The sequence below is a fragment of the Methylocystis sp. IM3 genome, from assembly GCF_038070105.1.
Lineage (GTDB): Bacteria > Pseudomonadota > Alphaproteobacteria > Rhizobiales > Beijerinckiaceae > Methylocystis.
The window spans coordinates 57,672-170,431 of record NZ_JBBPBZ010000001.1 but is presented as its reverse complement, the minus strand read 5'-3'; the positions used below and the strand labels follow the sequence as shown (position 1 = coordinate 170,431).

At 60.9% G+C, this 112,760-nt stretch carries 108 protein-coding genes, 9 pseudogenes and 1 riboswitch (1 of these 118 only partly in view); of the genes and pseudogenes, 64 read left to right on the top strand and 53 right to left on the bottom strand.

What is annotated here, in order from left to right; all coding sequences use genetic code 11:
* Positions 1-258 precede the first annotated feature (258 nt).
* The 7 genes from WOC76_RS00835 (at position 259) to WOC76_RS00805 (ending at position 8,322) form a co-directional block, all read left to right on the top strand.
* The gene (locus tag WOC76_RS00835; RefSeq protein ID WP_341102781.1) at positions 259-621 is read left to right on the top strand and encodes a hypothetical protein; all 363 of its coding nucleotides are present in this window, start codon (positions 259-261) and stop codon (positions 619-621) included.
* A 160-nt stretch (positions 622-781) separates the two neighbouring features.
* Complete coding sequence (locus WOC76_RS00830) at positions 782-1,006, top strand: hypothetical protein (RefSeq protein WP_341102780.1); 225 nt, start codon at positions 782-784, stop codon at positions 1,004-1,006.
* A 730-nt stretch (positions 1,007-1,736) separates the two neighbouring features.
* On the top strand, positions 1,737-2,135 hold the full coding sequence (locus tag WOC76_RS00825; protein WP_341431225.1) for a FixH family protein: 399 nt from the start codon (positions 1,737-1,739) through the stop codon (positions 2,133-2,135).
* The gene (locus tag WOC76_RS00820; protein ID WP_341102778.1) at positions 2,132-3,376 is read left to right on the top strand and encodes a TolC family protein; all 1,245 of its coding nucleotides are present in this window, start codon (positions 2,132-2,134) and stop codon (positions 3,374-3,376) included. Before WOC76_RS00825 ends, WOC76_RS00820 begins: the two co-directional genes overlap by 4 nt.
* A complete protein-coding gene (locus tag WOC76_RS00815; RefSeq protein ID WP_341102777.1) occupies positions 3,373-4,761 on the top strand; it encodes an efflux RND transporter periplasmic adaptor subunit in 1,389 nt (462 codons plus the stop codon). Before WOC76_RS00820 ends, WOC76_RS00815 begins: the two co-directional genes overlap by 4 nt.
* On the top strand, positions 4,758-7,946 hold the full coding sequence (locus WOC76_RS00810) for an efflux RND transporter permease subunit (RefSeq protein WP_341102776.1): 3,189 nt from the start codon (positions 4,758-4,760) through the stop codon (positions 7,944-7,946). The genes WOC76_RS00815 and WOC76_RS00810 overlap by 4 nt, the downstream gene beginning before the upstream one ends.
* 22 nt (positions 7,947-7,968) lie before the next feature.
* Positions 7,969-8,322: a copper-binding protein gene (locus WOC76_RS00805; protein WP_341102775.1), complete on the top strand. Its 354-nt coding sequence runs from the start codon at positions 7,969-7,971 to the stop codon at positions 8,320-8,322.
* 29 nt (positions 8,323-8,351) lie between these two features.
* Here the strand turns inward: WOC76_RS00805 and WOC76_RS00800 are convergent, their stop codons facing one another.
* From WOC76_RS00800 to WOC76_RS00765, 8 genes and pseudogenes are all read right to left on the bottom strand, one after another.
* Positions 8,352-10,646, bottom strand: coding sequence for a copper-transporting P-type ATPase (locus tag WOC76_RS00800; RefSeq protein WP_445730569.1), 2,295 nt, complete (start codon positions 10,644-10,646; stop codon positions 8,352-8,354).
* Positions 10,647-10,716: 70 nt separating this feature from the next.
* Complete coding sequence (locus WOC76_RS00795; RefSeq protein ID WP_341102769.1) at positions 10,717-10,923, bottom strand: DUF2933 domain-containing protein; 207 nt, start codon at positions 10,921-10,923, stop codon at positions 10,717-10,719.
* A 101-nt stretch (positions 10,924-11,024) separates the two neighbouring features.
* The gene (locus tag WOC76_RS00790; RefSeq protein ID WP_341102767.1) at positions 11,025-11,702 is read right to left on the bottom strand and encodes a hypothetical protein; all 678 of its coding nucleotides are present in this window, start codon (positions 11,700-11,702) and stop codon (positions 11,025-11,027) included.
* 130 nt (positions 11,703-11,832) lie between these two features.
* Positions 11,833-12,450 (bottom strand): class I SAM-dependent methyltransferase, encoded by a 618-nt coding sequence (locus WOC76_RS00785; protein ID WP_445730576.1) that lies wholly within the window; start codon positions 12,448-12,450, stop codon positions 11,833-11,835.
* A 312-nt stretch (positions 12,451-12,762) separates the two neighbouring features.
* Positions 12,763-13,143, bottom strand: a pseudogene (locus WOC76_RS00780) (class I SAM-dependent methyltransferase); the annotation flags it as partial.
* A 148-nt stretch (positions 13,144-13,291) separates the two neighbouring features.
* Positions 13,292-13,507, bottom strand: coding sequence for an SHOCT domain-containing protein (locus tag WOC76_RS00775; RefSeq protein ID WP_341390044.1), 216 nt, complete (start codon positions 13,505-13,507; stop codon positions 13,292-13,294).
* Between the two features lie 40 nt (positions 13,508-13,547).
* Positions 13,548-14,945 (bottom strand): MFS transporter, encoded by a 1,398-nt coding sequence (locus WOC76_RS00770; RefSeq protein WP_341102764.1) that lies wholly within the window; start codon positions 14,943-14,945, stop codon positions 13,548-13,550.
* Entirely contained in the window at positions 14,942-15,682 is a 741-nt protein-coding gene (locus WOC76_RS00765) for an MBL fold metallo-hydrolase (protein WP_341102762.1), read from the bottom strand. The genes WOC76_RS00770 and WOC76_RS00765 overlap by 4 nt, the downstream gene beginning before the upstream one ends.
* 113 nt (positions 15,683-15,795) lie before the next feature.
* Between WOC76_RS00765 and WOC76_RS00760 the strand changes: the two genes are divergently transcribed.
* Complete coding sequence (locus WOC76_RS00760) at positions 15,796-16,464, top strand: ArsR/SmtB family transcription factor (protein WP_341102760.1); 669 nt, start codon at positions 15,796-15,798, stop codon at positions 16,462-16,464.
* Between the two features lie 216 nt (positions 16,465-16,680).
* A pseudogene (locus tag WOC76_RS00755) lies at positions 16,681-16,906 on the top strand (hypothetical protein); the annotation flags it as partial.
* A 116-nt stretch (positions 16,907-17,022) separates the two neighbouring features.
* Here the strand turns inward: WOC76_RS00755 and WOC76_RS00750 are convergent.
* Genes WOC76_RS00750 through WOC76_RS00735 form a run of 4 tightly spaced genes read right to left on the bottom strand, consistent with a single transcriptional unit; the run spans position 17,023 to position 19,938 of the window.
* A complete protein-coding gene (locus WOC76_RS00750; RefSeq protein ID WP_341102758.1) occupies positions 17,023-17,682 on the bottom strand; it encodes a sulfite exporter TauE/SafE family protein in 660 nt (219 codons plus the stop codon).
* Positions 17,625-18,845 (bottom strand): chromate efflux transporter, encoded by a 1,221-nt coding sequence (gene chrA, locus WOC76_RS00745; RefSeq protein WP_341102756.1) that lies wholly within the window; start codon positions 18,843-18,845, stop codon positions 17,625-17,627. Before chrA (WOC76_RS00745) ends, WOC76_RS00750 begins: the two co-directional genes overlap by 58 nt.
* Before the next feature lie 6 nt (positions 18,846-18,851).
* Complete coding sequence (locus tag WOC76_RS00740) at positions 18,852-19,574, bottom strand: hemerythrin domain-containing protein (RefSeq protein WP_341102754.1); 723 nt, start codon at positions 19,572-19,574, stop codon at positions 18,852-18,854.
* A gap of 49 nt (positions 19,575-19,623) precedes the next feature.
* Positions 19,624-19,938 carry a PadR family transcriptional regulator gene (locus tag WOC76_RS00735; RefSeq protein WP_341390050.1) on the bottom strand — a complete coding sequence of 105 codons (315 nt, stop codon included), beginning with the start codon at positions 19,936-19,938 and terminating at the stop codon, positions 19,624-19,626.
* Between the two features lie 222 nt (positions 19,939-20,160).
* Here WOC76_RS00735 and WOC76_RS00730 point away from each other — a divergent pair, with 222 nt between their 5' ends.
* Together WOC76_RS00730 and WOC76_RS00725 are read left to right on the top strand one after the other, a co-directional pair.
* Positions 20,161-21,369, top strand: a complete 1,209-nt coding sequence (locus WOC76_RS00730; protein WP_341102752.1) for an MFS transporter — start codon at positions 20,161-20,163, stop codon at positions 21,367-21,369.
* A gap of 238 nt (positions 21,370-21,607) precedes the next feature.
* On the top strand, positions 21,608-22,201 hold the full coding sequence (locus WOC76_RS00725) for a hypothetical protein (protein ID WP_341102750.1): 594 nt from the start codon (positions 21,608-21,610) through the stop codon (positions 22,199-22,201).
* Between the two features lie 489 nt (positions 22,202-22,690).
* Here WOC76_RS00725 and WOC76_RS00720 read toward each other — a convergent pair whose 3' ends face one another.
* The 7 genes from WOC76_RS00720 to WOC76_RS00690 form a co-directional block, all read right to left on the bottom strand.
* Positions 22,691-23,662 (bottom strand): cation diffusion facilitator family transporter, encoded by a 972-nt coding sequence (locus tag WOC76_RS00720; RefSeq protein ID WP_341102748.1) that lies wholly within the window; start codon positions 23,660-23,662, stop codon positions 22,691-22,693.
* A 549-nt stretch (positions 23,663-24,211) separates the two neighbouring features.
* Positions 24,212-25,129 (bottom strand): cation diffusion facilitator family transporter, encoded by a 918-nt coding sequence (locus tag WOC76_RS00715; protein ID WP_341102746.1) that lies wholly within the window; start codon positions 25,127-25,129, stop codon positions 24,212-24,214.
* Positions 25,130-25,222: 93 nt separating this feature from the next.
* Positions 25,223-27,292, bottom strand: a complete 2,070-nt coding sequence (locus WOC76_RS00710; RefSeq protein ID WP_341102745.1) for a heavy metal translocating P-type ATPase — start codon at positions 27,290-27,292, stop codon at positions 25,223-25,225.
* Positions 27,293-27,300: 8 nt separating this feature from the next.
* The gene (locus WOC76_RS00705; protein ID WP_341431224.1) at positions 27,301-28,266 is read right to left on the bottom strand and encodes a tetratricopeptide repeat protein; all 966 of its coding nucleotides are present in this window, start codon (positions 28,264-28,266) and stop codon (positions 27,301-27,303) included.
* Positions 28,263-29,645: a HAMP domain-containing sensor histidine kinase gene (locus WOC76_RS00700; RefSeq protein ID WP_341102741.1), complete on the bottom strand. Its 1,383-nt coding sequence runs from the start codon at positions 29,643-29,645 to the stop codon at positions 28,263-28,265. Before WOC76_RS00700 ends, WOC76_RS00705 begins: the two co-directional genes overlap by 4 nt.
* Positions 29,642-30,304, bottom strand: coding sequence for a response regulator transcription factor (locus WOC76_RS00695; protein ID WP_341102740.1), 663 nt, complete (start codon positions 30,302-30,304; stop codon positions 29,642-29,644). Before WOC76_RS00695 ends, WOC76_RS00700 begins: the two co-directional genes overlap by 4 nt.
* On the bottom strand, positions 30,304-30,636 hold the full coding sequence (locus tag WOC76_RS00690) for a PepSY domain-containing protein (RefSeq protein ID WP_341102737.1): 333 nt from the start codon (positions 30,634-30,636) through the stop codon (positions 30,304-30,306). Before WOC76_RS00690 ends, WOC76_RS00695 begins: the two co-directional genes overlap by 1 nt.
* Positions 30,637-30,914: 278 nt before the next feature.
* On the opposite strand from WOC76_RS00690, the gene WOC76_RS00685 reads away from it, so the two are divergent.
* From WOC76_RS00685 to WOC76_RS00640, 10 genes are all read left to right on the top strand, one after another.
* On the top strand, positions 30,915-32,075 hold the full coding sequence (locus tag WOC76_RS00685; protein WP_341103034.1) for an efflux RND transporter periplasmic adaptor subunit: 1,161 nt from the start codon (positions 30,915-30,917) through the stop codon (positions 32,073-32,075).
* Positions 32,076-32,087: 12 nt separating this feature from the next.
* Entirely contained in the window at positions 32,088-35,306 is a 3,219-nt protein-coding gene (locus tag WOC76_RS00680; protein WP_341390059.1) for an efflux RND transporter permease subunit, read from the top strand.
* A complete protein-coding gene (locus WOC76_RS00675) occupies positions 35,303-36,703 on the top strand; it encodes a TolC family outer membrane protein (protein WP_341102735.1) in 1,401 nt (466 codons plus the stop codon). Before WOC76_RS00680 ends, WOC76_RS00675 begins: the two co-directional genes overlap by 4 nt.
* A 236-nt stretch (positions 36,704-36,939) precedes the next feature.
* Positions 36,940-37,716: a carbon-nitrogen hydrolase family protein gene (locus tag WOC76_RS00670; protein WP_341102734.1), complete on the top strand. Its 777-nt coding sequence runs from the start codon at positions 36,940-36,942 to the stop codon at positions 37,714-37,716.
* A 227-nt stretch (positions 37,717-37,943) separates the two neighbouring features.
* Positions 37,944-38,142: riboswitch (cobalamin riboswitch) on the top strand.
* 118 nt (positions 38,143-38,260) lie between these two features.
* Positions 38,261-40,840, top strand: a complete 2,580-nt coding sequence (locus WOC76_RS00665) for a TonB-dependent siderophore receptor (protein WP_341102731.1) — start codon at positions 38,261-38,263, stop codon at positions 40,838-40,840.
* Between the two features lie 91 nt (positions 40,841-40,931).
* The gene (locus WOC76_RS00660; RefSeq protein ID WP_341103032.1) at positions 40,932-41,519 is read left to right on the top strand and encodes a DUF7676 family protein; all 588 of its coding nucleotides are present in this window, start codon (positions 40,932-40,934) and stop codon (positions 41,517-41,519) included.
* A gap of 139 nt (positions 41,520-41,658) precedes the next feature.
* Positions 41,659-42,228 (top strand): hypothetical protein, encoded by a 570-nt coding sequence (locus WOC76_RS00655; RefSeq protein WP_341431223.1) that lies wholly within the window; start codon positions 41,659-41,661, stop codon positions 42,226-42,228.
* Positions 42,229-42,295: 67 nt separating this feature from the next.
* Positions 42,296-42,997 (top strand): adenosylcobinamide amidohydrolase, encoded by a 702-nt coding sequence (locus tag WOC76_RS00650; protein WP_341102727.1) that lies wholly within the window; start codon positions 42,296-42,298, stop codon positions 42,995-42,997.
* Between the two features lie 234 nt (positions 42,998-43,231).
* Entirely contained in the window at positions 43,232-43,570 is a 339-nt protein-coding gene (locus WOC76_RS00645; protein WP_341102726.1) for a hypothetical protein, read from the top strand.
* Positions 43,571-43,608: 38 nt separating this feature from the next.
* The gene (locus WOC76_RS00640) at positions 43,609-43,827 is read left to right on the top strand and encodes a hypothetical protein (protein ID WP_341103030.1); all 219 of its coding nucleotides are present in this window, start codon (positions 43,609-43,611) and stop codon (positions 43,825-43,827) included.
* Between the two features lie 13 nt (positions 43,828-43,840).
* Here the strand turns inward: WOC76_RS00640 and WOC76_RS00635 are convergent, their stop codons facing one another.
* A complete protein-coding gene (locus tag WOC76_RS00635; protein ID WP_341390065.1) occupies positions 43,841-44,335 on the bottom strand; it encodes a MerR family transcriptional regulator in 495 nt (164 codons plus the stop codon).
* 272 nt (positions 44,336-44,607) lie between these two features.
* On the opposite strand from WOC76_RS00635, the gene merT reads away from it, so the two are divergent.
* The 10 genes from merT to WOC76_RS00590 all read left to right on the top strand — a co-directional run bounded on the left by merT (position 44,608) and on the right by WOC76_RS00590 (position 54,852).
* Positions 44,608-44,955, top strand: coding sequence for a mercuric ion transporter MerT (merT, locus tag WOC76_RS00630; RefSeq protein ID WP_341102722.1), 348 nt, complete (start codon positions 44,608-44,610; stop codon positions 44,953-44,955).
* A 16-nt stretch (positions 44,956-44,971) separates the two neighbouring features.
* Positions 44,972-45,250 carry a mercury resistance system periplasmic binding protein MerP gene (gene merP / locus WOC76_RS00625; protein ID WP_341102720.1) on the top strand — a complete coding sequence of 93 codons (279 nt, stop codon included), beginning with the start codon at positions 44,972-44,974 and terminating at the stop codon, positions 45,248-45,250.
* 3 nt (positions 45,251-45,253) lie between these two features.
* Positions 45,254-47,089: a mercury(II) reductase gene (gene merA, locus WOC76_RS00620; RefSeq protein ID WP_445730568.1), complete on the top strand. Its 1,836-nt coding sequence runs from the start codon at positions 45,254-45,256 to the stop codon at positions 47,087-47,089.
* Positions 47,090-47,382: 293 nt separating this feature from the next.
* Entirely contained in the window at positions 47,383-47,880 is a 498-nt protein-coding gene (locus tag WOC76_RS24165; protein WP_445928446.1) for a DUF2703 domain-containing protein, read from the top strand.
* Between the two features lie 421 nt (positions 47,881-48,301).
* Complete coding sequence (ygiD, locus tag WOC76_RS00615; protein ID WP_341102718.1) at positions 48,302-49,153, top strand: 4,5-DOPA-extradiol-dioxygenase; 852 nt, start codon at positions 48,302-48,304, stop codon at positions 49,151-49,153.
* Positions 49,154-49,526: 373 nt separating this feature from the next.
* Positions 49,527-50,582 (top strand): AI-2E family transporter, encoded by a 1,056-nt coding sequence (locus WOC76_RS00610; RefSeq protein ID WP_341102716.1) that lies wholly within the window; start codon positions 49,527-49,529, stop codon positions 50,580-50,582.
* Between the two features lie 181 nt (positions 50,583-50,763).
* Positions 50,764-51,591 (top strand): sulfurtransferase/chromate resistance protein, encoded by an 828-nt coding sequence (locus tag WOC76_RS00605; RefSeq protein ID WP_341102714.1) that lies wholly within the window; start codon positions 50,764-50,766, stop codon positions 51,589-51,591.
* Complete coding sequence (chrA, locus tag WOC76_RS00600) at positions 51,588-52,961, top strand: chromate efflux transporter (RefSeq protein WP_341102712.1); 1,374 nt, start codon at positions 51,588-51,590, stop codon at positions 52,959-52,961. The genes WOC76_RS00605 and chrA (WOC76_RS00600) overlap by 4 nt, the downstream gene beginning before the upstream one ends.
* Before the next feature lie 46 nt (positions 52,962-53,007).
* A complete protein-coding gene (locus WOC76_RS00595) occupies positions 53,008-53,895 on the top strand; it encodes a DUF1259 domain-containing protein (protein WP_341102710.1) in 888 nt (295 codons plus the stop codon).
* A gap of 9 nt (positions 53,896-53,904) precedes the next feature.
* Positions 53,905-54,852 carry a medium chain dehydrogenase/reductase family protein gene (locus WOC76_RS00590; protein WP_341103026.1) on the top strand — a complete coding sequence of 316 codons (948 nt, stop codon included), beginning with the start codon at positions 53,905-53,907 and terminating at the stop codon, positions 54,850-54,852.
* Positions 54,853-55,085: 233 nt separating this feature from the next.
* Here the strand turns inward: WOC76_RS00590 and WOC76_RS00585 are convergent, their stop codons facing one another.
* Positions 55,086-55,460: a DUF1403 family protein gene (locus tag WOC76_RS00585; protein WP_341102709.1), complete on the bottom strand. Its 375-nt coding sequence runs from the start codon at positions 55,458-55,460 to the stop codon at positions 55,086-55,088.
* Positions 55,461-55,577: 117 nt separating this feature from the next.
* On the opposite strand from WOC76_RS00585, the gene WOC76_RS00580 reads away from it, so the two are divergent.
* Positions 55,578-57,194, top strand: coding sequence for an ISL3 family transposase (locus tag WOC76_RS00580; protein WP_445730566.1), 1,617 nt, complete (start codon positions 55,578-55,580; stop codon positions 57,192-57,194).
* A 185-nt stretch (positions 57,195-57,379) separates the two neighbouring features.
* Here WOC76_RS00580 and WOC76_RS24160 read toward each other — a convergent pair.
* The 10 genes and pseudogenes from WOC76_RS24160 to WOC76_RS00530 form a co-directional block, all read right to left on the bottom strand.
* A pseudogene (locus WOC76_RS24160) lies at positions 57,380-57,541 on the bottom strand (transposase family protein); the annotation flags it as partial.
* A gap of 232 nt (positions 57,542-57,773) precedes the next feature.
* Positions 57,774-58,154 carry a hydrogenase maturation nickel metallochaperone HypA/HybF gene (locus WOC76_RS00570; RefSeq protein WP_341102707.1) on the bottom strand — a complete coding sequence of 127 codons (381 nt, stop codon included), beginning with the start codon at positions 58,152-58,154 and terminating at the stop codon, positions 57,774-57,776.
* Positions 58,155-58,163: 9 nt separating this feature from the next.
* Positions 58,164-58,448, bottom strand: a complete 285-nt coding sequence (locus WOC76_RS00565) for a HypC/HybG/HupF family hydrogenase formation chaperone (RefSeq protein WP_341102705.1) — start codon at positions 58,446-58,448, stop codon at positions 58,164-58,166.
* Positions 58,449-58,575: 127 nt separating this feature from the next.
* Entirely contained in the window at positions 58,576-59,088 is a 513-nt protein-coding gene (locus tag WOC76_RS00560) for a hydrogenase maturation protease (RefSeq protein WP_341102703.1), read from the bottom strand.
* Positions 59,085-60,308 carry a hypothetical protein gene (locus tag WOC76_RS00555; protein WP_341431222.1) on the bottom strand — a complete coding sequence of 408 codons (1,224 nt, stop codon included), beginning with the start codon at positions 60,306-60,308 and terminating at the stop codon, positions 59,085-59,087. Before WOC76_RS00555 ends, WOC76_RS00560 begins: the two co-directional genes overlap by 4 nt.
* The gene (locus WOC76_RS00550; RefSeq protein WP_341390071.1) at positions 60,305-60,952 is read right to left on the bottom strand and encodes a DUF6084 family protein; all 648 of its coding nucleotides are present in this window, start codon (positions 60,950-60,952) and stop codon (positions 60,305-60,307) included. Before WOC76_RS00550 ends, WOC76_RS00555 begins: the two co-directional genes overlap by 4 nt.
* Positions 60,945-61,520, bottom strand: coding sequence for a DUF5947 family protein (locus tag WOC76_RS00545; protein WP_341431243.1), 576 nt, complete (start codon positions 61,518-61,520; stop codon positions 60,945-60,947). Before WOC76_RS00545 ends, WOC76_RS00550 begins: the two co-directional genes overlap by 8 nt.
* A gap of 69 nt (positions 61,521-61,589) precedes the next feature.
* On the bottom strand, positions 61,590-62,114 hold the full coding sequence (locus WOC76_RS00540; RefSeq protein ID WP_341431221.1) for a nitrogen fixation protein NifU: 525 nt from the start codon (positions 62,112-62,114) through the stop codon (positions 61,590-61,592).
* On the bottom strand, positions 62,115-63,917 hold the full coding sequence (locus tag WOC76_RS00535; protein ID WP_341102693.1) for a nickel-dependent hydrogenase large subunit: 1,803 nt from the start codon (positions 63,915-63,917) through the stop codon (positions 62,115-62,117).
* A 10-nt stretch (positions 63,918-63,927) separates the two neighbouring features.
* Positions 63,928-65,007 carry an NADH-quinone oxidoreductase subunit B family protein gene (locus tag WOC76_RS00530; RefSeq protein ID WP_341102692.1) on the bottom strand — a complete coding sequence of 360 codons (1,080 nt, stop codon included), beginning with the start codon at positions 65,005-65,007 and terminating at the stop codon, positions 63,928-63,930.
* Between the two features lie 307 nt (positions 65,008-65,314).
* On the opposite strand from WOC76_RS00530, the gene hypF reads away from it, so the two are divergent.
* Genes hypF through hypB form a run of 5 tightly spaced genes read left to right on the top strand, consistent with a single transcriptional unit; the run spans position 65,315 to position 71,528 of the window.
* Entirely contained in the window at positions 65,315-67,690 is a 2,376-nt protein-coding gene (gene hypF / locus WOC76_RS00525; protein ID WP_341102690.1) for a carbamoyltransferase HypF, read from the top strand.
* A gap of 11 nt (positions 67,691-67,701) precedes the next feature.
* On the top strand, positions 67,702-68,391 hold the full coding sequence (locus WOC76_RS00520) for a D-sedoheptulose-7-phosphate isomerase (RefSeq protein ID WP_341102687.1): 690 nt from the start codon (positions 67,702-67,704) through the stop codon (positions 68,389-68,391).
* A complete protein-coding gene (hypD, locus tag WOC76_RS00515; RefSeq protein ID WP_341102686.1) occupies positions 68,388-69,515 on the top strand; it encodes a hydrogenase formation protein HypD in 1,128 nt (375 codons plus the stop codon). The genes WOC76_RS00520 and hypD overlap by 4 nt, the downstream gene beginning before the upstream one ends.
* Positions 69,512-70,582: a hydrogenase expression/formation protein HypE gene (gene hypE / locus WOC76_RS00510; RefSeq protein ID WP_341102685.1), complete on the top strand. Its 1,071-nt coding sequence runs from the start codon at positions 69,512-69,514 to the stop codon at positions 70,580-70,582. Before hypD ends, hypE begins: the two co-directional genes overlap by 4 nt.
* A 25-nt stretch (positions 70,583-70,607) precedes the next feature.
* Positions 70,608-71,528: a hydrogenase nickel incorporation protein HypB gene (gene hypB / locus WOC76_RS00505; protein ID WP_341390076.1), complete on the top strand. Its 921-nt coding sequence runs from the start codon at positions 70,608-70,610 to the stop codon at positions 71,526-71,528.
* 63 nt (positions 71,529-71,591) lie between these two features.
* On the opposite strand, the pseudogene WOC76_RS00500 reads toward hypB, so the two are convergent.
* A pseudogene (locus WOC76_RS00500) lies at positions 71,592-72,014 on the bottom strand (NADPH-dependent FMN reductase); the annotation flags it as partial.
* A gap of 156 nt (positions 72,015-72,170) precedes the next feature.
* On the opposite strand from WOC76_RS00500, the gene WOC76_RS00495 reads away from it, so the two are divergent.
* The 4 genes from WOC76_RS00495 to WOC76_RS00480 all read left to right on the top strand — a co-directional run bounded on the left by WOC76_RS00495 (position 72,171) and on the right by WOC76_RS00480 (position 73,858).
* Entirely contained in the window at positions 72,171-72,605 is a 435-nt protein-coding gene (locus tag WOC76_RS00495) for a hypothetical protein (protein WP_341102681.1), read from the top strand.
* Positions 72,606-72,630: 25 nt separating this feature from the next.
* Complete coding sequence (locus WOC76_RS00490; protein WP_341102680.1) at positions 72,631-73,068, top strand: four-helix bundle copper-binding protein; 438 nt, start codon at positions 72,631-72,633, stop codon at positions 73,066-73,068.
* 28 nt (positions 73,069-73,096) lie between these two features.
* On the top strand, positions 73,097-73,420 hold the full coding sequence (locus WOC76_RS00485; protein ID WP_341102678.1) for a copper-binding protein: 324 nt from the start codon (positions 73,097-73,099) through the stop codon (positions 73,418-73,420).
* Between the two features lie 69 nt (positions 73,421-73,489).
* On the top strand, positions 73,490-73,858 hold the full coding sequence (locus tag WOC76_RS00480) for an STAS/SEC14 domain-containing protein (protein WP_341390079.1): 369 nt from the start codon (positions 73,490-73,492) through the stop codon (positions 73,856-73,858).
* A 305-nt stretch (positions 73,859-74,163) separates the two neighbouring features.
* Here WOC76_RS00480 and WOC76_RS00475 read toward each other — a convergent pair whose 3' ends face one another.
* Entirely contained in the window at positions 74,164-74,571 is a 408-nt protein-coding gene (locus WOC76_RS00475; protein ID WP_341102675.1) for a MerR family transcriptional regulator, read from the bottom strand.
* A 70-nt stretch (positions 74,572-74,641) separates the two neighbouring features.
* Here WOC76_RS00475 and WOC76_RS00470 point away from each other — a divergent pair, with 70 nt between their 5' ends.
* From WOC76_RS00470 to WOC76_RS00420, 12 genes and pseudogenes are all read left to right on the top strand, one after another.
* The gene (locus tag WOC76_RS00470) at positions 74,642-75,073 is read left to right on the top strand and encodes a mercuric transporter MerT family protein (RefSeq protein ID WP_341102673.1); all 432 of its coding nucleotides are present in this window, start codon (positions 74,642-74,644) and stop codon (positions 75,071-75,073) included.
* On the top strand, positions 75,073-75,297 hold the full coding sequence (locus WOC76_RS00465) for a GDCCVxC domain-containing (seleno)protein (RefSeq protein ID WP_341102672.1): 225 nt from the start codon (positions 75,073-75,075) through the stop codon (positions 75,295-75,297). Before WOC76_RS00470 ends, WOC76_RS00465 begins: the two co-directional genes overlap by 1 nt.
* A gap of 74 nt (positions 75,298-75,371) precedes the next feature.
* Entirely contained in the window at positions 75,372-75,740 is a 369-nt protein-coding gene (locus WOC76_RS00460) for an ArsR/SmtB family transcription factor (protein WP_341102670.1), read from the top strand.
* Positions 75,709-76,206 carry an ArsI/CadI family heavy metal resistance metalloenzyme gene (locus WOC76_RS00455; RefSeq protein ID WP_341390082.1) on the top strand — a complete coding sequence of 166 codons (498 nt, stop codon included), beginning with the start codon at positions 75,709-75,711 and terminating at the stop codon, positions 76,204-76,206. Before WOC76_RS00460 ends, WOC76_RS00455 begins: the two co-directional genes overlap by 32 nt.
* Positions 76,203-76,730 carry an arsenate reductase ArsC gene (locus tag WOC76_RS00450; protein WP_341102667.1) on the top strand — a complete coding sequence of 176 codons (528 nt, stop codon included), beginning with the start codon at positions 76,203-76,205 and terminating at the stop codon, positions 76,728-76,730. Before WOC76_RS00455 ends, WOC76_RS00450 begins: the two co-directional genes overlap by 4 nt.
* Position 76,731: 1 nt before the next feature.
* Complete coding sequence (arsC, locus tag WOC76_RS00445; protein WP_341103023.1) at positions 76,732-77,148, top strand: arsenate reductase (glutaredoxin); 417 nt, start codon at positions 76,732-76,734, stop codon at positions 77,146-77,148.
* A gap of 18 nt (positions 77,149-77,166) precedes the next feature.
* Complete coding sequence (arsD, locus tag WOC76_RS00440; protein WP_341102664.1) at positions 77,167-77,526, top strand: arsenite efflux transporter metallochaperone ArsD; 360 nt, start codon at positions 77,167-77,169, stop codon at positions 77,524-77,526.
* A gap of 5 nt (positions 77,527-77,531) precedes the next feature.
* Positions 77,532-79,298 (top strand): arsenical pump-driving ATPase, encoded by a 1,767-nt coding sequence (gene arsA, locus WOC76_RS00435; protein ID WP_341102662.1) that lies wholly within the window; start codon positions 77,532-77,534, stop codon positions 79,296-79,298.
* A gap of 81 nt (positions 79,299-79,379) precedes the next feature.
* Positions 79,380-80,411, top strand: a complete 1,032-nt coding sequence (gene arsB / locus WOC76_RS00430) for an ACR3 family arsenite efflux transporter (protein ID WP_341103022.1) — start codon at positions 79,380-79,382, stop codon at positions 80,409-80,411.
* A 212-nt stretch (positions 80,412-80,623) separates the two neighbouring features.
* A pseudogene (locus tag WOC76_RS24155) lies at positions 80,624-81,070 on the top strand (class I SAM-dependent methyltransferase); the annotation flags it as partial.
* Between the two features lie 119 nt (positions 81,071-81,189).
* Entirely contained in the window at positions 81,190-81,420 is a 231-nt protein-coding gene (locus WOC76_RS00425) for a hypothetical protein (RefSeq protein ID WP_341102660.1), read from the top strand.
* Between the two features lie 289 nt (positions 81,421-81,709).
* Positions 81,710-82,080, top strand: a pseudogene (locus WOC76_RS00420) (DUF932 domain-containing protein); the annotation flags it as partial.
* A 66-nt stretch (positions 82,081-82,146) separates the two neighbouring features.
* On the opposite strand, the gene WOC76_RS00415 reads toward WOC76_RS00420, so the two are convergent.
* Both WOC76_RS00415 and WOC76_RS00410 read right to left on the bottom strand, forming a co-directional pair.
* On the bottom strand, positions 82,147-82,569 hold the full coding sequence (locus tag WOC76_RS00415; protein ID WP_341103020.1) for a response regulator: 423 nt from the start codon (positions 82,567-82,569) through the stop codon (positions 82,147-82,149).
* Positions 82,529-84,097: an ISL3 family transposase gene (locus tag WOC76_RS00410; RefSeq protein WP_341390085.1), complete on the bottom strand. Its 1,569-nt coding sequence runs from the start codon at positions 84,095-84,097 to the stop codon at positions 82,529-82,531. The genes WOC76_RS00415 and WOC76_RS00410 overlap by 41 nt, the downstream gene beginning before the upstream one ends.
* Before the next feature lie 904 nt (positions 84,098-85,001).
* Between WOC76_RS00410 and WOC76_RS00405 the strand changes: the two genes are divergently transcribed.
* Complete coding sequence (locus WOC76_RS00405; protein WP_341102655.1) at positions 85,002-85,268, top strand: TIGR02300 family protein; 267 nt, start codon at positions 85,002-85,004, stop codon at positions 85,266-85,268.
* Positions 85,269-85,331: 63 nt separating this feature from the next.
* Entirely contained in the window at positions 85,332-85,961 is a 630-nt protein-coding gene (locus tag WOC76_RS00400; RefSeq protein WP_341102654.1) for a TMEM175 family protein, read from the top strand.
* 27 nt (positions 85,962-85,988) lie between these two features.
* On the opposite strand, the gene WOC76_RS24150 is transcribed toward WOC76_RS00400, so the two are convergent.
* Positions 85,989-86,456: a transposase gene (locus WOC76_RS24150; RefSeq protein ID WP_445730565.1), complete on the bottom strand. Its 468-nt coding sequence runs from the start codon at positions 86,454-86,456 to the stop codon at positions 85,989-85,991.
* Positions 86,457-86,786: 330 nt separating this feature from the next.
* On the opposite strand from WOC76_RS24150, the gene WOC76_RS00390 reads away from it, so the two are divergent.
* The 4 genes from WOC76_RS00390 to WOC76_RS00375 all read left to right on the top strand — a co-directional run bounded on the left by WOC76_RS00390 (position 86,787) and on the right by WOC76_RS00375 (position 89,878).
* The gene (locus WOC76_RS00390) at positions 86,787-87,578 is read left to right on the top strand and encodes a DUF4158 domain-containing protein (RefSeq protein WP_341102652.1); all 792 of its coding nucleotides are present in this window, start codon (positions 86,787-86,789) and stop codon (positions 87,576-87,578) included.
* Between the two features lie 93 nt (positions 87,579-87,671).
* Positions 87,672-88,073: a hypothetical protein gene (locus WOC76_RS00385; RefSeq protein WP_341102650.1), complete on the top strand. Its 402-nt coding sequence runs from the start codon at positions 87,672-87,674 to the stop codon at positions 88,071-88,073.
* 32 nt (positions 88,074-88,105) lie between these two features.
* On the top strand, positions 88,106-89,107 hold the full coding sequence (locus WOC76_RS00380) for an NADP-dependent oxidoreductase (RefSeq protein ID WP_341431220.1): 1,002 nt from the start codon (positions 88,106-88,108) through the stop codon (positions 89,105-89,107).
* Between the two features lie 66 nt (positions 89,108-89,173).
* On the top strand, positions 89,174-89,878 hold the full coding sequence (locus tag WOC76_RS00375; protein ID WP_341102648.1) for an IS6 family transposase: 705 nt from the start codon (positions 89,174-89,176) through the stop codon (positions 89,876-89,878).
* Positions 89,879-89,957: 79 nt separating this feature from the next.
* Here the strand turns inward: WOC76_RS00375 and WOC76_RS00370 are convergent, their stop codons facing one another.
* The 6 genes and pseudogenes from WOC76_RS00370 to WOC76_RS00345 all read right to left on the bottom strand — a co-directional run bounded on the left by WOC76_RS00370 (position 89,958) and on the right by WOC76_RS00345 (position 98,326).
* The gene (locus WOC76_RS00370) at positions 89,958-90,296 is read right to left on the bottom strand and encodes a hypothetical protein (protein WP_341102645.1); all 339 of its coding nucleotides are present in this window, start codon (positions 90,294-90,296) and stop codon (positions 89,958-89,960) included.
* A gap of 358 nt (positions 90,297-90,654) precedes the next feature.
* Positions 90,655-90,769 (bottom strand): annotated as a pseudogene (locus WOC76_RS00365) (IS3 family transposase); the annotation flags it as partial.
* A gap of 51 nt (positions 90,770-90,820) precedes the next feature.
* A complete protein-coding gene (locus WOC76_RS00360) occupies positions 90,821-91,036 on the bottom strand; it encodes a CsbD family protein (RefSeq protein WP_341102642.1) in 216 nt (71 codons plus the stop codon).
* A gap of 1,333 nt (positions 91,037-92,369) precedes the next feature.
* The gene (locus tag WOC76_RS00355) at positions 92,370-96,428 is read right to left on the bottom strand and encodes a chemotaxis protein CheB (RefSeq protein WP_341390089.1); all 4,059 of its coding nucleotides are present in this window, start codon (positions 96,426-96,428) and stop codon (positions 92,370-92,372) included.
* A gap of 404 nt (positions 96,429-96,832) precedes the next feature.
* Positions 96,833-97,492, bottom strand: a complete 660-nt coding sequence (locus WOC76_RS00350; protein ID WP_341102634.1) for a sensor histidine kinase — start codon at positions 97,490-97,492, stop codon at positions 96,833-96,835.
* 318 nt (positions 97,493-97,810) lie between these two features.
* Positions 97,811-98,326, bottom strand: a complete 516-nt coding sequence (locus WOC76_RS00345) for a hypothetical protein (protein ID WP_341102632.1) — start codon at positions 98,324-98,326, stop codon at positions 97,811-97,813.
* Between the two features lie 20 nt (positions 98,327-98,346).
* Between WOC76_RS00345 and WOC76_RS00340 the strand changes: the two genes are divergently transcribed.
* On the top strand, positions 98,347-99,039 hold the full coding sequence (locus tag WOC76_RS00340; protein ID WP_341102630.1) for a hypothetical protein: 693 nt from the start codon (positions 98,347-98,349) through the stop codon (positions 99,037-99,039).
* A gap of 80 nt (positions 99,040-99,119) precedes the next feature.
* On the opposite strand, the gene scpB is transcribed toward WOC76_RS00340, so the two are convergent.
* Positions 99,120-99,827: an SMC-Scp complex subunit ScpB gene (scpB, locus tag WOC76_RS00335; protein WP_341102628.1), complete on the bottom strand. Its 708-nt coding sequence runs from the start codon at positions 99,825-99,827 to the stop codon at positions 99,120-99,122.
* Complete coding sequence (locus tag WOC76_RS00330) at positions 99,824-100,765, bottom strand: DUF1403 family protein (protein ID WP_341102627.1); 942 nt, start codon at positions 100,763-100,765, stop codon at positions 99,824-99,826. The genes scpB and WOC76_RS00330 overlap by 4 nt, the downstream gene beginning before the upstream one ends.
* 312 nt (positions 100,766-101,077) lie before the next feature.
* Between WOC76_RS00330 and WOC76_RS00325 the strand changes: the two genes are divergently transcribed.
* A complete protein-coding gene (locus tag WOC76_RS00325; RefSeq protein WP_341102625.1) occupies positions 101,078-101,566 on the top strand; it encodes a hypothetical protein in 489 nt (162 codons plus the stop codon).
* A 27-nt stretch (positions 101,567-101,593) separates the two neighbouring features.
* Here the strand turns inward: WOC76_RS00325 and WOC76_RS00320 are convergent.
* Positions 101,594-102,743 (bottom strand): annotated as a pseudogene (locus WOC76_RS00320) (IS3 family transposase).
* A 58-nt stretch (positions 102,744-102,801) separates the two neighbouring features.
* Between WOC76_RS00320 and WOC76_RS00315 the strand changes: the two are divergent.
* Positions 102,802-103,364: pseudogene (locus WOC76_RS00315) on the top strand (tyrosine-type recombinase/integrase); the annotation flags it as partial.
* 143 nt (positions 103,365-103,507) lie between these two features.
* Positions 103,508-103,774, top strand: coding sequence for a WGR domain-containing protein (locus WOC76_RS00310; RefSeq protein ID WP_341102620.1), 267 nt, complete (start codon positions 103,508-103,510; stop codon positions 103,772-103,774).
* Between the two features lie 48 nt (positions 103,775-103,822).
* Here the strand turns inward: WOC76_RS00310 and repC are convergent, their stop codons facing one another.
* The 3 genes from repC to repA form a co-directional block, all read right to left on the bottom strand.
* Positions 103,823-105,154, bottom strand: coding sequence for a plasmid replication protein RepC (gene repC, locus WOC76_RS00305; RefSeq protein ID WP_341431219.1), 1,332 nt, complete (start codon positions 105,152-105,154; stop codon positions 103,823-103,825).
* Between the two features lie 217 nt (positions 105,155-105,371).
* The gene (gene repB / locus WOC76_RS00300; protein ID WP_341431218.1) at positions 105,372-106,358 is read right to left on the bottom strand and encodes a plasmid partitioning protein RepB; all 987 of its coding nucleotides are present in this window, start codon (positions 106,356-106,358) and stop codon (positions 105,372-105,374) included.
* Complete coding sequence (gene repA, locus WOC76_RS00295) at positions 106,355-107,548, bottom strand: plasmid partitioning protein RepA (protein WP_341390094.1); 1,194 nt, start codon at positions 107,546-107,548, stop codon at positions 106,355-106,357. Before repA ends, repB begins: the two co-directional genes overlap by 4 nt.
* A 143-nt stretch (positions 107,549-107,691) precedes the next feature.
* On the opposite strand from repA, the gene WOC76_RS00290 reads away from it, so the two are divergent.
* Complete coding sequence (locus tag WOC76_RS00290) at positions 107,692-108,063, top strand: WGR domain-containing protein (RefSeq protein ID WP_341102614.1); 372 nt, start codon at positions 107,692-107,694, stop codon at positions 108,061-108,063.
* Positions 108,064-108,328: 265 nt separating this feature from the next.
* On the opposite strand, the gene WOC76_RS00285 is transcribed toward WOC76_RS00290, so the two are convergent.
* The 5 genes from WOC76_RS00285 to WOC76_RS00265 form a co-directional block, all read right to left on the bottom strand.
* Positions 108,329-109,279 carry a DUF2493 domain-containing protein gene (locus WOC76_RS00285; RefSeq protein WP_341102610.1) on the bottom strand — a complete coding sequence of 317 codons (951 nt, stop codon included), beginning with the start codon at positions 109,277-109,279 and terminating at the stop codon, positions 108,329-108,331.
* A 331-nt stretch (positions 109,280-109,610) separates the two neighbouring features.
* On the bottom strand, positions 109,611-110,891 hold the full coding sequence (locus WOC76_RS00280; RefSeq protein WP_341102607.1) for a type II toxin-antitoxin system HipA family toxin: 1,281 nt from the start codon (positions 110,889-110,891) through the stop codon (positions 109,611-109,613).
* A complete protein-coding gene (locus WOC76_RS00275) occupies positions 110,881-111,219 on the bottom strand; it encodes a helix-turn-helix transcriptional regulator (protein WP_341102604.1) in 339 nt (112 codons plus the stop codon). Before WOC76_RS00275 ends, WOC76_RS00280 begins: the two co-directional genes overlap by 11 nt.
* 211 nt (positions 111,220-111,430) lie before the next feature.
* A complete protein-coding gene (locus WOC76_RS00270; RefSeq protein ID WP_341102601.1) occupies positions 111,431-112,429 on the bottom strand; it encodes a DUF7146 domain-containing protein in 999 nt (332 codons plus the stop codon).
* A gap of 18 nt (positions 112,430-112,447) precedes the next feature.
* Positions 112,448-112,760 carry the final stretch of a strawberry notch-like NTP hydrolase domain-containing protein gene (locus tag WOC76_RS00265; RefSeq protein WP_341102599.1) on the bottom strand. The gene runs 4,166 nt beyond the window's last position, so the window shows 313 of its 4,479 coding nt (coding positions 4,167-4,479); its start codon lies off the right edge, out of view; its stop codon occupies positions 112,448-112,450.

Here is a 112,760-nt window from a genome sequence, read left to right as displayed (position 1 = left end):
TCCCCAGATGAGAGGACGCGCTGCGGGCCGCAGACGGGGTAACCCAAGAACGAAGGCTGCGGAGACAAAGGCTTTCCACGTGCGGATGATCCGCAATACGGCTGCGGTGGGAACGTCAGCGCCGCAGCAAATGGGCGCGCTATAGCGGCGAAACATATCGACATCATCCGCGCCCCCTCTGGATCTTTCGCATGCAATGATTACCTGACAAGAAGCCCCGGCGGGGGGAAGCGCCGGCGGAGCGGGGGGAATCCTTTTGTGGTCGCGCCAGTCGCTAAAATTCGTCAGTTGGGGAGCGCCGTGATCCTGCGCGGGCTGCGTCTGTTCATCTCCACGCTTATCATCGCCGCGGCTTTGATCGGCGCGATAGGCGCTTCTTATGCCGCGCCCAGCGCTCATTCCTGCGCGCAGATGGTCATGGATGACTGTCCGGACGGCCACGGCGACGCTGCGATCCCGATTGATTGCGACCCGCTCCTCTGCGGAGCGTGGCAGTTGCCGCCGTCATCCGTCGCGCTATCCGCGGTTTCTGCGGCGTTCTCGCGATTGGCGTATTCGCGTGAAGAGTTGAGGCTTCGTGGATTTTTAAAGTCCCCGGACCTTCGGCCGCCGATCGCCTGAAGTGCGCGCGCTTCACTAGCATCCGAATCAAAGAACATGCCGAGTTGGCGGGCGCGAGCGCTCGCGTGGCCGGATGCGACAAATCGAACCAAAAGTGCAATGCGGAGCGCCGAACGGCGCACGGTTTACCGAAGGCTGACAAGCCTGAAAGGAATCAAAAATGTCTAAAATCTCGCTCTTGATCGCCGCAGCATTGCTCGCGACAAGTCTGCCCGCCATGGCGCAAAGCGAAGAGCATCGCGAACATAGCGCCATGCAACACATCGGCGGACACTGGCGACATCAGCACCGAGACTGGAGTGGCGCGGAGGGGCGTGGCCATGTGCATAACGTCTGCTGGGATTGGGACGTCGCACAAGGCTGGGTCTGGATTTGCAACCGTTGACCGGTCAAAGGGAATAGAGGCTAATTAGTCTCTGTTTCTCCTAAACGCAAAGCGAGGGCTCGCCGGATTAATCTAGCGGGCCTTCTTCATTATGGGCGCCGTCGAGAGTCGCGGGTTCCGGCTTAAACACGGGTCAGCCTGGCGCGATCTTGGGCAGCGAAGGGCTTTTACAGGCAGTACTTTGTCGTGCTATCCATTGCTCCAGAGAATGACAATGAAGCTAAGCTGGCTACGCTATCTCGTCTCCGTCCTTACGATTGTCGCGGCTTTGACAGGCGCGGCGTCGGGCTTTACTGCGCCCTTGGCGCATTCTTGCGCTGGGATGACCGCGACAGGCGACTGTCCAGATAGCCATAGCGACCATGCGCCGATACCGAGGCACTGCGACTCTCTCCTTTGCGGAGCCGTTCAGCTGGCGCCGCCTTTCTCCATAGCGCCATCAGTCGCCGCAGGGGTCGATTTCGTGCCTCAACCCCGCGACGACGCGATGCGTCGCGGCCTCTCGGGTTCTCCCGACCTTCGGCCTCCAATCTCCTAAAGCTGCAAGCGCCTTAACCGGGGCATAGCGCTGTTTGTCTCAAAAGCGATGCGACGGACTTCGTCCGCGCCGCTTCGGACAATCAGGCCTTGCTCGCCCGGCCCGGCCGTATCCTCACGAGCTCCTTCAGGTTCGTGACAATGGCCCTATTCCACGCAGCGACGCTTCCAAAGGGAAGCGGGAGTATCTCGGATGCCTCCCACAAATTTGCGGATGGCCTGCTGGGCCCTGCTGGCGCTCGGCCTGCTCGGCGCTACGAACGCCCAAGCCGCCATAGCCGACTACGAATTCAAGCTGGTCGATGCGCAACTCAAGAAAGGCCAGACGGTGGCCGCCGTCCGCCTCATCCATAAGCCGGACGGAAAGCCCGTGCCGGACGCCGTGATTTTCGCGACGCGGCTCGATATGGCGCCGGACGATTTGGAGGCCATGACAAGCGCGATCGAACAAGCCCCGAGCGCGGAGCCCGGCATCTATCGCTTCAAGGTCGATCTAACCGACGAGGGGCGCTGGCGCATCTCGCTGGCGGCGAAGGTCCAGGGGGAGAGCGAAACGCTGCAAAGTCGCCTGGTGCTACAGGCGACGCCATGAAGCGCCTATGCCGTCTTGCCTTCTTGGTTGTGACCGCAGTCGTTGCGGGCCTGACCGTCTGGCCTGTTTCAGCGGGCGAAAGGGAGATGCCGGGCGCGACGGTCGAAAGCGTCGTGGCGCTGGCCCGGCGGCTGAGCCCGGAGCTTGCGGCGTCTGTCCTCGACGCGGACGCCGCTGCGCATCGCGTCGGCGCCGCGGGCGTCCAGCCTGACCCCACGGTCACTCTCCAGGCGTGGGACGTGAATAGCCGCGGCGTTGGCCAGCGCTGGATCGGCGTCGAGCAGCAATTCAGACTGTGGGGGAAGACCGATCTGGAAAAGGGCATTGCCCAGGCGGACGCCGACGCGGCTCGGCGTCAGAGCGAGGCGATCGAGGTCGATCTCGTCGCGCGCGTGAAGACGGCCTATGCCCTATATGGCGCCGCCCAGCGCGCCGTTGACCTCTCGAAGTCGCTGAAGCAGCGCGTCGACGACCTGCTGGCGCTGCTTCGCCTGCGCTATGGCGCGAGTTCGGTCGATCAGCAGGAAATCATCAAGGCGGAGATCGAAGCAGCCAATGCCGCTGCCGATGTCGCCCGACGAGAGGGAGACGCCAAATCGGCGGCGGCTCGATTGAACGCGCTGATCGGCCGCGCAGCCCGTGCGCCGCTCGCTTCTCCCAAGGGTTTCCGGCCGCTGAAGACGAAGCTCACCCTCGCCGGCGTTCAGGACCTCGCCCGGTCGTCAAACCCGCAACTTGCGGCGACACATGCTCAGGTGCGCGCCGCCACGGGCGCCAAGGAGCTGACCGACCTCAACTACTATCCGGACATTACCGCCGGCGCGACCTTCGTGCAGCGGCCGACAGGGGAAAACAGCGGCCAGTTTCTGCTCGGGTTCAAGGTGCCGCTGCAATATGAAGCGAAAGACGCCGAGCAGCGCGCGGCGAGCGCCAGTCTCGGCGCGGCGCAGGCGCGCAACGAGGCGCTCCGCATCCGGCTTGACGGCGACGTCGCCGAGGCTTGGTTTCGCCTGGAGGCCGTTCGCAAGGCCATCAAGATATTCGAGCAGCGGCAGCTGCCGCCCGCGCGACTATCGGTGGAAACCGCGAGCAAGGGATTCGATGCGGGAACGACTGACCTAGCGACGCTTCTCGAATCGGAACGTCGCCTTCGCGCGATCGAATTGGAGCTCCTCGCCTACAAGGTCGAGGAGCAGAGCAAATACGCCGACCTCGAACGCCTCGCGGGAGGCTCCCTATGAAACGCGCTCAAATCGTTCTCGTTACTGCCCTCGCACTGGTGGCGCTGAGCGGCGCTGGCTTCGTGTTGCTGTGGCGCGCCAACTGGTCGGGTGGCAAAGCAACTACCGAAACGCACGCGCACATTGAAACCGGTCCAATCATTTATTATCGCGATCCCGACGGCCCTTTCTTTTCCATTTCCCCTAAGAAGAATGATGCGGGAAAGGATTATGTCGGCGTGCGCGCGAGCGAAGACGTCTCTTTCGAGGACAAGCCGCCGGCGCCCACGCCGAACCCAACCTCGGGTCGCCGCATCCGCTACTACCGCAACCCGATGGGCCTCCCCGACACCTCGCCGGTCCCGAAGAAGGACGCGATGGGGATGGATTATGTCCCCGTTTACGAGGACGAGTCGCAGGACGCTGCAACAGTCACGCTCAGTCTTGGGAAGGTGCAGAAAACGGGCGTCCGCTCGGAGCCTGTCGAGCGGCGGATACTGACCGTTCCCATTCGCGCCTCTGGCCGCGTGGATTTCGACCCACGGCGCACTGCGGTCGTCTCACTGCGCTTCGAGGGTTTTATTGAATCCGTCGGGAAAATTGCGGAAGGCGATTATGTGCGCAAGGGCCAGCCGCTCATGCGCGTATATGGGCCGGACCTTTCCAGCGCCGCGGCTGAATATGTAGCGGTGCTGAATTCTGGGGCCACTGCACGCCTTGAAGGCGCGAAACGTCGCCTAGCTAATCTCGGCCTCGATGATGCGACAATCGCTTCAATCGCGCGCAGCCGTCGCGTGCCTCGTGTCATTGACTGGCCGGCCCCGCAAGATGGTCATGTGATTGAACGCGCCGCCCTGAGCGGCATGCGCGCGGCGCCGGGCGAGATGCTGTTTCGCATAGTCGACCACAGCATCGTCTGGGTGCTTGCCGACGTTCCCGAACGGGATATTTCGTCGATCGCGCCGGGTCAGACAGCCATCGTTCGCGCGCGGTCGTACCCGGACCGACCGTTCAATGGCCGCGTCGCCGTCATCTATCCGCATCTAAACATGGAAACGCGCACAGCGCGCGTGCGCGTCGAACTTCCCAATCCTGGCGGCATGTTGCTCGGCGACATGTTCGCCGATGTCGAGATCGCCGCCGGTGGAATCGACAAGGTTCTTGCGGCGCCCGAAAGCGCCATCATCGACGCGGGCAAGCGACAGGTCGTGATCCTCGATAAGGGGGAGGGGCGGTTCGAGCCGCGGGCAGTCAAGATCAGCCGCCGCGGCGACGGGTTTGCGGAAATCACGAGCGGCGTCAGCGAGGGCGATCGAGTCGTGACCTCGGCTAATTTTCTCATCGACGCCGAGAGCAATCTCAAAGCGGCGCTGCAGACGCTGGATCAGAGCGGGGCAGGCAAATGATCGGCCGGCTCATCGCGTGGTCGGCCCGCAACCTTGTGCTGATCTTCATCGGAACAGTCTTCGCGATCGCCACGGGCGTCTATGCGGTGAGAACCTTGCCGCTCGACGCCATTCCCGATCTCTCGGACGTACAAGCGATCGTCTACACGGAATATCCGGGCCAGGCGCCGCAGGTGGTCGAGGACCAAGTCACCTATCCGCTCGCGAGCGCGATGCTCACCGTGCCGCGGTCGAAAGTGGTCCGTGGCTTTTCCTTCTTCGGCGTCTCTTTCGTCTATGTGATTTTCGAGGACGGTGTCGACGTCTATTGGGCGCGTTCGCGCGTGCTCGAATATCTGAGCGCGGCGACCAAGCGCTTACCGGCTGGCGCAACGCCGGTTCTCGGCCCCGACGCCACAGGCGTCGGCTGGGTCTATCAATACGCGCTCGTCGCCAAGCAGATGACGCTTGCCGAGTTGCGCTCGCTCCAGGACTGGACGCTCCGCTATGGCCTCGCCAAAGCCGAGGGCGTCGCCGAAGTCGCGAGCGTCGGAGGCTTTGTCAAGCAATACAATGTCGTGGTCGATCCTAATCGGCTGCGCGCCCTCGATATTCCGCTCTCCAGGATTCGCGAGGTCATCCGCGCCAATAACGCCGATGTCGGCGGCCGCACGGTCGAACTCTCGGAATTTGAGTTCATCGTTCGCGGGCGCGGCTATCTGAAGGGAATCGCCGATCTCGAAAACATTGTGCTTCGCGCCGGCGAAGGCACGCCGCTACTCTTGAAAGACGTCGCCCGTATCGAACTCGGGCCTGACGAGCGGCGCGGGATCACGGAGCTGAACGGCGAGGGCGAGGTTGCAAGCGGCATTGCGTTGCAGCGGTATGGCGCGAACGCTCTGACGGTCATCGACAATATCAGAGCGGCGCTGGCGCAGATTGCGCCCAGCCTGCCCAAGGGCGTCGAAATCATCCCCGTCTACGATCGTTCGCAACTGATCCACGCGGCGATCGAGACTTTGCGCAGCACGCTCGTCGAGGAGAGCTTCATCGTCGCGCTGGTGTGCGTCGTCTTCCTCCTGCATTTTAGAAGCGCGCTCGTCGCCATCATCATGTTGCCGGTCGGCGTGCTCATGGCCTTCGCGGCCATGAAGGCGCTTGGGCTCGGCTCCAACATCATGAGCCTGGGAGGCATCGCGATCGCCATCGGCGCCATGGTCGACGCCGCCATTGTCATGATCGAGAACGCCCATAAGCGACTGGAAAAGGCGCCGCTAGAGGCCTCGCGTATCGACATTTTGATCGAAGCCGCGACCGAAGTCGGACCAGCCCTGTTCTTCAGCCTCCTGATCATCACGGTTTCCTTCCTGCCAATCTTCACGCTCGAATCCCAGGAAGGACGACTGTTCAGCCCGCTCGCTTACACCAAGACCTTCTCCATGGCGGCGGCCGCCCTACTCTCGGTGACGCTGGTGCCGGCGCTGATGGTGGTCTTCGTCCGCGGGAAAATCATTTCAGAGGAAAGGAACCCCATCAATCGGGCGCTGATCTTCATCTATCGCCCGGTCATCCAACTGGTGATGCGTTTCAAGCTCCTCACCATATTGCTGGCGGTCGCGGCGCTCGGGATCACGATGCTCCCCGCGCGGCAGCTTGGCTCGGAATTCATGCCCGCCCTCAACGAAGGCGCGTTGCTCTATATGCCGACGACTCTGCCGGGCCTTTCGGTGACAAAGGCCGCGCAATTGCTGCAGACGCAGGATCGGATCATTAAATCCTTCCCTGAGGTGGAGTCCGTCTTTGGCAAGGCGGGGCGCGCCTCGACGGCGACCGATCCTGCGCCGCTCGAAATGTTCGAAACCATCATCAATTTGAAGCCAAAGGAACAATGGCGGCGGGGAGTGACCGTAGACAGCTTGGTCGCTGAAATGGACGCGGCGCTGCAATTCCCCGGCGTTTCGAACGCCTGGACCATGCCGATCCGCAACAGGATCGACATGCTCGCCACCGGCATACGGACCCCAGTCGGGATCAAGATATTCGGCCGCGACCTGGCCCAGATGGAGAGCCTCGCCCGGCAAGTCGAGAAAGTGGTGAAGAGCGTCCGCGGCGCCTCCTCGGCCTACGCGGAACGTGTGATGGGCGGCTATTATCTCGACATCACGCCCGATCGGTCGGCGCTTGCCCGCTACGGCCTCATGATCGACGACATGCAGACGACGATCGCGACAGCGCTCGGCGGGGAGACCGTTACAACCACAGTCGAAGGACGTGAACGCTACGGCGTCAACGTGCGCTATCCGCGCGATTTTCGGTCGAGCCCGAGGGCGATCGCCAGCGAAGTCCTGATTCCGCTCCCCGGCGGCGGAACGATACCGCTCGGCGAAGTCGCGAAGGTGGAGCTGGTTCGCGGCCCCACCTCGATCCGCACGGAGAATGGCCAGCTCGCCGTCTATATCTTCGTCGACATCCGCGACCGCGACATCGGCGGCTTCGTGAATGAGGCGCGTAAGGCCGTCAATGAGGCGATCGACTTTCCGTCAGGCTCTTATGTCGTCTGGAGCGGGCAGTTCGAATATCTTGAACGCGCCGAAGCCCGCATGCGCATCGTCGTGCCGGTGACGCTCTTCATCATCTTCCTGCTGCTCTACCTGAATTTCCGCAAAATCACCGAAACGCTGATCGTCATGCTGTCGCTGCCCTTCGCGCTGGTCGGCGGCGTCTGGCTCATGTGGCTCCTGAACTTCAACATGTCGATCGCCGTCGGCGTGGGCTCCATCGCGCTTGCTGGCGTCGCGGCGGAAACGGGCGTCGTCATGCTGATCTATCTGGAGGCGGCGATGCAGGAGGTCACGGAAGCGCGGGCTACTGACGGGAAGCCATTTACCAAGGCTGACCTGCGCGAGGCGATCATGCTCGGCGCTGTTGAGCGCGTACGGCCCAAGATGATGACAGTCGTCGCCATCATGGCCGGCCTCGTGCCGATTCTCTGGAGCACGGGCGCCGGTTCGGAGGTCATGCAGCGCATCGCCGTCCCGATGATCGGCGGCATGGTGTCGTCCACGCTGCTGACGCTCGTCGTCATCCCGGCGATTTACGCGCTGATCAAGGGGATTGGTTTGCCGGCGGGCGATGACGGGGGCGGCTCAACGAACGGGGAAGCAAGCGCAGGCGGAATCGGATCGGCGCAAGTGGCGGTTCGATAAATTCAACCAGAAGGAGGTAGGAATGAAAAAGGAAGCGAAACAGTCACTGTTGTTGGTCGTCGTCGCGATTGCCGGGTTGGCCATGGTCGGCGTAGCCCCTTCGGCAGCTCAGGCTCAGAACCGGCAGGAGGTCGCGCAAGCGGGGGAAAAGGCGACGGGGAAGGGCGTCATCAAGGGCGTCAACAAAACGGATCGCCAAATCCAAATCACGCATGAGGCCATCCCGGCGCTGAAATGGCCGGGGATGACAATGGCCTTCAAGGTCGCGCCGAACGTGGACCTCGAAGGGCTGGCGCCTGGCGCGAAGATAACCTTCACCCTAAGCAAAGCGCCACAAGGCGGCTACGTGATTGAACAGATTCAGCGCGCCGAGTAAGGCTCTCGCTCAGAGCGCCGCCGGGGTTGCTAAGTGGCCCCTGGAAATGGCGGCATTTCCAGAAGCCGCTTAGGCTCGATCTGAGCTTGCCGCAAACGCAATGAGTTGGCGACGACGCTGACCGAAGACAGCGCCATGGCGGCGGCGGCGATCGTGGGCGAGAGCAACAAGCCGAAGGCGGGGTAAAGAGCGCCCGCCGCGACGGGCACGCCGGCGGCGTTGTAGAAGAACGCGAAGAACAGGTTTTCGCGGATATTGCGCATGGTCGCTCTCGACAGGCGACGGCCGCGGACAATGCCGCGAAGGTCGCCCTTGAGCAAGGTGACGCCCGCGCTCTCGATCGCCACATCCGTCCCCGTGCCCATGGCGACGCCAACGTCGGCCGCGGCCAAGGCGGGGGCGTCGTTTACCCCGTCGCCCGCCATGGCCACGATACGCCCGGCCTGACGCAGGCGGGAGACGACCTTACTTTTATCCTCCGGCAGGATTTCGGCTTCGACTTCGTTTATCCCCAGCCGCTTCGCGACGGCGCGCGCCGACGTCCAATTATCGCCTGTGAGCATGACGACCGAGACGCCATCGTCGCGCAGCGACTTCAGCGCATCCGGGGTCGACTCCTTGATCGGATCGGCGATCGCAATGATCCCGGCGGCTCTACCGTCGATGGCGATGAAGATCGCCGTGGCGCCGTCCTCGCGCAGGCGCTCGGCCTCGGTATCGAGCGCGGCCGCATCGACGCCGAGCTCCGCTAGAAAACGGCGGTTGCCGATGATAATGGATCGTCCGTCGATCCGACCGGTCACGCCCTTGCCGACCGGCGAGTCGAAATCCGTGGCCTGGGTCAAAGCCAGATTTCTTGCCAGAGCCGCCTGAACGATCGCGACCGCTAGAGGATGTTCGCTTGCGCGCTCGAGGCTCGCCGCGACAGCCAGCAGGTCATTCTCGGCCAAGCCCTCAACGGGGCGGATGGCTGTCACACGCGGCTTGCCTTCGGTGAGCGTTCCGGTCTTGTCGACGACGAGCGTATCGATCTTCTCGAAACGCTCCAGCGCCTCGGCATTCTTGATGAGAACGCCCGATTGAGCGCCGCGCCCAATGCCCACCATCACGGACATGGGGGTTGCAAGACCAAGCGCGCAGGGACAAGCAATGATGAGAACCGAAACGGCGGCGATGAGGCCATAGCTCATGCGCGGCTCCGGTCCCCACATTGCCCAGGCGGCGAAGGCCAGGAGCGCGACCAGGATGACGAGCGGCACGAACCAGCCCGAAACCTGATCGGCAAGCCGCTGGATCGGCGCGCGGCTTCGCTGCGCGGAAGCGACCATGTCGACAATGCGCGAAAGCATGGTGTCGCGGCCAACCCTGTCAGCTCGCATGATGAAGCTGCCCGTCTGGTTGATCGTGCCGCCGATGACCTTGTCCCCGGCGCTCTTGGTCACCGGCATGGACTCGCCCGTCACCAGGGATTCGTCGACGGAGCTGCGGCCTTCGAGAAGCGCTCCGTCGACAGGGACCTTTTCGCCGGGACGCACGCGGAGGCGGTCGCCGACATGGACCTTGTCCAGGGAGACTTCCTCATCCGACCCATCTTCCCTGAGGCGCTTCGCTGTCACCGGCGCGAGATTGAGAAGCGCCCGAATGGCGCCGCCGGTCTGCTCTCGCGCCCGCAGTTCGAGAACCTGTCCGAGAAGCACAAGCACGGTGATGACGGCGGCCGCCTCGAAATAGATCGGGACCGAGTTGTCCACGTTTCTGAAGGTCGCGGGAAAGAGTGAAGGCGCAAAGGTCGCGACGACGCTGTAAAGCCACGCCACGCCCGTGCCCATGGCGATCAGCGTGAACATATTGAGATTGCGCGTGACGAGGGACTGCGCGCCTCGGACGAAGAATGGCCAACCGGCCCAGAGAACGACGGGACTCGCCAAGGCGAATTGAACCCAGTTCGACATCTGCGGCGCGATGTAAGCGTGGCGATTAAGGAAGTGCCCGCCCATCTCCAGCACGAAGACAGGGAGGGTGAGCGCGAGCCCGACCCAGAAGCGCCGCGTCATATCCGCGAGTTCGGCGCTGGGTTCGGTTTCCCCGGTTGAAACGACAGGTTCAAGCGTCATGCCGCAAATCGGGCAATTGCCCGGCCCGACCTGACGGATTTGCGGATGCATGGGGCAGGTATAGATCACGTCCTCCCCAGACGGGGAAAGGCCTTGTCTGGTTTCGCCGCGGCCTTGATGGCCGCCGTGCGACGAATGAATGCCAGCATCTCGCTCCGGCGGATGGCTGTGGCCGGAACCGTGACGATGGTGTTCATGGCTCATGTCCATTCCTTCCGAGACAGAACGCGGGCGGGAGCTGGCTGCGTTCGCGTCCCGCGCGGGCGAGAACGCAGTTTCGTCAGGCGTCGTGTTTTTCTGAATTATCAGGGTCCTTGTCGTGATGATGGCCATGGCCGTGATGCATGAAGAGATGCATCAGAGGGCACGCGAGCACGACAAGGAATGGCAAGGCGTCGAGAACGTGTCGCCAATGCCAGTAAAGGAGGAAGGCGGCAGCTAAAGCGTAGAGCGCCAACAACGGCGCTTTCGAGAGAGAAAACTTCATGGTCGGCCCCTTAGAGAGGAGATGAGATCGTTGGCGCCGAGAGACTAGCCGCTCGCCTATCGGGACGCCATGGAGTCATAGCGTGTCAAGGCGATAGGGCCCTAGCGCTCGATCGAGCGAAGCCAATCGCGCCAGATCGGCCAATCGTCGCCGCCCCCTTGTGGCGCCTTTTCGGTCGCCACAAGCCGCGAGCGGCGCGGCGCTCGTGGCAGGCGGAAGGTCACAGGGCGCTCGAAGAAAGATACGAACCGCGTGCCCTGCACGAGGCGTTCCACAGCGAGGGGAACAAGAATGGCGGATGCAGTAACGATAAGCGCAACGGCTCCTGCGTCGTCGATCACGTCCAGCTTCAGCAGTGCGATCACGGCCATGGGCAGGAAAAAGGCGAGATAGACGACAATCGAGCGCCCACCAAGCCAGCGCAGCGCCGGCAGGAGGCGCGCCTGAGCGAGCAGCGCCGAGAAGGAGACGACGGCCGCCGCGCCGGCAAATCCGAGAACAAGCCCGACGCGGGGAAAGGCCGCAAAGGCGAGCCGCACCGCGAGACCGTTGACGACGCCCCAGACAAGAAGGGCGCAAAGCGTCGTCCCCACATTAGCGCGCGCCAGGTCGGCAAGCGCGAAAACGTGGGGGGCGAGGGCGTAGCCCACGAAAAAATAGACGTAGCGCGCGGTGAATTCGTCGATGACGGTGGAGTTCGTGTAGATGTTAGAAACTTGCAGGCCGGCGGCGACGACGAGCACAGCTGCTAGGGGCGCGCGCCGCAAAAGTTTCGTCACGACGAAGAAGATCGGCAGCTGATAGATGAACGACAGCGGACAGATTGCTATTAGGGGGGCTGCCTCGCCCTCCGGCTCATCTCACGCATGATAACGTCCTTTGCCATGCGTGACCGCGCAAAGCACGACGTCAGGCAACAGGTCGCGCGCATCCCTCATACATGTATGTGAAGATGCGGGGACCGTCCGCATACTGGTTTCTAAGCTCTTTCAGCTCGAAGCCGGCCGAGCGTATGAGATCATCCATCTTTCGGTCTAGGTGACAACCGCCAGAAACGCGACGCCATATAGGGGTCAATCGATGCTGCCAGCGTTCGACGCCGACCTCTGGGCAAAGCCCATGTTCGATAAAGAGCAGCCGCCCATCCGGTTTAAGCACCCGCCGCATTTCGCGTAACGCAAGCAACGGGTCTGGGACCGAACAAAGCGCCCAGGTCATGACGACCGTATCTATCGTGCTATCGGCGAGAGGTATCGCGGTCGCCGTCCCCTGTAGAAGTTCGGCTTGCACTCCAGCCGCGGCGGCACGTCGCCGCGCCATGGCAAGCAAGCGGGGCGAGGGGTCGACCCCGACAACGATCTCAACCTGTTTGCTATAAAACGGAAAATTCAGGCCCGAGCCGACGCCGATTTCCAGCACCCGGCCCCGAGCAGATGCACCCACCTCGCGGCGGTATTGTTCAAGTTGCGGCTGCCGCATAACCCAATCGAGCAGCGGCGGGAGAATCCAACGCTCGTAGAAGTTCAGGCCCTTCTCGCGACGCGATTCCGGCAACAGACTTTTGGGCGTGGAGGCGGACGGCGCGTCATCATGCTTCTGGGAGAGGATTGGCGGCACGTTCATTTCTCTCTCCCTGGCATGGACCGCGCCGGTTGGCTTCGTCGCTGATAGGGCGATAAAGGCTGCTCCGAGAGTTGTTCGCCGCCCGAGCCACGGATCGACAACGGCAAGCAGCCGCGCCGCCGTCCCGCATGGCGGATAATAGGCGGCCCCGCGCATCTCAAGGACGTCGAGTCCCGCGCTGCTAACAAGTTGGCTAAGTTCCGCCTGTGAGCGAAATCTAGCCGCTTGCCATAATGGATGGCCAAGCCAGCCACGGACGCGTCGATAGGCCGCCCATAGACTTCGGCCGCCGAGTTCCCCGATAATGAGCCGCCCTCCCGGCTTCAGCACGCGGGCCATTTCCGCAATGGCCCGCTCGGCATGGGGAACGAAGCAGAGCGCCGCAACCGCAAGAACTCGGTCGAACTCCGCGTCTCGGAATGGCGGCGTCTCGGACTTCCCCTCGACGAGCCGCAATTGAACATTCTCGATCACGGCCCGCCGTCGCGTGGCGGCGATCATTACCGGGTCCGGGTCAAGGCCAGTTACGACGGCGCCACGCCGGGCAAGTTTCGACGCAAGGGCGCCATCGCCGCAACCGACATCAAGTAACGTCATCCCGGCGACGGACCCGAGAAGTTCAAACAGAAGCTGTTGCTCTAGAGCATCGGTGATCTGGCCGAGGTTGCTCGATCGCCAGCGGGCGTAGGACTCGACCAACCCCGCCGCCTGCTGCTTCCGGCGATGCGTCCCCGTGCTCATTTCATTACTGGTCTAGCACGCGTCGGCGCTCCTCGAATTCTTCCTTATTAATTTCGCCACGGGCGAAACGCTCTTTGAGAATGTCGAGGGCGCGTCCTGGAGGCGGTTGATACGGCGGTTGCGCTCCATACCCCGGTCCGCCAATCCAACGCACGAGAAGAACAACGACCGCGATCACCACGGCGAGCGCCAGGATCATGAACAGCGGGCCAAAAATCATGCCATACCCGCGCCACATCATAGGCGACATGTGATACCAATCATATTTGTTGGGCTCGGTTGCTGTCTGCGCCCAACTCCAAGCGGGTTGCAGGATCAGTGCGGAGCTTGACGCCGCCATAAGTGTCGTGCGGCCGTTCATGGGCTTCCTCCTTACCGCTGTTGTCATTAGTTCCGCTCAAGCCAGGCCGGGGACCGCGCATAAGCAGAGCGACGATCAGGCCGGAGATAAATGTCAGCGTGGCGATTGCGCCGATCGCCCATGCCATCCCGTAGAGATCAGCGATGACGCCGGCGGAAAGTGCGCCAATCGCGTAGCCGAGATCGCGCCAAAAGCGATAGACGCTGAGCGAACGCGCCCGCCAGCTGGCATGCGACGCGTCGGAAACAGCGGCGATCAGGCTCGGATAGACCATGGCGGTTCCCAGGCCCAGAAGCAGGCTGCCAATCAGCCAGTAATGAAAATCGCGCGTAAAAGCCGTGAGGAACAGAGCAGCGGCCTGGACCCACATCCCCGCGACGATCAGGCCTTTGCGTCCCCAGCGATCGCTCAAAGGGCCGGTCGCGATTTGGAGAACGCCCCATGTCGCCGGATACACTGCTTTGAGAATGCCGATCCGCTCCACGCCGAGTCCGAAGGCCGCGAAAAACAGCGGAAAAATGCCCCAGCTCATGCCGTCGTTAAGATTGTTCACCAGTCCGGCTTGAGAGGCGGCGAAGAGATTGCGATCGCGGAAGGAGGTCAGCGTAAACACCTCCCAAAATCCCATTGCGGCAGCTTGATTTGGAACGTCGCCGATCTCCGCGCGGACATGGGCGCGCGTGTCGCGAACAAGAAGAATGGAGAGCAGCGTGCCCGCAATCGCGTAGCCGACGCCCAAATAAATCGGCGTCGGGCGCAGCCCATACTCCGACGCGAGATAGCCAGTGAGAAACGCGGTGACGCCGACCGCGAGATAGCCCGCGAACTCATTGAGGCCGACCGCCAGGCCCCGCGACTTCGGCCCCACGAGGTCAATTTTCATGATGACGGTCATCGACCAGGCGAAGCCCTGATTGACGCCGAGCAGCGCATTGGCGGCGACAATCCATCCCCAGCTCGGGGCCCACATGATCATGAAGGGAACTGGCAGGCCGACCAGCCAGCCGAGGATCAGCACGCGTTTGCGGCCCCAAACGTCGGCGAAATGCCCCGAGACGAGATTGGCGAAGGCCTTGACCACGCCGAAGCTGACGATGAAGGAGACCACGAGCGTGGTCGACGCAAGGTGGAATTCCTCCGAACCGATCAACGGCACGACCGTGCGCTCGATTCCGACCATGCCGCCGACAAAGGCGTTGATCAAAACGAGCAGCGCGAACTGCCGCCAGTTGGCCCGTAGCCCAAGCGTTACGCCGGAGGCGGCGCGCGCGGGCGCGCCGGTGTCGATCACGCTCATTCCGCAACTACCCTCGAGCCGGAATTAACCGCGCGGATTTCAGCCGCTTGCGCGGGTGGCGGCGGAATATCGGCGACCATGGCGCGCACAAAGGCGTCTTCGTCGTCGATGCGAAACGCCTTGTTGTGGCGTTTCTCAAAGCCGATCGTCGAGGTCGGCTTGCCGCTTAAGCTGCGGCCACAGACCGAGCCGGAATAGGCTCCGGGCAAGATTTCGAGATAGTCCGGCAGGGCCTTGAGGCTCTGCACCGAGCGGAACAAAGCGCGCGCGCCTTCCTCCGCGCTCGTGGCGAGTTCGGTTCGGCCGAGATCGCCGACCATCAGCGTGTGGCCGGTCAATACGAACCAAGGCTCGTCGGCGCGCGTGCGATCGGTAACGACAAGCGAGATATGCTCGGGCGTGTGCCCCGGCGTGTGCAGGACCTGGACTGAAACATTGCCAAGCTCCAACACCTCGCCGTCGCGAACGCCACGGAAGGGGAAGGCCGCTTTCGCTTCGGCAAAGAGCACATATTCCGCGCCGGTCGCTTCAGCGAGCTCACGACCCGCCGAGACGTGATCGGCGTGCAGATGCGTATCGATGACGTAGCGAATGCGCATGCCGCCCTCTTCCGCGGCCCGAACATAAGGGCCGATGTCGCCGACCGGATCGACGACCGCCGCGGCGGCGCGCCCGCCGCAGCCGAAAAGGTAGGAAGCAGCGACAGGGCTGGAGTGCAGGAACTGGCGCAAAATCATGGGGGGGGCTCCACCTTTCCTTGTCCGCCAGCGCCTGGGGACGGATGCATGCCTTGACAAAGCGCTTGGACAATATTCAATTACTCGCTTGAATGATAGAGACAAGAGATCTTATGTCAACCCAAAGTCCGAAACAGGCGCTATTCGCGGAGTTTGCCGCCGTTGCTAGAGCTTTTGGGCACGCGCATCGTCTCGAACTGCTGGAGCAGCTCGCCCAGGGCGAGCGCAGCGTCGAAATCCTTGCGCAAAAGACCGGCCTCTCGATCGCCAATGCCTCGCAGCACCTTCAACAGATGCGGCGCGCGGGCATGGTGAGCCCAAGGCGCGACGGCAAATTCGTCTATTACCGGCTTGCCGATGACGGGGTTCTCGATGTGCTCGCTGCTTTACGCAGGATCGCCGAACGCAATGTGGCCGAGGTCGAGCGGATCGTGCGTAGCTATTTTGACGATCGCGACAGCCTGGAGCCGGTTTCTCGCGAAGAGCTGGCGGAGCGACTGCGCGCGGGGACCGTCACCGTGCTTGATGTTCGGCCCGAAGATGAATTTGCCTTAGGGCATGTGCCTGGCGCGTTGAATATTCCGCTTCATGCGCTCGAAGCGCGGCTCTCGGAACTTAATCGCTCGCAAGAGATCGTCGCTTACTGCCGCAGCGCATTCTGCGTTCTCTCCTACGAGGCGGTTGCGGCGTTGCGCGCGCGCGGCTTCGAGGCGCACAGGCTGGAGGATGGTTTTCCCGAGTGGCGTTCCGCTGAGCTGCCAGTCGCCGTTGGCGATGCATGAAGCATAAAAATCAATACCTCCGCAACAAGACCCTGAGTCTCCGCCTTTTCTCGTGCAGTTGATCAACCATCATCGGGTCGAGCGCGTGTCTTTTACGGTCGACGAAATCCTTGCCCCCAATCATCGAATGTTGGTCTCGAGTCGCGCGGGAGCGCGGGCTTCTCCTGCAGTCCATGCGCAAAATCTTTTGCTCGAACCCGACGACGATTCTAACCCGCGCTTGGTCTTGCGACGCCAATGTCCATAATGGCCGGCATTGCTTGGCGCTCAGTCCGGCGTGCTCATCAAGAATGCGGAGGCTTTGGAGCGGTTCCAGAAGATCGATACGGTTGTCGTCGACAAGACCGGCATGCTCACCGAGGGGAAGCCCAGGGTCACAGCCATCCGCCCGGTCGCCGAGGAGGGCAGAGGCGACCCCATCAGAACCCGCGCGGCTGCGGCGCCGGCAATCGCCACAAGAAGCGCCATAGTCCCACGCCAGAAGCCAGTCGTAGGCGATCGATTCACCGCACCTTTCATCTCCTCGAATTATGGGTTTTTGATCAAAGATTTGCAACTTCAGGTGAGGACGAGCTTCATGCCGGAAGCGAAGAGAATCATCGCTAAGATGTACCGCAGTCCGCTGTCGGGCAGATAGCGGCTACCTACAAATGATCCGATCGTGCCCCCTGCGCCGACAGCAACAAGCCAGACTGGCAACGCCTGCGGTGTTGAACTAAGAATGCTGTACGCGCCAATCAGCGCGGCCGCTGAGTTAAGCAGGTTATATGCGGCCGTCACCGCCGCTGTACGGCGCAAACTGACCCAGTTCATCGACAGGATCGCGGGCGCAAGGAAGATACCGCCTCCAGTTCCCGTCGTGCCGGATATGAACCCTATTGCCGCGCCGGTCAGCAAAGCAGGAAGGAACGGAGGTTGCGTAGGCGGTGAAAAGTGCTTGACGCTCATTTTTGTCGCTGAGCGGACCATCTGCGCAGCCGACAGCAACAAAATGACGCCGACGATCGGATAGTAAATCGCAGTCGATAGTTGGACCGCGCCGCCGACCAGGGAAAATGGGAATCCCAACACAGCGAAGGGATAAAAAGTGCGCCAGGATAGCAAGCCACTTCGCCAGAACTGAAATGTTCCGATAGACGACCCGTATAACAGAATGGAACTTATGCGACTGCTGCGAGCGCAGTTGCGCCGACCGCGCCAATTAAGACCACCAGCCAAGGCGGCACTCGCCAAAACACCAGCAGCAAAAAAGCGAGCGCCGCCAGCCCAAAATCCGCTGGGCTGAAAATCGCGCTCGTCCAGACCGGCGTATAAAGCGCCCCAAGCAAGATGCCGACAACCGTCGCATTGACGCCTTTGAGCGCGGACTGCACCCCCATGCGATGACGTAGAGCGACCCAAAACGGCAACGCGCCAATGAGAAGGAGAAAGGATGGCAGGTAGACCGCCGCGAGGCAGATGAGGCCGCCCGTCCAACCATTCGGCGCGGACTTCATCGCCGTCCCCAGATAGGCGGCGAAAGTGAAGAGCGGGCCGGGAACGGCTTGCGCCGCCCCGTAGCCGGCAAGGAACGCATCGTTGCTGATCCAGCCGCGCGGCACGACGGCTTGTTGCAGCAACGGCAGCACGACATGCCCGCCGCCGAAGACGAGCGAGCCCGAACGATAGAAGCTACTGATAAGCTCGATCGTGTGATTGGAGGTTGCCGTTGCCAGCAGCGGCAACCCGAAGAGCAACGCCGTGAACAAGGCGAGAGAGGCGATTGCAGTCGCACGACCGACAGGAATCCCGAGCGGCGCAGCTTTCGCGTCATTCCTGCTGGGGAGGAAACGCCAGCCGATGACGCCTCCTGCCACAATGGCCGCAATCTGGCCGATTGCCGAAGGAATGGCCAAGGTGAGCAAAGTCGCCGCGACGGCGAGCGTCACCCGTTCCCGATCAGGGCAAAGGCTTCGCGCCATGCCCCAAATCGCCTGGGCGACAACGGCAACGGCAACGATTTTCAGGCCATGCAGCCATGCAACCTGCGATATATCGCCGAGCCTGCCGACGCCATAAGCGAAGGCGACGAGCGCGAGGGCCGAAGGCATGGTGAAACCGAGCCATGCCGCAAGTCCGCCCGGCAACCCGGCGCGCAACATGCCGAGAATAATGCCGACCTGACTGCTCGCTGGCCCGGGCAGGAATTGGCAGAGCGCGATGATGTCGGTGTAGGCCGCTTCGTCGAGCCATTTGCGGCGCTCGACGAATTCGGCGCGGAAATAGCCCAGATGTGCGATTGGACCGCCAAAGCTCGTCACCCCAAGCCGGAGGAACACCCAAAGCACTTCAAGAAAGGAACGACGCCCTCTATAGGGCGTCGCGTCGACGTCCACGTTCATAAGGACTCATGCTTTTGGTGGCGGCGGCGCAGTGAATTGCGCGATCTCGGCCATACCGAGCGCCTGTTCAATGAGCGCGATTTGCGCCACGGCGTCTTCAAACCCGTCCTTGCCGAATTGCTGATATTCGATGTCTTCGAACGTCTCACCCATTTCGTCGAGTTGATGCGCCGAGAGCGCGCCCTTCCACGCCGGAAAGACAACGGTATCCTCGCGCGCGGCGTGGTGCTCATACATAAGTTCGACACTATCCAAGACACGCGCCAGCGCCTCGGCGTCGCCGGCTGCTATCGCCCCTTTGCCGACGACGGCGAGGATGTAATCCGTGAGCTCCCGGCCGCGTTGGTGTTGGGCGATTAGAACATCGACATAGGCCGCCGCCGGCCCCCCGACCTTCTTGATCGTCGGGAAGATGTGCGTCTCTTCGAGTTTTTTCTCGTGATAGTCCTCGCCGAAGTTGCGAAACATCATTGCCGTGCGGTGGATCAGGTCGGGATCGAGGCTGGCCGGCTTTGTCCGCAGCTTCGCGGCCATGTCACGATAGACGAGGATGGCGCGGCGAATGACGCCATGCTCGCGCATCAGGTCTTCGACCGCGCCGACTTCCTTTTCTTTGTCTTCGTCGCGTTTTTCGGCGGCCCGAACAATTTGAGGGTTGGCCCCTGCCAGCACGAGCCCCGCGCCGGCGGCGATGACCAGGCGGCGACGTGCGTTGTCAAATTCGATCATCGGCGTCTCCCTTTTATGATGAAGATTGACTCCGCAGCCCTGAGGCCACTCAGGCGGCGGGGTCGTCCTCGAATAGCTCTCCGAACAATTCCCGCACCTTGAGTTTTGCCGCAGAAAGCGCCTTGGCTCCTGCGGGCGTTGCACGATACATGCGCCGGGCCGTGCTGCCGATCCTCTCTTCGGTCGAGGTCAGATATCCTTTGCCTTCGAGGCCGTGCAGGATGGGATAGAGCGTGCCGGCGCTGATCTTGTAACCATGCCGTTCCAGTTCCTCGATCATAGCGAGGCCGTAGATCGGCTCTTTCGCGGCGTGATGGAGAACATGGAGCCGGATCAGACCGGCATAGAGAAATTTGTTGCGCATCGCCCCGGATCATGATCGAAATCCGATATCGGTTTAAGATAACGTTAGTGCGATGCTTCTCCGTGTCAACCTATTTCAAACGGGCGTGCAATCGTCAGGCGACATAGTAGGCGCAGGCTTTAGCCCATCTATAATCGTGCGCAGGGAATTGGATTGCGCTTACCGTGAAGCAGGTTCAGACTTTCATTTAAGCGCAAGCGTACGCAACAACCGGGGTTCCGCATGGCCTCCTTGACCGGCCGACGATTCTATTCGGGGCTCTCAAGAAACACGTTTCTGCTGGCCTTCGGCAGCCTATTCGCCGACATCTCGACGGAGATGCTCTACCCGGTCCTGCCCGTGTTTCTGACTCAGACGCTACAGGCATCCGGAAGCATCGTTGGCCTGATCGATGGTCTAGCTCAGGCCACGCAGAACGTGGTGCAAGGCTTTTCCGGCGCGCTGTCGGATAAGTTGCAAAAGCGAAAAACGATTGCCCTCGTCGGCTATCTGTTGGCGATGGTCGCCAAGCCTCTGATGGGGCTTGCCACGGCGTGGCAAGGCGTTTTCGGCGCGCGATTGCTCGACCGGCTGGGGTCCGGCATCCGCTCCGCGCCGCGTGACGCGCTGATCGCATCTTCGGTCGACGACGGCAACAGAGGCAGAGCCTTCGGGCTCGAAGGCATCGGCGACAATGCAGGCGCTTTTCTGGGGCCGATCTTGGCCGCGTTCCTCCTCTATTCCTTGCATGTTGAGATACGCACCATTTTCTATGTCGCGCTCATTCCCGGCCTTCTGGCCTTCGTTATGGTTCTGCTTGTGACGGAGCGCCCCGCAGCGGCAACCGCCAAGTCGAAAATCGACGCCAGCTTGTGGCAATTTCCGAAAAGTTATTGGAAGTATTTGCTGGTGATAGCCTTGTTTGGACTCGGCAACTCAAGCAACTCGTTTCTGATCCTTCGCACGCAAGACCTTGGCGCGTCCCTCGAGACCACGATTCTGATTTATGCTGGGTTCAATCTCGTTGCTGCACTGATTTCCTATCCGGCCGGGACTCTTTCTGACCGATGGGGAAGAAGAAATGTGTTGCTAGCCTCCTTCATTATTTTCGCGCTTGCCTATCTTGGCTTTGCGCTGACAAGAAATATTTTTTTGGTAGCGGGAGCATTCGTTTTCTACGGATTGTATGAAGGGATTTTTCGTTCCGTCGGCAAGGCGCTCGCGTCGGATTTCGTGCCGGAGCATCTGCGCGCTGGAGGCATCGGCTGGTACAGCACGACCATAGGCCTGCTACAACTCGTCGCCAGTGTGGTCGCAGGGGTGCTTTGGGACAAAGCCGGCCATGCGGCCGTGTTCTATTACGGCGTCGCCTCTGCTGTGGTTGGCAGCATCGCTCTTCTCTTGCTGATTCCAGAGTGCCGAAATCCAACCGCCCCAGATAAGCTGGCCTGACCCGTCGCAGACGACGCGCATCCTCACGATCATGCTGGCGTCTGAATGCATGACCAACACCGCTGGCCATGTGTTCCGCTTAGCGATCTTTTTTTGCATTTCCACGGTTCCGGCTGCGAAGTTGTATTCGCGTCCTGAGAACCCATCTAACAGGATGGGCCAGTTACGATAGCATGATTACAATCATGCTTTGGCATGCGCCGTCGTGGCCAACGACTCTCAATTGAAGGAGAGCTCCATGATCCGCGCCTTGGCCATTGTCGCCTGCCTCATCCCTGCCGCTTCGTTTGCACAGTCGAATCCTGACCGCCAAAGCGGCGGCGGAGCCGATCACCAGATGATGCAGCATCATCATATGATGCATGAACAGGGCGCAACCGGTAATGGGCCGACACAGTCCGGGCAGGACGCATTCGCGGCGATTCAAGAAATCGTCGGAATTCTAGAAGCCGACCCCAAGACCGATTGGTCAAAAGTGAATATCGACGCGCTCCGGCAGCATCTCATCGACATGAACAACGTCACACTGGCAGCCGACGTGAAAAGCGAGCCGGTTGACGGCGGAATCCGGCTCATCATCACGGGTTCAGGCGGGGTTCGGGACTCGGTTCGTCGCATGGTGATAGCCCACGCGGAGACGATGAACGGCGTGGACGGCTGGGGCTTTGAAGCGTCCGAAATCGAGGGAGGCGCATCTCTGATTGTGCGCCCACCCGCCAGCGACGCCGCCAAGTTGCGGGGGCTCGGCTTCCTCGGTGTGATGACGCGGGGCATGCATCATCAGATGCACCATCTCATGATTGCTCGTGGTGAAAACCCGCATCATCACTGACGATCAGCTGCAAGGACTACGGCTACCGACAAGTCCATTGGGAAAACGTCTACACCACCAAGGGTGAGGCCGAGGCGAATTAAAGGGACGAATCCAACATTAGCATTTATCGAGTCCCAGAAAGCAGGAGCGCACCGCATCTCAACGCAAGACGTCCGGTTGCGCCGATTGTTCTTGGCGTCTTGTTCACGATTGCGGCCCTGACCTCGTCCTTCGCTAGGCCAGCAAAGGGGACGGCTAGGGTGTTAGGCCGAGACGCGACGCCATGCGTCACTTACGCTGGTCGCTGCGATCACCCCCCCCTCGTTGCTATCGCTACGATCTGAAAGATTGGCGATACGGCGACGAGCGAGACTTTGAATGTTTCATTCTAGACGAGAACTGATGGAAGGAAAAGATTTAACGAGGTTAGCTGGTTTCAGGAAACTCTTGCCCCGTCTCTCGAATTGCGTGAAGTTGTCAGCGCGCAACCGGCATCGGCCATCACCGCTAGACCACATCGTCAGGCGCAAGCGCACAGGCAAGATGCTGGTCAACCTCAATTTGGACGGTTGCGTGGTTGATCTTGAACCGGGCGGATAACTCCTCGCACAAGCCATGAATGAAGGCGTCGCCCGGGTGCCCTCCCGGCATCACCAGGTGGCATGTTAACGCGATCTCCGTTGTGCTCATCGGCCAGACATGCAGATCGTGAAGGCTCGCGACTCCCGCACGCCCTTCGATGAATCGACGCACCTCGGCGGGGTCGATTTGCATGGGAACCGCCGCCATCGACATGCCGACAGAATCTCGCAGCAGCGCCCATGTACCCGAGACAATGACTGCATTGATCGCGAGACTGACCAGAGGATCAAGCCAGACCCAGCCGGTCAGAAAGATCACGAGACCGGCGGCCACGACGCCCGCCGAGACGAGCGCGTCCGCCGCCATGTGCGCGAAGGCTCCCCGCACATTGAGATCGCCTTTGCGACCGGCAGCAAACAGTAATGCCGTGACGCCATTGATAACGACGCCAATCGCGGCCACGATCATCACCGTCTTGCCAGACATCGGCTGAGGATTGCTGAATCGCAGAATTGCTTCCCATGAAATCGCGCCTACGGTCAGCAGCAAGAATATCGCGTTGAACAGCGCGGCCAGAATCGAAGAGCCGCGCAGGCCATAAGTGAAGCGAGCAGACGGAGCGCGCTTGACCAGCGCGCTTGCTGTCCAAGCAACGAGCAGCCCGAGCACGTCGCCGAGATTGTGGCCTGCGTCCGCAAGTAGAGCGACGGAATTGCTGAGGACACCGTAGGCGACCTCGATAATCACAAATCCGACATTGAGGGCGACGCCAATCGCGAAGGCTTTCCCGAAGCTCGCGGGCGCGTGAACATGTCCCGCTCCGTGGTAATGTTCGTGATGGCCGTCGTCGTGGGAATGGTCACGCCCATGCCCATTGTGCTCGTGATCTTGGCTCAATGCCGATGCCGATGCCGATGATAAACGTCAGGGTAGTGGGCGTGCGCATGCCACAGCGGCTCGTGTCGGTGCCAATGGGAGTGCGGCTCGGTTATCTCACCGTCATGCTCATGCTAATCATAATGATCGTCATGAGCGTCCCAGTGACCCGGGTGGTAATCATGGTGCCCATAATCCGGTTGGCAAACCCACGCCGGACCGTTCCAGCCATTAACCCACCCACAACCTACCTTCTCCACACTGACGCCGGATGCGTCTGGCAAAGTTTGTATAAAAGGCGCGGCGCGGGCGGCGCTCGTCGCAATGACCGTGGCAAACAACGAAGTGATTGCGGCGGCGCACGCGCAACCAATCTTGCCGGATTGTCTCATGACCCTCTCCTAAATCATTCGTAAATAACTTGGTCCTCGCACCATGAACGACGGATGAATTTTTTCAGATCTTTCGTTATCCATCTGGGCGGTACGGCAGCACTCACGTGAGCGCAAAAGAGGGCCGCTCGCACTCCTGTCCCCTGATGTAGCCTTCTGTCACGTTTTGTCGTTGCGTTTACAGCTTCAACTCACCTTCAACCTCTCGTAAATTCTGATCCTCGATTTGGATCGTCGCGTGCGTTATGCGAAAGTCATTCTTCATCACGTTGTTGGCCGCGAGAAGGACCGTCCGTGCCTGCGCCATATCCGTCACGACGAGATGGCAGCTCATCGCGTCTATGCCGGAGGTAATCGTCCAGACGTGCAGATCGTGCACGGCTGTCACGTCGGGAATTTCGGCGAGTTTTCGCTCAAGCAGCGCAATGTCGACATCCGGCGGCGTGCCCTCCATCAGAATATGGACCGCCTGTTTCAACAAGATCCATGTGCGAGGAATGATGAAGAGCCCAATGCCCGCTCCGATGATTGGATCGGCCAGCGGCCAGCCGGTGAGCATGACGATCGCCGCAGCGATAATGACGCCGAGCGACGCAAGCATGTCGCTCAGGACTTCGAAATATGCCCCTTTGACGTTGAGGCTTTCCGACGAGCCGGCGGAGAGGAGCTTCATGCTGATCAAGTTGACCGCAAGGCCAACAAGGGCCACGCCCAGCATGGGCGCGCCTAGAATTTCAGGCGGGTCCAGGAAGCGCTGGTAAGCTTCGTATAAGATGTAGCTGGTCAGCAACAGGAGAACCACGGCGTTCGTCAGCGCCGATAAAACCTCCATTCGGACATAGCCATAAGTGTTCTGAGGCGTCGCCGGGCGCTCCGCGAAACGGATAGCGATGAGCGCTAAAGCCAAGCCGGCGGCGTCGGTCAACATATGCGCCGCATCCGCGAGCAGCGCAAGGCTGCCCGTCCACAGACCGCCAATCACCTCGACCGCCATGAACGCCACGGCGAGAGCGAGAGCGCTGACGAGCCCTCTCTTATGCCGCCCCGCAGCGCTTCCCGATGGCGTTGCCGGCCCGTGCGACTGTCCTGCCTCCATGATTATCCTTTTCGAGGTTCGACAAAGGGGGTTCGTCGGGCGAAAGCAGCGCGGAGCCGGAGCCATGACGTAGCATGGGGTAAGCTGCAATCCTCACGGAGGCGAGCCTGTGTGAGGGACAGGAGTCGGCCGCAAGAGCCGCAGCGCGTTGGCGATAACCACAAGCGACGCGCCGACGTCAGCGGCGATGGCGCCCCAAAGGGTGGCCAAGCCGGCGAAAGTGAGCGCCATGAAGATGGCCTTGACGCCGAGCGAGAAGGCTATGTTCTGCCGGATAATTGCAAGTGTCCGCTTCGCGTGACGAACCAGCCAGGGCAACTTCGAGATGTCGTCGGTCATCAGCGCGACGTCGGCTGTTTCGATCGCGGCGTCGGAGCCAATCGCGCCCATAGCGACGCCGAGACTGGCGCGAGCTAGCGCTGGCGCATCATTTACGCCGTCGCCAACCATTGCGACGACGCCATAACGGCCAACCAGTTCGTCAATCTTCTTAACTTTGTCCTCTGGCAACAATTCCGCATATACCTCGTCGACGCCAACTTCACGCGCAATGGCTTCGGCTGTGACCCGGTTGTCTCCCGTTAACATGACGATATGCGCGACGCCGGCGGCATGCAGCTGCCGGACGATTTCGCCAGCTTCGGGGCGAATTGTGTCGGCGACGGCGATGAGTCCGCAGACATGCCTCGCATTGCCGACAACGATCACGGTCTTGCCATCCCCCTCCAATGCTTCCGCCAGTTCTGCGGACTGGGGCGTGTCCTGGCCGCGCTCGACGACATAGCGATGCGAACCGAGCCAGAACGGCTCGCCGTCAAACATGCCTGTCAGGCCCTTTCCTTTAAGCGCCTGGACTTCCGTCGCTGGCGCAATGACGCCCACCCGCTCTTGCGCCTTGTGGAGAATGGCGCGCGCCAGCGGGTGCGTGGAACGGGCCTCGAGCGCCGCCGCACGCGCCAACAATTCAGCGTCCGTATGCGTCCCGAACGGCACAACACGGACGACCTCCGGCTCGCCGCGCGTAATCGTTCCCGTCTTGTCCATGGCTACGGCTTTCAGCCGGGCGGGAAGCTCGAGATAAGCCCCGCCCTTGACCAGCACGCCGGCTCGAGCTGATGAAGCGAGCGCCGCGACAATGGACACGGGCGTAGAGATCACTAAGGCGCAGGGACAGGCGATCACCAGCAGGACAAGCGCGCGATAGAACCAATCATTCCATGCTCCCCCGAATGCGAGCGGCGGCCCGAGAAAAACGACGATCGCAAACGCCATGACGGACGGCGTATAAACGCGGGCAAATTGTTCCACCCATTGCTCCGAGGGAGCGCGCCGAGCATGCGCCTCTTCCACCATGCGGATAATGCGGGCGAGCAGGGTGTTCTCGGCCGCGCGCGTCGCTTCCACCGTTAGCGCGCCGTCGCCATTTATCGTGCCGGCAAAGACGTCGGCGCCCGGTTCCTTCTCCACAGGCACGCTTTCGCCAGTGATCGGCGCCTGATTTACGGCGCTGACGCCCATCACGACGCGGCCGTCGAGCGCAATACGCTCGCCGGCGCGAACGACGAAGCGGTCGCCCGGCCGAATTTCCGCCGCCGGCGCGTCCGCTTCCGATCCATCTGGACGCAAGAGCCGGACAGTGGGTGGCGCAAGATCAAGAAGGGCGGAGATGGCATGGCGCGCCCGCGCGACGCTCCAGCTTTCCAACGTCAGCGAGAGTGCGAACAAGAACGACACGGTCGCCGCTTCAAACCATTCGCCGATGGCGACAGCGCCGGCAACGGCGATCACCATCAAGAGGTTCATATCGGGTCGCAAGCCGAGCGCCGCATACCAGGCTTTGACAATGACGAAACGCACGCCGAAGACGACCGCCAGCGCGTAGGCGGCCGCCTCTGGCAATGGCATGGACTTTCCGTCATGGCCCCCCAGAAGCCTCAGCGCTTCGCCAAAGCCGCCGGCGAGCCATATGTGAATGACGAATCCGGCTGCGACGAACAATCCACTGAGGCCCGTGAACCAGACTTGCTGACGGCGCCGCCGCTCGCTGGCGTCCGAAGGTTCCCGGCCTTCGAGGCGCCATTCGTCGGCGGTCATGCCGGTGCGGCGAACGGCGCTGATGATCTCGCCGGGCGAGATGGACGGGGCGGTGTCCAGCACAATCATGCGGCCGCTCAATACAGCGCGACTTTCGCTGGGCCGAGTCGAGGGTTGAGTTTTAACGCGGCTTCGAGGTCTTGCTTCGCGCGCTCGAGTTCGTGCTTGTCCCGAAAGGCGTTTGCCCGCTCTACGAAGGCGCTCGCATAGCGCGGGTCGAGCTCAATGGCTTTGTCGTAGTCCGCAATAGCTCGGTCGAGATTGCCCTTGGAATGATAGATGGCGCCGCGCAAGACGTGCGTGGGGGCGGATTTTGGATCGAGCGTCAACGCTGCGTCAAAGTCGGCTAGCGCCCTGTCGAGGTCGCCCTTATCTCGATAGGCGGTCGCGCGGCCTCTGCGAGCCATCGCCAGGCTTTTGTCGAGACGCAGCGCGACGTCGTAATCGGCGATGGCGCTGTCTAGGTTGTTCTTCGCGCGATAAGATTCGGCCCGGCCAAAGAAGGCCGTTGCGGATTTGGGTTGCGCTGAGATCGCCGCGCCGTAATCGGCGATGGCGCGATCAAAATCGCCTCGATCACGATAGATCGACCCACGCTCCAAAAGGGCGGGCGCCGATTTCGGGCTGAGCCGCAGCGCCTTGTCGAGATCGGCGAGGGCTCGGTCAGAATCGCCCTTAGTCCGATAAGCGGCGGCCCGACTGATATAGGCGAAGAGTTGATTTCGCTTTGTCCCCCCTCTTCCGCGCGAAATAACTTCCGCGCAGGCGGCGATCCGCGTCTCGATCTCGCCGGTGCGGCACGCGGCTAAGAAATCGGTTCGTGCAAACGCCGGCGTGCTGAGCGAACTCAAAATAGACAAGGCCAAGAACAAGGGTTTAACCGGCAAGGTTACAAAGCTCGCCAATAGCGAGCCGGATTTACGGAAACCACGGCGGCGATTCACGCTCCTGCGCATGCGATCTCCTGGTTTAATAACGGCCTCAGCCTCCCCAGCGCCCTCAACCTTCCGCGAGGCTTTCATTTGCCGGCATGTCGGCGTCATTTTAGCGCGCGCAAGCTATCGCCAGAGGCGGCAGGCAATGTGACAGCCACCTGCAGCCCGTGGGGCTGAAGCGTCCTGAATCTTAACTCGCCGCCGTAGGCCTCGAGGATGTCGGCTGCGATCGCGAGGCCGAGCCCTGAACCTTCGATGGTTTCATCGAGCCTGATCCCTCGCTGACCAAGTTTGGCCAGTTGGTCCGCTGACACCCCGGGGCCGTCATCTTCGATAACGACGCATAGGCGGTCTCCTCCTGCTCCGGCGACGCGGACTTCGGACCGTGACCATTTGAGGGCGTTGTCCAAGAGCACGCCAAACAGTTCGGTCGCGTCTTCCTCAGCGACGCTCGTTTTTATGTTGTTGGGTATCTCAATCATCCAAGAAACGCTTGCCCCTTTGGGGCTACGGGACAGCGTCTTGATCACGCCTTCGATTACGTCACGCACGACCGTCGACTGTTTTGCCGTTGCAGCGGTCGATTGCACACGCGCCCTGGAAAGCTCACGATCAATCTGACGGCGCATGCCAAAGGCAAGGTCATGCAGTTCGCTTGCAATTTCTATTTCACCTTTTCGCGATAGCCGATCGGCGTCTGTGGCCAAGACCGTTAGCGGCGTCTTGAGGGCATGGGCCAGGTTGGCCGCGCGCGCCTTGGCTGCTTCAAGCGCCTTCGCCTTTGCTTCAAGGAGTGAATTGACCTCGGCGACGAGTGGCATAATCTCGTCTGGACCGTCGATAAGGACCGTCTTTTGCTCACCGGAACGCACGGCGTTTACGCTGCGGCGGACGGCTTCCAAAGGTCTCAGACCGATGGCAATCTGTCCCCACGCAGCCAGGAGTAATCCAATGGCCAGGATTGCCAGAGACTGGGCGACGTCGCCGGCAAATTCGCGTCGCCCCTCGATAATTTCCTTGCGATCTAGGCCGGCTATGATCCTGAGAAGATGTCTCTCCTCCCCAACGGTAAAGATGACGCCGCGTTCGCTGGCGAAAAGCGTTTCGCCGTTCGGTCCGGGCAAATCGTGACGGTGGACTCCTCCCGGCTTCAGTGGATCATTGGGAAGTTCAATTATATGGTCCCATAGTGAACGTGAACGCAACTTAGCTCCGGTGGCGTCGTCGCTAACTTGCCAGTAAAGACCGCTCAATGGCGCATCGAAGCGGGGATCCGCCAACTGCCGACCGATCTGAAGCGAACCATCCGACGACAGGGAAACGCTCGCCGCGAGCTGGCGAACGTAAGTGTCCAGTTCAGCTGCGACGCGGCGAACAACATAACGTTCAAAGACGCCAACTAGCGCTCCCCCTGCAAGAAGCAGGGCGACAATCAGCGAAATCGCGGCGGCGACCAAGAGGCGCAGTCGCAGGGAACGGCTGCTCATCCGTCCCCGCCGATAATGTAGCCAAAACCGCGGCGCGTTTCGATGCAGTCGAACCCGATTTTCTTACGGACGCGTCCAATCAAAACTTCGATGGCATTGCCATTCTTGTCTGAATCATGAGAAAAAAGCTGCTCCATCAACTCTGCGTGCGGCACCACTCGGCCGGAGTGATGCATCAAATAACTCAACAGCCGATATTCTTGCGGGGTGAGGCTAATCGGCACACCATCGCAGGTCAGTCGCATTTGACGTGTGTCGAGGCTCAAAGGGCCGACTGTAATGACTGCCGCAAAGAGTCCAGTTGATCGACGCACGATTGCACGAAGCCGCGCCAGCAACTCCTCCATCTTGAACGGCTTTGGCAGATAGTCATCAGCGCCCGAATTTATCCCCTCGACCCTTTCCGTCCAGGTGTCGCGCGATGTAAGGATCAAAATAGGCATCGCGCGGCCGTTGGCGCGCCATCTTTTCAAGATCGTGAGGCCGTCCAGGCGGGGTAAGCCAAGGTCAAGAATGGCGGCTGAGTAATCCTCAGTGTCGCCCTTGAACCAAGCTTGTTCGCCGTCGCCTTCGCAGTCGACCAGATACCCTGCTTCAACGAGCGCTTCCGCAACGTTGCGAGCAATGCGCTGATCGTCTTCTACGAGCAAAATGCGCATTACCGGCCTCTGGTCTCTACGACCCTGGCTGTTCGTGCATCGACGACCGCTTCGACCATGTTATCCCCAGGCGCGATGATCTTGATTTCGTACAGCCAGACCCCACCGTTACGCTCCAGCTCAACGCCGACGATTTCGCCGGAAACAGTCTTGCGGACCTCAGAGAGAACCGTCTCCAGCGGCAGTATTTCCTGGCGCGCCAGAGCCCGGAGGGCAACGTCATGATCTTCGGCTTTCTTGCGGAACTCGTCCTGCGCCATGGCGCTGCCAAACCACCCCACCGAAAGAAGGAAGAGCGCCCGGACCCGGGTTTGTCGCAATATTTTGGCCATGAGCAATTATGCCCGACTGTTCCTGTCAAATCGATAACAGCTCCTGACAGCGCATCGACAGCTAAGGGTTGATATGAGGGGCGACGCTGAGCGTGTCCAGAGAGGGGCGCCAGCCAGAATATTCTCCCGGCGCCAGCCCGGGTCGTTGAAGCAAGACGCAGTTAGGAGCTGCCGACGTGGAAAACCACGATCGCGGGAGGGCGCCGTGGCGGACATTTGTCGCGCGGGCATGGCGCAGCGCTAGAATAGCCTCCCGCTGGCTTCTCTTCGTTGCAGCGATGTTCGCAAGCGCCTTGTTGGGTTCGTGGTTCCCCCAGATTTGGGCGCCGGCGCGATTCGTCTTTTCGCCAAGGACGGAAGTCCCTAAACCTGTTGAGCAAAAAACGCCCGAAACGATCATTCAGCTCACTGAGGACCAAATCTCCGCCGCCAAGATCGGCACAGCCCGTGCGGGCCCTGGCCTCATAAAGCGCCAAATTACTGTGCCCGCCGCCCTCATGCCAGAGCCAGACCATCTTACCCGCGTCGCCGCCAAGGTCTCGGGCGTCGTCGCCGAAATGCGCAAGAAGCTCGGCGATGAGGTCGCGAAGAACGAAACCATCGCTATCATTGATTCACGCGAGGTGGCGGACGCCAAGAGCGAGTATCTCGCGGCGCTCGCTGCTTACGAGTTACAGTCGCAACTCTTCCAGCGCGAGAAGGGGCTCTTCGAAAAGAAAATCACCGCCGAGCAGCTTTTCCTCAAGGCCAAGGCAGCCTTCACCGAGGCGAGGCTGCGTCTCGATCTTGCGCGTGGCAAGCTCGCCGCGCTGGATCTTTCCGAAGGAGAAATATCGGCGCTTTCTTCTCAACCCATTTCAAGGCTACGAGAGAAAGAAATTTACGCGCAAATCAAGGGGCGGGTCATTGAACGCCTAGGAAGCTTGGGTCAGCCCGTGACGAGCGAAAGCCAGCTGTATGTTCTGGCCGACCTCTCCGAGGTCGAGGCGGATCTTGCCGTCCCAATCGCGAATCTCGCTAGCGTGCGTGAAGGCCAGCCGGTCGTCTTGAGGACGACAAACGGTCAAAGCTTTCAAGGCAGGGTACGGGTCGTCAACGCGATGATCACGCCGGAGACGCGCACTGGCGATGTCATTGCAACCTTCAAAAATCCGGGATTCGCGCTTCGTCCTGGCGTCCTGCTCAACGCCGAGGTTACTCTCGAGCAAAGCCCGGTGAAAGTCCTAGTCCCGCGCGCCGCCATCCAGCTCGTTCACAATGAGCCGGTCGTTTTCGTCCGCGTGAAGAATGGCTTCGAGAAGCGCGTCGTGGAACTGGGCGACGGCGACGAGCGTTCGGTCGAGATCGTCAAGGGCATCAAGCCTGGCGAGACGATCGCCGTCGCCAATACTTTCGTGCTCAAGGCCGAAGCGGGCAAGAGCGAAATCCCCGAGGAGTGACGGCCGGACGCCATGATGCAGCGGATCATCGCCTTTTCGGTTCATAGCCGCTGGCTGGTCGTATTGCTGGTCGCGCTCGTCGGCGCGTTCGGGCTTTATGCGCTCGCCCACCTGCCGATCGATGCCGTCCCCGACATCACCAATAACCAGGTGCAGATCAACGCCCGCGCGCCGGCGCTCTCCACTTTCGAGATAGAGAAGCAGGTCACCTATCCGATTGAGAATGCCCTCGCCGGCATTCCGGGTCTGGAATATACACGCTCGCTATCACGCAACGGCTTCGCTCAAATCACAGCGGTCTTCGCCGACAGCGTCGATATCTATTTTGCGCGCCAGCAGGTGAATGAGCGCATTGGCCAAGCGCGCGAGGATTTTCCGCCGCAGGTCGAATTGCGAATGGGCCCCGTCGCCACGGGCCTTTCAGAAATCTACATGTGGAGCGTGCGCTTCACGGAGCCGCATAAGCTCGCTTCCCCCGGCGAGCCCGGCTGGCAGAAGGATGGCGCCTATCTCACGCCCGAAGGCATGCCGCTGCGCACGTCCGTCGAGCAGGAGTCTTACCTTCGAACGGCGCAGGACTGGATCATCCGCCCGCAGCTGCGCACCGTGCCGGGCGTCGCGGGCGTCGATTCGCTCGGCGGCTATGTGCGTCAATATCATGTCCAGCCGGACCCGGCAAAACTCATGTCGCTCGGGTTTTCCTTCGGAGATCTCGCGGCGACGATCCAGAAGAACAATGTCAGCCGCGGCGCCGGCTATGTGGAGCGCAACGGCGAGGGCCTCGTCGTTCGCAGCGGAGGACGTCTGGAGACCGTGGAGGACATCGGCAATGTCGTCGCGACGACGCGCAATGGCGTGCCGGTGCGGGTGCAAGAGATCGCCTCCGTGTCGATCGGCAAGGAATTGCGCACCGGTTCCGCCAGCATGAATGGCGAGGAGGCCGTCATCGGCACGGCGCTCATGCTGATTGGCGCTAACAGCCGCACGGTTTCCGCCGCCGTCGATGAGAAGTTGAAGCTTGTCACGAAATCTTTGCCGCCGGGGATCGAGGTAAAGGCCATTTTGAACCGCACAGTGCTCGTCGAAGCGACGATCAAAACGGTTGCTAAAAACCTCTTAGAGGGCGCCGGCCTCGTGATCCTCGTGCTCTTTGTCATGCTCGGCAATTTTAGGGCGGCGGTGGTGACGGCCACGGTCATTCCGGTGACCATGCTTTTTCTCGCCATCGGGATGTATGTCTTCAGGATCAGCGCAAACTTGATGAGTCTCGGCGCGCTCGACTTTGGCCTCATCGCCGACGGGGCTATCATCGTCGCCGAAAACAGCCTGCGCCGCCTCTCCGAGCGCCAGCACGCCGCTGGACGCCAGCTCACCACCGAAGAACGACTTGAAACGGTAATTGACGCGGCCGTCGAGATGCGGCGCCCGACCGTTTATGGTCAGTCGATCATCATCCTTGTCTATCTGCCGATCCTGAGTTTCTCCGGGGTCGAAGGGAAGATGTTTCACCCCATGGCGATGACGGTCATTATCGCGCTTCTCTCCGAATTCCTGCTCTCGCTCACTTTCTTCCCGGCGATGATCGCGCTTTTCGTCTCGGGCCACGGGGATGAAGAAGAAAACGCCATCGTGAGGTGGCTCAAACGTATTTACGAGCCGGTGCTGCGCTGGGCGATGGACGGGCCGGTCAAGGTGATAGCGATCGGCGTCGGCACTTTCGTCGTTGCCGCGCTTCTTTATCTCGGTCTGGGGCAGGAGTTCATCCCTACTCTCGACGAAAAGAACATTTCCATGCAGGCGCTTCGAATTCCGAGCACGTCGCTGACCCAATCCCAGGCGATGCAGCTCGATCTGGAGGATGCGATCCGCAAACTGCCGGAAGTAGATTACGTCTTCTCGAAGACCGGCACGGCCGAGATTGCGACGGACCCCATGCCGCCCTATGCCTCAGACACGTTCATCATGCTAAAGCCGCAGGAAAAATGGCCTGACCCAAGTCTTCCAAAAGAAGATCTGGTGAAGGCGATTGAGGAGCGCGTCGACCAAATTCCTGGCAACACCTATGAATTTTCTCAGCCGATCCAACTGCGCTTCAACGAACTTCTGGCCGGCGTACGTGGCGACCTTGCAATAAAGGTCTTCGGCGAAGACTTCGATGTCCTGTTGAAAGCGGCGAACCATATCGCTGACATTTTGCGCTCAACGCCTGGAGCAGAGGACGTCAAGGTCGAACAGGTTGAAGGCCTGCCGGTCTTGGACATCAAGGTGGATAAGGGCGCTATCGCGCGCTACGGCCTCAGCTTAGCGGCTGTGCAAGATACGATCGGCGCCGCCGTCGGCGGCGAAGCCGCAGGCATGATCTACGAGGGCGACCGTCGCTTCCCGATCATCGTGCGCCTGCGGGATAACCTTAGGGAAAATGCCAATGCATTAGAGACCATTCCCGTCTCCCTGCCGCCGGACGCGCAAGGTCGCGTCTCCACAGTACAGCTCAAGCAGGTCGCAGGCTTCGCAGAAGCCGAAGGCCAGAACCAAGTTTCGCGCGAGAATGGCAAGCGCCGCATCGTGGTCAGCGCCAATGTGCGCGGGCGCGACATCGCCTCCGTCGTCAATGAGGCGCACGGCAAGGTCGACGCCAAGGTGCGAATACCCGCCGGCTACTGGATCGAATGGGGCGGGCAGTTCGAAAATCTCGCGGCGGCGCGCGCGCGGCTGATGATCGTCGTTCCCATCTGCTTCTTCATGATCTTCCTCCTGCTCTATTCGGCGCTGGGCTCGGCGCGCGACGCGGCTCTCGTCTTCACCGCCGTGCCGTTGGCGCTCGTCGGCGGCGTGCTGGCGCTGTGGCTGCGCGGAATGCCCATGTCGGTGTCCGCGGCAGTGGGATTCATCGCGCTGTCCGGCGTCGCCGTGCTGAACGGCCTCGTCATGCGCACCTATATCCATCAGCTCATGGTGAGCGGCGTGCCTGAGCGGGAGGCGATTTTCAAAGGCGCCATGACGCGTCTGCGTCCGGTGGTGATGACGGCGCTCGTCGCTTCGCTCGGCTTCGTGCCCATGGCGCTCGCGACGTCGACCGGCGCCGAGGTGCAGCGTCCGATCGCCACCGTGGTGATCGGCGGCCTGATCAGCGCGACGCTGTTGACGCTCATCGTGCTGCCGGCGCTTTACGCCTTCTTCGGCGAGGATCAGACGAGGCTCAAGGCGGCGCGGGAAAGGGAGGCCCTTTGAGACGCGCGCGCGTCGCCCTTGTTGTGGCCTTTTGCGCTTTCGCGCCCGGCCTTCGCGCCGAGACGCTGAATGGCGCATTGCTGTGCGCCTATAACAACAGCCCGGTCATCAATGCGGGTCGCGCCGGCGTCCGCGCGCTCGACGAGAAAGTCCCGCAGGCGCTCTCCGGCATGCGGCCGCGCGCCAACGCCGGCGCCTTTCTCGGCGTGCAGGAAAACCGGATGGTCACAAAGCAGCAAGACATTCCTTTGACCGATTCGACGCTGCAGGGGCCGGTCAAGAGCATTCAGAGCGGCGGCAGCGTTCCGCGCTCCGCCAATCTCAACATCGAGCAACCGGTCTTCGACGGCTTCAAGACCCAGAACGCCGCACGCATGGCGGAAACGGGCGTGTTCGCAGGCCGCGAGCGGCTGCGGCTCACCGAGCAGCGCGTGCTGTTCAACGCGGTCTCGGCCTATATGAATGTCCTGCGCGACACGGCGGCGCTCCGCCTTCAGGAGAACAATGTCGCGGTGCTCGCCGAGCAATTGCGCCAGACGCGCGAGCGCTATGTCGCGGGGCAGATCACCCTGACGGACATCGCGCAGTCGGAAGCCCGGCTCGCCGCGGGGCAATCGCTGGTCGGCCAGGCCCGCGCGACCCTCGACGCGTCGATCGGCGCCTATCGTCAGACAATCGGCGACGAGCCGAGAAAGCTTGCCCCGGGCGCGGCGGTAGATCGCCTGATCCCGAAGACGCGCGAGGAGGTCGAGCGGATCGCGCAGGCGGAGCATCCCGTCATCCTCGCCGCGCTGCACGACGCCGACGCCGCCGATCTCGACATCAAGGTGATCGAGGCGGATTTCATGCCGAAATTCTCCATCGTCGGCAGCGCCTTCACGCAGACGGACGTCGCCGGGATCTATAACCGCAACATCGGCGCCTATGTCGGTGGGCGCCTCAACGTGCCGCTCTACGAAGGCGGCCTCACCTCGTCACAGGTGCGGGAGGCGAAGGAAGTCGCCGGACAGCGGCGGCTCGACGCCGACGTCGCCCGCGCCGACGTCATAGCGCTGGTGCGCGCCAATTGGGGCGCCTTGCAGTCCGCCAAAACCCAGATCGGCGCCGCGCAGACCCAGATCGCCGCCGCCGAGCGCGCCCTTTATGGCGTCCGTGAGGAGGCCAAGGCGGGTCAGCGCACGACGCTCGACATTCTCAACGCCCAGCAGGAGTTGCTCAACGCCCGCATTAGCCTGCTGTTCGCGCAGCGTGAACGCGTCGTCGCCTCTTACGCTGTGCTCTCCGCCATGGGGCGGCTGTCGACCGAAACGCTCGGCCTCGGCGAGGCATTTTATGACCCAGCCATTCATTTCGATCAGGTCAAGGACCTCTGGGGCGGGATGGAGACGCCGAATTAGCTTTGACAGGCTCATCGAAATGCAACCGGTTGGAATTCGCGGAATGGAGGAACCCGTTGCGTATCGAAGAATCAACCGGCCTGCAGGAGCGTGCGCAAACTGGCGCATTTTTGCGATTTGGCGCAACGTGCCAGCTTGGGCTAGGTTGGCGCCAAGCCATCAACCTGACCTCGCCCTTGGCGGCGTACTCTAACGCCTCGTTATGGTAAAAAAAATCGGGCAACAAGGCTTACCCAATGGCGGCTGCTCCAACGCGGATTGCTTTCTTGCACTTGGCCCCGACTCCGGGCGCTTTGGAGCAAAATCGGCAACTTGTCGAGACCGCGTTGGCGGCCGCGGCCGATGCGGGCGCAGAATGGGTTATTACGCCAGAACTCGTGACAACTGGATATGAGTTTGCCGAGCACTTAGGCACTGACTGGATCGAGAGCCAGCCAGACCATTGGGTTCAAGGCATAGCCGCGTTGGCCCTCCGACGTCGCCTCACCGTGTTTCTGTCTGTTCCCGAGCGTGTCGGGGAAAAACTGTATAACAGTATGATTGCCATCGACCGGAGAGGCCGGATTGCCGGGCGTCACAGGAAGATCAACGCCTTGCGTGTGGGTGCGGAGTCCTGGTCCACACCAGGTGAAACCATTTCCCCTGTTGACATCGACGGATTTGGCTTTGTCGGCATGCTTATATGCGCCGACGCGTTCACGCCGGTCATCGCGGCCTCCCTTGCAGATCAGGAGGCGCGTGCACTGGTGTCGTCCGCCGCCTGGGGGCCTGGGCTTCATGGTCCGAATGGAGAATGGGAGGCAGTCAGTCAGGCGACATCGCTGCCCGTTTTCGTTTGCAACCGCACCGGCCAAGAACGCCATCTAGACTTCACGATCGCACAAAGCGTCGTCGCAAATCGCGGGAGACGAGTCGTAAGTTTTACGGCGCCGCGAAACGCTATCTTTTGGGTCGATTGGAGCTTCGAAGGAAATCAGCTTGTTCGGTATTCTCAGATAACTCCGCTTCCATAACGCTCAGCGAATTACTGTAAATAGCAAAAACGTGCTTACCTTCCAAGGGCGCCGCAAAAGCCTGCGCCAAGTGCATCGCCTCCACTGTCATGCAATTGGGCAGGTTTGTTCACTGACAAAGTCGCACGATCCACCTGCCCGCCCCGTCGCGCTGATGCGAAAATGCAACGCTTCAGGACTGCTCGAGGCGCGCTCTACAAAACGGCTTGACTAAACCGGCCGGCTTCGGCCTTTATAGGCCAGATGGTTCCCTTCGGGGATCAAAAGGGAACTCGGTGCGCGCTGCATAGCGCTATGCCGAGGCTGCCCCCGCAACTGTAAGCGGCGAGCCTTAGAGCCAAAAAGCCACTGGGAAAACCTTCCTGGGAAGGCGGTTCAAGGCGACGACCCGCGAGCCAGGAGACCTGCCATCAATCGTGGTCACGCGCGAAAGCGTCGGGCGGGGTGCACCGAGGCGGTCAAAACTGTCGCTGAGCGTCAAAACGCAAAGCGACAGGGATAGACTTTTCGCAGTGACGGCCCACGTTGCTGCGAGTCTTGGCTCATGAAGTCCCTTCTCCCGACAACCGCCAAAGGCGGCGTTTGCGCCGCCGTGCGGCGCAATTCGCCCCTCTTGCCCTACGTTCTTTCTGCGGCCTTCTCGTCGCCAGCTCTCGCCCAAGAAACGCTTCCGGTAATCGAGATTGGCGCGCCGAAGCCGAGCTTCGGCCGCGCCTCCGGCGCGCCCGGAACGGGACAGCCTCTTGCCGGCCAACAGGCGGAAGCGGACGGCGACGGCACAGAAATCGACCCTGGCAACAATGGGCAAATCTGCGCCGACGGGGTTTGCAACAATCCCACCTCCTACGCCGCGCCGATCGAGTCGCTCGGGACCAAGGTCAATACGCCGGTGATGAACACGCCAGTCACCACGAAAATGGTCACGCGGCAGATGCTCGAGGACCAGCAGGCCATCACGCTGGACCAGGCGCTGAAGAACGTCAGCGGCGTCGCCGTCTCGGGCGGCGGCGACGCGGCGCTAGGAAATTCCTTCCGACAGATCATCCTGCGCGGCTTCGCAACGCAGAACTATTTCCGCGACGGTTTCCGGGTCGACAGCTTCGGCCTCAACTTCACCGGCTCCAGCACCGCTGAGATGGCCAATGTGGAGAGCGTCGAGGTGCTGAAAGGCCCCGCCGCCATCCTCTACGGCGCGGTGGAGCCCGGCGGCATCGTCAACATCAACACGAAGCAGCCATTGGCGAAGCCCGCCGCCTCCGTGCAGCAGCAAATGGGCAGCTACGCCTCCTATCGGACGGTCGTCGACGCCACGGGGCCGGTGACCGCCAACAAGGACGTGCTCTACCGCTTCATCATGTCCTATGAGAACGACGGGTCGTTCCGCGCTTTCGACTACAACAAAAATATCATGATCAACCCGGTCGTCAGATGGAACATCGACGACGGCAGCTGGATCAGAGCGTCCACTCAGTTTCAGCAGAACAATCTGAATCAGGACTGGTTTTATGTGCCCTATTACGGGATGTTCTCCCCTCTATGGCTCGGGCGCAGTTTCAACTGGGGGCCCAACTCGCCTTACACTCAGCAGCAGAACTTCAGCGAGCTGACGTGGCATCACGACTTCGACAAGGACTGGTCGATACAGCAAACCTTGTTCATGCAACTGTTGCATAGCAATTGGCAGAACAACGGCGGGACCACCTCTATCACCGATTGCGTGACTCCGGGCGCCTACTCTTTTGGCGGCTTCTCGCTGTGCGGATTCAACGGCGCCTTCACCCCGGTATCCCAACCAAACAGTGTCATTCTGAACTATAGTTCTTTTCCGTCTGACAATAGACAGGCGGAATATGCGACGACAATCAACCTCGTCGGTCATTTCAACACCGGGGAATATCTCAACCATACGCTGTTGTCGGGGGCAGACTACTACCGGTATAACTTCAGGGGCCTGAATATGCTCCCGCAAAACTACGGGGCGGTTGGCCTGTTCGGCGCGCCGTATTTCCCGACCCCCATCGGCGGGCTTGTTCCCTACAACGCCACCCAGCAAACCGCCGACAATTACGGCGTTTATCTGCAGGACCAGATCAAACTGCCCTTCGGCTTTCACGTGCTCGGCGGCGCCCGCTGGCAATATATCGACAGCAGAACCGGCGCCTCCGACAACACGCATTTCTGCGGGCCTTTTTCGTCCAATTGGTTTTCGGGAATTGCGATTCCATGTAACTTCAACACGCTCGGCAACACGTCGAGGTTCGTCAGCCAGAGGGTCACGCCGCGCGTCGGGCTGTTGTGGCGGCCGCTCGAATGGATCAGCTTCTACGGAAATTACGCCGAATCGTACAGCCCGAACTATGACGGCAAGCTGGTCTACGGCTCGAACGACCCGACGCCCCCGAGCGCCGGCGAGCAGGAGGAAGGCGGAATCAAGCTTTCCCTGTTCGATAACAGGGTTCAGGCCACGGCGGCCTATTACCATTTGGTCAAGACCAATATTCCGATCGGGATCCCCAATGATTTCAACCACGTGCTGCTCATAGGCCAAGGGCGCTCGCAGGGCCCGGAACTCGACATCCAAGGTGAGCTTCTGCCCGGCTGGAGCGTCAATCTCGCCTACGCAAACACCGACGCAATCACCACCAAGTCAAATCCAACTTACCTCGGGGTGCCGGTTGTGGGACAGCCGATCCCCTTCGTTCCGCGCAATGTCGGCTCCCTGTCTTCGGCCTATGAATTCAGGGACGGCCAGATGAAGGGTCTGCGCGTGGGGGCGCGCTACGATTACACCGGCTATCTTCCTTTCTTTCATACCGCCAATGATGGATCCTATATTTATGGGAAATCCACGCCGAGCTATGGAATCGTCGGCCTCTTCGGGGCCTATGAGTTCAACCTCGACCGATTCAAGGTCGTCGCACAGCTCAATGTGAGCAATCTCCTCGACAAGACCTATTTCGTCACCGGCGGCTTGGGTCCTCAGGCCTTCGACGCCTCCCATCCTGGCGGCTTCGCTGTGCCCTTTACCAATCCAGTCCAGGTGGGGTGGAACATGCCTGGGTACAATTTTAACGTGATCGGCGCCCCGCGGACGTTCCGTGGGTCGATCAAGGTGTCGTTTTGAGCCGCGCGCCGTCATGCATCCTCGAGGAGCGCGCAATGCGCCTCCTCGGAAATAGGGGTTCTGCTCCGTCGACGAAGAGAAAGTGAACGCCATGTCAGAGGTTGCCGAATATGCGCCGACACGAATGGTCGAGCCCGATGGAACGCCGCTCGACGTGTTCTCGCTGCCCACAGACCCGGCGAGCCTCGAGGAGCTTCTCCGCGATCTCTTCGAGAACCATTGGCGGGAGATCACCTTCGGCATCCTCATTCAGGGCGCCGCTTGGGAGATGAAGACCGATCGCCCGCCGACGCGCATCGGAATGCTCGACGGCTATCTGACGGTGGCTTTTGGCGTTCCGCATTTTCACATCTGCATCGGCGAGAACAAAGGCCCGCGCAGCCGGCCGACGCCCCCGGACGTGGCGCGTCATCGGCGCACGGCGCGGGCGGAGATTTATCGCCGGATCGGGCGCTCCTGCGTGCCGATGTCATGGGGAGTCCAGCTCTTCAACGGCGCGAACGAGCAGCAGCTCACCGTGCTCCTGCCCAACCCGTTCCTGCATCCGGAGACCGACAAGTTCCTGAAGGAGCCCGATTGGTCGCGTCTCGCGTTGTGGGACAAGCTTCGGGCGCGATGGTTCGGCCTTACCAACCCCGACCCGGTCGACCGTTCAGGGCGCCGCTTCGCGCATGCCTGATTGTCGCAAACATTTCCCGGCGGCTGTTCCGAGCAGCGACCGCCGGTCTTCTTCCTTCTCGTCAAACTAACTATACTGGAGACGAGCGGAGCCGATGGCCCAAGAGGTTTCAGCCATCTTCAATTTACGGAGACCTAATATGACCGCGATTAATCTGGGTTTCACGCACTCGGCATCCTCTCCTTCGCGCACCGCGATCGGCATGGGCGCGTTGACCATCGCAAGCGTTCTGACGACAGTAGGCTTTGCCTGCGCGGTTCCGCTCGCGGCGTTCGCTGCGATCGCAGCCATGTCGTTCGGCCGCCGCGAAGCCTTAGCGGCAGTCGGCGCAGTATGGCTCGCCAATCAGGCGTGGGGCTTCACCTTTATGCACTACCCGATGGATGGCAAGACTTTCGCCTGGGGCGGGGCGCTTGGGATGATCGCCGCGCTTTCGTGCGAGGCCGCCGGACTGGCGACGCGGCGGTTCGCAGGGGCCGTTGGCGCTTTCGTTGCGTTTTTGGCAGCCTTTCTGGTCTATGAGGGCTCGCTCATCGCAATCGATCTTGCCGTCGGTATCAGCGCCGATGACGTCGCGCTGGCGACCGTCGCGCGGATTTTTCTCATTAATGCCTGCGCCTTCGGCGGTCTCTGGGCCCTGAAAACAGTCCTCACGAATGCAACGTCTCGGCGCAAGTTGTCGGCGACACTCGCGCCGCGCCACATCTGAAGGCGCTTCGCGGAGCGCCCGGCTTCCAGCCTGCGCTCCGCAGGATTGCTTGAAATGTGGATCCTGTATGACTCAGTTGCTGCCATTTCGTCTCGATCTGGAGCCCCCCTTCCTCATCGTCAGGTTTGAAAACACGCAAAGAACCTTGGGATGGTCGATCACCAAGCCTGGCTTTTGCTGCACCCGAGAAGTTGTTTGGCTGGAAGTTCGCAACGCGGATCTCACGCCCCATGTCGATCCTGTGGAGTTCTTGAAGAAGAAATTAGCGTCACGCGGCCTTTCTGATGCTGCGGCCTTCATGACTTCTCGGGAGATAGGCCGTCATCATATTTCCCAATCAAGAATCGGTTCGGTCATCGCAACATGTTTGGCGACGGTCGGTCTGACCAATGGGGAAAGAATCGGCACGCGTCGAGGTCAAAAGGTTCTTTTGCCTGGCACGATCAATACGCTTGTACACGTCTCGCATTCGCTCTCGGCCGGCGCCTTCGTCGAATCCGTCTCCATTGCGACGCAAGCGCGAACGGCGGCGGTCATGGAGACGAACCCTGATCGGGGCGGACCAGCCATTACCGGCACAGGGACGGACTGCATTCTCGTCGCGGCGCCAGAAGGCAATCAGCTTGAATCGTGCGCGGGTCTCCACACCGATCTCGGCGAGGCCATCGGCGCGGCTGTGTATGATGCGACGTATGCCGGCGCGATGGAGTGGAACGCGGAAAATCGCGAGGATGGTCCTAACTCGAAAACTTCGGAAGGGGCGCTATGACCGTAAAGTTTTACAGCGCGTCGCTATCAGGCTGCGGGCGACGGATCCCGCGCCGCGAGGCCGCCCGCGCGGTTCAATCGCGAGAGTGCCGAATCCACCTAAAGGCTCTAGAACTGCCAGCCCTCTCCTTTCAGATACTCCGGCGCTCGAACAGCCGGATCGCGTCAGTCGCCTATTTGGAGGCGGCGGCTGAACTGCCAACACGATTCCCCGACTATCTGGCACGCGCATGAAATGGCCTTTGGTTTCGGCGGCGCCGTCGTCGCCGGCTTTTTAGGTGCGCCGCTCGCCGGCCTCGTCGCCCTTTGGCTTCTAGGTCGAATCGCCGGCTTGTTCTCGAGAAGTGAACCCGCGCTTGTCGCCGCAGCGTTCGATCTTGTTTTCCCGGCGGTCTTTATCTTCGTTGTCGCTCGATCGCTGCCGGGCGCCGCGACGCCGCTTTCGCAATTGGATGACCGATTTTTGGCGGGCATGGCGCATGAGCTAGAGCACCGCTTCCGTATCCGACATGCGACGATTCAGATCGAAACCCGAGACGGCGAATGCCGTCTTGCGCCTGCTCATGTCGTATGAAGGAGCGCAAGGTCGTGTGGGCTGTGGTAAGTTCAAGGATGGATGCGCTTACGCTCTTTGGTCTCTTCGCCGTTTCTGCAATGCTTGTGTGCTACGCGCTCGAAGACCACAGCCATTGGTTCGTACTGCTCTTTGCTTTGTCGTGTGCTCTCGGCTCCGCCTATGGGTTCCTGCAAGGAGCTTGGCCCTTCGGTCTGGTTGAAGCCGTCTGGTCGCTCGTCGCTCTAAGGCGATGGCTTATGGTGCGAAAATTTTGATTTTTGCATCCAGTTACTTTGGCACGGCGAAGCCTAAGGTGCTTTTCGCCGCCCGCCCCCTCTTCGGCCGCGATTGACTCCCTTGGGGTTCACTAGATGGCGGCCGCGCATCAAAAAGCACATCAATGACCGCGCACTCGGGAGCTCGTTCCCCACTGCACTGCGCGGCCATTTCCGCCATCACCCGCTTGAGCCGTTTTAAGTCGGTGATCTTGCGGCGAATCTCCGCCAGATGATTGAGCGTCAGCGCCTGAACTTCCGCGCATGTGTAGGCGTCCCCGTCAACAAGACGGAGCAGCCCGCGAATTTCGTCAAGGCTGAAACCAAGTTGCCGGCTACGTCGCACGAAGCTCAGCCGCTTGAGATGGTCAGCGCCATAAAGGCGATAGCCGCCCGCGCTGCGGCCGGGCGCGGGCATGACGCCGATTTTCTCATAGTAACGGATGGTCTCGATGTTCACGCCGCTCCGCTTTGACAATTCGCCGATCGAGAAGCCTGTCGCTTTCATCGCCGCCGGCCCTCCTGAATGGGGAAAAAAGCTCCTTGACCCTGTAGCGGCTACAGGCCGCAGAGTGAGGATAGGAGAACTCGGGAGCCGAAACAACGCATGTTTCGAGCAGCTCTCCAGTCTGGCAAGGAGGACGTTGCGATGTGTGACGGGGAGGGTCTTGGTCTCATCCAAATGGCGATGACGCCGGTTGGGTTTGCGGTGACAGCGGCGGTCGCCGGCGCGCTGTTTCTTTTTGCGCGCTGGGTCATGGCCGATTGAAAGAGGAACCTATGTCTGAACAATCACACGGTAAGGCTCTGATCGCCGGCGGTGTCGCCGCGATCCTCGCCTCGGCCTGCTGCCTTGGGCCGCTCCTGTTGGTGAGCCTCGGATTCAGCGGCGCATGGCTCGGCAATTTCAAAGCGTTCGAGCCGTTCCGGCCATTGTTCCTCAGCGCGGGGTTCGTTGCGCTGTTCTTAGCTTGGCGACGAATCTACCGCCCGACTATCGACTGTAAGCCGGGAGAGGTCTGCGCCATGACGGAAGTGAGGTCGGCCTACAAGCTGATCTTCTGGGGCGTATCCGCGCTCGTCGGCGGGGCAACGATTTTCCCTTACGTACTGCCGCTGTTCTACTGAAAGAGGACTCCCGATCATGATAAAACTCGCCACAGCCGTCACCTTGGCGGTCGTCCTCAGCGCGCCAGCCTATGCCGCGACGAAGACCGTCACCTTGTTGGTGTCCGGCATGACCTGCGCCGCTTGCCCGATCACCGTCAAGAAGGCGCTGAGCAAGGTCGACGGCGTCGGAGCAATCGAGGTGAGCTACGAGAAAAAAGAAGCCGTCGTGACTTACGACGACACGAAAACAACCGTCGAGGCGCTCACCAAGGCGACCGAGGGAGCCGGCTACCCTTCGGAACTGAAGAACTGAGTCATGGATCAACGACCCTCATTCAAGACAGCGTTCGCCGACTCGATTGCCGTCGCTGCAAGCCATGCCACGCCGTTTTTCGCGCGCGTCCGTAGCGCCATTGGGCAGCGACTTGGCGCTGGCGAAACCCGCGCCACACATGAGCCGAAGCATAAAAACAGTGTGGTTCTGCAAATCGCCGGCATGACGTGCGGCGGCTGCGCGAGTCACGTCGAAAAGGCGCTGCTGAAAGTCCCTGGCGTCCGTGAGGCGAACGTGTCCTACGCCGAAGAGACAGCGCGGGTCAGTGGCGATGAGCCGCTCGATGCGGCGGCGTTTTCCGCCGCTGTGCAGGCCTCCGGCTATCAAGCCGTGGTCGCAAAACACGCCCGCGCCGCCACCCCTCCAGAGGGGCGCTCCGGTAATAATCTCGACAAAGAAGCCAAGCCGGAGCGCCGGGGGCTGCTATTACAGGTGGCGATCATCGGCAGCGGCGGAGCGGCCATGGCGGCGGCGCTGCGTGCTGCCGAAGACGGCGCGCGCGTCACGCTGATCGAGCGCGGCACAATTGGCGGCACCTGCGTCAATGTCGGCTGCGTGCCTTCCAAGATCATGATCCGCGCGGCCCATATCGCGCACCTGCGCCGGGAGAGCCCGTTTGACGAAGGCATTGGGGCGAGCAAGCCAGCGATTAAGCGGGAGAAACTGCTTGCCCAACAACAGGCGCGCGTCGATGAACTGCGCCACGCCAAATACGAGAGTATTCTGGAAGGCAATACCGCCATCACCGTCCTGTGCGGCGTGGCAAGGTTCAAAGACGATCGCGGCTTGATTGTTCAGCTGAACGAAGGCGGCGAAAGTGAAGTCAGATTCGACCGCTGCCTGATCGCCACGGGCGCGAGTCCAGCGGTGCCGCCCATCCCCGGATTGAACGAGACGCCCTATTGGACTTCCACCGAGGCGCTTGAAAGCGACACGATACCGGAGCGGCTGGCCGTCATCGGTTCATCGGTCGTGGCCGTCGAACTGGCGCAAGCCTTCGCCCGACTGGGCAGCAAAGTGACGATCCTTGCCCGCAGCACCCTGTTCTTCCGCGAAGACCCGGCGATCGGCGAGGCCGTCACGGCCGCCTTCCGGGCGGAGGGCATCGAGGTGCTGGAGCACACGCAAGCGAGCAACGTGGCCTATTCGGACTGCGAATTCGTGCTCGCCACGGGGGACGGCGAAATCCGCGCCGATAAGCTCCTCATCGCCACGGGCCGTGCATCCAATACGCGCGGGCTGGCGCTGGAGGCTGCCGGCGTCGCCGTCAATGCACAAGGGGCCATCATCATTGACGAGCACATGCGCACCGGCGCGGCGCATATTTATGCCGCCGGGGACTGCACTGACCAGCCGCAGTTCGTTTATGTCGCGGCGGCGGCCGGCACGCGCGCGGCGATCAATATGGTCGGCGGCAATGCAGCCCTCGATCTAACCGCCATGCCAGCCGTGGTGTTCACCGACCCGCAGGTCGCCACTGTTGGCTACAGCGAGGCGGAAGCGCACCACGCCGGCATTGAGACCGACAGCCGCACACTGGCGCTCGACAATGTGCCGCGTGCGCTAGCGAACTTCGACACGCGCGGCTTCATCAAGCTTGTCGCCGAAGCAGGTTCGGGACGGCTCATTGGCGTGCAGGCGGTCGCGCCGGACGCGGGCGAACTTATCCAGACGGCGGCGATCGCCCTCCGGGCGCGCATGACCGTGCAGGAATTAGCGGATCAACTGTTCCCCTACCTGACGATGGTCGAGGGACTGAAGCTCGCGGCGCAGACCTTCAGCAAGGACGTGAAACAACTGTCCTGTTGCGCGGGGTGATCAGATGAAAGAACGCGCCGCACCCTGTTATAACGGCGATACCTCCGGCCGGCGTCCGCTGAATCACCCGGCAGCGCTCGGCGCGACTGATTGTCGGCGTTGCCCGGCTGTCATTAGTGCCGGCGTTGCCGAGCGTTGCTTAGATCATGCTCGCCCTCTTCGCAAGCTGGCTCGGCGCGACGCACGTCCTTGCGGGGGCGACGGCTTATCTTGGCTGCCCGGAACTCGGCGCAGTTCTCAGACTTTGCTCGGCCGCTGGGTAAGGGTTGGCTGCACCCCTAGGCGGTGGTTAGATGCGAGATTGGGCCTTGAGGCGGAATGATCGCTGCAGACGCAGACGCAGACGCAGACGCAGACGCAGACGCAGACGCAGACGATCTATGACTTGGAAAGCGACAGTCACACAAGTAGCCATTGTGGAGCAGCGCAAAGGTCCGCCGATCGTTTATGAGCCGGCCTTCGTCACCCGCAAGCCGGCTATCGCGGAGTGGACTTTAGCACGCTCACTGCGGGTTAATGTGGCAATCGCCGATAGGAGGTCGTACCCTATGAAACCGCTACCAATTATTTGGCAGAGACTCGTGAGTTCCGAAGGTAAGACGTGCGATCGGTGTGGCGCTACGTATCAAGAATTGGAACGCGCAATCGCAAAGCTCAAACAATCGCTTCCTCCATTGGGCGTTGAGCCAAGTCTTGAGATAAGGGAGCTAGACGAAAAGTCGTTCAAGGCCAACCCCTCGGAGTCGAACCGCATCTGGATTGAGTTAGGGTCCCGGGCTCATAGAACCTGATAACGCTCTGCTTAACTACGGCAAATGCCCTCTCATGGCTTGAGCAGTGCCTGCTACGATATGCGCTTCTCCTGGCTGCGCATATTCCTCCGCTTTGCCGCCGGTGTCTCCCGGCATGCGGCGGCCAGCCCATCACGCGGTCATCAGTGATCCCGCCTACGCGATCATCGACCGCCTCGTGCATAACGGCCACCGCATCGAACTCGCTGGCGAAAGCCTGCGACGCAGGCGCGGTAAACAGGCGGGAATCGGCTTGACCCAAATCGTGAGCAGATGAGAGAAAATCAGCAGCCGACTGGCACCGGCGCCGGGCGGCATCATTCTACAATCCAAGGGTGGCATCATCCCGTTACAGACGGGCGCCTTCGTCGGAATCGGCACAGGCTGAAGCTCTGACCTGCCATGCAACGAAAGACTGAGAATGATGGAAACTATGCCCACCCTCTTCATCGGACACGGCAGTCCAATGAACACGCTTGAGGATAATGGCTATACGCGGGCATGGCGCAGGCTTGGACGGGCTCTGCCCCGACCGCGCGCGCTGCTGGTAGTATCGGCGCACTGGTTCATCGCAGCAACCGCCGTGACGGCGATGGCCCGGCCTCGCACGATCCACGACTTCTACGGCTTTCCTGATAAACTGTTTGCCTTCGACTACCCCGCACCCGGCCTGCCAGAACTGGCCGGCGAAGTGGCCGAGGCGGTCAAGCCGCTTTGGGTCGGCGCCGACCGTGACCAATGTGGCCTCGATCACGGCACGTGGAGCGTGCTGGCACACCTGTTCCCGAAAGCCGACGTGCCAGTTGTCCAGTTGTCGATTAATGCGCTCAAGCCGCTCGATTATCACCTTGACCTTGCGATCAGGCTAAACAAACTGCGGAAACACGGCGTGCTGATCATCTCAAGTGGCAATGTCGTGCACAACCTCCGGCGTATCGAATGGAGCCGCCCGGATGCCGGCGCTGATTGGGCGCGCCGCTTTGACGATAGGGTGGTGCAGCAAATGACCGAGGCGCCCGCTGACATTCTCGCGGCGACAGAACATCCCGATTACGACATGGCCGTCCCCACGCTCGATCATTTTATTCCGCTGCTCTATACGGCGGGGCTTGCTGCGGCCGACCTGGACGCCAAGGCCTTGTTGCGAGGCTATACGATGGGGTCGTTGTCGATGACCTGCTACGGCGTGGGCATGGAAGGGATCGACTGCGAAGCCGGCGATGGCGCGGCGCTGCGGCCCGATGGTGTACCGCCCGATCAAACAAACATCTAACCAGGCAATACGGCCTGCCTGCGGTGGGAAGCCGGCAAACAGCTTCCAAAAGAGAGGTTCACAGCAAAGTGGAAGTCGCTTTCCACGGGTAGTATCTTGCGAGATCGGGCGCACAACGGCGCTGGCCTTCGCGGGGTGCGGGCGCCGCCGCGGTAATCGGCGATGGTAATCCGCGCGCCGAAGGCACGGCGGCAAGATTGTCGCGGTGGCAAGGCCGTGTTCCAAAACACCACGCAGCCGACAGCGCGCAGGCCAAAACGCTGGTCTACAGGGCCGTTTGGGAGTTCGGCTCACTGGTCGCCGCCTCCGTTTCGACTATGCTTCGCCCCCAGGCTCTGAAAATTCGATTACGAAACATCGGGGACAACGGACAATGCCAAATCGTCAGATCTTCGGTCTTGTCTTGCTTGGCGTGATGATCGGGCTTGGTTTTGTCGTCGTGAGGCCATTCCTCACACCGCTGGTTTGGGCCAGCATTCTCGCATACGTAACCGGCCCATATTACTTGCGAGTCTTGCGCTTTTGTGGAAACCGTTCCTCACTTGCCGCAGCTATTGCTACGCTTGTGCTCATGGTCGTCTTGGTCGTGCCCGTTTCCTTTCTGTTGATCAGGCTGCAAAGCGAACTTGCGGAAGCTTACCGCGACATGTCGACGAAATTCGCCGATCAGCCGCTTGTCTTGCCGAAAGCTATCGCGAGCATTCCTGTTCTTGGTCCAATTCTGGACGAGGCGGTGACCCAGGTATGGAACGATCCCGAGCTGCGCAAAGAACAACTGAAAGATTGGTTGGAGCCGTGGGTGCGTGAGCTCGCGGGGATAATCGGGCGAATCGGGCGGACAGCCGTGCAACTCGCGGTAACCACCATAACGCTCTTCTTCTTCTATCGCGACGGCGAGCTGGTGTTGGAGCAGGCTCGCAGAGGACTCCGCAAAGTGGCCGGCGAGCCGGCGGACCGTTACTTGAAAGCCGTAGGAGAGACGACACAAGCCGTGGTTTTCGGACTGATTGTCAGCGCCTTGGCGCAGGGGCTGATTGCCGGTATCGGCTACGCCTTCATCGGCGTCGGAACTCCGATCTTGTTAGGCGCTCTCACTGCAGTGACGGCGCTCGTGCCGTTTCTGGGCACTGTCGCAGTGTGGGGGCCGATCGGTCTATGGCTTCTTCTCTCCGATCAAATCAGCACCGGGCTCGCCTTGCTGGCATGGGGAGCTTTCATCGTGAATCCGACGGACAACATTTTGAAGCCTCTATTGATCAGCAACGCGACCGACGTTCCTCTCGTCATCGTCCTTTTCGGGGTCATGGGCGGCTTGCTCGCATTCGGACTTGTCGGCCTATTTCTCGGGCCGCTCATTCTTGCGGTGCTTTTCGCCGTTTGGCGGGAATGGCTGGCGGCGGACGGTCCGAGGCCGGATGGACGGCTCTGATCAATGCAGGGCCCTGCGGCGAGGCCCGAGGGCATTTTTTTCGAAGAAACGCCAGCCTGGGAGACGCGCTTGGGTCTTGACTTCTGACCCCAAAACCGCAAACTGACGCCCATGGGGAAGCGATCTCCCCACGAGGCGACATGCCCAAGAATCGCGTCCGGTTTTCCACCAAGGGCGCACCATGTCGTCAATCAACTCCATCTTTCCCGATAAGCTCGCGCGTCTCATCGGCGTTCCGCATTGCCCCGCTCTCATCGACGTGCGGACGGACCACGAGTACAAGGCCGACCCGCGCTTTGTGGCTGGCGCGTCGCGCCGCCGACACGAATCGGTGTCGGACTGGGCGTCAGAATTCGCCGGTCGGCCTGTCATTGTCATTGACGAGAACGGCGGACAGGCGAGCGAGGGTGTTGCCGCGTGGCGCCGGCATGCGGGCGCAAGCGCCGCCGATGCGCTGAGCGGCGGACACACGGCTTGGGTCAAATTTGGCGGGCCGGTGATCCCAGACGCGGCATTGCCTGAGCGCGACGTTTTTGGGCGGACCATTTGGGTCACGCGCGCACGCCCGAAAGTCGACCGTATCGCCTGCCCGTGGCTTATTCGCCGCTTCGTCGATCCAAGCGCCGTCTTTCTTTTCGTCGCCCCTGCTGAGGCGCCGGCCGTTGCCAAGCGCTTCGGAGGCGCGGCTTTCGATATTGAGGGCGGGTTTTGGAGCCACCGGGGCGAGCGCTGCACTTTTGACACCATGCTCGAAGAATGGGGCCTGGCGTCGGAGCCGCTGCAAAAGCTCGCGGTCATTGTGCGCGGGGCGGATACGGCGCGGCTCGATATTGCCCCTGAGGCAGCAGGCCTCCTCGCTGCGTCGCTAGGCCTCTCCCGCATGTATGCCGATGACCTCGCGCAGCTCGAAGCGGGAATGACGCTCTACGACGCCTTCTATCGCTGGTGTCGAGACGCGAGCGACGAACCTCACAACTGGCCGGCGACCAAATCAGGGAAAGCGCTATGAACCTACACATTCGAACCAACACCTGCGATCATGGCGTGTCGCTGTCCAAAGCGGTTCGAGTCTGGGCGCGTGTCGCTTTGCTGAGCTTCGGCGGGCCGGCTGGGCAGATCGCCGTGATGCATCGCGTCATCGTCGATGAAAAGAAATGGGTGTCGGAAAGTCGTTTCTTGCACGCCCTCAACTACTGCATGCTGCTGCCCGGCCCCGAGGCCCAACAGCTCGCCACCTACATCGGCTGGCTCATGCACCGAACGCTCGGCGGGCTGATCGCCGGCGGGCTCTTCATTCTCCCAGGCGTCGTCTCGATCATGGCGCTTAGCATCACCTATGCGCTCTGGGGCAATGTCGGGGCCATTGCAGCGCTGTTCTTCGGATTAAAGGCCGCCGTTCTTGCCATTGTCATCGAAGCGGTCGTGCGGATCGGTAAACGGGGGCTCAAATCCTGGCCAATGCGCGCTCTGGCGGCTGCCTCCTTCGTCGCCATTTTCCTCTTTGCGGCGCCATTTCCTCTCATCATTCTGGCGGCGGCGGTGATTGGATATGTCGGCGCTGCGAATGGGACTCCTGCATTCGCGGCCGCCGGACATGGAGCCACGCATGAGGATGGCGAAAGCCTCCTTGGCAATGAGACGCCCGCTCACGCGCGGCCTTCCGCCAAACGGGCGCTCAATGTCACCCTGATCTGGCTCGCGCTCTGGCTCGTCCCGGTTGCGGCAATCCTGCTTGTCGCAGGTACCGAAAATGTCTTCTCGCAGATCGCCGTGTTCTTCAGCAAAATGGCGGTCGTGACCTTCGGCGGAGCCTATGCGGTTCTTGCGTATGTGGCGCAACAGGCGGTCGATGCCTATCACTGGTTGACGCCTGCCGAGATGCTCAACGGCCTTGGCATGGCGGAAACCACGCCCGGCCCGCTGATTATGGTCTTGCAGTTTGTGGGCTTCATGGCGGCGTTTCGCTCGCCGGGGGATTTGCCGCCCCTCCTTGCGGGCGTGCTCGGTGGATTGCTCGCGACCTGGGTTACTTTCGCCCCCTGCTTCCTCTGGATATTTTTGGGCGCGCCCTACATCGAAAAAGTCCGCCGCAACAAGGCCCTATCCGGCGCTCTGGCGGCCATTACCGCCGCGGTCGTCGGGGTCATCCTCAACCTCGCTATATGGTTTGCGATCCACACCATCTTCCGGGAGACCGTCGCGGTCGACGCTTACGGCCTATCGTTCGACAGGCCGGTCTTTGCGAGCGTTGATTTCTGGAGCCTCGCGCTCTCGGCGGCCGCTGCGCTTGCAGTCTTCAAGTTCAAAGTTGGAATTCTTGCGACTTTGGCGGGCTCTTGCGTCCTTGGGATCGGTCTCTTCCTCATGGGGGCGCTTTGAAGATGAAACGAGAGAAAAGCTCCATGAATAGGAAAGGAAAAAACTCATGAATTTGGCGTTCGCCGCTCTCGCCGCACCTCTCCTGCTTTTGTCCGCGCCTACGGCCATGGCTGAAACGGACTGGTCACAGGTCGACGCGGCCATCGGCAAAAAACCCGCCATCTCGGGAACCGTGCACAGATACGGCCTGCCGCGCAGTGATCTTCATGTCACCCTCGACGGCGTCAGCATCAAGCCGGGCCTCGCCCTTGGCGGCTGGATCGCGTTCGAGCCAGCGGGGCAAGAAACCATCATGATGGCCGACCTTGTGCTGACTGAAACCGAAGTAACCCCGGTGATGCAGTCTCTGCTGGCCAGTGGCGTCGAGATCACGGCCGTTCATAACCACCTGCTGCGCGCAAGCCCTGCTACTCTTTACATGCATGTGGGCGCGCACGGCGATCCGGTAAAGCTGGCCCAAATTATCCGGGATGCCCTTGCGAAAACGAGAACGCCCTTTGGGATCTCCGCCCCCTCGGCCGTCGAACCCCCGAAAATCGGCTTCGATACCGCACAAGTTGACGAAGCTCTTGGCTTTCAGGGCAGTAACAATGGCGGCGTGTTTCAATTCAGCGTCCCGAAGTTGGACCAACTGAAAATTGACGGCTCCACAATCGCCCCTGCCATTGGGGTCGCAAATGTCATCAACTTCCAGCCCACAAATGGAGGTAAGGCGGCAATAACGGGGGATTTTGTCGCGACCACAAAGGAAGTCGAGCCGCTCTTAAAAATCCTCCAAAGCAACGGGATCGAGGTCACCGCCCTGCATAACCATATGCTCGACGAGGAGCCCCGACTGTTTTTCGTGCATTTCTGGGCGAACGACGACGCGGTTAAGCTCGCCCGGGCCTTACGGGCAGGCCTCGACGCCGTCCATGCGGCGGCGAAGAGCTGATGCTTGACGGTGATCCTCCACGACGAGTTTGTATGCGCGTTCGATCGTCTGGCTGTAATGAGAACCGCCCTGACTGCTCGCTGGACGATCCTTCCCTTCACGCCTGGATGGGACATCGTGGGCGTGGTGGATAAGGTCGGGGAGGACGCGTCGCAAGCATGGATCGGTCAGATTGTTGCGGCTCTGCCGATCCATGGCGGCTACGCCCAGCACATCTGCCTTCCCCAGACTGAACTCACTCCTGTTCCAGATGGCCTTGATCCCGCCGAAGCCGTTAGCCTCGTGCTAAATTACGTCACCGCCTACCAAATGATGCATCGGGTTGCGCATGCCTCTCCAGGTCAGCGGGTGCTCGTCCATGGCTCCGCGGGAGGCGTCGGCACGGCTTTGTTGCAACTTGGCCGCCTGATGGGTTTGGAAATGTATGGCACCGCGCCGCTGGCGACCCATCAAACCATCTCCGATCTGGGCGCGACGCCGATCGATTACCAGAAGGTCGACTTTGTTGCGAAGATTCGCCGCTTAACAGGCGAAGGCGTGGATATCGTCTTTGATGGTGTTGGCGAAGCCAATGTTTGGCGTTCATTCCAAGCGCTGAGGCCGGGTGGACGCGTTGTCGTTTACGGCTTTACGTCATTTCTGAAAAAGGGTCAGCTGGCAGGTGGTTTACGTTACCGTTTTCGTGGCTTGCTAAGGCCCGCTTGGCACGCGCTTCGCGCTTTCCTCTCACCCGGCGGACGACGCATTCTCCCCTATAGCATACAGGTCCTGAAGCGGTGGAAACCAAAATGGTTTCGCGAAGATTTAAGCGTCTTGCTCAATCTTCTTCGTGAACAGAAGATCCAGCCGCTTATCGCAGAGCGAATCCCATTGAATGAGGCTCGCCGCGCGCATGAACTGCTCGGCGAAGGATCAGTAAAGGGCAAGCTTGTGCTGATCTGCAATTCGCTAGCATGACGCCGCAATGAGGCGCCATCATATGGATGAGGTTTCCACGCCGAGCGAAAATCATTCGCCCCTTTAACTCGGTCCGTCGGCCGCCGTTTCAATGAACGTGACTTTGCCGAGCGGCCAAATCTCGAACATCCGCGAGAATATTGGCTCCGGACGAAAAAATGCGTGCGTCTGCGCGGTCCTCGGCAAATCCCGGTCGGAAAGGTCGCGGTCGAGACGGGCGGCGTTGGCGCGACTCATAGACCATAGATCCTGAACGTGTCGCGCCCGGTGAGTTCGCGCACGGCGCCGAGCATAACGAGCCGGTCGAACAAGCGCCGCGCGGCGCGATCGGAGAGGCCGGCGCGAGCCGCCGCGGCGGCGGGGGTGACGCCATCGTCGGCAAGCAGCATGTCGACGACGCGACGCGCGCCCTTCGCGCGCAACATCGGCGCGACCGAGAGGAGCTTTTGCGACCGCCGCGCCAGCTCGGCGGCCTGTGGGCAGAGTTTCATGGCGGCGGCGTTGGCTCGCGCCGCTGCCATGAGCGGGTCGGGAACCGCGGCGACGGCGACGGCGAGCGCGCCCGCGTCGATCGCCTCTGGCAGCCCGAGCAGCCCCGCCGCGCGCAAGACCGTCGCGTCGAAGCGCGCCGGCCGGGCTCGTTGTCAGCCTACATCAATATGGGGTCTGCGTCACTTTGCGTGCTATACCTTGCCAAGGTAGAGCTTGGCGCGCTTCAATAGCGCATGACGAAGAAATTGAATTTGGCCTTTGGGCCGGGAGTGGTCGTGCGTAGCGTTGTATTGCGAGAGAACCGGTGGCTCGTATCGGCGGACGGAGCCGGGATACGGTCATGCCCCGATTGTGGAGGAGCATCAACATCGCGTCATAGCTGGCACGCCCGGCGCCTGCAGGACCTTCCAATTCAAGGTGTTCCTGTTGTTCTCGAGTTGCGCCTGGGGCGGTGGCGATGTTTGAACCAGAGATGCGCGCGAAAGACTTTCGTCGAAAGGCCGACGACGGCTTTTCCCTTTGCACGAAAAACGCAGCGCGCTACCGACCTCGTGCGGTTGTTCGGCCACGCCGCTGGGGGCAGGACAAGCGAGAAGTTGCTGGCACGGCTGGCGATGCCCGTCAGCGACAATGCGATTCTGCGGCAGGTCAAACGTCATGCAGCTGAACGTCGCGATGGCGCTCCACTGCGCGCGATCGCGATTGACGATTGGAGCTGGCGCAAAGGCTTCAATTACGGAACGATCATCGTCGATCTTGAACGTCAGGTCGTTGCAGACGTGCTCGAAACCCGCTCTGCCAAAGAGACTGCGGATTGGGTCAAGCAACATCCTGAAATCGAAGTCGTTAGCCGCGACCGCTGCGGTCTCTATGCACAGGGCGTTCGGCAGGGAGCGCCGCAAGCCCGACAAGTCGCTGATCGCTTTCATTTGTTGCAAAACTTGCGCGAAAGCATCGAGCGACACATGAGTCGCGTCAGCCGCTTTGCCGGGCGTCCCCAACTCCCACCGACCGTCGGAGATTGTCGGGCGGCGTGGCGGGGAGAACGCGACCATGCGCGTCAAGCTCTATTTGACCGGGTCAGGTTGCTGCGCGCCTCGGGGAAAACTTTTGTCGATATCGCCGCGGAGATCGGCGTCGACCACAGAACCGTCGCGAAATGGATCAAGACGGGGTTCCCGCTGCACCGTCGACGGCTGGCGTTGAGGCCGAGTTCTCCTCTATATTTCCGAGAGTTCCTCGCCCACCGATGGGCCGAGGGCGATCGCGTAGGCCGACGTTTATTTCATGATCTTCAAAATCGGGGCTACACGGGAAGCTTCTCAAATCTCGAGCGCCTTTTAACCACATGGCGCGCCGGCGGCGTCCAAAGGAAGCAGCCAGAGCAGCAAAACAGAAAATTCATTGAGATCCCGGCAGTCGATCCGGCGACCGGCTGGCAAATCTCTCCGGTCGTTGCCGCTTCTCTCTGCATAAAGCCGACACGGCGATTAACGCCCGCCGAGAACGCCAAGGTCATCGTTTTGAAGCGCGCCTCGCCTAGCTTCGTCATCCTGCGCCAACTCGCGATGCGCTTCCGAAGCATTTTGTGCGGCAAAAATCCTGATAAGCTCAATGACTGGCTTCATGACGCGAAGCATTCCGGGGTGCCCGTGATCCAGCAATTTGCGCGAACGTTGAGCCGAGATAAAGACGCCGTCAGAAACGCCATCATAGAGCATTGGAGCAGCGGCCAGGCCGAGGGGCAAATCAATCGTCTCAAAACGTTAAAGCGCGCCATGTATGGTCGCGCAGGCATTGAACTGCTGCGAGCTCGAATGCTTCCGTTCGAAACGGCCGTCTGCACGTAAAGTGACGCAGACCCCGTCGGCATGCCGATTCGCTTGATCAGGCGCTCTCCCGGACGCCCGCCCACGCCATGGCCGAGAAGGTAAATGATTTCGGTGGGCCGCACGGTGCGACGCGCTCGGGGCGCTGCGACATCGGGCAGTAGCGCGGTGAACGTCTTACGCTCGCAGGCTTCGTTTCGACACCGCCAGCGCTGGAGGCGAAGTTTTACAGCAACAGGGGCGCCTTGCGCCGGCAAATCTTGTAGATGGCGCTCATGCCAGCCGTATCGGCGCGTCGAGCGCTTCCCGCAGTCCGGACAGACACCAGACCCGACGGCCGCCGCCGAGATCAGCCATTGGCCAGCCATCTGTTTTGCGTCCAGAATTCGGACGCCCTTCCCCAGGGACCAAATATAGTTTCTTGCCACGCGGTCAAGCTATGGCCTTGCTCCCAGTCGATCAAGGGTGCAACACAAAGTGAGGAAGACCCAGTGATGAGCGAAATCTAAGCGTGCTGGCGGTGGGATGGCAAATGACTCATTTTCTTTCCCGCATTTCGCATAGAGCATTACGGATTAAGATGTGACGTCCAGGGGATTTTCAACGATCCCTCTCAGCTTGCTGCGCCACGCCGCCGCCTTCTCGACGCGCTTGGCAAAATTCAACGCTCTTCACGTTGAGTTCTTCGCCTTGCACGAGACAAATTCTTGGTGATCCGCAGTCACAAATGGCGAGGCGTGAGGGAGCGGGGAAAGTGCTCTGACATTGTTCACAGCGTGCGATCCCAGATCGCGCGCAAATCTCGAGCTCCGCGCCTTCGGCAAGCGTGTCCTTGGTCGCAAGATCAAAACAAAAAAATAGCGCTTCCGGCGCAACGCCGGCAAGTTCACCTATTTCCAAAGTGATTCGCGCAATTCGCCTGCCGTTCGCAGCCTGCTCCGCGAGCTCGATCGCGCTTAACGCAATGGAGAGTTCGTGCATTGCTCCCACTCACTTCGTTAAAGGAGGCGAAGCAATTATGGCCTCGATATCGGTCTGCGCCTCGCCCAGCTCGTTGAGTATTTTGAGCGTCGCTTTGGCCTCGTCCTCGTCTATGCGGCTCATCGCAAAGCCGACATGGACGAGCACCCACATTCCGATGCAGGCGTCGATTTCATTTTCGCCGACGACACAGGAGACGTTGATCTGGCGGCGCACGCCGCAAATGTCCACTGTCGCGAGCTGATTATCTCTGTCATCAATCCTTACGATGCAGCCAGGAATACCGAGACACATATCGAGTTCCGCCAATCACATCATCGTGATCTTGATATAGCGCACAATGTCTCGGAAGTTGAACGCGATCAGCGCCAGGATCAGGAGGCCGAGGATAATTTCGAAGAGACCCATAGCCCTACTCCCTTCAGCAAGCGCCGAGCGCAATCTCGCCTTCACGCAAAAGTGAAGTAACGAGGCTCTCGACCAGTTGTACGCTTGGTTCGACAGATGCGGCGACGACATCGCTTAGGCCAATCTGCCCATCCTCATCTCCAAGCGTAAATGGTTCGCAGACGACGAAGAGCATTCGTTTGCAGGTTGCGCCGAGGGTCGTCGCGAAGCGCAAAACCTTTTCGGGATCGAGCCCATGCGCGGAGCCGAGATGAGGTTGCGGTCCGCTTGCGGCGCCGATGGCCAGCTCCGGCTCGACGATCGATATCGAGCCAGGCTCTTGTCCTCGCGCTGCGGCATCGATTACGATGACGAACTCATAGCCATCGGTCAAAGCATAGGCCAGATCGAGGCCGCGGATCCCGAAATCCTTGACATCGACCTCGGAGGGGAAGCTTTTCCGAAGAAGGCGGTTGGTCACTTCGACGCCATAAGCGTCGTCTCCGCAAAATATGTTACCGACCCCCGCAACGAGAACGCGCGTCATGACAGCCCTCCCACACGCTCCACCTCATCTGTCGAGAAGAAAAATCGATGTCCGGGAAATCCGTTCTCCCCGAGGTCGCTGCCCGGATCGTCCAGCAGGGTGACGGCTACGTGGAGACGGTTCTCGAAATCGCGCTCGATCGCCTGGACGACCGCGATTTTGCCGTTGAGCGCCATGTCGAAAATGTCGCCTCGATCTTTGGGGTTGAGGCGAACATGAGAGCCGACAGTCAGCGCGGCGCCGTCCGTCATTGGCTTTCGAAGTGCGCCGTGTAAGTTGAAGAGTTGATCCCGAGATAAAGCCTGACATTGTTCGAGAATAGCCCGCGCTCCCGGGTCGGTCGCCGCCATTTCCAATTGTTCTTCATCCGTTAGGGTCAACACGCGCAACGTCAGCATCTCGTCTATTTCGGTCGCATCGAAAAACTGGCTTTTGCTCTGTGGCGCAACCTTGGGGTAGTCGTAAAGGATAATCGGCGATGAGAGGATGATATCCGTCGCCGGTTCCTCGCCTGCCAGGACAGGCCACGTCCCAAGATTTTGGCAGCCGGCTGCGGCGGCGGCGAGCGCTTCTGGCGGATCGAGAAGCGAGACAAACGCACACCCGCGGGCGCCCAAGATCGTGTGCGTGGATAAGAACCCATAGTGTTGCGCCTCGGCTCGCGAGAGGCGAAGGCGTAGGGGGGTGGTATTTTCAGCTCTGGCACGCACGCGCAGCACGTTGCCTTCAACTGGGGTGGCCGATATCTTGATGATGCCCTGTAGCGCTTGACAGCTGCGTTGGATCGCGCCTCTTGCGTCGGCAAGCGGCACGACGCTGCTTTCCGCAGGGAAGGAAAACGACATGGTTTCAGGGTGGACGCTTAATGACTTCAGCGCTAATCCTGAGGCCGTCACCTCGCGCACGACGGCCTCGTCCCATGCGACATATTGCTTTCCGTCCAAATCCAGGACATCGACGTCGTCGCCTTTTGCATTCTGGATCTTGCGTCGCTGCGTATGCAGAAAGCGCAGGGTCACATCCAGTTGCCCCTCATCCGCCACCTTGACCAGAATTTCGGTTTGCATAGATGAAGGCTCATCGCCGGCGTAGTCGCGAGGGAAGAGTCCGCCAAACGTCCAGCGCTGTCGGTTTTTGAGCGCGGACGCTCGGTAGGGATAGAGAATGTATCCTTCGAACAATACCGCATCGGCGATATCTTTTGCAGGCTCGAAGTTCATGTCGCGTCAACCTCCACATTTCGTAGGAGACGATGGAGGGTGTCGTCAAAGCTCAGGAGTCCGTTGCGACGTTTGAAATCGTTGAGGCGATTAAAAATCTCCGCGCTGACGCGCAGCAATTCGGCATTGGGATAATAGGCGTTCATCAGATCCCGCCAGATTGCGACGGGAAGACGAAAGCGGGCCTCCTTTGACCAGGGGATTTGTTCGATTTGCAAGTCGCCACAAGCGTCCTTGTAGAATAAGGATCCACTGAAAAGGAAAGACAGCGGCGCGTCGCCGTCGTTCAGCCCGTAGAAATATTTGGCGCTCGCGATGTTGAAATCATGCGTGCAGGGAACCGGAAGTTGCACGGTCTTTTCGCGTTCAAAGCCGGGAACCGAGACGTGGATCTGCGTCCAGAGCAGACTGCGCAGCGTTTCGCCCCAGCGCTCAGGGGCGCCAAAAAGTTCGGCGAGTCTTTCGCGTTCCGACGGACTGTAGACGCGCTGCGTTGGCTCCAGGCGAATCTGGCAGTTAAGCTCGATGTTTTCGATGCGTTGCGCTTGTTCCGCATTGATCATGCGCAGGGAGAAGAGCAATAGGGGCGTCGCCGAGAACTTTTCAGCCTCGACCCGTTCGATGGTGAATGAAAGATTAGCCATGCATGATCGCCCGGTTGCTATTGTCGGCGCCGGACGAATCGAGCGCCGAGAAAAATTGCCCGATCGCCTCCCAAGCTTCCACGCCTCCTGAGATTCCCTTCCAACTCGAGCGAATAAGGCCCACGAGCGCATAACAGCGATCGATCGACACTCGATAATATCGTCGAGCGCCTTTCGTGCGGTTGATAAGAAGGGCTTCCACGTCGGGCGCGAAGGTCTCCAGCATCGGGTTGGCGGCGACGAGACGCGTCCAGGCCTCCTCGCTCATCGTCGAAGCCATAGCTCCAGCTGGTCCCGGGTAGAGCGCCACCACTTTGCCCTCGGTTGTGCTGCGGAAAAAGAAGGCGAGATCGATCGGCAGTTGCATCGACTCCCAATCCCAATCGCTGAGATTGAAATCGACAAGCGCCTCGGTCATCGGTCGAACCAGAAGGAAGCGCTGACCCTCCGCCAAGGTAAAGCTGCAAGCCTCGCAGGCGCAATGCAGGCGCCGGACTCCGTTTTCCAGCAAATGCGCGTGATCTGGGCCGATTGCCGCGCCGCATAGCTCGCAGCGTTCCTGCTGCATGCTCGGCGTCGTCGCCAATCGCCTCAGCTTTGCCACCCAATTCCTCTGAGAGCGCTCCATTTGGCCACCCTAATTCTGCAGTGCCGCCGCGGACTCTGGTTGCGCCTCTTCGGCTACTCCAACTAAGATGGCGTCCAAATCGGGGGCAGCGTCTGTTAGCGCTGTTTCGACCTCGAGCAGCACGGCGCGACGGTCGGCGATCGGATTGCTCCAAAGGATGCGCGCTTTCGCGCTCGACGCCGAGACCTCCGCCAGCTCGACTCGGAATCCGCGCACGCCCCAATGTGGGCGCATCGCACTGATTTTCTTCCGGAGTCGGGTTTCCGGATCCTCCGGATGCAGGCCATGGAGCAGCATTGTCGCGGCGACGCAGTCGTCGTCTGCGAGACGCTCCGCCAAGACACGGCCGCCTTCGGCGTTCATCAGGAATGTCATGGTCCTCGCGAGAGCGAGCCCGTGCAGATCGAGCAAGGCGTCGACGAGGTCCTTCGCGACCGAACGCACTGTTGCGTCGCCGATCTCGTCTAGGCCCGTCATCGCTGTCTGCATTCGCTGAAGACAGCCTTGTAGCGCCTTGGAGGACCCTTCGCTCATCTAGGCCCCCGCGCGTGATACGCCGAACATCGGCGAATGAATCGTTTTGAGCGTTTTGCCGCCGCCCACATACATATGCACGCCGCAGGGCAGGCATGGATCGAAGCTGCGCACGGCGCGCATGATGTCGATGCCTTTGAATTTGTCGGGACCATTCTCCTCAAAGATCGGCGTGTTCTGCACCGCATCTTCATAGGGCCCCGGCGTGCCGTAGACGTCGCGGGGCGTCGCATTCCACGGCGTCGGCGGATAGGGATGATAATTGGCGATCTTGCCGCCGCGGATGACGAGATGGTGCGAAAGAACGCCGCGAACCGCCTCGTGGAATCCGCAGCCAATCGCCTCGTCTGGAACTTTGAACTCGGTCCAGGTTTTTGTGCGACCGGCCTGAACCTCAGCTAAAGCTTTCTCGATGAAGTGATAAGCAAGAGCTGCACAATAAGCTTGGAAATAAGTGCGCGCGCGATCGCGTTCAATCGCATTGCTCCACTTGGGCACATGCCATTCGAACTCCACCTCGCCCTTGAGCGCGGTCTTGGGCAGATAGATTTTGACGCTATGCCCGGTCGACTTCACGTAGCCGACGTCGACGATTCCAGCCAAGGCTGTTGACCATAGCCGGGCAATCGCGCCGCCTCCGGTGTCGAGCGCGAGGTGATCCCCTGTACGCTGGTCTAGCCAGCGCGGGCACATGACCCAGGAATATTTGCCGTCGAAATCGCGCTTTTGCGGGCGCGGTATCGTCGTCTGGTTCCACGGGTGACGCTGGTCGATTGTATTGCCGAGTGGATCAGTCTTAACAAAGGTTTCGGTGTTCTGCCAATCGTCATAATAGCTGTGGCCGAGCAGGATGCGCATTTGGAGGTTGATGTCGACAAGGCTGGTCGTCACCAATTCACCGTCGACGATGACCCCGGGGGTCACGAACATGGCGCGGCCCCAGTCGGCCATCGTCTTGTAGTTGTAGTCGCACTTTTCTGGATCTTGGAACGAACCCCAACATCCGATCAGGATGCGCCGCCTTCCAACTTCCTCATAGCCGGGCAGCGCCTCGTACATGAAATCGAAGAGATCGTCGTGCAGTGGCACGCATTTCTTCATAAACTCGGCATACCGGGCGAGCCGCACGAGATAATCGGTGAAGAGCTGCACCGTCGGCGTCGTACCGACCCCGCCAGGATATAGCGTCGAAGGATGGACGTGCCGTCCCTCCATCAGCGAGAACATCTCACGCGTGTAGCGACTGACCATCAAGGTTTCGCGGTAAAATTCGCCGCTAAAGGGGTTCAGCGCCGTCATGATGTCGGCGATCGTCTTGTAGCCATGGTCAACGGAATGCGGCGCAGGAGTGTGCTGAGCTTTCGCCCACACGCTTGGATTCGTCTCCTTCACCATCTGCTCGCAGAAGTCGACGCCAACGAGATTGTCCTGATAAATGTTGTGGTCGAACATATATTCAGCAGCTTCGCCGAGGTTGATGATCCATTCGGCAAGCGGCGGCGGTTTGACGCCATAGGCCATGTTCTGGGCGTAGACGGAGCATGTCGCGTGATTGTCCCCGCAGATGCCGCAGATTCGGCTCGTGATGAAATGGGCGTCGCGCGGGTCCTTGCCTTTCATGAAAATGCTGTAGCCGCGAAAAATCGACGAGGTGCTGTGACATTCGGCGATACGGCGATTCTCGAAATCAATTTTCGTGAAAATGCCCAGGCTGCCAACAATCCGGGTAATCGGGTCCCAGCTCATTTCGACAAGGTTCGGCGACTTCGCATCCGGCCGGATGGTTTCAGCGATCTGGTCCATTGTCTTTCCCTTAAAGCGGATACAGGGCTTCGGGCTTGCCCGGATCGTAGCCTGTGGTGCGCTCTGGTCTGTTGTGCCGCCACCTTGGCTCTTTGTTCAGCGTGTTGTTGGTGAGCCGGCGCAGATTTCGGATCAGATAGCCATAAGGAGCGACGAGCGTGGAGGAGATGCGCGCGCCAGGAGGTTCGTCCATAAAGGGCATGAGCTTGTCCGGGAACCCTGGCATTGTACAGCCAATGCAAATGCCGCCGACATTCGGGCACCCTCCGACACCGCCGATCCAGCCGCGCTTTGGCACGTTGCATTGGACAACGGGACCCCAGCAGCCGATCTTCACGAGGCATTTGCGAGAGCCATACTCATGCGCAAACTGGGCCTGTTCATAATATGCGGCGCGATCGCAGCCTTGATGCACCGTCATGTCGAAAAGCCACTTGGGCCTCAGCGCATCGTCGAGCGGGATCATGGGCGCCGCTCCCGCTAATTGCCGCAGGAGATAAAGCAGCGTCTCCATAAAGTTGTCGGGTTGTACCGGGCATCCGGGCACGTTGACGATTGGAAGTCCCGCCTTGGATTTCCAATCCCAACCGAGATAATCGGCGACGCCCATACAGCCTGTTGGGTTGCCCTTCATTGCGTGAATGCCGCCGTAGGTGGCGCAGGTTCCGGCGGCGATGACCCCGAGCGCCTTCGGCGCCAGGCGGTCGATCCACTCATTTGTTGTGATCGGTTGTCCGGTCTTGTGATCGGTACCGAAAGCCGCCCAATAGCCGTCGCCGCTCAGTTTCTCGTTGGGAACCGAGCCTTCGACGACCAGCACGAAATTATCGACTTCGCCGCGGGCCGCCTGGTGAAAAATCTGCAAGAACTCGTCGCCGACCTCATAGGCCAGCACCGGATTGTGAAGATGCACTTTTGGTAATCCGGGGACCGCCCCAAGAAGCACGTCCTCTATGCTGGGCTGGCTGGCGGCCGTGATCGAAACCGTGTCTCCGTCGCAACCCAATCCGGCCGTGATCCAGAGGATGTGCAATTCTTCGACCTTGGGCGGTTTTTGTGTCTTGCGACCATAAGGAACGGCGACAGGCATGATGGCGCCCTCTCGCGTCAGAATATCCCGGCAGGCCAACGTCCCTTGACGAAACTTTGTTCCAACTAAACGCGAATAGAGGAAATCGCTGTTAGCGGCTCAAGTCACAACTCTCTAACAAAAATGAATAAACTCGATTCACCCTAAGCTGCGGGTTTCATGCAAAATCTAAAGCGTCTCCTCACTCTTCGGCGGTGCTCGCCTTGAGCCGATAAATTCGAGCAATAGTTTTGGATTGCGGCGCAAACTGTTCCGACTTTGATGTGAGGTCGAGCAACAAGTTCGTAATTCGGGGGAACCCTCGCTCGTGTCTATCCGCCTCGATTCTGCTGAAAAAGGACCAAGGGAAACGGTCGAGATCCGCGTTCGTGGATGCGTGCAAGGCGTCGGATTTAGGCCGAATGTATGGCGAATAGCGCGGCAATGCGGATTGGCAGGCGAAGTCTATAACGACTCGGAGGGAGTCGTGGTGATCGTCGGCGGAGCTAGCAACGACATCGAGGCCTTCATAACACGCTTGCGCCGCGAGGCGCCGCCCCTCAGCCGGATCGACGCAATTGAAACTCGTCCTTTCAAAGGCGAACCGCCACTGGTGTTTCGTATTGCGGAAAGCCTTCGTGGCGGCGCAGATACGCAGATCGCGCCGGATGCGGCAATCTGCGCAGCCTGCGCCGATGAGCTCTCCGACCCCTCGTCGCGCCGCTACCGCTACGCCTTCACCAATTGCACGCATTGCGGGCCGCGCCTAACGATCGTCTACGGCGTTCCTTACGACCGCACTATGACGACCATGGCGCCTTTCGCCATGTGCAAAGCGTGCGCGCGGGAATACGCAGATCCTGGCGATCGTCGCTTCCATGCTCAGCCAATCGCATGCCCGGTCTGCGGACCGCGCCTGTCTCTTGCCAGGCTGGAGAACGGATCGCTCGATTGGGTTGGTGCACAGGATGCGCTTGCGGCCGCCGCTCAGCTGATTCGTGCGGGCGAGATCTTAGCAATAAAAGGCCTTGGCGGTTATCAGCTTGCCTGTGACGCGACCAATGAGACTGCCGTGAATCGCCTTCGCCAGCGTAAGCGCCGGGACGCAAAGCCTTTTGCCTTGATGGCCGAGGGTCTGGCCATGGTTCGCAACCATTGCCGCCTAAGCGAGGAAGAAGCGGAGCTGCTTTCCAGTCCGTCCGCGCCGATCGTCTTACTTGAAGTTGAGGGCCCTCTCCGTCTACCGCGCACTGTTGCGCCGGGGTTGAATACGCTCGGCTTTATGCTGCCGACGACGCCATTGCACCTTTTGTTGATGCGAGCGGTCAGCAGGCCGGTGATCATGACGAGTGGCAATTGGTCGGACGAGCCGCAGGTTGTCGACGATGCAGAGGCGCCGAGACGGCTTGGAGCGATCGCCAGCCATGTTCTGACGCACAATCGGCAAATCGCGACTCGTGTCGATGACTCGTTGGTTCGGGTCATGGACGGCGCGCCGCGCGTGCTTCGTCGCGCCCGCGGCTTTGCGCCGGCGCCGATCCGCTTGCCGTCAGGATTCAGGCAGGCGCCGCCTTTGCTGGCCTTTGGCGGGCATCTGAAGGCGACTTTCTGTCTGCTCAAGAAGGGTGAGGCAATCCTCTCGCAGCATCAGGGCGATCTTGAAGATGCGGCGACCCTCGACGATTATCAAAGAAATCAGAAGCTCTTCGCCAAGCTGTTCGAGCATGCGCCGGAAGCGCTGGTCGTCGATCGGCATCCCCAATACGCTTCGTCAAGGCTTGCGAAAATCTATACCGGCGCGAATCTGCCGCTCATAGAAGCGCAGCATCATCATGCGCATGTAGCAGCCTGCCTAGCCGAGAATGGCTACCCGCTCGATGCGTCGCCGGTGCTCGGGATCGTGCTCGACGGCGTTGGCCTGGGGGACGACTGCGAGATCTGGGGCGGCGAATTTCTCCTTGCCGACTATCGCGACTATCGGCGGCTGGGTTCGCTCAAACCGGCGCCGATGCCCGGCGGCGAACAAGCGGCCCGCGAGCCGTGGCGCAATCTTTACGCGCAGATCGCGATGGCGATGGGTTGGCGCGCGTTTGCGGCCGACTATCGCGAACTCGAAGTCTACGACTTCCTCGACGCCAAACCGCGCGCGACGCTCGACGCGATGATGAGCCTTGGTCTCAATGCGCCGCTCGCCTCCTCATGCGGCCGACTATTTGACGCATTTGCCGCATTGCTCGGCTTGTGCCGGGATCGGCAGGCCTATGAAGGACAGGCCGGCGCGTTGGTCGAGGCGGCCGTGACCAGCGGCCCGATGTGCGAAGCCGGTTCAGGCTATGCCTTCGAGATTGTCTCCTCAGCGACGGGACTTGCTCAGATCGATCCAGCGCCGATGTGGCGCGCGGCGCTTCAGGATTGTTACGACGGTGTTGCGCCAGGCCTGATGGCGGCGCGCTTTCACAAAGGTCTGGCTGAAGCGGTGGCGGAACTGGCGGCGCGGCTGCGGGAAGACGGCGCGCGATCCTTCGACACGGTCGCGCTTTCCGGCGGCTGCTTTCAAAACCGCATTTTGTTCGAAGAAACCGTGCACAGGCTTCGCGCTGCTGGCTTCGCCGTCTTGTCGCACGCTCAAGTTCCGACGAACGACGGCGGCCTGTCGCTCGGGCAAGCCGCGATCGGCGGGGCGCTGCTTATTCGGCAAGGTTGAGGAGAGGCGGCATGTCCAGCCAAAGCAATCTCAAGGAGCTTTATCCGTTCCTCTATGGCGAGGCGCAGCCGGAGACGTTGGACGCCGCCCTGCTTGCCGCCGTGGCGGAAAAGGCTCGAGACTCGCGCGAGATCAACGCCAGGGCTTTCGAGGACCAAGCCGGCGTTCTCGTCGCCGCCGCGAGAAGCCTTGCCGACGTCTACCGTCACGGGGGCCGGCTATTCACCATGGGCAACGGCGGTTCGAGCTGCGACGCCGCGCATATCGCAGTGGAATTCCTGCATCCCATCACCGCCGGGCGCCCCGCGCTCGCGGCGATCAATCTCGTCGCCGATCTCGCCATGCTTTCCGCGGTTGGCAACGACCTCGGCTTCGAACATGTCTTTTTGCGTCAACTGATCGCGCAGGGCAGCGCCGGCGATGCCGTGATCGGCGTATCAACCAGCGGCAACGCGGCGAATCTCCACGCGGCCTTCGCCAAGGCGAAAGAACTGCGCATGGTCACGGTCGGCCTCGCCGGCGGCGACGGGGGCAAAATGAAATCGAGCGGTCTCGTCGATCATTGCCTGGTGGTGCCGTCGTCTTCCATTCATCGCATCCAAGAATGTCACGTGGCGTGCTACCATATCCTTTGGGATCTCGTTCACACTTTGCTCGCTGACGATCGCGGCTCCGCAACGACGAAGGGAGCCTCGGCATGAAATATGTCGAAGAGTTTCGCGATAGCGCCAAGGCGCGCGCGCTCGTCAAGGAAATTGAGCGTCTGGTCGCCGTTATCGGGCCAGATGACCGACCGATCCGCATTATGGAGGTTTGCGGCGGGCATACGCATTCAATCTTCCGCTACGGCCTTGAAGGCATGCTGCCGAAAAGCATAGAACTAGTGCATGGCCCAGGCTGTCCCGTCTGCGTCCTGCCAATGGGACGCGTTGACGATTGCGTAAGTATCGCGCAAGGCGAAGGCGTGATCTTCACCACGTTTGGCGACGCGATGCGTGTGCCTGGCTCGACGAAGAGCCTGCTGCAGGCGAAGGCCGACGGCGCCGATGTCCGCATGGTCTATTCGCCGCTAGACGCGCTGACCATCGCGCGCAAGGACCCTGATCGACAGGTCGTCTTCTTTGGCCTTGGCTTTGAGACGACCATGCCGTCGACCGCGCTCACGATCTTGCAGGCGGAGCGTGAAGGCGTGGAAAACTTCAGCGTCTTTTGCAATCATATTACGATCGTGCCGACCATCAAGGCGATCCTCGACAGTCCGGATCTCAGAATCGACGGATTTCTCGGTCCGGGACACGTGTCGATGGTTATTGGCACGGCTCCGTACGCATTCATCTCCAGTTTTTACAAGAAGCCGATGGTAGTCGCTGGGTTTGAGCCGCTCGATATCCTGCAGTCGATCTGGATGCTGCTGAAACAGATCGCTGAGGGTCGTTGCGAGATCGAGAATCAATATGGGCGCATCGTCCCAGATCAGGGCAATGATGCAGCGTTGAACGCCGTGAATCGCGTATACGAACTGCGCGAATTCTTCGAGTGGCGCGGTCTCGGTTCTATCGATCATTCCGGCGTCAGGCTGCGGGAGGCATATGCGCGTTTCGACGCGGAACGGAAATTCGCCCTGCCGAATGTCCGGATCGCCGATCCAAAATCTTGCCAGTGCGGCGAAGTGTTGAAGGGCGTCATCAAACCATGGCAATGCAAGGTCTTCGGCTCCGCCTGCGCGCCCGAGACGCCACTCGGGGCGCTGATGGTGTCGTCCGAGGGCGCTTGCGCCGCCTATTACCAATATGCCGGTCTCAAGCATCCACAGGCGGCAGAATGAATCCCCTCCCTCCCATCGTGAAGCCGGCTCGCGCGCTCGGAAAGCTCTTCGTGCGCAGCGTAACGCTCGCGCATGGCGGCGGCGGCAAGGCGATGAAAGATTTGATCGACGACGTTTTCATTCGCGCCTTCGATGGCAGCGGCCTCCCGCTCGAAGACCAGGCGCGAATCGAGCTCGCTGACATTGCCGCGCGTGGCGATCGGCTCGCATTCACCACCGACAGCTTCGTCGTCGACCCGCTGGTCTTTCCCGGCGGCGACATCGGGAAGCTCTCCGTATGCGGCACGGTCAACGATCTTGCGGTTGGCGGCGCAAGGCCCTTCTACCTTTCATGCGCGGCGATCATTGAAGAAGGCCTCGCAATCGACGAGCTTCGGCAGATTGTCAATTCGATGAGCGCGACCGCGCGCGAAGCGGGCGTCAAAATCATCACGGGCGACACGAAGGTCGTTCAACGCGGATGTTGCGACAAGCTTTTCCTCACGACGACTGGCGTCGGCGTCATCCGTGCCGGCACGCGTCTCGGCGTCGATCGGGCCCAGGTCGGCGACGTCGTCCTGGTTAACGGCATGCTCGGCGATCACGGCGCCGCCATTCTTTGCGCCCGCGGCGACATGATGCTGGAGGCGCCGATCGCCAGCGACTGCGCCTGCCTGCACGGTCTCATCGAAGTGCTTCAGGACGCGGCTCCGGACGTTCGCTTCATCCGCGACGCGACACGTGGCGGCGCCGCCACTGTGTTGAATGAAATCGCCGAAGCGTCGGCCGTCGCGATCGAGATTGATGAGGACGCGACGCCCATTCGAGCGGAGGTTAAGGCGTTTTGTGAGATCCTGGGGCTCGATCCACTTTATCTGGCCAATGAGGGCAAAATTGTCGCCGTGGCGCCGGCGACGCAGGCCGATGACGCACTCGCGGCGATGCGCGGGCACGCTCTCGGGCGTGAGGCCTGCCGAATCGGCCACGTCACCGGGGGCGAAGGCGGACGCGTGACGATGCGCACGAGCCTTGGGGGGCGCCGGATCGTCGACATGCTTGTCGGCGAACAATTGCCTCGCATCTGTTGAGCGCCTGGAAGGTAAGGGAGCGAATATGTGCAAAACCTGTGGCTGCGGAGACGAAGCGCAAGCGAAGATTACCAACATGCAGACGGGAAAGCAGGTGGACCTCGAGGGGGAGACTCAGGAACACGCGCATACGCATGATCATTCTCTGGATGATCACACGCACATCCACGCCGATGGGACCACGCATAGCCATACTCGCGAAGATGACGACGATCATCATCGCCATCATCATGGGGGCGCCGAGCAGGGTCAAATCTTATCATTGCAGCGACGCCTGCTGGCTAAGAATGACGCCATCGCTGCGCAAAGCCGCGTCTGGCTTCAGGGACGCGAAATTCTGGCCTTGAATATCATGAGTTCTCCGGGCGCCGGAAAAACGACTCTGCTCGAGCGCACCATCGCCGAACTGAAAGATGAGGTGCCCCTGTTTGTGATTGAGGGCGATCAGGCGACGTCCGTTGATGGAGAGCGCATGCGTGTGGCGGGGGCATCGACGGTTCAGGTGAACACCGGCGCCGGCTGCCATCTGGAAGCTGACATGATCGCGCGTGGACTGATGGAGCTGCGTCCTTCCACGGGTGCGATCGTGATGATCGAGAATGTTGGCAACCTCGTATGTCCAGCGCTGTTCGATCTAGGCGAAAGTTGCAAAGTCGTCATCCTGTCCGTGACAGAGGGCGAAGACAAACCGCTCAAATACCCGCAGATGTTTCAGGCCGCACGCCTCATGATCATCAACAAAATTGATCTCGCACCCTACGTGGAATTTGACCGGGAACGCTGTCTCGTTAACGCGCGCCGCGTCAATCAAAATATTGAAGTCATTGAACTCTCGTCAAAAACGGGCGAAGGATTTTTGACTTTGCGAGCTTGGCTCTTGCAAGAGTTGGCGCGGACGCGCGACGAAACCTGGCGCTTAAGCGACGGATTCGCCCCGAAGGCTTGATTGAAATGCATTGACAAATAAGATAGTCCTGCAGGGACAGAAGCGACCTGATCGCTCGGGTCACTATTTCTGACGTGGCTCTGTTGTCGCGATTTCGGGCGGCGGTCTTGTTCTACGAGACGCGGCGGCGGCGGCCAATGTATCCGCCGCAAGGCGCACTTCTTCCTGGATGGCCGTGTCGGCGTCGAGTTCCTCGTGGCTCGTCGCATAGGGCTTCCAATAGCCAATATAGCGATCGAGCTCAGCAACGGCTCCCGCCGCCTCGAGATGCATCGAGCTAAGCCAGTCTGACAGCATCCGCCAGAGCGTTTCTGCGCCCTCGACATCGCCATGCACGACGATGGAATATTCGCGGCCGGCTAAATGGCGCGGATAGGGCCAATCCGCCAGTTCGAGCTCCTTTGCAAGCGCAACATTCTTGCCCTGGGTCCGTGTTGGATCCGGATTGCCGCCGTCAGCGCAGACAAGGGGATCGATCATCAACTTTCAGCCCGAAGGAGCCTACCAATTCACCGGCGCAAATGCGCCGCTCGCTCTTGTTTTCTTCATCGGCGCGCGGGCGCACATCATTTCCGCAGCGATGGCTCGCAACCTGTTTCTAGCCTTCTCGGCGATGATGGGCCTGTTCTAATGGCCGCTTCCATGGCCTATCTGTTGGCCCGCATGCAGCTGATGATGTCCGCGCCTTCGCGGTCGCACGTGGCGATCACGCATCAGAGCTTTAACGCAACGTCTGAGCTGGCCTTTCCAAACGAGACGATTACGCCTGAATGTCCAGAGTTCCTGAGGCAACTCCCGAACCTGATGCCGAAGCACGAGAAGCTGCAACGGGTGAGAGCTATGCGATTAGGTCGGGCGACACTCTACGGGCAAATCGCCGCCCGAAATTACGGCAATGCGCGGCAGTGCGTAGAATCAAAAGAGCCACTCCTGGCCTTTCTCCAGACGGTTACGCGTCGGCCAGGTGATCAAATCGCCGCAAGCGGGCGCTTCGCATTAGCGCAAATCAAGAAGGAGCTGCGGCGGGTATGTAATCGAGCCCAGGGAACAGCGAACGGAGAGCGGGCGATCGGTTGATTGGTGCGTATTCTAGGAGAAAGCCATGCAACGCCGCGAATTTATCGTCGCCATGGGCGGGGTCGCCGCCGCTGCTTCAGCTTCACAGGCTTTTGCCCAAGCTGCCGGCGAAGGCGGTGGAATGGAAGACATGCACCCGCCGCTTTACAAAGCCCTCGGAAAAACCAGCATCGATTGCGTGGCGACGGGCAATGATTGCCTCAGGCATTGTTTTGGCATGTTCTCTATGAAGGATACGAGCATGGCCGCTTGCGCCAATGCGACATACCAGCTCGTCGCCGCGTGCGGGGCGCTTGCCGCGCTCACCTCTGTCAATTCACCACACGCGCACTCGCTCGCAAAGACCGTCGAGAAAGTTTGCGACGATTGCAAAAAGGAATGCGACAAGTTTCCCAAGGTTGTCGAATGCAAAGCCTGCGGCGACGCCAGCCAGAAATGCGCCGAAGAGTGCCGTAAGGTTTAAGCCAGCGGACGAAAGTGGGCAGAAGCTTATGAAAGCCAGTAGACGTCGGCAACTGACTGCTTCGATCGCTCTGGCCGTCGGCCTCGCGTCGGGGGCGGTCGCGCAGAATAAGGAACCGCCAGTCGGAAAGGCCGAAGGCGTCATCCGAGGCGTCGACCCCGACGAGCATAAGCTCATGATTGCCCATGGGCCAATTTCCGGAGGCATCGATATGCCTGCTATGACGATGGCCTTCCAAGTCGCGCCCGGCGTCGATCTTTCGAGCTTGGAGAAGGGCCAGACCGTCAAATTCACGGTGACGCGGGACGACAAAGGTCGCTACCTGGTCACGGGTATCAGCCGACAGAAATAACACGGGGGTCGCGAATTCGACCGTTAGCAGTAGCAAGAGCTCAGCGTTGGATTCGGAAGGAATGCAGCAATGATTGAGACGCTGAAGGGCTTCGCGCCGGACACGATCGCGCTCAAAGGGAGCGGTTTCGTAAGCGGTGCAGACTACGATACGGTCCTTGTACCGGCTGTTGAGCGAACGCTGAAGCACTACGATCGCGTCCGCGTTTATTACGAAATCGCACCGGACTTCACGGGGATCTCTCTGAGCGCAATGTGGAAGGATTTCTGGGTGGGCGTCCGCCATATCACGCGCTGGAAGCGTATCGCCGTCGTCACCGATGTCCCCTGGATCAAGCGGCTAGGTCGTACGTTTGGATTCATCCTGCCCAGCGCGACGAAAGTGTTTACGGTTGCCGACGCTACCGAAGCCCGTAGGTGGTTGGAAAGCGCTCGATAAGGGCGTAACCAGGTGTCCGCACACTGCCCCGGTCTTGAGCAATTGCGCTTGAGTCCGCCACTTTGGGTGCTCGCTAGCGTCGCGGGTAGGCCAGAGTAGGTTGCGGCCGGGCCCATCAAAAAGGGCGTGGGCATCGTCGACACTCGTCGGCGCTCCTTTCGAGGACCGCAAAGGTTCGAATCGGTCCAAGCATTGTTTCCGCTCACGCCGAAGGTATTCTCAATTGGGGGAACGACAGCTTGAAGGTCGCGCCGCCGATCGTGCCCCCGCACGTGGGGTTTGAGGTGCGATGCGCTTTTCTTGGCTTATCCACGGTTCGTCGTCGTCAGCATATTCAGCACGGGACATGGCGGCGCGGGGTCATCAGAGCAGCGAGCGATTGTCTTCGCAAGAAGGCCTTCCAGTCTGGCGAGGTCCGCGAGTTTCGCCCGCACCTCGTCGAGATGTTTCCGCGCAATCTCTCTCACCTCCGCACAAGAGGCGCGTGACGGCTCGGCGAGCGCCAGCAGGGCGCGGATTTGCTCGATGTTAAAGCCAAGCTCGCGGGCGCGGCGGATGAAGGCCAGCCTGCGGATATGGGCTGGCTCGTAGGCGCGGTGTCCGCTCGCGGTTCTTGCGGGCGGCGGCATGAGCTTGATGCGCTCGTAATAGCGCACGGTCTCGAGATTGACGCCCGCCGCCGCCGCGAGCTGCCCGATGGTCAAGGATTTCACGGATTATTCCTCTTGCACCCGTAGTCGCTACGGGGTGCAGGATACCGCGACCATCGAGCAAGAGCGAGACATGACCGTCAACGACACAGCGCAAGAAACAACGCCAGCCGCTTCGTCTCCCGCCCACCTGCCAGCCTCCCCGAAATGGTTTGCCGCCCTGGGGCTTGTCGCGGGATTGGGCGCGGTCGTCGCCTCTTCGTGCTGCGTGATCCCGCTCGGGCTCGCCGCGCTTGGCGCGGGCGCGGGCGTTCTCGGCGGGCTCGCAATGATCGCCGAATGGCGAACGCCATTTTTGCTGGTCAGCGCCTTGGCCATTATCGGCGGTTGGGGGGCATGGTGGTTGAAACGCCCTGTTGCGTGCACCTTGGGCGAGAGCTGCGCGTCGCCGCAGCGCTCACGCGCAACGTTGGCGCTTCTGCTCTGCGCCTCGCTAACCGTGCTGGCGGCGGCAAGTTGGGGCTACATCGACCCGGCGCTGCTCAAGCTGTTTCGGAGCCGCTGATGCAGCTCGTATCGATCATCACCTGCCCGTCCTGCGGGCGCCAATCGGCTGAGACGATGCCGACCGACGCCTGCCAGGTCCTCTATGAATGCAAGGGCTGCGGGGCGCTATTGAAGCCGAAAGCGGGGGACTGCTGCGTCTTCTGCTCCTATGGGGACATCCCGTGCCCGCCAATTCAGGAAGCAAGGGAGCAGCGCCCCGCCGCCTGCTGCTTCGGCCCATAGAAGACCAAGAGCCTTAACTGGGAGGCGCTTTGCATAGTGCTTGACTTGGATGATGTTTCCACCATATTGGAAGGATGGAAAAACAAGAAGCCATCGCCGCCCTTGTCGCCCTCGGTCATGAGACCCGCCTGGATATTTTTAGGCTGCTGATGCAAGCCGGGCCGGATGGGCTCCCTGCGGGGCGGATCGGCGAGCGGCTCGGCCTGCCGCCCGCGACGCTGTCTTTCCACCTCAGCCAGCTTAAGCACGCGGATCTTGTGACCTTCCGCCGCGCAAGTCGGTCGCTGATCTACTCGGCGGCTTATCCGGTCATGAACGCGCTGCTCGCTTACATGACCGAAAATTGCTGCCAAGGCGCAGCCGCCTCTTGCGAAGCCGCCGCTCCTTCAATCTGCCAGCCAAAGGGAAGCAATGAAACGCCTGCACGTGCACGTGTCCGTTGAGGACCTTTCGGGGTCTGTCCGCTTTTACAGCGCGCTTTTCGGGACTGAGCCGACCGTCGCCAAGCCCGATTACGCAAAATGGATGCTGGATGATCCGCGCGTAAATTTCGCGATTTCGGCGCGCGGCGGAAAGGCGGGCGTCGATCATCTCGGGATTCAGGTCGAGACGCCCGAAGAGTTGAGACAAGTCTATAGCCGCCTGCAACAGGCCGAACGGCCTGTGCTGGAAGAAGGCGCGACAACCTGCTGCTACGCCAACTCCGAGAAAGCGTGGACCTCCGACCCGCAAGGAGTCTTGTGGGAGACGTTCTTGACAACCGGCGACAGTACTGTCTACGGCGATGACGAGAAGCTCGCAGGTTTTCGCACCGGCCGCAGCAAGCCGGAGGCTTCCCCCTGCTGTGGCCCCAAGCCTGCGCCGGTTATTGAAACCGCTTGTTGTTCTCAAACGGGATCCAACAAATGACCGACCGCGTCTACAACGTGCTTTTTCTCTGCACTGGCAACACTGCTCGCTCGATCATGGCGGAAAGCATTCTCCGCAAGGACGGCTCCGGCCGTTTCAACGCCTTCTCGGCGGGAAGCCATCCCAAAAGCGTTATCAACCCTTACGCCTTGAAGACTCTGGAGGCCTGTGACTATCCGATTGACGGCTTTCGCTCGAAGAACTGGGAGGAGTTCGCGGCTCCCGGCGCGCCAGTGATGGATTTCGTGTTTACGGTCTGCGATAACGCGGCCGGCGAGGCCTGCCCGATCTGGCCGGGTCAGCCCATGACCGCGCACTGGGGCATTGAAGACCCGGCTGCGGTCGAGGGCTCAGATTTGGACAAGCAGCGCTCCTTCGCGCTCGCTTTCCGATACCTCAAGACCCGCATTTCGCTCCTGCTGGCGACGCCTATCCACCGCCTCGACAAACTCAAACTGAAAGCGCGTCTGCGCGCGATCGGCGAGTCCGAAGGCGCCTCTCATGGCCACAAGACGGACGCCTAATGTGACGATCACCATCTATCACAACCCCGCCTGCGGGACCTCGCGCAACACGCTAGCGATGATTCGCCAAAGCGGCGAAGAACCAAACATCATCGAGTATCTTAAAGACCCGCCGACGCGCGAGCGGCTCATCGAGCTGCTGAAGGCTATGGGCATCTCCGCGCGGGAACTGCTACGTCAAAAGGGGACGCCCTATGACGCGCTCGGCCTTGGCGACCCTAAATGGACCGAAGACGAACTGATCGGCTTCATGCTCGAACACCCCGTCCTGATTAACCGGCCGATCGTCGTGACGCCGAAAGGCGCGCGGCTATGCCGGCCGTCAGACGCCGTGCTCGATATTCTCCCCAACCCCAACATTGGCGACTTCACCAAGGAAGACGGCGAAGTTGTCCCCGGCAAGGCCTCCTTACTCTGACTTTTCGAAAGGCGCCAAATGACCACTATCCAGGTTTTCGATCCGGCCCTTTGCTGCAGCAGCGGCGTCTGCGGCGTCGAGACTGATCAGGCGCTTGTCTCCTTTGCGGCGGATGTCGATTGGGCGAAAAGGAACGGCGTGCAAATCGAGCGCTTCAATCTCGCCCAGCAACCTCTGGCCTTCGCCGACAATGCGACCGTGAAAAGCTTTTTGGAGCGCTCGGGCCAGGAGGCGCTTCCGCTAAGCCTCGTTAATGGCGATATCGTGCTTGCCGGACGTTATCCCAACCGCGCGGAGCTGGCGCGCTGGGCGGGCGTCAAGGAAGCGGCCGAAGCGCAACAGGGATCATGCTGCGGCGGCAAGACCTCTTGCTGTTGAAGACGATGAAATTCCTTGAAAAGGCGCCGCGTTTCCTCTTCTTCACCGGCAAGGGCGGCGTCGGCAAGACCTCGGTCGCCTGCGCAACTGCGATCCGGCTCGCGGAGGCCGGACGCGGCGTGCTGCTGGTCAGCACGGATCCGGCGTCGAATGTCGGCCAGGTCTTCGGGATCTCGGTCGGAAACAAGATCACCGCAGTTGACGCAGTTCCGCGGCTTTTTGCCCTCGAAATCGACCCGGAGGCGGCGGCGCAAGCCTATCTCGACCGTATCGTCGGCCCGGTGCGCGGCAAGCTGCCGGAGGCCGTCGTCAAAGGCATTGAGGAACAGCTTTCGGGAGCCTGTACGACCGAAATCGCCGCCTTCGACGAATTCACCGCGCTTCTGACCGATACGGAAATCACCTCGGCTTACGACCATATTGTTTTCGACACCGCGCCGACCGGCCACACCATCCGCCTGCTGCAACTGCCCGTCGCCTGGTCGGGCTTCCTCGACGCCGGGAAAGGCGACGCCTCATGCCTTGGGCCGCTGGCGGGCCTTGAGAAGCAGCGCGCCCAATACAGCGCCACTGTGCAGGCGCTGGCGAATGGGCTACGCACCCGCCTCGTCCTTGTCGCCCGCGCCCAGAACTCCGCGCTGCGCGAAGCGGCGCGCACCCATGGCGAGCTGGCGGCAATCGGCCTTACCCAGCAATTCCTGATCGTCAATGGGCTGTTGCCCGAGGAAGAAGCGGCGCTCGATCCGCTTGCCAAGGCAATTCACCGACGCGAGCAAGCGGCCTTGGCCGCGATCCCCGAGGCGCTTCGCGCGCTGCCCCGCGATGATGTGCCGCTCAAACCGTTCAACCTCGTCGGCCTCGACGCGCTGCGCCAGCTCCTTGTGGAAACCGCGCCCCAGCCGGACGCGGCGGGAGAGCCGGTCGCGCTCCGCGCACCCAGCCTCGCCGATCTCGTGGATGACATTGCGGCTGACGGCCATGGGCTGGTCATGCTCATGGGCAAGGGCGGCGTCGGCAAGACGACGCTGGCGGCGGCGGTTGCCGTTGAGCTGGCGCGGCGCGGGCTACCGGTTCACCTCAGCACTTCCGACCCTGCCGCGCATCTTACTGAAACGCTGCATGGCTCCATGGCCCATCTGACGGTTAGCCGTATCGACCCGCACGCCGAAACCGAACGCTACCGGCAGGAGGTGCTGCGGACGAAAGGCGCAAGCCTTGATGCCCAAGGGCGCGCTTTGCTCGAAGAAGATTTGCGCTCGCCCTGCACCGAGGAAATCGCGGTCTTTCAGGCTTTCTCGCGCATCATCCGCGAGGCCGGCGAGAAATTCGTGGTGATGGACACGGCGCCAACCGGCCATACGCTGCTGCTCTTGGACGCGACGGGCGCCTATCACCGCGAGGTCGCGCGCATGCTCGACGCCAAAGGCGCGCATTACACGACGCCGATGATGCAGCTTCAGGATTCGAAGCGCACCAAGGTCCTTCTCGTCACCTTGGCGGAAACCACGCCGGTCCTCGAAGCAGCCAATCTGCAAGCCGATCTGCGGCGCGCCGGCATCGAACCATGGGCATGGGTCATCAACAACAGCGTGGCGGCGGCGCGTCCGCGCTCGCCTCTCCTACGCAAGCGCGCGCAAAGCGAGCTGGCGGAAGTGGAGAAGGTGGCGACCGCCCATGCCCGCCGCTACGCCGCCGTGCCGCTTCTTGAGGAAGAACCCGTCGGCGTCGAACGCCTTCTCAAACTGGCCGCGCCCCTCAGGGAACCGGTCTAAGCCTGCTTTAGAGGAAGAGTAACGGCCATGAGTGAAGCCTCAACACTCTCGCATCCGCCTCAAACCCGCCAAGCGCCCGCCATGGGCGTTTTCGAGCGTTACCTGACGCTTTGGGTCGCGCTCTGCATCGTCGCGGGGGTGGTCCTTGGGCAGGCGATGCCTGCGGTCTTCCGCGCCATCGGCGGGGCGACGGTCGCGGAGGTCAATTTACCGGTCGCCGTGCTGATCTGGCTGATGATCATCCCGATGCTGCTCAAGATCGACCTTGCGGCTCTGGGGCAGGTCAAGGAGCATTGGCGCGGGATTGCGGTGACGGTCGGCATTAACTGGCTGGTAAAGCCCTTCTCCATGGCGCTGCTCGGCTGGCTGTTCATCTCCCATCTATTCCGACCCTACCTGCCGGCTGACCAGATCGATAGCTATATCGCGGGCCTGATCCTGCTGGCCGCCGCGCCCTGCACGGCCATGGTCTTCGTCTGGTCGAACCTCGTCGATGGTGAGCCGCATTTCACGCTGTCGCAAGTCGCGCTGAACGACACCATCATGGTGATCGCCTTCGCGCCGATTGTCGCCTTGCTGCTCGGCCTCTCCTCCATCACCGTGCCCTGGAACACGCTGCTGCTGTCGGTCGTGCTTTACATCGTCGTGCCGGTCATTGTCGCGCAACTCTGGCGGCGGGCGCTGCTGGCGCAAGGCGGGCAGGACGCCTTGCAGAAGACGCTGGCGCGGCTCGGCCCGCTGTCGCTTTCGGCCCTGTTATTGACGCTCGTCATTCTCTTCGGCCTGCAGGGCGAACAGATCATCGCCCAGCCGCTCGTCATTGGCCTGCTGGCGGCGCCGATCCTGATCCAAGTCTATTTCAATGCGGGCTTCGCCTATCTGCTCAACCGGGCGCTTGGCGTCGAGTGGTGCGTCGCCGGCCCTTCGGCGCTGATCGGCGCCAGCAACTTTTTCGAGCTTGCCGTCGCGACGGCGATCGCACTGTTCGGCTTCCAGTCCGGGGCGGCGCTGGCGACCGTCGTCGGCGTCCTCGTCGAGGTGCCGGTCATGCTCTCCGTCGTCCATATCGTCCGGCGCTCGCGCGGGTGGTATGAACAGAGCGCGGCTTCGTGATCAGAGAAGACAAAGATGTCGAAAAACCCACTTCGCCACCACACGCCTGACGACGACCCGGAAGCCGGCACGCCCGGCACAGGCGAGGATGTCTGCCCCGATTGCCACGGGACAGGCAAACAGACTGATCAGAAAACCGGCCAATCAGAGCAAGAGCCCTGTGAGCGCTGCGACGGAACTGGTCGGATTGTTGAGGGAATTGGCTAGACGCCATGGGCGAACTGGAAGAGGCGAAAGCCAAGGCCGCCGCCGCCTACAACGCGGCGGCGGATCATTTTGACCACCCCGTGAGCTCCTTCTGGCACCGCTTTGGGCGGCGCACAGTTGAACGCCTCGGGTTGCGGGCGGGAGAAACCGTCCTCGATGTGTGCTGCGGAAGCGGCGGCTCTGCGCTGCCTGCTGCCGAAGCAGTCGGGCCACAAGGCAAAGTCGTCGCGGTCGATCTCGCCGAACGACTCGTCGCCTTGGGAGAGGCGAAAGCGCGCGCCGAGGGCCTCGGCAATATTGAATTCCAGACAGGCGACATGCTCGCGCTCGGCTATCCCGACGCCAGCTTCGATGTCGCGGTCTGCGTCTTCGGGATTTTCTTCGTCCCCGACATGGCGGCGGCTACCAAGGAGTTGTGGCGCATGGTGCGTCCCGACGGGAGGCTCGGGGGCCGGACCTCTTTGAGCCCGCCAACAGCGCCTTTTGGGAAGCCATCAGCGCGGAACGCCCCGACCTCATTAAGGGCTTCAATCCGTGGGAGCGTATTTCGACGCCTGAGGGGCTGCGCGAGATGCTCCGCGAGGCTGGGATCGAAAACGTGGAAATTGTCGCGGAAGCCGCAAGCCACCCGCTCGGCTCCCCCGAGGATTGGTGGCTGGTCGCCATGGGCAGCGGCTACCGCGGAACCCTCGCCCAACTCGACACGACGACATTTGCTAGGGTGCGCGAGAGGAATCTTGCGCTCCTCGGGCAATGCCACGCCATCACAACGAATGTTGTTTACAGCGTCGCTATCAAATAGAACGCAACATTATCGATCCCCTGCATGCCTCTGGCGTCTTGTCGTAGTGGTGGCTCAGAAACCTCGGCGAAGACAGTCATGGTGGTATTGAGCGCACGGTCGTGCCGCTACTGGGCTGGGAAGGATCCGGCATTGCCTCAACCACGTTAGTGGTCTCGTTCACCCTTCGGTGTCAGTTGGCGTCGCCTCGTTCTGCAACCTCCATTCTTAAAGTTAGAGGGCTGCGCTTGACGCAGTGACGGGTTGAGGACCGAGAGAGAGGCTCTCGGAGCCGTCGTGGAGACGATCGATGATTCACGTGGAGACTTTGGGCGCGGCTCGCGGGCGTGATGGCGGCTACAAAGTGGACGCAAGCCGTGGCGAGCGAATTGGTCGCGTGTCCTCCGAATGGTTTTCTCGCCCTGCGGATGAGCGATACCTCTCCCTGTCGGATCTGTTCGCCGCCGTGCGTGGCCGGACCGAGCGCAGCCGCACGCGGACAATCGAAAGCGCCGCAATCCGAGTGGAAGCCAGCCGCGACGACGCCGAACGGCTTTTACTTGCGGTGCCGGGTTCCGACAGTCCGGTCGCGATGACCCATTGGAGCTTTGGTCAACTCGCAAGCCTGGTCGGGGCGCCGCGGCTTACCTGCGCCAACTCCCAGCCCCGCTTGCCGGGCTTCTGGCCGCGTCCGTGCTCGGGGGAAAGGCGCGAGCACCTTCCCCCATCGCTGGACTGCGCGCAAGCTCAAAACGGATGCCTCGGAGAGCCACAGGCGCAAGGGAGCAATTTCGGGCAGTCGCACTGTCTGGATACCGCCTGTTCGATCGCCATCATAACGGCTGCTTCTCGGTATGGCTTGCTCACTACAAATGCCGTTTCCCTGAACGACGGAGGCACCAACTGCGGGCAGGCCGTTATAACGATGACCGCGACCTCTTGCTCTTCAAGTATGTCTTCGACCGCCCGTATGCCAGAGCTGCCGTCGTCGAGCCTGACATCACTCAAGATCAGGCCGATGGGAGCGAGCTTCGCCAGAGCAATCGCTTCAGCAGAGGTCTTCGCCATGCCCGACACGCGAAGCCCGAGTTGCTCCACGATGCATGCAAGGTCATCGGCAATGATTGATTCATCCTCGATGATAAGGATTTGTCTGAGTGCCCATCTCATCGTATCCCTTCGGCGGCGGCCGCCTGGCGTTGGACTCGGTTTTTGGGATAGCTGGCTGACGGGTGGCGCGACGATCGTGTCCACTTCTATTACAAGCGGGCACTATCGCCGATGTCGCGCAACGAGCGAAGCGTTGCATCGCGTACAAGCCCGATTGGGCGTCTCTCAGCCAGCTACCGAGCTTGGTGGCGCTCTTGCTTTTGATCAGGCCCCTGAACCGCATGGCGAGCCGACGCATTGTCGCGAACTCTGGCCAGTCCTTTTTCATGGCATCGACTTTTGCAGCTTGATTGACGGTCAACAGCCCGCGCGGTTTGATGCAGAGCGCGGCGGCGACTATCGGCGAAATCGAACGTCCGGTCGCCGGATCCAGTGGCTGCGTCCTTGGAGCAATCGGAGCGGTCCTTGTGGTTTTGCGTTTCGGATTACGCCATTTCGCCAGCAGCCGTTCGAGATTTGAGAAACTGCCGGTGTAACCACGCGCTTTAATTTCCTGGAACAGGCGACGACCGCGCACGCAACCTTCTGACCAGCGGCGCGAAAGATAATCCTCGAAATGCCACGGAGACGTCGTCTTCGGGGCCGAAGCGCTCCGTTGAGGAAGCGCTTCGGCTCGGATCCATTTGGCGACCGTGCGGCGATCGAAGCCCGTCTGTCGCGCGATGTCCATCACATTTCGACCCTCCCTGCGTAGCGCGCGAACCCGATCGAAGACCGCTTGCCTTGAACGCTCATTCGCCACTCTAGTGAGGCGGCGGTGTTCAGCGCCGCCATGCTTGTCTCTCACGCTGGCGACCTCTTCGCCGTCCGCCGGCAACAATGGACGTGCGGAAAACCCTGCTGCACGGCCGAGTTGCGCCTGAACGGCCTCGCGCAGGTTCTGTAGGATATGAAAACGGTCGGCGATTTGCCGTGCCTGCGGCGCGCCCTCGTGTGCGCCCTGGGCGAACGAACCGCAGCGATCACGGCTGATAATCTCGACGCCAGGATGCCGCTTGAGCCAGTCTGCAGTCATGCCTGCCGCGCGTTCCGGGAAGAGATCGAGCACCTCCCGTCGCTCCAGGTCCACGATGATGGTCCCGTAAGTGGAGCCCTTGCGCCAAGCCCAATTATCGACGCCCACAACCCGCGCCGTCTCTTTCGATCTGCGCGCCTTTACCCGTCGTTTCAAACAGCGAAGGATCGTGTCGTCACTGGTCGGCATGCCAATTCGCTTGATCAGGCGCTCTCCCGGACGCCCGCCCACGCCATGGCCGAGAAGATAAATGATTTCTGTGGGCCGCTCGGTGCGACGCGCTCGGGGCGCTGCGACATCGGGCAGTAGCGCGGTGAACGTCTTACGCTCGCAGGCTTCGTTTCGACACCGCCAGCGCTGGAGGCGAAGTTTTACAGCAACAGGGGCGCCTTGCGCCGGCAAATCTTGTAGATGGCGCTCATGCCAGCCGTATCGGCGCGTCGAGCGCTTCCCGCAGTCCGGACAGACACCAGACCCGACGGCCGCCGCCGAGATCAGCCATTGGCCAGCCATCTGTTTTGCGTCCAGAATTCGGACGCCCTTCCCCAGGGACCAAATATAGTTTCTTGCCACGCGGTCAAGCTATGGCCTTGCTCCCAGTCGATCAAGGGTGCAACACAAAGTGAGGAAGACCCACGAAACGTGAGAATTTCGGCGGTCCATATTCTCACGTATCGTGGCTTTTTTGATTTGGAATCGGAAATTCTCAAGCCAAGATGGCTCCCGACAACAGGCTTCAGCGCAAGATAGATCTTCGCCCCCGGCGCGAACTGAAGCATCAAAGATCGCCCAGCACGGACAAATGACGCAGCGCCTCGGCGTCGCGCCTGACGGCGTCATGCCGAGACTGCCCTTGCAACTGTAAGCGGCTAACCTGAGAGCCACAAAGCCACTGGGGACTTCCCTGGGAAAGCAATCCGAGGCGGTGACCCGTGCTGCCATCATTCGTGGTCACGTGCGAGAGCGTCGGGTGGGGTGCACCGAGGCGGTCTAAAACTGTCGCCGCGCGCCCCGGGCGCAAAATCGGCAGCCGAAGACCATTCAAAGTGACGGCCCACGTTGCTGCGAAATCCTGGCTTCCGTAGCCCCTGTTTCAAAGCCAAAAAGTAAGAAATCCCTTGTATTTTCTCAATCAGTGACTAAGTCAAGTCAGTCTGGTTACCGCGGGGCGAAGCGTCTGCCGCGCGGCGACCTCTTCAAGAACACCGATCATGTGGCGAGGCGTCCGTTCTATGGAAATGGCGCGCCATGGAAACCCGATTCACAAAGTGGAAGCTCGGAATGGCTTCGGTGTGATCGAGATTCCTTCGATTTTCGGGATCAAGGCTGGCTTCGCTTTAGCACTCATTTGCTTGATGTCCCTCCAACGAGCCGAGCGCGTGAAGCACGCCGCGACGCCCAGTCAGGAATAAACTCAATGGCTAAAGCTGATCTCGGCGAGAAGCGTCGATGTTTGAGCTGTACCACGCTCTTTTTTGACCTCAATCGCAACCCGATTGTTTGTCCCAAATGCGCCGCGGTTTTTCAAGTCGTCGAGATTGTGCGCTCGTCAACTAAATACGCGCGGCCGCGCCCTTCCGAATACACGGCGAATGCCCAGCCGGACCCGTCACCGGCTGAAGCCGTTACATTGGACGACGAGAGCGAAGAGGAGGTAGAAAGCGCGCTCCCCGAAGCGGAGTAGAATCATCATACCCAGCAGACCGAAGGGATGAGCCGAGGGCGTCGCGCGTCGACAAAGGACACAATGACACAAGACCGGGAAACCCATCGGATCGAGTCGTTCAGTGATGGAGTTTTTGCAATTGCCATCACGCTTCTTGTTCTGGAAATAAAGGTGCCGAGTCAGGACACAGTCGCAACGCGCGGCATGACCCTCGCGTTGCTCGATAACTGGCCCAGTTATCTCGCTTTCTTGATCTCCTTCATCACCATTCTCGTCATCTGGTCTCACCATCACTGGATCTTCGCCGCAATTCGGCGGGCGGATCTTGTATTAGTTTATTGGAACGGCCTGCTGCTTCTTTTTGTCACGTTTATTCCGTTTCCTACCGGGTTGCTCTCAGAATATCTCTTGCATCCAGAAGCTAAAGTTGCGGCGAGCTTGTACACGGGGACGTTTCTTGCCATTTCGCTTGTATTTCAAGGGCTATGGCTTCACGCCTCTAAGCAGGGAAAGCTGCTGGCGATAGACGCAACAACTTCGGAGGAGGAGAATGCCCTGAGGATCACCAGTCATTACAAGCTTGGCCCGATCCTCTATTTTGGCGCGTTCGCAACGTCTTTCATCACCGAGATCGGAAGCGTGACGATGTGTCTCCTGCTAGCGCTATTTTTTGCATTTCGTGGCTGGCCAAGCGAGGTTCGAATGATATAATCTGTCAAAAGCTTGCCTAGACGATGTCTAAAGGCTGAGCGCGAGCCCTGTGAAAGACGGGCGGCGCTGTCCCTCCCGCCCCACACAAGAAGCGCCAGAGAAGGGGTCTTCGTCACTTTCCGGGGAGGTCGATTGTGGGATTGGCAGCATTCGTGCCCGCAACAATTCGATGCCCGCGCGGCAGAACATGGCCCGCTTGAGGGTTTTCAATCTGTTGATTTGGCCTTCGGCCTGGCCACTGCTCCATGGTTCGATGATAGCGTTCTCGACGGCGTCGATGCCGCGGGCAAATGTCCGCGCGAACTGCTGTAGGGCATGAATGCCCGAATGGCGCGCATCTTCGAGCCAAGAGACGAGCTTGTCGGGATCGGCGCCTCGTAAAAGGCCACGAAATCGCATCGCCAGCGCATGACGACAAAGCTGGGAGAGGCTTCTTTTAACACGGCCACCTTGGCGACCTGAGAATGGTTGAGCATGCGCGTCGGCTTCATACAAAGAGCGGCCGCGACGAGGGGAGAGATTTGCCAGCCCGTCGCGGGATCGATAGCGCGCTCCTCTATTGCCAGCTCTCTCCGCCGGCTTGTCTCGGGACGCTCCACGCGCCGCCATTCAGAAAGAAAGCGCTCCAAATGGGAGCGGCTGCCTGTGTAGCCGCGATTTCGTACAATGGGTCATCGCAGAATCTTCCCAAGACCCTACGCTAAGGCGCTGATGGAGGTTCGCTGGTATCTTGGCTATGGTGTAGCGCGGATGCCAAGGCATTGAAAAATATTGAAAAGCCGGACTGCTGCGCGAACGAACGTTTTCGCAACAAGGGAGCCGGCGATGAAGAAGCACGAAATCCTCTCGTCGCAGGCCCGTGCGGCGCTGTTCGATCCGCCCTGCGATCCGACGGCAATTATCCGGTACTACACGTTTTCGCCCGATGATTTGGCGCTTGTCCGGAGACGGCGGCGCGATGCCAACCGACTTGGGTTCGCGCTCCATCTCGCCTACCAGCGCTTTCCAGGTCGAGTGCTCGGCATTGACGAAACCCCGCCCGAGGACGTTCTGTCATTCATTGCCAGTCAACTCAGCATCGAGCCGGGAATGTTTCACGAGTATGCTCGTCGAGAGGAAACGCGCTGGGAGCACCTCGGCGACATACAGTCATATCTGGGCGTTCGTCCTTTCAGCGGCGATGATTATCGATATGTCGCAAAGATCGCGACGACCGAAGCGACTGGCACGGACCGCGGCGACGCCATTGTTGCCGCCATGATCGAAGCTCTCCGAACTCGCGGCATTTTGTTGCCGGCGGCGACAATCCTAGAACGCATCGGTCTGGCGGCTCGTGCTCGCGCGCGAAAGCAGGCCCACAAGAATCTCATCGAGGGATTGGAGCAGCGGACGATCAATGAACTACAAGCCTTGATCGCGGTCAGCGACGACAGAGATCGCACGCGGCTCGCCTGGTTGCGCGACGGGCAAGAGGCGCCGACGCAGAAGAACCTGGTCGGGATCGTCGAGCGCCTGCAATTCGTCCGAAGCCTGGGCGTTGGGCCGGATCGCGAGCAACGGATTCATCGCGCCCGATATAGGACGACCGCCAAGGAAACGGCTATTCTCAGCGCATAGCATCTTTCGCGCTTCGACACGCCGCGCCGACTGGCGACTCTGGTTGTGTTCACTGGTGAGATGGAAGCGATCCTCACGGACTCGGCGCTGGTCATGTTCGACAAGATGCTTGGCGGCGTATACCGCCGCGCCGATCGCGCCTACAGAGAAAATCTTGTCCATCGAGCGAAAGCGCTCGATGCATCCGCGCGTGCGTTGCTCCACATGGCGAAAGCCATGTTGACCGCGAAGGAGTCTGGAGAGGATCAAGATGCGGCTGTTGAACGATCTCTCGGCTGGGAACGCCTGAAGGCGCTCGTCGCGGAGACCGAGATTGTTGTTACCAACACGCGCGAAGATAATCTGACCGAAATCGTCGAAAGATATCCGACGGTGCGCCGGATGATTGCGGTCTTGCACAAAACGACTCGTTGCTCGACGCGCTCGATCTGTTGCGCGGACTTTATGCGTCGCGGCCGATGCAATTCCCGCAGCGCCCGCCAACAGGACGCCTGAGGCCGCAGCAAATCCGAGATTGGAGAAAGGCCATGAAGGCTTTCGTAGTTGATAAGTACGAGAAAAAGGGGGCCCTGCGTCTGGCTAACGTGCCGGAGCCAGAGTTGCAGGGGAATGACGTGCTGGTTCAAATTCACGCCGCGGGCGTGAATCTTCTTGATTCCGAGATCCGGGATGGAGAATTCAAGCTCATTCTTCCCTACCGCCCACCGTTCATCCTCGGCCACGATATCGCAGGGACGGTTGTCGGGGCCGACCCCAAGGTCAAGCGCTTCAAGGTCGGCGACGAGATCTATGCCCGGCCGCGCGACCATCGGGTCGGAACATTCGCGGAATTCATCGCGATCGATGAAGCCGACGTGGCGCTGAAGCCCAAGAATCTCAACATGGCGGAAGCCGCCTCCATTCCGCTGGTCGGGCTGACCGCCTGGCAGGCGTTGGTCGAGGTGGGCAAAGTGATGCGCGGCCAAAAGGTATTCATCCAAACCGGCTCCGGCGGTGTCGGGACGTTCGCCATCCAGCTTGCCAAGTATCTCGGCGCGACGGTCGCGACCACGACGAGCGCGAAGAATATCGAGCTTGTCAAAAGTCTCGGGGCCGATGTGGTCATCGATTATAAGACGCAGGATTTCGAGAAGCTGCTGTCGGGCTACGATCTCGTGCTGAATAGCCAGGATCCGGAGACGCTCGAGAAGTCGCTGCGCGTGCTCAAGCCGGGCGGCCGGCTGATTTCCATTTCCGGGCCGCCCGATCCCGCTTTTGCCAAGGCGCTCGGCTTGAACCTGTTTCTGACGCTGATATTGCCTCTTCTGAGCCGCGGAGTCCGCAAGAAGGCCAAGAGGCTCGGCGTTGGTTACTCGTTCCTGTTCATGCGGGCCGAGGGGCAGCAATTGGGTCAAATCACCTCGTTGATCGAAGCGGGCGTTATTCGCCCCGTCGTCGATAAGGTGTTCCCGTTTGTGAAGACCGGAGACGCCCTGGCCTATGTCGAGACCGGCCGCGCGAAGGGCAAGGTCGTCATCGAGGTACGGTAGAAACCATGGATTGGAGGCGATGTCACATTAACCGGCGGGTAGGCTTCGGTGGGCCATTCAGGCTGCATGAACCCCTCGCCCGTCAGCTGTAAGCGCCACCGCTTCCCGCCGCAAATCATCGCCCACGCCGTCTGGCTCTACTTCCGGTTCCCGCTCAGCCTTCGCCTTGTCGAGGAGATGTTGCTCGAGCGCGGGATCGTGCTCTCCAACGAAACCATTCGCCGCTGGGCCGTGAAGTTCGGACCCGATTACGCCCGCCGTCTGATGCGCAAGGGGCCCGGCCGTCGCGACATCTGGCATCTTGACGAGGTTGTCGTCTCGATCAACGGCGAGAAGCGCTATCTCTGGCGGACAGTCGACCAAGACGGCTACATTCTTGACGAGATCGTTCAGGTTCACCGTCACGCGAAAGCCGCTCAGCGATTGCTGAAGCGCCTTCTCCATAAGCAGGTCTGCTGCCCTCGCCACATGATCACCGACAAGCTCGGCTCCTATGCCGCAGCGCGACGGATGATCATGCCGAACGTCGAGCATCGATCGCATAAGGGCTTGAACAACCGCGCGGAGAATTCCCATGTCCGGCTACGAAAGCGAGAGCGGGTAATGCAGGGATTCAGATCGTGGCGCGGGTTACAGCGTTTCGTAGACATTTTCTCCGCACTCCGCAACCTCTTCGTCCCATCCCGACCTTCTCGTCGCTCTGCCATCTCCATCCATCTGCATCGCCTCCAAGCCTTGGCGGAGTGGAGATCTGTGACACTACCCGCCTAAAATCGAGACCAAGGGGGCTTCGCTGCGCTCCGAGCGAGTTAATGTGACATCGCCGCGCGGGGCTATAGCTTCGTCGGCGTCAGTCTTTCCGGAACGGGCACCAGACCCGCAATATCTCGTGGAAGGAATGTAGCATCTCAAAGGTGTTTACGGTCTTGCCGTCCGGAGACTTGGCTGCAATCTGATCTAGGGCCGGCCCTATTTTGCTGATCGCGTCTAGCTGCACCTCGGCCAAGGCTTCTTCCATGGTCGGCCATGGCTCCATGCCTGAGGGCAAACGCCAGCCAGGATGCGGATCGTAGACAATAGCACGCACGGTGGAGACTATTATCTGCTTGCCTTGCTCAGATATCTTCCCACCCGTGCAAGACTCCCAGCTTGTGATCGCCCGGTGAATTTTTTCTGCGATATCGACCACGGAATCCAGCTGTCGGTCTGATGGATATTCAGAGTGCGAACTTACCTGAAGCCCCCAGATAAGTCCGCGAGGGAGTCATGGGCGCATGGCCTAAACCATTTGAGTGGAGCCACAGCCTATGCAGGGTGGACCCTACCTGAGCTTTCCCATGGCTCGATAAGAATAAACCCGCCTGAATGCAGCTTTGTTTCGTGGCCGTGTGTAAATGTCGTGCTATCCGCTGGCAACTCGGGACAACGCTCAGCAAGGAGGGCATGGGCTCGGATGGCTGATCAGCGATGTTTCGGTCAATAAAAAACACCGCATAACCCGCAACCGCCGCAAATGAGGTCGGGTGCAAATGGTGGAGTCCAACGGTTTAAGCGGCCGCCTGCATTGCGTAATATTGCTGACTGAAGGCTGCTGGCGACAGATGGCCAAGCCGCGCCTGCTTTCGCATCCCGGTTATAGAAGATCTCGATGTATTCCGCGAGCGATCATGAGAAAGAAGACGGCGCTTCGCGCCGCCCCTTTGGATCGCGATATCACAGGTTCTTATCGATCGCACCAGCGACCTTATCGGCTCCATGCTTAACGGCTGCCTTAGCGTCACCGGTAGCCTTCTGCACCGCGCCCTTCGCCTCTTGCGCCACACCTTCGGCTTCGATCTTTTCAGAGCCCACGAGCTTACCCACGCCCTGTTTCGCCTTGCCCGTCGCCTCATTGGCCAGACCCTTTGCCTTATCTGTCATGCTGTTCATTTTTATCTCCTGAATCGCGATGTAAGCGCGCACTCGTTGTCCACGTTAGGGAACAAACACGCATCGTCGCTCACACGCTGACGCTCAATGACACTCCGGCCGGGGATTTGGCGGGGAAGGTAGAAGCCATGAGCCTCGAAGGATCGACGACTCCAACGTCGCCGACCCAGCTATAAGGGTTCAAGTAAGCCAAATGTTCCGTAGCCACAGCCGTGGACGGCGTTTCAAGCGAGCACGATTCTCGTTCGTGATTTATCTGCCAGAAAGTAGAGCTCTCCCCGTCTAACTGCGAGGCGGCATGTTTGCAGTGGGGATACCTGCCGTCATGCGACGCCTGCCGAGCGCGGCGAGATCTCTCGGCTCCATGCGCTCTTGAATCATCCGGACACTCGTTAGGCCTTGATTGGGCGGTCAGGCGCATCGGGAGCTGCTCAAGCGAACTGATGCAGCGTGAAGGGCTTGGTTAGGTCGTTGTCGATCTGAATGCTTTGACCGAGCAGCACAGCACGCGGACAGCCCGTCATTTAGAGCACCTTAACGTCGTGCTGCCGGAACACAGCTTCTCCGATCCACTGCGCGCCATCAATTTCAGGAAGGACTACGTCAGCGACCCAACTGTAGGATTCCGCGCCTCCACGAGGAGGGCTGAGCTGAGACGAGGAGAGAGGTGGAAGCGTCGTTGTGAAGCGGACGGCGTCATGCCGTGGCTGGTTCCGTCGTCGGTCTACTGGGCGGGCATCAACGCGCTGGTGGAGAACAAGATACGCGAATGTTTACGCCACTCTACCAGGCAACCGCTATCGACCCCTCAACGACATATGCGCTCGGGCTGACGGACGCACACGGCTTTGGCCCGGATCTACGGGACCTTGGAGGCGCCCGCCATCGCGCCTGTCCGATGGCGGTCGCGATGGAGATGTCGCGACCGATACTTGTTACGACGTAATCGATCGCGCACTGGCATCAATCAGTCAACCAGAACCCAGCGCGCTGCGAAATAGGCAGCCGCGCCAATCGCGACGATCGCCAACATTCCGACTGGCGTAGCCGCGTAGGTCGTCAGCTCAAGAATAGCGCCCATGGTTTTTCCTTTTCACATTTTGAGGGTTGAGAGCAAGCGGCAGTCACGCTGCGCCGACTTCCCGATCGATATTTGGGCTCGTGTGGCCGAACTCGATGGGGAGAAAGCTAATTACCTTTCACGCGGAAATACAAGCGTTGCCTGTTAGCGCTGGAGGAGCGGCGACAAGACGCCGCACTCTCGGCAGCCGCTGGTCGCAGCGCTTGAGCCGCGGTCCGGACGCGCCGACCGCGGACACGGCGGCAGAAACATCTATTCCGATGCCTTTCGCTCTTCAGGATCCAGTTCCGCTTTTTGGGGTGGCCGAATTTTCTCGAGAATGACTCGCAATGAATTAAGCTCCAAGGGCTTCACCAGATGATAATCGATTCCCGCCGCAGCGGAGCGGTCGCGGTCCTGCTGTTGGCCGAATCCCGTCGCGGCAATGAGGACCGCTTTTGAGGTCGCCTCCAGCCGGCGCAGTTGTCGCGCCAACTCGTAGCCGTCCATATCCGGAAGACCAATGTCCAGCACGACGATTTCGGGCGCTTCCTTGGCCGCCGTCTCAAGCGCGCTTTTTCCGTCGAGGGCCTTGAAAACGGTGTGGCCCTCCATCTCCAGCAGCAACTTCAGACTAAACAGCACGTCGCGGTTATCATCGACCAAAAGGATGCGACGCGGCGAAACAGGGCCACTCTCGTGAGATTTACTGTTGGAAGCCGCGGCAGGGGCTTTCGCGGATGCGGATACGGCGAGCGGCAGGCGCACGACGAATTCGGCGCCTTTTCCCACCCCTTCACTATGCGCTTCCACGGTCCCGCCATGGAGCTCGGCCAACCGGCGTACCAGCGTCAGACCCAGCCCCAGGCCGCTGATCGGATTTCCACCGGCTGGCGCCTCTCGCGCAAAGAGGTCGAAGACGCTGGTCAGCGCCTCTGGGGTGAGCCCAATCCCATTGTCGGCGACCGATAAAAGGGCCTGACCGCCTTCCTGACGCAGGGTGACTCGAATGCGTCCATGCTCGGGGGTGTATTTGGCGGCGTTATCGAGCAGGTTCGAGACGATTTGGACGAGACGAACCGCATCGCCATCGACCTCCAGCGGCTGCGCCCCTGGCGCGATCTTAAGCTCATGACGCTGCTGCTTGATTGCAGGGTCGACGTTGGTCACCGCCGCGTTGACGATGTCGCGCAGATCGACCCGTTTGATTTGCAACTCCATGCGGCCCGAGCTGATCCGGGCGATGTCCAGCAATTCATCCACGAGGCGGACCAGATGCGATACCTGTCGTTCGGCGATGTCGCGGATCCGCCGAAGCTCGGGATCAGGAGGGAGACGCTTCTCGAAAATGGCCATCGCGTTGCTTAGGGGCGCCAATGGATTTCTGAGCTCGTGGCCGAGCATCGCCAAAAACTCGTCCTTGCGCCGATTGGCTTCCCATGCCGCCTCCGCTTCGTGCTGAGCGCGCTCCACGGCCTTTTGCTCGGTCACATCGGTGCTCATTCCCACCCAGCCACGCAGCTTGCCCGCGTCGTCACGCAAGGGGACGGCCCGCGTATGAGTCATGCGCCAGCCGCCATCCAAATGTCTCAAGCGAAATTCCGCATCCAGCGGCGTCTCCGTGGCTATACTACGTCGCCACTTGTTCAATGCTGCTTCACGGTCGTCAGGGTGAACCGCATCGGCCCAGCCGGAACCGCGAAATTGTTCGAACGATTGCCCGGTGAAGGCGCGCCAGCTCGGGGAGTCGTCCGTGACATTGCCATCGGCGGCGGTGGTCCAGACCATTTGCGCCGAGGTGGTGACAAGCGCGCGGAAATTCTCCGCGCTGTTGCGCGCGGCGAGCTCTGCGTTTTTGAGCCGGGTGATCTCGACCAGTGTGATGACGACGCCTTGAATCTGATCTGCGGACGAGCGATACGGATTTATACGCGCAAGATACCACTCGCCTGTTTCGCTTTGGATCTCGCGTTCGATGGGGGTCAGCCGTTCGAGAACGCGCAAGGCGTCTTGTTCGAGCAGGTCATCTCCGAGCCGATGCCTCAATTCCGTAAAGGGACGACCGTGGTCGCTGGCGCGAATATTGAAAAGCTCGCGCGTGCGTGGCGTCACGCGCATGATTCGAAGCTCACGGTCGAGGAACAGCGTCGCGATTTCGGTCGCGGCCATTAAGTTTTGGAGATCGCTGGTGAGTTGGGCCAGCTCCTCGACCTTGTGCCGGTTCTCTTGATTGACCGTTTGCAGTTCCTCGTTCGAGGACTGCAATTCTTCCTTGCTGGTCTCCAATTCCTCCAGGGTCGAGCGCAACTCCTCGTTGACGGACTGCAGCTCCTCATTGGCCGCCCGCATCTCCTCCTGTGAGGTTTCATCTTGCTCGACGACCGCGCGCAGCCGCTCCCGGGTCGCTTCCAACTCGGCGCGCGCCTCATCGGCTCCAGGGCCGGTGGGCCGGGATGGCGCCGTCTCGGCCACTTCATATTCATCGAAAATGATGAGCTGAAGATTGCCGAGCTCAGGGTCGGTCGACGGCCTGACCTGAAGAACAACCTGCTTCGGCTCGCCATCGAGGTTAATGAGAATCGGGCCGGAGCGGCTGCTCTTGCCATGCGCGACCGCCGCCTGCATTGCCGTCCGCAGCTCGACGCGTAGTTCTTCGCGGATAAGACGAAAGACGCTGGATGATAGCTCGCCGCCCGGAACCTGCAAATATCGTCCGGCGTGCTCCGAGGCATGAACGATACGAGAATCCTGATCGACAAGGAGGCTCGGCAGCGCGTAACGCTCCACCATTTTCTGGTGAAGGGCGCCATAGCTCCCTGCAGGCTGGAGACGCAAGCCTGTCGTCTCAATTGGAGCCGCGCGGCGGAATGTCTGGGGAAATACCGGCAATCGGGGCTCCGGGGCGGGCACGTTGCGCCGCCGATACAAGCAGAGCGCCTTGCTTTCCACCTGAAACAGCGCCCCCCGGTCGATCGACTCGGACGGGCCCAGCAACAAGAGCCCGCCGGGTTTCAGCGCATAGTGGAAAAGTTCAATCACGTCATTTTGCAGCTCGCGCTGCAAGTAGATTAAGAGATTGCGGCAGATGATCATGTCAAGGCGCGAGAAGGGTGGATCGCGCAGGAGGTTATGGCTGGCGAACACCACGATTTCACGCAACTCCTGGCGGACGCGATAACAGCTGTCCTCCCTCGTAAAAAATCGCGTGAGGCGCTCCGCCGACACATCGGCTTCGATCGTATCGGGGAAACGGCCGTCCCGCGCGCGGCGCAGCGAAGGTTCATGCAGATCGCTGGCGAAGATCTCGATGCGCGGCGTAACACCCAGCCGCCCAGCCTTCTCCAGCAATAGCATGGCGACGCTATAGGCCTCTTCGCCGGTCGCGCAACCGACCGACCAGACGCGGATGTGGTCGGAGGCGGTCTTGCCCTTGAACAGTTCGGGAATGATTTCCTTCTCAAGATAACCGAAGACTTCGGCGTCGCGGAAGAACTGCGTGACGGTAATCAGAAACTCGTCGGCGAGCAGGCTCGCTTCCTTCGGATTGCTGCGCAGGAATTCCAAATAGTCCGCAAGCAACTCCTTCTGATGCAGTTGCATGCGCCGCCGGATCCGGCGCATCACCGTCGCGTGCTTGTATTTCGAAAAATCCATATTGGTCCGCGCCCGAACCAGCGACAGTATCTTCTCCAGCGCCTCCCGATCGGCCGCGGACAATTCTTCGGGAACCTCGACGATCTTGACGCGGGGTTGCGTCGTCGCGAAGCTCAGCATGTGCCAAGGCATCTCCGCTATCGGCAGAACAAGGTCGACCTGGCCGGTCGCTATGGCGTTCAGGGGCATGGAATCGAACTGGGCTTCCCTCGGCTCCTGCGCGATCGTTAGGCCGCCTTGCTCCTTGATTTTTCTGACGCCCAGGCTGCCGTCGGCGCCAGTCCCGGATAGAACGACGCCGATGCTGCGATGGCCGTGCGTGTTGGCCAAGGTCTCAAAGAAGTGGTCGATCGCCGCACGTCCTTCGCGGTTTTCCTCGATCGGCGACAGGCGAAGGTGACTGTTGATGGTCGAGAGATTGCACCCGGGGGGAATGACGTAAATATGGTTGGGCTCGATCTCCTGCTCTTCAGTTACCTGAGTGACCGGCATCGAGGAAAAGGGCTGCAGAACCTCGGCCATGACGCTCGGCTGGCTCGGGGCAAGATGAATGATGACGACGAAAGCCAAGCCTTTGTCACTCGGGAGAGCTGGCAGCAGGGTTTTGAGCGCTTCAAGCCCGCCTGCTGAGGCGCCAATTCCGACCAGTATCGATGGCGAAAGCTTGGGCGTCGGCATTAAGTCCCCCCCCCCCCCGGATGAGGCCGATAGCCGTGGCCATATCCACGGGGTATGGAATTCTGGCAACCAAAGTCAACCGTAAAGGCGCCTCGACTGCTTCGCTCAAGAGTGATGGGTGGATCCAGAGAGGTCTCAATCAAGGAGATGCCAGGCCTGCGCGAGTGCTTCGCCTAATTCTGGATTTTTGCGGAAACGCGCCCCCTTCCCATTGGCCGGGGATGCTGGCGAGCGCCACCGCTCCGCATGCGCTTCGGGGCGGTCGGCGCGGCCAATACGCTGTGTGTCGCTAGTGCTCTCATTCAAAAAACAGCCGACGTTGTGCCTGCCGTCGCCTTTGCGCTTCTCGACTTGAATGCGCAAACGCCTGGTATCGAATGTCCGACGCTAACCGCTCCTCCCAATCAAGCTGGGAAAGTAAGGCGAACCCGCGAACCTGGTTGGAGCTTTTCGAACCTCAGCTCCCCTGCCAATTGCCAGGCGAGTTCACTCATATAGCCGAGGCCGTGCCCGGAAAGCGACGCAGGAGGCTCGAAGCCGACGCCGTTATCCTCGACCACCATTTCCCAGTGATCCTTTGACCTTCGAAACGTTGCGCGCACCTGTCCAGAGGGCGACCCGCGGAACCCATGCTTCAACGCGTTCATCGCCGCTTCTGAATAAATGAGACCAACACAGCGCGCACGATTGTGATCGAGACGAACGTCATCCTCGACGCACGCTTCAAAGCTCACTTTGTCCCCGAACGCCTGTTCGATAGAGCGGGATAAGGCAGGAAGAAACTCAGCGACCGAGACATCCTTTTCGCTCCCACATAAGGCCTCGTTCAGCTCGCATATGCTCGCCAACCTTGCGATGCAGCGCATGCAAAGGTCGGGTTGTCGGGCGGTTCTCGCTTGAGCCGCTAAAAGCAGCGAGAGGGCCTGCAAAGCATTACGGACCCGGTGCTTCTGCTCAGCGCACTGATTTTCGAACTCTCTAACCTGCTGTTCCGCCCCGGCGAGCTTTAGTTCAAGCTCGCTTATGCGTGTCAGTAATTCATTGACCGGCGGCTCCCCCGACATCGCGTATGCTCCTCGAACAATAGCTAGCTACACGGGCGTGGCAGTCAATGACGGATCTGTAATCGAGTCCTTGCAAGAGCGGGGGCATTCATAAACGCAACCAGCAGCCGGCTATCGTTGAATTTGCGTTACGCCAAGCATCTGTGTGTGGGAAAGCAGGTGCTCAAGCGTCCCACCGTCTTGCTGCTCAGGGTAAACTTATCCAGCTTGCAGGCTGCGGGCTGTGGCCCGACCGAGGAGTATATCGCTTGGATCTGAAGCGGGAGCGCCCCGCCGCTGCATATCCTGCGGCGGGGGCGTGTGCTATCGACCCAGAGCTTAATAACGCTCGCCTCTCCGAAGGCCGTAATCATCACGATCGCGGTCTCCATCCCTGTAATAAAAGATGCTGCGCGCTGAGAATAGCCGTTTCCTTGGCGATCGTCCTATAACGGGCGCGATGAATCCCTTGCTCGCGATCCGGCCAACGCCCGGGCTTCGGACGAATTGCAGGCGCTCGACGATCCCGACCAGGTTCTTCTGCGTCGGTGCCTCTGGCCCGTCGCACAACCAGGCGAGCTGCGTGCGATCTCTGTCGTCGCTGACCGCGATCAAGGCTTGCAGTTCATTGATCGTCCGCTGCTCCAATCCCCCGATCAGATTCTTGTGGGCCTGCTTTCGCACGCGAGCACGAGCCGCCAGACCGATGCGTTCCAGGATTTTCGCCGCCGGCAACAAAATAAGCGTGTAGTGCCGGATAATTGCCGCCGGATCGTTGGGCGGACCGAACAGCGCCGCACGGGCCTGCGGCGCCCACCGACCCGTAGCCGTTTCAATTCGGCGTACGCACCCCATTTATGACCAGAGAGGATGAAATGAAAGAGAACTCCGCCCTGAACCTCAGTCTTAGTCGCGAGACGGCGGTCTTTCTTCTCGATCTCTTAAGTCGGCCTGAAACGCCATCGGGTGAGGAGAAAAAGGACGCGCTCCGCGACATGATCAGAGCGGCGCTACACACGCCGGAAAAACACCTTCTCGAAACAGCTAAGGAAGAGGCGCGGACCACCTTAGCGGAAGCGGTTGAAAATCTTGCGCAGGTGGAAAGTGCGTTTGAGGAGTCGCTCGCGCATGGCAACGAAAATAGCCAGCGCACGGCCTTGGCGGCGCTCAGCGCCGGGGAAACCAGGCTACAAGGCTCGCAGGCGGCGTATGACGCCGCTTCAAGAAAGTCGCTAGAGGCAAAGGCTGAAAGCGTCGAGGGAAATCGCCGGGCCGCCTATGCGAAGTCTGAGAAAGCTTATGACGAAGCGCTTGCGGCGCTCCGGGCCTATGAGCCTCTGGCGCAAGAGATATCAAAGCTTTTCAGGATCCTTTCCTTTCACACCGATCTCGCGCTAGCGGATACCGAAGCAGCCGACGCGGCGAGGATCAGCCCTCACGAGGCAAGCGCAGCCGATCATCTCAAGAAAGTTCTCCAGGAGCAAAAAAGGGGCCATTCGGAAGCGGTGACCAAACACGTCGTAGCGGCCCTGCATGAGCTAGAGCTGGCCGGGCATGTTCGGGGCTAATATGACCAAGCGGACGCATACCTATTTTATGGGTCGCGCTCGTATCGGTCGTGGTCCCTGACGCGCCGCCCGGCGTCTTTTCAATCGTTGACAGCCGCCCTTCTTCGAACGTGAGCATCTGTCGCCTCGTCGTGGATGTCATCCGCGTCCTCATCCTCGAACCCGAACGCGTCGTCGAGCGCGGCTTCGACGTCTTCGGCCTCTTCAGCGCGCGCGTCATCAAGCGCGTCGAGTTCCGGCAGATCGCGCAGACTGCCGAGCGCGAAGACTTCTAGGAAGCGTGCGGTCGTCACCCAGGCGATCGGCGCGCCAGGCTGAGGGGCGCGAGGGCCAGGCGCAATGACGCCGAGGCTTTTCAGCCGGCCGAGAATGTCGCGGCTGATGTCGTGACCGGCGAGGCGCGAAAGCTCGGCGCGGGTGACCGGCTGCTGATAGGCGATGGCCGAGAGCGCCAGCATCTCCAGTTTAGTGAAGGACGGCGGCCCCGCATTCTTTGCCCCGGCGAGCGCGCGCAGCGTCTCGGCATGACGCGGGCGCGTGCGAAACTGCCAGCCTCCGGCGACGAAGACGATCTCGTAAGGCCGCGCCTTCAGCTCCGCGTTGATATCGGCGAGGAGCGCGTCGAGCCGGCAGGCGTCGCCGACGAGCGCGGCGAGCGTCTCGCGCGGGACTGGCGTCGGCGAGGCGAAGATCGCCGCCTCGGCGCGCAGCATCCATTCGCGCCAGCGCATCCCTTCCGGGAGATCAGAAAGGTCGCGGTCGAGACGGGCGGCGGCGGCGCGGCTCATAGACCGTAGATCCTGAAGGTCTCGCGCCCGGTCAGTTCGCGCACGGCGCCGAGCGTTACGAGGCGGTCGAAGAGGCGCCGCGCGGCGCGATCCGAGAGGCCGGCGCAGGAGGCGGCGGCGGCGGGCGTGACGGCGTCGTCGGCCAGCAGCATCTCGACGACGCGCCCTGCTCCTTTCGCGCGCAAGACCGGCGTGACGGAAACGAGCTTTTGCGCGCGTCGCGCCAGGTCGACGGCGAGCGCATGCGCCTCGACGACCGCGCGCCCATAGGCGAAGGCGACCGCGGCCGGCCAGTCCGTGTCCGAGGGTCTGGGCCGGCTTGCCCTTTCCCTTGCCCCTGCCCCGCGCCTGAGCGAGGGATCCGCCATGGCGACGGCGAGCAGAGGGACCGGCCGCACCCAGCCGAGACGGTTCGCCAGAGCGAGATCGGCGACGACGAAGGCGAGCGTTTCAGCGTCGTGGGCGTGCATATCGCAGAGTTTCATCGCCGCGGCGCTGACCCGCGCCGCCGCAGCGAGCGGATCGGGCGCCGTGGTCGCCACCTCCGTGAGGGCGGGGGCGTCGATCGCCTCATTTAGTCCGAGCGGCCCGACCGCGCGCGAGAACGCCGAGTCGAGTCGCGCCGGCAGCGATGCGTAAAGGCGGAAGACCCGGTGCAGCCGGCCGGCCGGGCTTGTCTCGCCGCCGCCCGAACGATGTTCGGCGTCGCGCAAGGCGGCCGCGTCCTCGCGCAGCCGGGACAATGTCGCGCAGGAGTCGGCGGCGCGCAGCGCGAGGCGTTGGCGCAGGCAACCGACGAAATCGGGCTCGGCGCCGTCGGGCCCGCCGCGCAGCATTGCATCGAACAGCGCCAGGCTGGCGCCCGTCGAAAAAGCTGCCGCGCCAGGATCGGTGTTTTGCGACCGCGTCCAGCGCGGAAGCGGTTGAATTTCAACCATCTGTGTCGCCGACGCCGCCGCAACGCGGCGCGCGCGCGGGGGCCGCTTTGCGGGGGGAAGGGGCGCGGACGCGGGCATCGAATCAAGCGACTGCATGGAAGAATCTTGAATCAATGGCGGCGCTTTGTCACGGTATTTCGGGACGAATACGCCGGGCTTGTCTTGTCTGTTTTATGTCCGATAATGTGCGCTTATCGGACATGACTGGAACCTCCAGTCATACTGGGCCGCGAAGCGCGTTTGAGGGCGGTCACAGCGCGCCGAGGCGTCGGATTTTTGAGCTCCGAGCGCGCCGGGGTAAGCGAGGACTGAATGGCTAAAGCGGACACGGACAAGACCGGCGGCAGGGCGCTCGCCGAGCCCACCCCCCATCTCGCGGCGCTCTCCGAAAAGGCGCGCGACTACGCCCGCAACGCCCGCTCCGAAAACACCCAGCGCGCCTATGACGCCGATTGGCGGCAATTCGCCTCCTGGCTGCGCCGCCAGGGCCTCGACCCCCTGCCCCCGGACCCGCAGACCGTCGGTCTCTATCTCGCCGCCTGCGTCGAGGGCGGGCCGGGCAGGCCGCCCCTGTCCGTGCCCTCGCTCGAACGCCGGCTCTCCGGTATTTGCTGGCGCTATCGCCAACTCGGGCGCCCGCTCGACACGGGCGACCCGCATATCGCCACGGTGCTGGCCGGCATCCGCCGCGCCCATGGCCGCCCGCCCGTCCAGAAGGAGGCGATCTTCGCTGATGAGTTGCTCGCCATGCTCGCGGTCCTCGACAACGACCTGCGGGGGTTGCGCGACAAGGCCATCTGAGCTGCTGCCGGTTTCGTGGACACCGAGTTAAGTTACCCCCACCTTCTTCTCGAACTCAACCGGGCTAATGTAGCCGATCGTCGAATGCCTGCGGACGGGGTTGTAGAACCGTTCGACGTAATCGAAGACATCTGCCCGGGCGTCGTTACGCGTGCGGTAGACTTTTTTGCCGATCCGCTCGGTTTTCAGCGAGGAGAAGAAGCTCTCCATCGCGGCGTTGTCCCAGACATTGCCGGACCGGCTCATCGAGCAAACGACGCCATTGTCGGCCATCAGGCGCTGGAATTGCTCGCTCGTATATTGGCTGCCCCTGTCAGAGTGATGCAGCAAGGCGTCAGGCTTGCCGCGGCGCCAGATCGCCATCATCAACGCGTCGGTGACGAGCTGCGCGGTCATCTCGGCCTTCATCGACCAGCCGACGACCCTCCGGGAGAAGAGGTCGATGACGGCGGCGACATACAGCCAGCCCTCCGCTGTCCAGATATAGGTGAAGTCCGCGATCCATTTCCGGTTCGGCGCTTCCGCCGCGAATTGCCGGTCAAGGACATTCGGCGCAACGACCATTGATCTCTGCCCCTCGTCCTTCGGAAGGCCGCGGCGACGTGGCCGCGCCTTAAAGCGTTCGCCCGCATCAGCCGCTCGATTTTGTGGAGGCCGCAGGAAACACCCTCCGCGAGGACGTCCCACCAGACGCGGCGGGCGCCATAGGTTCGGGCGCTGCCCACGAAGCTCACGCGGATTTTCCTTGTCAGCTCCTCGTCGGCGATCGACCGGGGGCTCGGCCCGCGACGCAGCCAGGCGTGAAAGCCCGATCGGGAGACGTCCAGCGCTTCGCAGAGCCACGCCACCGGCCAGACATTCCGGTGCTTCGCGACGAAGGCGAATCTCATTTCGCTTCCCTCGCAAAGAAGGCTGCGGCCTTTTTTAGGATGTCGCGCTCCGCCCGCAGTTTGGCGACTTCACGGCGCAGTCGCTCGAGTTCCTGTTGCTCCGGCTTCTGCTGGCCGTGGCCGGGGAAGGCCTGCGCGGGATCCACCGTCAATTCCCGAATCCAGCGCCGCAACACGTTCTCGTGCACGTCCAGATCGCGGCAGGCCTGCGCGACCGTGACGCCGCGCTCCTTCACTAACCGAACCGCCTCGACCTTAAACTCTCGACTGAATATCCGTCTCGCCATAACCAACCTCCGGCCTCATGAAACACCGTTTCTCGGTGTCCACGAAACCGGCAGCAGCTCAATCCTCGCCATCGGCTTCGCCGGCGGGCTGCGCCGGTCGGAGATCGTCGGCCTCGATTGCGGCCCGGATCAGACGGACGACGGAACCGGCTGGATCGAGATCATCAGCCCCGACCAGAACGGCGGCGGCCTGCTTTTAACCCTCAACGGCAAGACCGGCTGGCGCGAGGTGGAGATCGGCCGCGGCTCCTCCCCCTCACCTGCCCCGTGGCCATGCTCGAAACCTGGCTCAAACTCGGTAGGATCACGCGGGGTCCGGTATTCCGGCCTCTTCTCCGCAAGAATGGCGGCGCCTCGGCCGAGCGGCTCTCCGACAAACATGTCGCGCGCCTGGCCCAGAAGGCCGCGCTAACCGCTGGCCTGCGCGGCGATCTGCCCGAGGGCGAACGGCGGCGCGCCTTCTCCGGTCATTCTCTGCGCGCCGGTCTCGCTTCCTCGGCGCAGATCGAGGAAGGCCATGTGCAGAGGCACCTCGGCCACGCCTCCCCCGAGATGACCCGCCGCTACCAACGCAAACGTGATCGGTTCAAGGTCAATCTCACCAAGGCGGCGGGATTGTGAAACCGCACCCTGTCAAAAACATTGGTCTCAGGCGTCAGCGAATATAACATTCAGCCGGTTGCTGACTGAGCCGGGCGATCAGGCGTCGCCGCCCGCAGATGAGCGCGCGTGACGGCGCCTCTGCTTTTCCGGGGCACAGTGTCTTGACCGATGCTCTGCCGGGAATCAGACTCGCGATCGTGGACGCCATCCTTTTGCATCGCATAGACCCAGCCAAGAACATGCACCGGTTCTACCGCCTCGATATCGCGCCTGATCTATTCGGGCGCTGGTGTTCGGTCGCGGATGGGGACGGATCGGCCGCGCCAGCCTTCTGCGCAACACTGTTTTCGACGACATGGCGCAAGCGATGGAGGCTCTGGTCCGGCAGCGGCGCTTTGAAGGAGCGTCGCGGCTATGTCGCCCGGTGACGGCGTGCGCCCCGATCGATCACGGCTTCAAACTTTGCGGGACAAGTATCATCCCGCTCGTTTTCGCTCGCGCGCTGCTTTTGCGGCCTTCCCGCGCAGCAGCGCCATCAGCACAGGCCCCAGTGAAAACTCCCCTGCCCTCGCTTTCGCGGTCAGAACGCGCAGATAGCCGCCCGCGGATTTGATTTCCTCGCCACGCTGGAGAATTGCGGCGATGACCACCGCGGCGTCGTGCTCGCCCAAGACGTCGAGCGCCTGCGACCAGGCGTCGGGCGAAACGCCCAAAGCCGATCGCACTGTCCCCGCCGTCGCGATGAGATCCCGCCAGGAAGAAATCCCGCTTAGCGCAAAGTCCAGGATATCGGGGCAGGCGTCGAGGACCATTCCGAGTGGATAGCTTCGCGGCGGTTGCGGTTTGACGTCCAATCTGGAGGGTTCGGTTGCACTGATTTCAGGCTCTGGCGCTGATGGAGCCCCCGAACCTCCGTTGTTCACTCCGGAAGCTGCGCCCCGGCCTTCTCGAAGGCTAGGTTCAAGATCAGAAATGTTTGTGGTTTGATTCTGTATATGCCGCTCAGTCTGAGACTCATTGGCGGTCATATTCTGCCGTTTTACGTGATTTTCCAGCGAAGTATTGATCTCGCCGGCGAGAGCGCCAAGTTCCGTCGCCAAGGCCTCCAGGTCTGTCCTCGTCATCTTGCGCGCCCGGCGACTGGCGAGCCCCTGGTAGTCGCCGTGGCGGGCCTGCCAATCGCCCGGAACGCCCTCTTCTATCGCCGTCTCGATCATCTTGGCGATGTCCCGCCGCGCCAGAGTGATCTTTTCGCGCAGCAGCGCCATGGCGCGGTTTTCAGCGCGGATCTCCTCGGCGAGATTCTCGATTTCAGCGGCGCGAGCGACGAGCGGGGTGAGATCGAAGCCAAAGGCGTCCGCGATCTCGCCCCCCTGCCCTCGCCGCGCGAAACGTTTGCCATTGGGCGAGTCGCGCCGAATAATCAGCCCGGCCTCGACCAGCATGGCGATATGCCGGCGCAACGTCGCCGGCGCCATCCCGTGAGCGCGGATCGATAGCTCCTTGTTCGACGGAAAAACGATGAGCTCGGGGGCCGCCTCACTATCCGAAGGATTGGCGTTCTTCTCAGGAAGCGTCAGCGCCGTCTCCTGATGGAAGCTCAGCAGCGCATGCAAAACCGATAGCGCCCGGTCGGTGACGCCAAGCGGCGCTTTCGCCTCCGTCAGCGCCCGAAATAGCCGCCATTTATGGACGACGGTTTCTGACGCATCGGGGCGTGACGTGAATTCTTTCGTCGCCGCCTGGCTCGCCACCATGGCGAGCGACAGCGATCGCCGCCCAAAGGGCGTCGTTGCTTGTCTTTGCATGACCTTTTGCCTCGCTCAGGCAAAAGAAATCCGCTCGCCGAAACGGCGCCGACTCTTGACAGCGATTCGCGGAAGTGGGATTCTCTTAGGTGCAAACTTTGAGAAGGGCTTCCGGGACGGTGACGTTTTCGGGGGCCTTTTTCTTTTGCTCGATATCTCCGATTAATTGATTGGATACGCGATTTACTCTTCCAGCCGGCTCGCCCGCCGTCGGGCCCTAATGTTGCGAGCTCGCAACATCGGGCGCCTCCGAAGCGTTCCGGTCCTGAAACTGTCGGTACAAGTCCGGTAGATTCTCCGCCAGCCATGCCGAGAATTGGGCTTCACTTTTAGAGATCGCAAAGGTCTGCCCTTTGGCCGTCGCGGAAACGTAAGCGATCTGCTTGCCCGTCGCGCTCATAATCTCCTTGCGATCCAAGCGCGGCGCGCGCCTGGCCTGCTCTTCAACCGCCCGGAGGATTGTGATGAATTTCTGGTCCGAGGCAAGAGATGCGAATTCATTGCCTTCAACGACAAGGGCGACCCGGTTTCTAGCTTCGTCTCTTGCAAAGGCATCCGCCAAATCCTGCCATCGCGGCTGCCCGATGCCGGGGGCTCGCCCGATGGCGCGGATAAGATGGGCAGGGATAGCGTCGACCACAGACCTCATTCTGGAGAGCCCAGATCTGTCCACGCCAAGAGTCGTCCAGATCGTCTTGGGCGAGAGCCCCTGCGCCTCCATTTCCTTCGCGAAGAGCGCCCGCTCGATCCATGTCAGCGCCTCCCGCCCACCGTTCTCGGCCCCCTGTTCAAGAATGAGCTCGGCGTCAGACAGAGGCCGGACGAAGGCCCGAACCTTTCGATTCAGCGACCGAAGAGCCTGGAGCCGGCGATGCCCGTAGGCGAGCTGGTATCTACCCTCCTTTTCTGGGTGTGGCCTGACAAGGACAGGGAGCCGTTGGCCTTCGGATTCGATCGAGGCGACGAGCAGGTTGAGTGCCTCCTCGTCTTGTTCCAAACGGTCGCCAAAGGGGGACGGATCGATGATCCCTGCGTCAAGTGTCGCGACGGAATCCGCTGCGAGGTCGTCAAGGCTACGGCTTAGCCCCGCGATCGCGGTTGACGAGACACGCGGGCGTGGCTGCTGCGTTGCGACGGGAAGCTCCGACGACGCGGCGAAAGGTGCGGCGGCGCCAAGCTTACTCAGGATCGAGGGTTTCCTCATGACCGCCCCCATGACTTATGTATGAGCGCCAGTATTTCCGCGTTCACGCTGTCCATGCTTTCTAACGCCCTTTTCAGCGATTCCCGCGGCACCTCGCCGGCTTCAAGCTCGTAGAGCGACTTTTTAGCGAGCCCGGCGGCGGCGACCGAGGTGCTCTCGACCGCGGTCGACACGAAAACATGTTCGTCGAAGAGGTGACGCAGCAGGCCGACAATATGTGCCTGTGGCCCGTCGTTCGGGGTGTGTCTCGTGATCAGGAAACGGATCCAATCCTGTTCCAGCCTCGCTCCGTTTCGGGCCAATTCCCCTGCGAGATCACGGAGCATGATCAGATATTGATTCATGCTCGCCACATCGAGCATTGCTGGATGGACGGTGATGATAAGGATCGTCGCCGCAAAAAGGCCGGCGAGAGTGCCAAAGCCAAGATTAGGTGGCGTGTCGAGGATCGCCACATCGAAGTCTTGGGCCACCTGATCGATTGACTTTTTCAGCCTCATGAAGAAAAGACCGAGGTCGTCTCGCTCCCGCGATGCGAGTGCGCGTGCAGTATCGTGCTCGAACTCCATCAGTTCGAGATTGCCGGGGACGATCGCGACACCAGGGATATAAGTCTTCCGAATGACTGCCTTGAAAGGCTTATGGTCGTTGTACCGGATTGCCGCGTACGCGGTTTCGTCCGGACCTACGTCAAATTCCGGCTGAAGTCCAAACAGGCTGGTCAGGGAGGCTTGCGGATCAAGGTCGATGCACAGAACGCGATAGCCCTGAATGGCCAGATAATGCGCGAGATGCACGCTCGATGTCGTCTTGGACGATCCTCCTTTGAAGTTTGTACAAGTGACGATCTGAAGCTGTTCCTTGCCTCGTCTCCACGGCTTCAGGGTCAACGCTTCCTCTGGCCTCACTTCGGCCAGATAGGATCGCAGCTCAGAAACCTGTTCGAGCGTATAGACGCGGCGGTTATTCTCAAGGCGCGCAGGCTGCGGGCCTTTCCCCTCAAGCGTCATGGACCGAAGCGTAGACTCGGGAACCTTGAGCAGGCGCACAAGGTCGTTCGTGGTGAAGGTGCGTCCGAAAGTTTTCTGGGAAGACGGCGGATAGAGGCGCGTTCGCAGAGACAGCAGTTCTCTGGACAGAACTTCTGTGAAGTGGTCGATCTTTGTCGTCGTATCTGCTCTAGCGTCCATGCGGCCAACATTCCTCTGTGACGGATTTAGCGTCATATGCGAGGTGATACCGTCAGAGTTCGCGATTCTTGCGGCGAGGGCAAGAAAAAAAGGGTTAACGAGACGTTAACGGCATCAACGCCGGCCAAAACCAGCAAGGATGAATGCTACGCAGCCGCGCTGATCGCGGCGAACTGTGTCGACTGAAATCCCGTGAGGGCAGCAATGTTGCGAGCTCGCAACAATTGGTGCGTCATCTAATTGGCATGTCGAGCACCCATGACTTGTCGCAGCAACCTGGGCTCGCGATTCTCCTCCACCGCATTGCCCCTGCGCGCAATATGCGCCGCTTCTATCGCATCAATATCCTGTCCGATCTTTTCGGCAGCGTGCCGCTCATGAAGCAATGGGAGAGCATCGGCTCTACCAGACAAAGCCAGGTGTGGCGATTTGAGGAGGCGGCGACCGCCCATGCGGCGCTGTTCGCGCATGCGCGTCATAAGGAGAGGCGGGGCTGTGCGGCACCGGCAGAGTAGGGGGTTGGGGCCGTCGGCTAATCCGGACTGAATGCTCTCTTTGAGACGACGCAGCAAGGCCAACCCATGACCGACGAGCTGTGCTATTGGAACGGAAATTCAGGGGCATTTATCTGCGGCTTGTGCTGGCGGGGTTCCTAGCGATCCCACAATCCCGACTGCGGGAAAGAAATTCCGCTGCGACGGCGCTAAAGTTTTCTCTCCAAACTCGCCCAGCGACTTTGGGGGCTGGCCCTCAGTGCGAGCGAGGGAATGGGACGGCGCCTCATGCGCCCTCCTTCGCAAACCGCCACACCGGGATCCCCATCTTGCGGGCCTTATCGGCGAGGTTCTCGACGATCCCAGATCCCGGGAAGACGATGACCCCGATGGGCAGGGCCTCGAGCATCGCGTCGTTGCGCTTGAAGGGCGCGGCGTTCTTGTGTCGCGTCCACTCCGGTTTGAAGGCGACCTGAGGAACCTTACGGTTGTCCGCCCAGCAGGCGGCGATACGCTCCGCGCCCTTCGGCCCGGCTCCGTGGATTAGGACCATGCCCGGGTGCTTTGCGTGTGCCTTATCGAGCGTATCCCAGATCCGTTGATGATCGTTGAAATCAGCTCCCCCTGTGAACGCGATGCGAGGACCAGGCGGCAAAAGCAGCTGCGTCTCGGCGAGCTTTTTGGCGTTCAGAAAATCCCGGCTGTCGATCATGGCCGCCGTCAGGGCGCGGTGATTGACCTGCGATCCCGAGCGTGGACGCCAAGACGAACCGGTCTCGGTCGCGTAGAGTTCTGCGAGATGGTCGCGGAAGAATTCGAAGGCGTTGCGTCGTTCGGTGAGTGTGAGCCCTTGCGCGATCAGCCGCTCAAGTTCGACTGAGCGGATTTCCGAGCCGTCCTGTTCGGCCTGCGAACGCCGCTGCGTGGTTTCGTTGTCGTCGAGTTCGCGGTCGACGCGCTGCGCCTTGCGATGGAAAAGATTGACGAAGGACCACAGGAGATCGGGAAGATCGGCCTCGAGGCGGGTATCAAGAAAGAGGCTCGACAAGGCTTCGACGGCGGACTCGAGCGCAAGGGACGCGGCGTCAGAAGACGGCAGGGGGCGCGGATCCGGTTCGTCGTCCAGGGGGCGATAGCCGTGTGAAGCCAGTTCGTCCAGAAGGTGCGAAGAAGGAGATGAAGCGTCATGGTCGGGAGCAATGGTCTCGAAGGACCGAGAGGCGAATTCATCGTTCATGTCGGAAGTCTTTCGCTTGAGGCCGCGCCGATCGCGGCCCGACAGCGATTGCGAGCCGCGGGCGGATCGCGCCGCACCTAAAGGGTCGAAGCAAAGCGAAGAACGCTGCCCGACGACTTCTTTGAGCCGCGAGGAATGCCCGAAGCGCAAGCATAGGGCAGGGGAAAGAAGTCGGCGGGTAGCGTTGCGGCAAGCGAGCCGCTTGTGGCGTCATCGCTGCTCTTTCAGGCCGGCGCGCGGCCCTCTCGCGAGAAGAGACGGCCGCTTACGATGAGACCTCCCTCGAGTGTCGTCGAGTCTTCATTGCGGCGCTCCGTAACGCGTCTGCATCTTACGCCAGCAGCGCTGAGAGCGAGGACGGGGCGCCTTCGAAAGCGAACGGATGCAAGAATTGCCTTCGCCACAGCAGGCTTCGATCCACGTCGGTGAGGGCGGCTTCGGCGCAGACATCCACCCACCGATCACGGATCGTCGTGATCTGACGCCGCGCCACAGCCAGTGCCTCTTCCTGCGACAGCAAAAACAGCGGGGCCGCGTCGAGGCACAGGCCGATGCGACTCAGCCGCTCGCCACCGCCGATCAGCATCGCCTGGGTTGCTTCGCCGCCGGCCCGCGCCTGGGGGCAGATGTCATAGGCCGGTGTGAGCGCCAGCTTCTCGCCGTCCCAGAAGGCCGAATGATTTCTAGCGTGATCGTCAGTGTTGCCGCACAAGACGTTGAACAGCATGCGGCCGAACAACTCCCTCAAGGTTTCCCTCGGAGCCGCGAAGCGGTGACGGATGACGGTCGCCAGGTCTTCGTAGCTGGCGTAGCGGGCCATCATCTCGTCGAGCTCGAGCAGCGTCAAAGCGGAGACCATCGCGCGACGGCGCCAACCCTCTGCGCCTTTCTCCCGGTCGAAACGCTCGACGAGCAGTACGTCCTTGCCGGCTGCCCGCTGCAAGGCCACCCGCGCCACGTCCAGCCCGCTCTCGGCCGCAAGACGCATCGCCACGTATTCAGCTTTGACGACGCTGTAGAGGTCGCTTTGCGAAGAGAACTTCGCAACGTATTTCCGATCTCCCGACGCGATCATCGCCTTCGGACGAGCGCCGCCGATGGAGGTGCCATGCAACAGCGCCTGATCGAGCTCCGGGGTTAGAGGGATGCCCGCTTCGATGCTCGCGGTGGCAGTTGCTAGCTCGTCGAGCGAGGCTGGCGCCGCCTCACGGGCGACGTAGCGGGTAGCGGACGCCTGAAAATCCAGGGCGCCGATCCGGTCGGAGCCAGATTCGAGGAGGTAGGTAAGCTCGTCGAGCGAAGCGACATCGATACCGGGCCCCTTAGCGCCGAGTCTCCGATTGAGGATGACGCGCCGGCCCCAAGCATCCGGCGCCGCGTCTCGGATGCAGCTCGGCATCCGCAATCCAGTCAGAAGCGGCAACACGCCGGCTCGCAGCGGCAGTTCGGGTTCATAAAGCGGGATTGCGTTCTTCCTGGCGAGAAAGCTGCGCCCGTAATTGAACAGCAGCTGATCGCCCGCGGCGGCGAGCCTGCCGGCGACGACCGGTTCGATCTCGCCGGGCAGCCAGACCCAGACGAACGCTTCTTTCGGACTGGCGTCAGAAGTCATACTTGGCCTCGACCTTGGAAACGCGCACCGCCTTGGGCAGAAGCGTGAGTATTGCCGTGTTGGCTCCGATCGCGTTCGTCAGCGCGGTCTGATCGGCGTCGAAGAGGCGCACGCCGACGATAGCCGCGGCCTCGAACACGGCGCCGATCCCGCAGCCCGGATCTCCCTTCTCGATCCTTTGCACGAGTCCACGAGACAACCCGGCGCGCTCGGCCAGTTCGGTCGTCGTCATCTTCCGTTCGATGCGGGCGCGGCGGATCAGCTGCCCCAGCATGACGACCGCGTCGTGGCTATAGCGGGAATAGGGACGGGTTATCGGCTTGGCCATCGTTGGCGCCCTATTAATAGACCACATATATATATATCGATGATTTATTTATGGCTCAAACCTCAATTGCGCAAGCGTTAGGCCTCAGATATGTCTCATAAACGGATCATGTATAGGCATTTGGGTCGTTTATAGATCGAGCTGAGGCCCTTCCAAAACTCAAGACACAGAAGGCGCCTCGTTCAACGCCGGTGCGGCGACAACTTGGCGTTCAGCCCCAAATCAGCCGCGCAACCCGGTCGTGCATGCTTTCGCGCGAGGTCATACGCAGCTCGCCGTTGAAGTCAGCGCCGAGCGGAAGAATCGTCGTCGCGTCGATGAGATGTTCTTTTATTCGCGCGGACAGTCTCTGCGCAGCGCTTCGACCTGGCTCATCATTGTCGGCGGCAATGACAAGCCGTCGTAAGTTCGATGGCGGACGCCAAGCGGCAAGATGCGAGGCGGAAAGCGCCGCGACAGTCGGAATGTCGGGAAAAGCGCTGCTGAGCGAGAGGACCGTTTCAATTCCTTCGCCGATGATGGCGAAGTCATCGATGGCGCCGAAACGTACGCCGTTGCCGAGTATGGCTCCGAGCGAACGTCGCGGCGAAGCGACGTTCGCCTTGTCGTTACGCGCCAGATCGAGAAAGGTTCGATGAATGCCCCTGATCTCGCCGTTGATGTCGGTGACGGCGGCGACGAGCGCCGGCAATTTTTGGGGCGGAGATTTGGGATCGCGGTAAAGCAGCGCCGAGTGATAGCGCAGCGGTGCGTCGTGAAGATCGGCGGCGATTTTCCGCGCGCGGAGATAGGCCTCCGCTGGCGCGCCGTCGATCGACCGCGACGCCGTCCAAATCTCTCGAGCGAGCGCAACGGTATCGCGCTCGCTCGAATGTCTCTCTCGTCGCCCCGAACTTCTTGCGCGCGGCGCCCCCAAAAAGCGCCGCGCCTCGTCGAGCGTATCGCGAAAGGACGCGAGCCCCTCTCGCGCGCGAATGAGATCAAGAAGGTCGCCATATTCGCCTGTCGCGCCATCAGCCCATTTGCCGCGCGCTCCCTTACCAGAGAGAGGGCCCTTGAGCCGCACATAGAGGCTTCGGCCGACGTGGTTGTTCACGTCGCCGACGATCCAGTAATTGCCGCACCGACGACCGTTCGAGAGATAATGCCTGCAGACGTCCTCGACATGCTCGGCGAGGCCGCTGGACAGAGTCCGAGTTGGGCTTTCCATTACCGCCTCCCACTGTTCTCAAGAATTCACGCGGGTCGCAGGCGCGACGCGGAGCAGGGGATAGAGCGCGAGGAGCTTCTCGACGATTTTTGCAACGTCGTCGCCGAGCGGCACGAAGAGCCGCAGCTTCCAGGCGATGATTTCGGAAACAACGCCCTGCGCCTTCAATCGGTCAACTATCGTGTCACTAAAGCCCGCGAGTTCGAGCCGATGCCGATTCATCACGAGCGAGCGCTTGAGGACCAGCCCCTCAGCGAGCACGAGCCCCGCGCCGTCCTGCATCACCGCGGCAAGAGCCGCTTCTAGCGCAAGGGCAGGGGCCCCGGCGCCC

Bases quoted from the DNA above. Each gene is read 5' to 3' on its own strand.
- repC (WP_341431219.1), bottom strand. From the start codon at position 105,154: ATGCAAAGACAAGCAACGACGCCCTTTGGGCGGCGATCGCTGTCGCTC.
- WOC76_RS00830 (WP_341102780.1), top strand. From the start codon at position 782: ATGTCTAAAATCTCGCTCTTGATCGCCGCAGCATTGCTCGCGACAAGT.
- WOC76_RS00815 (WP_341102777.1), top strand. From the start codon at position 3,373: ATGAAACGCGCTCAAATCGTTCTCGTTACTGCCCTCGCACTGGTGGCG.
- arsB (WP_341103022.1), top strand. From the start codon at position 79,380: ATGGGCGTTTTCGAGCGTTACCTGACGCTTTGGGTCGCGCTCTGCATC.
- scpB (WP_341102628.1), bottom strand. From the start codon at position 99,827: ATGAGCCGCGCCGCCGCCGCCCGTCTCGACCGCGACCTTTCTGATCTC.
- hypE (WP_341102685.1), top strand. From the start codon at position 69,512: ATGAATCCCCTCCCTCCCATCGTGAAGCCGGCTCGCGCGCTCGGAAAG.
- WOC76_RS00535 (WP_341102693.1), bottom strand. From the start codon at position 63,917: ATGGACCAGATCGCTGAAACCATCCGGCCGGATGCGAAGTCGCCGAAC.
- WOC76_RS00385 (WP_341102650.1), top strand. From the start codon at position 87,672: ATGTTCGACAAGATGCTTGGCGGCGTATACCGCCGCGCCGATCGCGCC.
- WOC76_RS00565 (WP_341102705.1), bottom strand. From the start codon at position 58,448: ATGTGTCTCGGTATTCCTGGCTGCATCGTAAGGATTGATGACAGAGAT.
- WOC76_RS00795 (WP_341102769.1), bottom strand. From the start codon at position 10,923: ATGAAGTTTTCTCTCTCGAAAGCGCCGTTGTTGGCGCTCTACGCTTTA.
- WOC76_RS00410 (WP_341390085.1), bottom strand. From the start codon at position 84,097: ATGGCTGGCCAATGGCTGATCTCGGCGGCGGCCGTCGGGTCTGGTGTC.
- WOC76_RS00545 (WP_341431243.1), bottom strand. From the start codon at position 61,520: ATGCAGCAGGAACGCTGCGAGCTATGCGGCGCGGCAATCGGCCCAGAT.
- WOC76_RS00275 (WP_341102604.1), bottom strand. From the start codon at position 111,219: ATGGCCAAGCCGATAACCCGTCCCTATTCCCGCTATAGCCACGACGCG.
- WOC76_RS00580 (WP_445730566.1), top strand. From the start codon at position 55,578: ATGACGAAGAAATTGAATTTGGCCTTTGGGCCGGGAGTGGTCGTGCGT.
- WOC76_RS00810 (WP_341102776.1), top strand. From the start codon at position 4,758: ATGATCGGCCGGCTCATCGCGTGGTCGGCCCGCAACCTTGTGCTGATC.
- merP (WP_341102720.1), top strand. From the start codon at position 44,972: ATGATAAAACTCGCCACAGCCGTCACCTTGGCGGTCGTCCTCAGCGCG.
- WOC76_RS00390 (WP_341102652.1), top strand. From the start codon at position 86,787: ATGAAGAAGCACGAAATCCTCTCGTCGCAGGCCCGTGCGGCGCTGTTC.
- WOC76_RS00605 (WP_341102714.1), top strand. From the start codon at position 50,764: ATGTCGTCAATCAACTCCATCTTTCCCGATAAGCTCGCGCGTCTCATC.
- WOC76_RS00330 (WP_341102627.1), bottom strand. From the start codon at position 100,765: ATGGTTGAAATTCAACCGCTTCCGCGCTGGACGCGGTCGCAAAACACC.
- WOC76_RS00650 (WP_341102727.1), top strand. From the start codon at position 42,296: ATGACTCAGTTGCTGCCATTTCGTCTCGATCTGGAGCCCCCCTTCCTC.
- WOC76_RS00480 (WP_341390079.1), top strand. From the start codon at position 73,490: ATGATTGAGACGCTGAAGGGCTTCGCGCCGGACACGATCGCGCTCAAA.
- WOC76_RS00635 (WP_341390065.1), bottom strand. From the start codon at position 44,335: ATGAAAGCGACAGGCTTCTCGATCGGCGAATTGTCAAAGCGGAGCGGC.
- WOC76_RS00595 (WP_341102710.1), top strand. From the start codon at position 53,008: ATGAATTTGGCGTTCGCCGCTCTCGCCGCACCTCTCCTGCTTTTGTCC.
- WOC76_RS00570 (WP_341102707.1), bottom strand. From the start codon at position 58,154: ATGCACGAACTCTCCATTGCGTTAAGCGCGATCGAGCTCGCGGAGCAG.
- WOC76_RS00360 (WP_341102642.1), bottom strand. From the start codon at position 91,036: ATGAACAGCATGACAGATAAGGCAAAGGGTCTGGCCAATGAGGCGACG.
- WOC76_RS00670 (WP_341102734.1), top strand. From the start codon at position 36,940: ATGGCGGCTGCTCCAACGCGGATTGCTTTCTTGCACTTGGCCCCGACT.
- WOC76_RS00645 (WP_341102726.1), top strand. From the start codon at position 43,232: ATGGCCTTTGGTTTCGGCGGCGCCGTCGTCGCCGGCTTTTTAGGTGCG.
- WOC76_RS00460 (WP_341102670.1), top strand. From the start codon at position 75,372: ATGGAAAAACAAGAAGCCATCGCCGCCCTTGTCGCCCTCGGTCATGAG.
- WOC76_RS00825 (WP_341431225.1), top strand. From the start codon at position 1,737: ATGCCTCCCACAAATTTGCGGATGGCCTGCTGGGCCCTGCTGGCGCTC.
- WOC76_RS00340 (WP_341102630.1), top strand. From the start codon at position 98,347: ATGAAAGAGAACTCCGCCCTGAACCTCAGTCTTAGTCGCGAGACGGCG.
- WOC76_RS00465 (WP_341102672.1), top strand. From the start codon at position 75,073: ATGCAGCTCGTATCGATCATCACCTGCCCGTCCTGCGGGCGCCAATCG.
- WOC76_RS00640 (WP_341103030.1), top strand. From the start codon at position 43,609: ATGGATGCGCTTACGCTCTTTGGTCTCTTCGCCGTTTCTGCAATGCTT.
- hypD (WP_341102686.1), top strand. From the start codon at position 68,388: ATGAAATATGTCGAAGAGTTTCGCGATAGCGCCAAGGCGCGCGCGCTC.
- WOC76_RS00715 (WP_341102746.1), bottom strand. From the start codon at position 25,129: ATGGAGGCAGGACAGTCGCACGGGCCGGCAACGCCATCGGGAAGCGCT.
- WOC76_RS00425 (WP_341102660.1), top strand. From the start codon at position 81,190: ATGCTCCGCGAGGCTGGGATCGAAAACGTGGAAATTGTCGCGGAAGCC.
- hypB (WP_341390076.1), top strand. From the start codon at position 70,608: ATGTGCAAAACCTGTGGCTGCGGAGACGAAGCGCAAGCGAAGATTACC.
- WOC76_RS00705 (WP_341431224.1), bottom strand. From the start codon at position 28,266: ATGACGCCGACATGCCGGCAAATGAAAGCCTCGCGGAAGGTTGAGGGC.
- WOC76_RS00805 (WP_341102775.1), top strand. From the start codon at position 7,969: ATGAAAAAGGAAGCGAAACAGTCACTGTTGTTGGTCGTCGTCGCGATT.
- WOC76_RS00550 (WP_341390071.1), bottom strand. From the start codon at position 60,952: ATGGCTAATCTTTCATTCACCATCGAACGGGTCGAGGCTGAAAAGTTC.
- WOC76_RS24165 (WP_445928446.1), top strand. From the start codon at position 47,383: ATGCGAGATTGGGCCTTGAGGCGGAATGATCGCTGCAGACGCAGACGC.
- WOC76_RS00800 (WP_445730569.1), bottom strand. From the start codon at position 10,646: ATGGACATGAGCCATGAACACCATCGTCACGGTTCCGGCCACAGCCAT.
- WOC76_RS00660 (WP_341103032.1), top strand. From the start codon at position 40,932: ATGTCAGAGGTTGCCGAATATGCGCCGACACGAATGGTCGAGCCCGAT.
- WOC76_RS00490 (WP_341102680.1), top strand. From the start codon at position 72,631: ATGCAACGCCGCGAATTTATCGTCGCCATGGGCGGGGTCGCCGCCGCT.
- WOC76_RS00610 (WP_341102716.1), top strand. From the start codon at position 49,527: ATGCCAAATCGTCAGATCTTCGGTCTTGTCTTGCTTGGCGTGATGATC.
- WOC76_RS00540 (WP_341431221.1), bottom strand. From the start codon at position 62,114: ATGAGCGAAGGGTCCTCCAAGGCGCTACAAGGCTGTCTTCAGCGAATG.
- WOC76_RS00285 (WP_341102610.1), bottom strand. From the start codon at position 109,279: ATGAACGATGAATTCGCCTCTCGGTCCTTCGAGACCATTGCTCCCGAC.
- WOC76_RS00765 (WP_341102762.1), bottom strand. From the start codon at position 15,682: ATGATTTTGCGCCAGTTCCTGCACTCCAGCCCTGTCGCTGCTTCCTAC.
- WOC76_RS00405 (WP_341102655.1), top strand. From the start codon at position 85,002: ATGGCTAAAGCTGATCTCGGCGAGAAGCGTCGATGTTTGAGCTGTACC.
- WOC76_RS00555 (WP_341431222.1), bottom strand. From the start codon at position 60,308: ATGAACTTCGAGCCTGCAAAAGATATCGCCGATGCGGTATTGTTCGAA.
- WOC76_RS00350 (WP_341102634.1), bottom strand. From the start codon at position 97,492: ATGTCGGGGGAGCCGCCGGTCAATGAATTACTGACACGCATAAGCGAG.
- WOC76_RS00270 (WP_341102601.1), bottom strand. From the start codon at position 112,429: ATGGAAAGCCCAACTCGGACTCTGTCCAGCGGCCTCGCCGAGCATGTC.
- WOC76_RS00735 (WP_341390050.1), bottom strand. From the start codon at position 19,938: ATGCGCAACAAATTTCTCTATGCCGGTCTGATCCGGCTCCATGTTCTC.
- merA (WP_445730568.1), top strand. From the start codon at position 45,254: ATGGATCAACGACCCTCATTCAAGACAGCGTTCGCCGACTCGATTGCC.
- repA (WP_341390094.1), bottom strand. From the start codon at position 107,548: ATGGACGCTAGAGCAGATACGACGACAAAGATCGACCACTTCACAGAA.
- repB (WP_341431218.1), bottom strand. From the start codon at position 106,358: ATGAGGAAACCCTCGATCCTGAGTAAGCTTGGCGCCGCCGCACCTTTC.
- WOC76_RS00725 (WP_341102750.1), top strand. From the start codon at position 21,608: ATGATCCGCGCCTTGGCCATTGTCGCCTGCCTCATCCCTGCCGCTTCG.
- WOC76_RS00560 (WP_341102703.1), bottom strand. From the start codon at position 59,088: ATGACGCGCGTTCTCGTTGCGGGGGTCGGTAACATATTTTGCGGAGAC.
- WOC76_RS00690 (WP_341102737.1), bottom strand. From the start codon at position 30,636: ATGGCCAAAATATTGCGACAAACCCGGGTCCGGGCGCTCTTCCTTCTT.
- WOC76_RS00495 (WP_341102681.1), top strand. From the start codon at position 72,171: ATGGCCTATCTGTTGGCCCGCATGCAGCTGATGATGTCCGCGCCTTCG.
- WOC76_RS00400 (WP_341102654.1), top strand. From the start codon at position 85,332: ATGACACAAGACCGGGAAACCCATCGGATCGAGTCGTTCAGTGATGGA.
- WOC76_RS00820 (WP_341102778.1), top strand. From the start codon at position 2,132: ATGAAGCGCCTATGCCGTCTTGCCTTCTTGGTTGTGACCGCAGTCGTT.
- WOC76_RS00700 (WP_341102741.1), bottom strand. From the start codon at position 29,645: ATGAGCAGCCGTTCCCTGCGACTGCGCCTCTTGGTCGCCGCCGCGATT.
- WOC76_RS00665 (WP_341102731.1), top strand. From the start codon at position 38,261: ATGAAGTCCCTTCTCCCGACAACCGCCAAAGGCGGCGTTTGCGCCGCC.
- WOC76_RS00760 (WP_341102760.1), top strand. From the start codon at position 15,796: ATGTCAACCCAAAGTCCGAAACAGGCGCTATTCGCGGAGTTTGCCGCC.
- WOC76_RS00775 (WP_341390044.1), bottom strand. From the start codon at position 13,507: ATGATTTTTGGCCCGCTGTTCATGATCCTGGCGCTCGCCGTGGTGATC.
- WOC76_RS00415 (WP_341103020.1), bottom strand. From the start codon at position 82,569: ATGAGATGGGCACTCAGACAAATCCTTATCATCGAGGATGAATCAATC.
- WOC76_RS00740 (WP_341102754.1), bottom strand. From the start codon at position 19,574: ATGATCGAATTTGACAACGCACGTCGCCGCCTGGTCATCGCCGCCGGC.
- WOC76_RS00375 (WP_341102648.1), top strand. From the start codon at position 89,174: ATGAACCCCTCGCCCGTCAGCTGTAAGCGCCACCGCTTCCCGCCGCAA.
- WOC76_RS00695 (WP_341102740.1), bottom strand. From the start codon at position 30,304: ATGCGCATTTTGCTCGTAGAAGACGATCAGCGCATTGCTCGCAACGTT.
- WOC76_RS00770 (WP_341102764.1), bottom strand. From the start codon at position 14,945: ATGAGCGTGATCGACACCGGCGCGCCCGCGCGCGCCGCCTCCGGCGTA.
- WOC76_RS00685 (WP_341103034.1), top strand. From the start codon at position 30,915: ATGTTCGCAAGCGCCTTGTTGGGTTCGTGGTTCCCCCAGATTTGGGCG.
- arsA (WP_341102662.1), top strand. From the start codon at position 77,532: ATGAAATTCCTTGAAAAGGCGCCGCGTTTCCTCTTCTTCACCGGCAAG.
- WOC76_RS00450 (WP_341102667.1), top strand. From the start codon at position 76,203: ATGACCGACCGCGTCTACAACGTGCTTTTTCTCTGCACTGGCAACACT.
- WOC76_RS00380 (WP_341431220.1), top strand. From the start codon at position 88,106: ATGAAGGCTTTCGTAGTTGATAAGTACGAGAAAAAGGGGGCCCTGCGT.
- WOC76_RS00710 (WP_341102745.1), bottom strand. From the start codon at position 27,292: ATGATTGTGCTGGACACCGCCCCGTCCATCTCGCCCGGCGAGATCATC.
- ygiD (WP_341102718.1), top strand. From the start codon at position 48,302: ATGATGGAAACTATGCCCACCCTCTTCATCGGACACGGCAGTCCAATG.
- chrA (WP_341102712.1), top strand. From the start codon at position 51,588: ATGAACCTACACATTCGAACCAACACCTGCGATCATGGCGTGTCGCTG.
- WOC76_RS00325 (WP_341102625.1), top strand. From the start codon at position 101,078: ATGGCTAAAGCGGACACGGACAAGACCGGCGGCAGGGCGCTCGCCGAG.
- merT (WP_341102722.1), top strand. From the start codon at position 44,608: ATGTCTGAACAATCACACGGTAAGGCTCTGATCGCCGGCGGTGTCGCC.
- WOC76_RS00280 (WP_341102607.1), bottom strand. From the start codon at position 110,891: ATGACTTCTGACGCCAGTCCGAAAGAAGCGTTCGTCTGGGTCTGGCTG.
- WOC76_RS00355 (WP_341390089.1), bottom strand. From the start codon at position 96,428: ATGCCGACGCCCAAGCTTTCGCCATCGATACTGGTCGGAATTGGCGCC.
- WOC76_RS00470 (WP_341102673.1), top strand. From the start codon at position 74,642: ATGACCGTCAACGACACAGCGCAAGAAACAACGCCAGCCGCTTCGTCT.
- WOC76_RS00485 (WP_341102678.1), top strand. From the start codon at position 73,097: ATGAAAGCCAGTAGACGTCGGCAACTGACTGCTTCGATCGCTCTGGCC.
- arsD (WP_341102664.1), top strand. From the start codon at position 77,167: ATGACCACTATCCAGGTTTTCGATCCGGCCCTTTGCTGCAGCAGCGGC.
- WOC76_RS00530 (WP_341102692.1), bottom strand. From the start codon at position 65,007: ATGCCTGTCGCCGTTCCTTATGGTCGCAAGACACAAAAACCGCCCAAG.
- WOC76_RS00345 (WP_341102632.1), bottom strand. From the start codon at position 98,326: ATGGGGTGCGTACGCCGAATTGAAACGGCTACGGGTCGGTGGGCGCCG.
- WOC76_RS00520 (WP_341102687.1), top strand. From the start codon at position 67,702: ATGTCCAGCCAAAGCAATCTCAAGGAGCTTTATCCGTTCCTCTATGGC.
- WOC76_RS00655 (WP_341431223.1), top strand. From the start codon at position 41,659: ATGACCGCGATTAATCTGGGTTTCACGCACTCGGCATCCTCTCCTTCG.
- WOC76_RS00680 (WP_341390059.1), top strand. From the start codon at position 32,088: ATGATGCAGCGGATCATCGCCTTTTCGGTTCATAGCCGCTGGCTGGTC.
- WOC76_RS00455 (WP_341390082.1), top strand. From the start codon at position 75,709: ATGAAACGCCTGCACGTGCACGTGTCCGTTGAGGACCTTTCGGGGTCT.
- WOC76_RS00730 (WP_341102752.1), top strand. From the start codon at position 20,161: ATGGCCTCCTTGACCGGCCGACGATTCTATTCGGGGCTCTCAAGAAAC.
- WOC76_RS00290 (WP_341102614.1), top strand. From the start codon at position 107,692: ATGCTACGCAGCCGCGCTGATCGCGGCGAACTGTGTCGACTGAAATCC.
- chrA (WP_341102756.1), bottom strand. From the start codon at position 18,845: ATGAACGTGGACGTCGACGCGACGCCCTATAGAGGGCGTCGTTCCTTT.